We start from the raw sequence: 115,343 nt of genomic DNA, 5'->3' as shown, positions 1-115,343 counted from the left end.
GAATACCTTCCTGTGCACCGACAAAAATTACGACGATTTTATTCTGGAACTGGAAGTAAAAGTCGATACGGGCATGAATTCCGGTATTCAGTTTCGGAGTGAAAGCCGCCCCGATTTCAAAAACGGCCGTGTTCACGGCTACCAGGCCGAGATCGACCCGGCGGCCCGTGCCTGGAGTGGCGGTTTATACGACGAAGCCCGGCGCGGCTGGCTGGTCGATCTGAAAAACAACCCAACGGGACAAAAAGCCTTCAAAAAATTCGACTGGAACAAATACCGGATCGAAGCAATGGGCAAAAAGGTGAAGATCTTCCTGAACGGCGTCCAAACCACCGACTACACCGATACGCTGGCCACGAGCGGTTTTATCGCCCTGCAGGTTCACGGCACCAAAGTGCAGCGCCCCATGGAAGTCCGCTGGCGGAACATTCGCCTGCAGGAACTGGCGAAGAAATAATCGCGGCCGTATACGCAATCCTTCTTTTTTATTCCCTGCCAACCGCTGACCTTTGCGGTCATGATTGGCCGTAGTTTGCGTTTGTATCGGGATGCGTACCGGGGCTTGCCCGCGCCGGTGTGGTTGCTGGGTGGAGTCATGCTCATCAACCGCTCCGGTACGATGGTGCTGCCGTATCTGACGCTCTACCTGACGCAGCACCTGCATTACAGCGTCACGGAAGCCGGTATGGTGATGGCGGTTTACGGGGCTGGCGCGCTGGTTGGCACGTTTCTGGGCGGGCGGCTTTCCGACCAGTTCGGGTTCTACCCCATCCAGTTTTTCAGCCTGCTGATTTCCGGTTTCTTCCTGATATTCTTACAGTTCGCGCACAACTTTTACACGATGTGTGGCGTGGTGTTCGTCTACACGCTGCTGGGCGATGCCTTTCGCCCGGCGGTGTCGTCGGCCATTGCGTATTACAGCGTCCCCGAAAACCGCACCCGCGCCTACTCGCTCAACCGGCTGGCGATCAACCTCGGCTGGTCGCTCGGGGGCGGTTTGGGCGGCTACCTGGCGGGCATCGATTACCGGCTTTTGTTCTGGGTCGACGGCCTGACCTGCATCGTGGCTGCGGGCGTGTTGCGGGCGTACTTACCGGTTCCCGATCGATCCGTGGCGGCAACCAACGAAACCGAACGGCCCGCTGAAGGAAGCTCGTCGGCCTACCGCGACCGGTTATTTCTGATTTTCGTGGGGGCCACCATTCTGTTTGCCATTGGCTTCTGGCAGTTGTTCAGCATGGCTCCGCTCTATTTCAAGCAGGTTTTACACCTGAAAGAAACGGAAATTGGATTGCTGATGACGATGAACGGCCTGATGATTGTGTTCACCGAGATGGCGCTGGTGTACGCCGTCGAAAAACGGTATGCCCGGCTGAAAGGGATCATTATCGCTTTTGGCGCATTGCTGGTCGGCTTATCGTATTTGCTGTTGAATGCTGGGTTTTGGCCATTTTTAGCGGTTATTTCGGTTTTTATCAACACCTTCGGCGAAATGCTGGCGATGCCCTTCATGCAGTCGTTCACCGTGGAACGAGCTACTTCCCAAAACCGGGGGCAATATTTGGCGTTGTATTCCATGGCGTACGCCGTCGCCCAGATTACGGCCCCGGCCATTGGCTCGCAGGTGGTGGCCGGGGCTGGTTTTCCGATGCTCTGGCTCCTGGTCATGGGGCTTTGTGCGGTTTCGGCCAGCCTGTTCTGGTGGGTAGCAATGCAGGTAAAGAAAACCGGGCTTAAACGCCCGAACCCACCCCAATGGACAAGTTGACGGTTTATCTTTTTAATCAGTAAAAAATACGTTGATGATAACCCGTTGGGCACAATTCGCGTAATTCATGAAGTGATGTAGCAGCCTCCATTCCAACGAACCTCCGTTTCCATTCTAATCCTCCGCTTTCGTTTCCCGTTACGCCCAGAATTGTTACCTTTGCGGGTGTTCGCTGGCAGCAATTCAATCGATCTGAACAGAAAACTCAGCCATGACGTATCTGCAATTCTATAAAAAATTACAGACGCTCCCTGCTCCCTATCAGGCTGAGGTTGAAGATTTTATTGATTTCCTGAAAGCAAAGCAGCAGAAAGCTGACCAGCCAAAGAAACGGCCGGTTTTTGGCAGCGCGACGGGTCAATTCGAAATCTCACCGGAGTTTGACAAACCGCTGGACGACTTCGCCGATTATATGTAATGGATTTACTTCTGGATACGCACACGCTCATTTGGTTTCTCAATGGCAACAAAAAAGACTTATCTATCCCAGCCCGAACGGAAATTGAAAATAGCGAGAATAGTTCATTTGTAAGCGTCGTAAGTTTATGGGAGATGGCAATCAAAATGAAACTCGGCACACTTACTTTCAAACCGGGTTACGACAACTTGCTTACTCTGATCGACCAGAACGGTTTTGAATTATTACCGATTACTTTCCAGCGCACCCAGACACTCCTGACGTTGGAAATGCACCATCGCGATCCATTTGATCGATTATTGATTGCACAGTGCATTGTTGAAGGGATGACATTCATTTCAAAAGACAGCAATATTTCCAAATATCCCGTTCGGTGGCTTTGGTAATTTCTATTTCTTTCGTCGAATCCCCCAGCTCCATTTGATTCATTGGCTTTCGTTTCCCGTTACGCCCAGAATTGTTACCTTTGCGGCTGATTTCCTGTAACGTTTCACTTGATTGATATAAACCAATGGAGAAAATTAAAGTGGCAAATCCGGTTGTCGAACTGGATGGTGACGAAATGACCCGAATTATCTGGAAGTTTATCAAAGACAAACTCATTCTGCCGTACATCGACGTTGACATCAAATACTACGATTTGGGCGTTGAATACCGCGATGAGACTAACGACCAGGTGACGATCGATGCCGCCAATGCCATCAAAGAATACGGTGTCGGAATCAAATGCGCCACCATCACGCCGGACGAAGACCGCGTCAAAGAATTCAATCTGAAACAAATGTGGAAATCGCCAAACGGCACCATCCGGAACATTCTGGACGGTACGGTTTTCCGCGAGCCGATTGTCATCAATAATGTTCCGCGTCTGGTAACCAACTGGTCGGCCCCGATCATCGTCGGTCGGCACGCGTTCGGTGACCAATACCGCGCCACGGATTTCATCGTGCCGGGCAAAGGCAAGCTGACGATGAAGTTCGAAGGCGAAGACGGAACCGTGCAGGAATACGAAGTATATAACTTCCAGGGACCGGGCGTTGCCATGGGCATGTACAACGTCGACGAATCCATCCGTGGTTTTGCGCACGCGTGTTTCAACATGGCGTTGCAGAAAAAGTGGCCGTTGTACCTCTCGACCAAAAACACGATTCTAAAGAAATACGACGGTCGTTTCAAGGATATTTTCCAGGAAATTTACGAAGCCGAATTCAAAGAAAAAGGCGTTCACTACGAACACCGCCTGATCGATGACATGGTGGCTTCGGCCCTGAAATGGGAAGGCAACTTTGTCTGGGCGTGTAAAAACTACGACGGTGACGTTCAGTCGGATACCGTTGCCCAGGGCTTTGGTTCACTCGGTTTGATGACGTCCGTACTCGTTACGCCCGACGGCAAAACGATGGAAGCCGAAGCGGCTCACGGAACTGTTACGCGCCACTACCGTGAACACCAGAAAGGGCGTCCAACGTCGACCAACCCGATAGCGTCGATTTTCGCCTGGACGCGTGGTCTGGCGTTCCGGGGCAAACTGGACGGCAACCAGCCACTGATCGACTTCTCCAACGCGCTGGAAGCGGTTTGTATCGAAACCGTGGAAAGCGGCAAAATGACGAAGGATCTGGCCTTGTCGGCGTTCCCGGCTGGTACCAAACTGGTGGCTGGTGAGCATTACCTCAACACCGAAGATTTCCTGGAAGCACTGGATCAGAACCTGAAAGTGAAACTGGGTTAATTCTCAGCCTTGAATAAAAAAGTCCCGGATGGTTTTTAAAACCGTCCGGGACTTTTTTTGTAGGAAGATCAAACGTTAAAACTTCTTCGTTGCTTTTTTCCGGCCGTTGTAATTTCCCGTGTACTTGCCGGTATTTTCTTTCTTGGCACTTCCCAGCAGTCGTTCCAGCAAATCCGGCCGATTGAGCTTGGTCAGGCGATCGCGAATCCAGTTTTTGTATTCAGGTTTGTACCAGAAAAAATAGTTGTTCTGAGTCTTCTTTTCTTCCCGGGTTTTGGCGGTTTTGACCGGTTTCAGCGTATACGGGTGAACCCCTGAATAGTAAATCACTTCGGCCACCGTCATCGGTGTGGGTGTAAAATCCTGCACCTGCTCGAGCTGGAAGCCCAGGTCCTTCGTTTCAGCCGCCAGATTGGCCATATCCTGCTCCTCGCAACCGGGGTGCGACGAAATGAAGTACGGAATCAGCGGTTGTTTCAGGCCGTATTTCTCCTGAATCTTGTCGTACTTCTGCTTGAAGAGTTTAAAATATTTGAACGACGGTTTCCGCATCACCCGCAGCGTATCGTCCGACGTATGTTCGGGGGCCACTTTCAACCGGCCCGAGACGTGCCGGGTGACGAGTTGCTCCATGTATTCGTCGTGGTTGCCGTCCTGGTTGTTTTTGTTGAAGTCATCGACCAGCAGATCGTACCGCACGCCCGAGCCGACAAACGCCTTTTTGATGGCCGGATTGGCGTCGACCTTGCGGTATAACTCCGTCATCGGTTTGTGCGACGTATCGAGGTTCGAGCAAATCACCGGATGAATGCAACTCGGACTCTGGCAGCGGGCGCAGATCGCTTCGTCCTTGCCTTTCATCTTGTACATATTGGCCGATGGTCCGCCCAGATCCGAAATGTAGCCCTTGAACTCCGGGTGCTTCGTGATTTCCTCGACTTCTTTCAGCACCGACGTTTCGCTCCGCGACGCAATAAACTTGCCCTGATGCGCCGAAATCGTGCAAAAACTACAACCGCCGAAACAACCCCGGTGCATGTTGACCGAAAATTTGATCATGTCGTAAGCCGGAATCGGGCCGCGTTTTTTGTATTTCGGGTGCGGCATCCGCGTATACGGCAAATCGAACGACTTGTCGATTTCGGCTTCTTCCATCGTCTTGAACGGCGGATTGATCACCAGAATCTGGTTGCCCACCTGCTGCGTAATCCGGTTGGCTTGCCACTTATTCGACTCCACCTCAACAATTTTGAAGTTGGCCGCGTACTTGATTTTATCCTCCAGACAAACCTCATGGCTCGCCAGCTCGACGGTGCTCCAGTTGTTATACTCCTGCAGTTCGGTGTCGCCGTCGTGTAGAAAAGCCACCTGGTTGATATTCCGCATCGACGAGAACGGTACGCCCTGCCGCGCCAGTTTCAGGATTTCGCGCAGCGGTTGTTCGCCCATGCCGTACACCAGCATATCGGCCCCGGCATCCACCAGAATCGACGGCATCAGTTTGTCCTGCCAGTAGTCGTAGTGCGTCACCCGGCGCAGCGAAGCTTCGATGCCACCGAGCAAAACCGGCACATCGGGAAATAATTCTTTCAGGATTTTGGTATAGACAATCGTCGCGTAATCGGGACGAAAACCGGCTTCGCCACCGGGGGTGTAGGAGTCGTTGGAACGCAGGCGTTTGTTGGCGGTGTAATGATTCACCATCGAATCCATACAACCGGCCGTGACGCCGAAGAAATACTTCGGTTTGCCAAATTTCCTGAAATCCCTCAGATCATCTTTCCAGTTGGGCTGAGCAATGATGGCGACACGGAATCCCTCACTTTCCATAATCCGGCCAATCACGGCGGTTCCAAACGCCGGGTGATCGACGTACGCATCCCCTGACACCAGCACAATATCTACTTCATCCCAGCCGCGTTTCTCGACTTCTTTCATCGTCAGCGGCAACCAGTCGGTCAGGGGTCTTTCAATCATGAGTATAGCATCTGCCTGAAAAGCAGCGAATTTACGAAATTATTCAATGGGAGTAACACGATGGAAAGGAATACAACCACCAAACATTGAAACAGGAAAACAGCCATCAGCCCGAATAGGTTTCCCAAAACGCTCCGGGCGGTTTTTATAACCGCCCCCAACCTTTTCCCCTCCAAATGCGTCTTATACAAAAACCGCCATCGAAAGTTATGAAGACGCTTGTCCTGATTTTTCTTTTAGCCGCCTGCCAGCCCAATTCCTGGGACAATGAGGTGCCGGTTAGCGCCGATTGCCCGTCGTATACCGAATGGAAAAAAGCCGCCGACCTGCGCGAGGTGCCGGGAACGGTGGTCAACGAAGCCGAAACCTCACAAACCAGCACCTGGATCTACATCCAGACCAGCGACAAGGTGCGGTATTTTGCCTGTAACCTGCCCGAACAGGTCCGGAAAACCGGTACGAAAGTGGTTTTTAACGCCGAGGAGTTTGCGCCCCCGCCGAATGTCCGGCTGGCAGGCGTTCCGGTTAAACTGACGAAATTGCGCGTAGTGCCCTGAACCGGTTAGTGATTCAGTTGAGTCATGACCTGACGATCGGCCTGCCGAATCAGCTTCTTGACGCTTCGTAAACCGCGCAGAATAAGCCGGGTACGGAAATAAAGGACGATGGGTTTGGGAAAGTGTTTGCGGGCAAACAGCAGGCTGCACTGGTGGTAACTTAAATTGAAGAACTTCTCTTCAATGCCCGAATCGACCCCGCCCTGATTGCTGGCGTGGTGAATCAGCTCGGCTGCGGCCACATAGCCCATCCGGCATCCGGCCCGAAAAGCACGCAGCCCGAAATCGGCGTCTTCATGAACGGCAACCCCGGCGAACGATTCGTCGAACGTTCCGATTTTGTCGAAAACCGAACGGGAAACTGAAAAATTGGCACCCGTTACCACATTGACCGGGCCGTCGGTTGGGCAGTCGTCGCCCCCTTTGAATTTCAGGTACCACGTCAGCCACGAAGGACTCGATTGGGGCGGAACGTGACGTTCAATAATCCGGCCCTGAACCACTTCCAAACCGCGCTGGTGCGCCTGGTAATGCGCCCGCAGGAAATCCGGTTCAAACTCCGTGTCGTCGTCGATGAAAACGATTACCTCGCCCCGGGCGTGTTGAAGGCCCAGGTTTCGGGCCGCCGTCAGCGACGGTTTTTCGCTCGTAATGAGCCGGAAGCGGGTTTGATTTTCGTCCAGAAACTGCCGGGTTTCCGGTTTATGCTGGCGGGTTTGATCGACTACGATGATTTCATAATCATGGAAGTCTTGCCGAAAAGCGCATTGTAGGCACTGAACCAACAATTCTTCGCGGTTGTAGGTCGGAATTAGTAACGATATGAGCACAAATGAACGGTGAGATGGCTTTCATCATTTTTCCCGAAGGAGTTTTAAGACTTCCTCCGGTTTGGAAGGCAAGGGCGCATCGCGCTTGATGAATTTTCCGTCGCGACCCAGCAATCCGGCTGCCGGAACGGTTTCGCTCCGGAGCAACGCAATCAGGCTGTCGAACTGATCGGTTTCGACAAATACGTGTAACCCTTTGGCCTTGTTTTTAGCGACCGACTCCCGCCAGAGTTCCATTGACGCTTCGCTGGTGCCGACATAAACAAACAGGATATCACGGCTCCCCAGCCGCTCCTGCAGGGCGCGGGCGGCCTGTAACTCCTGCCGCGAAGCTTCCACATCGGGCGACCAGGCCAGTACGTACATCAGCCGTCCCTGGGCCTGGCCCTGAAATTGCTCGATCAGTTCTTTGCCGTATCGGCTGGAACGCAGGAGCGATACGCCCGACAAAACCTCCACCGGTTGATTGATCTGTTTGCTGAACTTAGCCGCAACTGCGTTGATCGTCGCGCTGTCTTTCACTTCCAGCCGGTACAATTCCTCCAGCGAAAGCCGGTAACGCGGATCGCCCACCTGCGGCATGATATGCTGATACAGCAACTCCTGGTTTTTCAGCTCGATCGTGGGCAGATTCATGGCCACAAAGTTCGCTTTCAGGTAATCCAAACCCGTACTGTCCACGACTTTTCGATAGTGCGACATCCGGGTTTCGTACACCAGCAACTTGGCGAGGGTGTCCTGATGCCGCTGTAAAATCCGCTGCAACATCGGCATATCGCGGTTGGCACCGGTTCGGCCGTTTTTGAGTTCGTCAATCCGGGCACGCTCCGTTTCGGACAAATCACGAATGTACCGGTCGATCAACATGGCAAACGTTCCCACCGGAATTCCACGGCCCTCCTGATCGGCAATTCGGGACGTTGCATACAACGAAAACCGCTCCAGCGCAGTCGCCCGCTGAACAGTCAGAAACAAGTCGTTGCCCGAACGCAAATTAGTGATCGGCACATTGGTTTCCAGCCGTGTATCCTGTTCCGCACTGGCTTTATCGTACAGAAAAGCCGCCACCTCGTATTTGACCCCGGACTTGATGTATTGATCCAGTAACGGCAAAATATCGTGCGTCTCGCGGTATTTTTCGTAAGTGGCAATAAACTCATTGGTCAGAATCTTCCGGCTATCCTCGGCCGAGCGTCCTTCAAGTTTCCGCGCCAACTGACGACCATCGATTTTGGGTTTGTTTTTAAACTCAAATGCCTTGTAACGAGTCAGTTGGTTATTGACCTGCGCATTGGTACCACTGAAGCGGAAAGGAGCTTCGGACAGAAAAAGGGAATCGGCGTCGAGCGCAATTTCGATGGTTCCGGTCGATGCCAGAAAAGCCGTCGAAATCTGGCCGAAGTTAAAATACAGCTCTTCGTACGGATAAACCAGCGGCAACGTCACTTTGAACGACCCATCGGGCTCGAGCGGAGCCGGACGCGCCAGTTCGCGGCTGGCCTGCAAAATGTTGTTGCGCGAAATGGTAACATTGGGGCTTTGGCGGTAGAGTTGAATGGTCAGATTTTTGATCCGGCCCGACACCGTCACGGAATCCGGTTTCAGCTGGCTGTAAGCCATCGGAAGTTGACCCAAAAACAGGAACAGCAGCAGGACAAAAACCGGTACTACTTTATAGCGAAGCGTTGGCATGAAGGCAATTCTCAAGTCCGTAATCCAGAAATGATACAAGTTAAACGGACAACGGCACACTACCAAATGGGATTGACGTCCTACCCTATTTCACCTTAATTCCGTGGTAGGTTTCCAGGTCCTGATAATCTTTCCGCAACGGATGGCCCTGCCAGTCGGTGGGCATCAGAATCCGGCGCAGATCGGGGTGTCCGGCAAACTGAATGCCAACGAGGTCGTAGATTTCGCGCTCGTGCCAGTCGGCGGTTCGCCAGACCGTGCTGACCGTCGGAATAACCGGCAACGGTTCGCCGTCGGCGTTGCGCGGCACCACGGTTTTGAGCATCAGATTGTGTTCGTACGGAATTGATGTGAGGTTGTAGACGACTTCCATTGTGTTGGCTTGCAGACCGTTATCGATACCGGTCATGCAAGCCAGAAAGTCGAAGTAAAGTCGGTCGTCGTCGCGCAAAAACCGGCAGATATCAGCGATTCGGGTGGATTCAACCACGAGGAAAGGTTGCGGATTGGCGGTGTTGGTTTGCCGGATAACATCCGTTCCAAATTGGGCGATCAGCAAATCGGCGATGTCAGAAAAAGTCATTCCGCAAGTTAGCGAATGGAAACGACGGTTATCTCGTCGGCTTCAAATTTTGCACCCCAACCGCACTGAACGGTTTTCTTGCGTCCCGTAAATTTATAGATGATGTTCCCCTGTTTCTGCGGTTCTTTGCCCACAAAGTTTTCGACCAGCGCAACAGATTCGGCATCGGGCGCATAGCGGACTATTTTATTGGGATCATTCCAATTGAGTGCGACATTGGGTTCGCAGCCGTCGTAGGCCAGGCCATTGGGATACAACATCGCATCGTCGCGCAGCTCGGAACCGGTTGGATCGTCGTTTTCCCGGCACATGGCCATACAAAATACCGTCAGGAGGGTGATCAGGGTGGTTTTCATAAAAATGAGATCGTTTTAATCCGTATGACCCTTTTATCCTTTGAGCGGTTGGAACGAGGCAACATCATTTTCTTCCATTGCCAGCAAGGCCGTCGGCGCGGGTTCATCGATCAGCGAACTGGCCCGGATCTTTTCCTGAAGTTTCAAAAAACCGCCAATTAACGCTTCGGGGCGCGGGGGACAGCCTGGGACGTAGACATCGACGGGAATGATCCGGTCGACGCCTTTGACAACGTGGTAACCGTGCTGCCAGTACGGTCCTCCGCAGTTCGAACACGAGCCCATCGAAATCACGTAGCGCGGTTCGGGCATCTGTTCGTACAGCCGCCGGATGCGGTCGGCCATCTTGAACGTTACCGTTCCGGAAACAATCATGACGTCGGACTGCCGGGGCGAAGGGCGCGGAAAAATTCCGAACCGCTCCAGGTCGTAACCCGACGCGAAGGTCTGCATCATTTCGATGGCGCAACACGCCAGCCCAAAGCCCATCGGCCACATCGACGACAACCGCGCCCAGTTTAGCAGGTCTTCGGCGGTGGTCAGCAACACACCGCCATCACCGGATTTAAATCGTTGATCGAGTAAGCCTTTCATTCTCTTCGGTTTACGGTTTAGGTTTTCAGTTTACGGTGGGGTTCGACTTACTTAACCATAAACTGAAAACCGTAAACCCATCACCCTTTCTTATATTTCTGATTTACTTTTTCGTACAGCGATGCCGGTACGGCGGTTTTCAGCTGCGGGACTTTCGGTTCCGGTTTTACCCAGTCCAGAAAGCCTTTGGCCCAGGCATAAGCCAGCCCTAATGCCAGCAGGGCCACAAAAACCAGCATTTCGGTCAGCGCCAGCCAGCCCCACAACCCGTTCGTTTCCTCAATCAGGGCCTTCTGGCCAAAAACCGTCGCCCACGGAAACAGAAAAACCAGCTCGACATCGAACAGGACAAAAATAATGGCGACGACGTAAAACCGCACATTGAACTGAATGTTCGCGTTGCCGACCGGTTCCTCGCCCGACTCATACGTAGTCAGCTTTTCGACATTGGGACGATTAGGCCGCAACAGCCGGGCAACAAACAAAATCAGCCCAACAAACGCCAGGCCGGTAATGATGAAGAGCAAGATGATCCCGAAGTCGGATAGCATTGACTATGATTGCAGTGATTTTAATGATTGCGGTGATTTTAATGATGAAAAATGATAAAAGGATAAGGTTGAATCATTTTTCATCATTAAAATCACCGCAATCATAGTCTTATTTCATATACGTTCCAAAAATATAATCCCAGAGCGGAGACGAAACACCGTAATTCCGTTCGTGGCTTTTGTAGTGATGAACCGCGTGGTTCACCCAGAGTTTCTTAAAGAAATTCTTCGGTGGAGCGTAAGCGTGGACGATGAAGTGGACGAACAGGTAGCCCGCATACCCCACTAAAAAGCCCGGAAAAAAGGCATAAGACGCTTCGCCCATCAACAGAAACATAATTACAAACAGGGTTCCGCCCACAAAAATAGCCGCAGCCGGGGGCATCGCCAGCCGGGTTTTATCCTTCGGATATTCGTGGTGAATCCCGTGAAACGTATACTGGATTTTGGCCTTCGTCGGCGTGTCGGTCTCCATGTGAAAAACGCCCCGGTGAACCGCATATTCCACCAGGCTAAAAACCGTCATTCCGGCAAAAAAGAGGAAAATAATCCAGGGCGTCGACATGTCTGTATACGTGAACGCATACCAGCCGAACACCGTGGAGGTGACCAGATAGAGCGTAATCGGAACCGAGATGTGGGTGCGGGACAACCGTTCCAGAATGGGATTCTCGAACAACGTTTTCGTACCGCTATTTTTGGGCTTGATTTTGGTTATTGTTTGTTCCATACTATGATTAATGAAAGACGCCGAAACGTTGGGGAACGTACAAGCGTGGGTTGTATACGTGTTATTCGCAAATGTAAACTACTTTTCAACAGATAGTCAAGTAAGTTGACCGAATCCTATTTTGTAATTAATTGGTCTTCGACTTTTTGCTTGATGGCTTCGAAATTGCCTTTCGGTAGCTTCGGTTTGATAATCAGCCGCAACGACTGGTCGTCGCTCAGGTAATTCACGGCCCAGTTGATCAGGATGAGCAGGCGGTTTTTGACACCAACAATCGCCATCAGGTGGACAAACAGCCAGACCATCCAGGCAAAAACACCCTGAAACTTCCAGAACGGCAAATCGACAACGGCTTTTCCGCGCCCGATGGTCGCCATCGTTCCCAAATCGTTATACGTAAACTCCTCCGGCGATTGGCCTTTCTGCATCCGAATCAGGTTTTTAGCCAGGTGTTTGCCCTGTTGAATTGCCGGTTGGGCAATTTGCGGGTGGCCATTTGGGTATTTTTCTTCCGTCATCAACGCAATGTCACCAATGGCAAAAATATCCGTAAAGCCCTGCACCTGACTCAACCGGTTGACCAGCAGACGCCCTCCGCGTCCGATGGTTTCGACCGGAAAACCGCTCAGCGGATTGGCTTTTACCCCAGCCGCCCAAACCAGGTTGTTCGTCCGGATGGTCGAGCCGTCGGCCATGTACACCAGCCGCCCGTCGAAATCCTGCACCCGGGTTTTCAGCCGCACAATTACGCCCAGATTCTCCAGGTACTGCTGCGATTTGACCTGTGAATTCTCCGACATCGGCCCCAGCAATTCACCGCCGGATTCGATGAGGTAAATCTTCATCATCTGGAAGTCCAGTTCGGGATAATCGCTCGGCAATACGGTTTTTCGCATTTCAGCAAAGGTTCCGCATAATTCGACACCCGTAGGCCCTCCGCCCACTACGACCACGTTCAAAAAACCTTCTTTTTCGTCCAGACTCTCGACAGACAGCGCATCTTCGAAATTTTGCAACATTCTGTTACGCAACGCAATAGCCTCCGAAACCGACTTCATCGGTAACGCACGTTCAATGATGTTCTGCATCCCGAAAAAATTGGTATCGGCCCCGGTTGAAACCACCAGATAATCGTATTCGACCGGCCCCAAGTCCGTATCGATGGATTTGATGTCGGGATGAACCGCCGTGACGGATGTCACGCGGATGTGGACGTTTTTGCAGTCCTGAAAAACCGCCCGCAGTGGGAATAGAATCGAACTGGCTTCCAACCCGGAGGTTGCCACCTGGTAATACAGCGGCTGAAACTCGTGGAAGTTATTTTTATTGATCAGGACAACCTGAAACTCTTTCCGACGCGCGAGTTTGCGCGCCAGTTTCAATCCGCCAAACCCCGCCCCTACAATCACTACGCGTTTTCGGTCGGTACGTGGAATATTTGGGTTCATGCGTTAGGAAATTAGACCTTTTGTCAGGATAACTACATTCGTTTCCGTAAGGTTTCAACGTATTTCACGAACCGTTCGTTTTTTTCTTTGAACGTCTTTATTCCTGGATAGTAGGTGGCCAAGGCGGTTTTGTCACGATTTCACCTCAACTGCTTTACTATCAGCGGCAACTTTTACTTTGCCTTGTTCAAACGTCAGATCGATGCGTCCCAGGTAAATTCCGGCAAAACCGACCTGATTGATCAAAACCGGTAGCCCGTCCTGATTCAGCACATTGACGGGAGCGTCCAAAAACGTGTGGGTGTGTCCGCCGATGATTAAATCGATGTTTCGGGTTTTGGACGCCAGCACGCGATCCGAAACGGTGCTATCGTTGTACTGATACCCCAGATGCGACAGGCAGATGACGTAATCGCATTTTTTGTCGTTCCGCAAAACCGCTGCCACTGCGTTGGCCGTTTCAAGCGGTTCGACATAGACGGTTTCTTTGAACAACTCTTTTGGAATCAGACCCTCCGGTCTGATCCCCAGGCCAAAAACGCCAATCTTCAACCCGTCTTTCTTGAAAATCCGGTACGGCTCCGTCCGCCCGTTCATGGCCGTATTTTTGAAGTCGTAATTGGCGATCAGGAACGGAAAAGCCGCTTTCCCGAACTGCAACACCATGTTGTCCATGCCACCGTCGAAATCGTGGTTGCCGATGGTACTGGCGTCGTAGCGCATCCGGTTCATGGCCTGAACTTCAGGTTCGCCTTTGTACAGATTGAAATACGGCGTTCCCTGAAACAGATCGCCCGCGTCGAACAGCAGCACGTTGGGCTGCTCGTTCCGAATCTGCTCGATCAGCGTGGCCCGACGAACAATCCCTCCGCGTCCGGCGTTACGGCTGCCGTCCATCGGAAACGGGTCCAGCCGGCTGTGCACATCGTTCGTGTGCAGAATGGTCAGCGTCGTCGATTTGGACCTGGCGAAGGCTTCCGGAGCCAGCCCGCCGATGACGGCCGCCGTCCCGAAAATTTTCAGAAACTCGCGTCTATTGGATTGTAATGCGTCCATCGGTTGTCGGATTTATGGGTTGGCCGGATTTACCAAGCTGCCGGAAATAATCGATAAAAACATCGCGGAGGTTCAGATTGAAATCTTTCCGGGCTACGGCATCTTTCAGAAAGGCCGTTCCGCCACCCCGGTTGGCAATGTAATCACTCATCAAAACCGTATAGGTCTGGCTGGGATCGAACGTTTTCCCGTTCGTAAACGCAATGGAAGTCAGGATTTTATCTTTGATCACGACCCGGACTCCGCCCACCACCAGCGATTGCTCATCGGCTTCACTCTTCACAAAAAATTCAAAGAACTGCCGGAGCATCGAGCCCTTCAACGTCAGCATAACCATCTGATTATCAAACGGCATTACTTCGTAAATGCTGCCGATCCGGATCGGGCCTTTGGGCAAACCGGTTCGGATACCGCCGTAATTCAGGTGTGAGCAATCGGCCGTAACGCCCAGTTTCTGCTGCGCATACTGCAACATGGCGTCGGTGAGCAGGTTATTGAGCGCACATTCCGGTTTGGAACGCTCCAGCGGCACCGCCGACTCCACCAGCACCTCGTTCATGGTCTGGTCGAGCCGCTGTTTGTAGGGTTGTAAAAACCGGGCCATGCCGCTATCCGCCGGAGCCGCCAGCGAGTCGACCTGAACGCGCTTGTACGACTGGTTCGTCAGGTGATAACCGGTTTGGCAGGCCGTCGTCAGCAAGGCCAGAACCGGAAGAATGAAAATCTTTTTTAGCTGCATGATGAGGCTTATTCCTGTTGTTTTTGAGCGGGTTCCTGGTAATGACGGGCACCAAAGTATTGCAATTCATACGCGAAATTCAACCACCCCTGCGACCGCCGAATGAGCGTAGTCTGCCATTCCCGCTTCGTGTATAACGTATGCCAGGGACCGTACGCAAACCGGTATTTTAGGGGCATATCAAAACCTTTCGCATCGGCAATCCAGCGATGCTGGATTTCGATGAAATCGCCTTTTTCAGTCACCCGGTATTCGATCACGGGCGGGGCGGCATAGTTCAGAAACTGATCAAAAATAGGACGCAGGTCCTTTTCGGTTTCCCGGCACAAAATATCGATGATCTGCTTGGTAGTCACAAACTTATGGTTCCGTTCCAGCGCCACTTTCCGCAGCGCCATAAACCAGATGTTGTCGTCGTCGACCACGCACCGCAGCGTGTGCAGCAACCAGGTTCCTTTGTAATAAATATCCGTATCCTTGTGTTCGTAATTGACGCCCCGGGGCCCGATTAGCGGGTATTTGTTTTTGATCAGCGGTTTTTGCGTCATCAGGTATTTCACCGCCTTGGGATAACCATCCGTATTTTCGACATAAATGGACTCCATGTAGGTGGCAAACGCTTCGTGAATCCACATTTCGGCCGGATCAATACAGCTCAGGCTATTGCCAAAATACTCGTGGGCGCTTTCGTGAATGAGGATAAAGTCGAAGCCAAACGCGTTGTTTTTGTAATTGTTACCGTAGGCAATGGCGCTCTGGTGTTCCATGCCCAGATACGGCGTTTCGACCACCGAATAACCGTCGCGCCAGAACGGAAAATGGCCGAAAAACCACTCGTATGTATCCAGCATCCCGATTACCTGCTCAAAATGCACCCGTGCTTTTTCTTCGTTGTAGCGCAGCACGTGGTAATTCAGGTCGAGGTAGCGGTAATCCCGGCTGCGGTATTCGTCCGTAATCAACACGTAATCACCCAGGTTAAAGGTCACGTTGTAGGTATTAATGGAATACGAAACCGCCCAGACAAACTCGGTTTGGTTCGTGCCCACGTCCTGCTTCTGCAACAGCCGCCCGTTCGAAACCGCTTTCAGGCCGCGCGGAACGCGGAACGTCATCCGCATCGAATCCGGCTCGTCGGACAAATGATCCTTGCAGGGCCACCACGAACTGGCGCCCAGACCCTCGCAGGAAACACCTACCCAATCGTTGCCCAAACTGTCTTTTTTCCAGGAAAAACCGCCATCCCAGGGCGGATTCACCGCTTCGCGGGGTTTACCGTGGTACGTCACCTTGATTTCTTCAACCGCATCTTTTTCCTGTGCCGCCTTCATCGTCACAAAAATCGCGTTGCCTTCCCGGACATATTTCAGCGATTCGCCCCCCTGTTTGATCGACTCAATCGTCAGATTTTCAAACAGATCGATCTGCATGCGTTTGAACGGCGACCGCACCCGGTACCGGATCGTGTTGCTCCCCGCAATGGATTTCGTCGCCGGATCAACCGATAAATTCAGGTCGTAAAAAGTCACATTATAGCACGTCCGTTCGGGGCGAAGGGAGCCGCGCAGCGAATCCTGCCGGGTAAAGCGTTCGGGTTCAGAAGGTTGCTGCGCAAAAAGGGCAATCGAATAAAAAAAGGCCACCACGGCCACAAACCATTTTCTCATGAATGCGGGTCCAAAATCCAGACAAAAATAACAAATTAAACACCGGCAACCAGCATCGTTCCGCGTGAGCGACGATGAATAGGTACGAATTTCAATCTTATATCCGGTTACTTAAAGGATACTTCGTATTCTTTTTAGGAATAAGCCCGACATTGCCGACTTGCAGAAATCCGACCGGTTTCAACGCGTCGAATCGTTCATGATCGCTGACATGAAATGGTTCGACGAGCTGAAACCGGGGCATTGATCCTCCATTTGAAAAACCGCTACCGAACGATATTTACGTATGACAATTTGACGAAACAAAAATCGTATTTTTATGAGAATATCGGCGCTTTCGACCGTATGCTAAAAGATTGACCAACTGACTGGTATTTCTGTCATATTTACGCCGATATACGCTGCTCACTGCTTATGAAATACCGTTACCTGTTCCTCGCATTTCTGAGTTATCTGACTGTGCTGAGCGGGCGTTCAGCGCGGGCGCAGGTCCCCAATTCGCTCGATTCGGTGCAGGTGTATCTGAAATCGCATACGGTTCAGGATACCAATTACGTCCGCGCCCTGAACGTGCTGGGTCGGGAGCTTCACTCCGGTGCCAACCCCGACTATGAACGCGCCGATTCGGTATTGAAGGTGTCGGAACAACTGGCCGAAAAGCTCCAGTACGGCATGGGCCTGGCCAAAGCGTATACCAACCGGGCGTCGATTTATTACCTGACCGGACGGCACCAACAGGCGCTGGACTACTTCCAGAAAGCCCTGAAAACCGCCGAAACGCACCAGCTCCCCCCCCGATTTATCTGCGGAGCCATCTCGAACGTGGCTGCGGCCCTTAGTAAACTTCAGCAATACGACAAGGCCGCGGAAATGGAACTGCGTTCCCTGAAATTGCAGGAACACTATAACGTTCAACCCCGCATTGCGGCCACGTACGGCGGCATCGGCAACGCATTCCGGAACATGCACAAACCGCAACAGGCGCTTCCGTATTACCAGCAGGCACTGCGCCTGATGCAGATCGAAAACAACGTTCGAGGCATGTCCATTATTGAGAACAACATGGGCATTTGCTACGATTACCTGAAACGGTTTGACCAGTCGCTGAAATATTACAAAATAGCGCTCAAACACGCCGAGGAAGTCGAATTCGAATTGTTACAGGCCGATATTTTGGTCAACATCGGCCTGGCGCTGAACTTATCGAAACGCTCGCTGGAAGCGATTCCGTTCGTGGAACGATCACTGGCAATCGGTCGTCGGCAGGAGAACAAGAGAAGTATGGCAACGGCCTATTTCAACCTGGGGCGGATTTACGAAGATTTGAAACAGTATAAACCGGCGGAAGAAAACCTGAAAAAAGCCCTCGCGCTGGTGAAAGAATTGGAGCAGTCGGACAAAATTACCGATTACACCCAGGCGCTGGCCGATCTGTACGGTGGCATGAAGAACTTTCAGGAAGCCTACCTTTTTCAGCTCGAGAAGAATAACCGGACGGATTCAGTCACCTCCGTTCGAACCAATGCGGAAGTGCAGCGGCTGGTGGCCGGATACGAAACCGGGAAAAAGGAAGCCCAGATTAAGATCCTTCGCCAACAAGCTCAACTCCGCAACGAAGAACTGGAACAGCAGCGGTTTCAGCGGAACGCGTTCCTGATTGGCGGAATCCTGTTGCTGTTGCTGGGTGGGACAGTCACGGCCTGGTTGCTCAACCGCGCCCGACTCCGGCGGCTGGAAGACTCGCTGAAACTTCGAAAGCAGATCGCCCACGATCTCCACGATGAAGTGGGCAGCACCCTCAGCAGTATTTCGTTGCTGAGCGGTCATACCGATGAACTGTTGAGTCAAAACCGCCCGGAAACCGCCCAGAAAATGGTGCAGAAAATCTATACCGACGCCCGCCAGATTCTGGAATCCATCGACGAAATCATCTGGACGATCAACCCCGGCAATGACTCACTCTCGCGGATTGCGCTGCGGTTGCAGGAATACGCCCAGCCGCTGATGGAATCGAAACAGATTCGTTTTTCGTTTCAGATCGACCCCGCGCTGGAAGACACCCCGGTTTCGATGGAAGTTCGCCGAAGCCTTTATATGATTGGGAAAGAAGCCATTAACAACCTGATCAAGTATTCGGAAGCGACGCAGGCCACGGTGCGTTTTGAGCGAAAAGAAAACCAGCTTCAGGTGCTGATTGAAGACAACGGGCGCGGATTCGATGCGTCACAATTCAGCCAGCGGACGGGCCAGGCCAGCATGAAACAACGGGCAGAAGCGATGGGTGGGGAATTAACCGTGCAATCGACTCCCTCCGATGGCACCCGAATCCGGCTGGTGGTCAACGGCTGAATCATATATTTATCTGATTTCATGCCACTTCCGAACGGCTTACTTTTGTCCGGCAGATAACGGCCTTCCCTATGATTCGAGTTTGTATTTTCGACGACAATACCTCCCTGCGCGAGACGCTTCAGTTGGTTTTCGATGCCACCGACGACCTGATTGTAATCGGAAATTATCCCAACGCGCTCAACGCCGTGGCCGCTGTTGAACGCGATCAGCCGGATGTGGTCCTGATGGACATCGACATGCCCGGCCGCACAGGGATCGAAGCGGTTCAGTTAATCCGTCAAAATAACTTTTTTCCTAAGATTCTGATGCTGACGGTTTTTGACGACACCGAACGCATCTTTGCCGCCATTCAGGCCGGAGCCGTAGGTTATTTGCTCAAAAAAACCCCTTCGAATAAACTCATTGAATCGATTCGCGACGTGATGGAAGGTGGAGCAGCCATGACGCCCTCGATTGCTCTGAAAGTAATGGAAGCCTTTCGGCAGCCGAAACCCAACACCTACGCGCTGACGGAGAAGGAAAAAGAAGTGCTTCAACGACTCGTTGCGGGCGATTCCTACAAACTCATCGCCGATCACTGCCACATGAGCATGGGCACCGTCCGGACCCACATTGTGAATATTTACGAAAAACTCCACGTCAATTCCAAATCCGAAGCTGTCGTCAAGGCGCTGAAAACCGGAATGTTTAAATAAGCGGTTCTCTTCTCACCCGGTTTTCTACGCATTTGGCAAATTGGCCAACTGAAACGAAATACTATCAATTCTCTGTTAGCCAACCACTTATCACCAATCCTTCTAGTTACCGTATTTTCCCTTTCATATATTTATCCGATTGCGGTGCGCTGATTCGCAGGGTAGCTTTGACCCAGTTTCCAAGGCTATTGAACGTTCCGCGGTATGCGCTTTCTTCTACTGTTTGCCACTTGCTGGAGTTGCCTGACGAGTTCGCTGCTGGCGCAAACGGATTCGCCCACGCCGACCACAAAACCGGTCAAGGTTTCGGGCGGTCTGAATGCCTACGCCGGATTTTACTCCGCGAACGGTCTGGCGGCCCGCAACCAGCCTTCACCGGTTGGGTTGAGCGGTTCCGTAACGGTTTCGCTGCCGGGTGGTATTTCACTTCCGTTCTCGGCAGTTTTAGGAAATCAGGGTAACAGCTTCCGCCAACCCTTCAACCAGTTTGGCGTTTCACCAACCTACAAATGGGCGACGGTTCACGCGGGGTATCGCAACGTCAGTTTTTCGCCGTTCACGCTGGCCGGACACACGTTTCTGGGGGGCGGTTTTGAACTGAATCCCGGCAAATTGCGGCTGGGAGCGGTTTACGGACGGTTCAACAAAGCCATCTCGACCAACCTGGCCGAACCCGACATCCTTCCGGCTTACCAGCGCACGGGGTATGCCCTCAAGCTCGGCTATGGAAAACCCACGAATTACGTCGATCTGCTCATGCTGCGGGCCAAAGACGATTCCAGTTCCATTGCCTCGGTCCCGCAATCGGCAACCCAGACGGTCACACCCGCCGAAAATCTGGTGGTCGGCGTTACCAGTCGGTTGCTGATGATCAAACACTTTGTGGTGGAGCTGGATGCCGCCGTGAGTGCCTACACCCGCGACGTTCGCAGCAGTGAAGTATCCGCGGAAGGCCGCAACGCCGTAACCCGGTTATTTGGCAGGTTATTCACCGCCCGGATTTCGACCCAACTGACGCAGGCCACACAGGCCGCCATCGGTTACCGCACGAAAAACGCGGGCATCAAGCTCCAGTACAAACGCATCGATCCGAATTTCCAGACGATGGGCGCCTACTATTTCCAGAGCGATATTGAAAGCTACGCCGTGGTGCCAAACCTGACCGTTCTGAAGGGAAAACTCCGGATTTCAGGCAGTTATGGGATTCAGTTCGATAACCTGGCGAAAAATAAAAACGCCCGCACAGGCCGCAGCATCGGTTCGCTGATCGTCAGTTACAACCCGGCTACAAAGGTTGGTATTGACCTCCAGCTTTCGAATTACGGCATTAGTCAGCAGGCGGGGATTCGCCCGGTCATCGATACGGTTCGGCTGGCGCAGAACAATTTTTCGGCAACGGTCAACACCCGCTACACGATTCAGAATGAAGAAACGGTGAATTTATTCACGCTGTCGGCCACACGCCAGCAACTCAGCGATCTCAACCAGCACACGGCGGTTTTTACTAACAACACCAATACGAACCTGAACCTCGGCTACTTCTACCAGCGGGTGAAAACCGGTCTGGGAGCGAATCTGCTGGTTTCCTACACGCAGGCCGATCTGGCGCTGGGCATGCAGACTAAATTCTACGGCCCCACGCTCGGCCTGACCAAAGCCTTTCTGACGAATAAACTCAGCACCGCCCTCAACGCCAGCTACCTGCTCAACCAGCAAACAACGCAAACGGGCGAATCGCTCAACGGGCAGATCATCAATGCATCGGCCAATGCCGGTTATCAGTTGGGCAAACGACAGAATTTCAGTCTCCAGCTACTTTACCTAAACGCTAACACCGGTTTGGCGGAACAACGGTATAACGAATTTCGAGGCACTCTTGGCTATGGCATCACGTTTTAAAAAAACCGCCCTTCGTTCCCCGCTATGGGTTCTGCTTTCCCTCATCGGTTTGGCACAAACCCTTCGCGCCCAGCCGATTCAGGTGCTGGTCAACGTAAATCCACCCTACAGCGCCTATTTGCAGGATTACGCCGGAGCGGGCCAGCAGGTGCAGATCCGATTGATTAACCCGTCGGCACGCGCCCTCGAAATCCGCCTGCAGGGCAGCGTAACCGGCGACAACGGCGTTTCCATCCGCACCCTGCCTAACTACCGGCCACCCGTTCCCTTCGTCTTACAGCCCGGAACCACGCTGCTGACCCGCAAAGACCTCGAAGGGCTTTTCGACCTGAACCAGATTCTGGTCGAAGGCATGAACAAAAACTTGCTTTATCAGGGAAAACCGCTGCCCGAAGGCAGCTATCAACTGTGCGTGCAGGTATTCGACAACCGCACCAGCCAGGCGCTTTCGGCGGGCGAACCACTGGGCTGCTCGCCCCCGTTTCCGGTGAAAGCCATCGAACCGCCCATCCTGATTGCTCCGTTCTGCGACAGCGAAGTGATGCCGACCACGCCCCAGGCAACGGTTTTTACCTGGTCACCGCCAGCGGGTGTGCTGCCGACGCAGGTCAGCTACACCCTGCGCGTGGTCGAATTGCCGCTTCAGAATGTCGATCCGAATGTGTTTATCGACGCCATTGCGTTGCCGCCGTCGGGGATTGAAATCAAAAATCTGCCGACCAGCACGTTTCTGTACGGACCGCAGTATTTGCCCCTGAAAGTTGGGAAACGCTATGCCTGGCGGGTGCAGGCGGTGGATAAATTCGGCAAGCTGAACCTGCTCAACGATGGCAAAAGTCCGGTTTGCGCCTTTCAGTACGGCCCGGCGGATACACTGAAAGCGCCGGTTTTGGCCAACGCTAAATCTCCGATAAGCCTTTCGGGCCTGACCGAGCTTATTTTCTGCGGGCAGACCATTACCGTCAAAAAAATCACGAATCCGGATCGGGATCATTTTTCGGGCTCTGGAACGCTCGTCATGAAGTCGCCGGTGAAGCTTTCGGCCGAGGTGAGTTTCAGTGATCTGAAAATCCGCCCACTGGCCTACGACCAGAGTCAGAAGCGTGGCAAGAGCGGTTTTTACGACTTCACGGTCATCACCGGCCAATTGGAAAACAGCCTGAAAGGGGCGCAGGTCGATGATAAAACCGCCAAACTAAAAACCGATCCACACACGGGCGGAACGGCGGCTATGACGTACCAGGCTATTCGGCTGGTGGCCAACCACAGCGAGTTGTTCGATGAAAAACTGAATAGTCACCGGCTGCAGAAAGGTGGCAGCGACGAAGCTTCCATCCAAACCGGATTGACCTGGTACAGCCCCATCACGATTACAACATTAACGGGTTACAAACCGGGCAAAAGCGGATCATTCTCACCGGGAACCGCCAGTTTCGACGGCAATCTGACGGTCGATGTACCCGGTAGCTGGTACCCCATTGCCTCAGTCGGCAGCGAACTTAAAAAAGCTCCGGCGCTGAAAATTCCGTTTTCCAAAGCGTATGAAGGCCCGTTGTCGGACCTGAGCGGTTTTTACCTGAACCTGCGCGCCGACTCGTATTTCGAAATTCAGAACGGCAGACTGGTCGCCCGGCTAAACGGAACGGTTACGGTACCCAGTGGCCGGAAAGAGGTGGCTCCGTTGATCGTGCCTTTTCAGGAATCCGACGGTATTACGTTTACGGCCCAGATTGACGACCAGCAGGTTCCGGTTTCGGTCGTCAACGATCAGGCGCGGCTTTTCTTACGGTTCCAGAAACTGAACGTGCAGCTCGGCGACCTGTTCGAAGCGGGCGATTTACCGTATCCGCAATGGGTCAAAGGCGTTTCGTGCCCGGAGGTTGAGTTCTGGATGCGCTCCGGGGATTATAACAACGACAAACTCGACTGGACCATCGTACCGATTAATCCGGTCGTCAACCGGGGCAAAGGCTACGAATCGACCAATGCCGACCGGAAGGGGCTCAACTGGCAAACGAAGTTTCTGGGTTTCAAGGGCAAAATAACGGACGCCATCACGGTTATTAAAAACAGCGAATTCAAGGTCGGGCACCTGGTCGGGCAGGTTTACGTACCCTTCGTCGGCAGCGTCGGCTACCTGCAAATCATGATCGAAAAATACGGTTTGGGCGAAGCGGACGTGATTTCGTTTGACAAAAGCGAACGGACGTTGCTGGACACACCGGCGGGTGATCGCATCGTTGTCAAGACCAACGGCGGTTATTTTGCGGACGGTTATTTTTACCCCGACATGGCTATTTCGGCCTACAACGCCACCAATCCGACGCGCGGACTCGACGCCCGGGACATTCGGATGGACGCCATTGACGTGGCCATTACACCCAAAGGAGAGCTGGTCAGCGATTACAAGAACAAGAAAGCCGAGGCTTATTACAGCGGCAGCAAACAGAAAACCGCTTACCTCAACGGCCTGGATTATCACCTGGCGCGGGTCGTGCTGAGCGACGAAGCGGGCGGCAAACAGTGCCGGTTGTCGTTCAATGGCAAGCTGGTGCTGGGCGAGAAAATCGTTACCGACGATCAGTATTTGTACGACCTTGTTTTCGCCAAACCGCCGGTCGATGATTTCAACTTTACGGGCTCCCTTCCGTTCAGCGATCCATTCCCGCCCACCGGAACCGAAGGCGGTGGCCCCTCGGCCGATGGCGCGGAAACCGTTTCCGAGGCTGAACGGGCCGCCGGTTACCACCTCGAACGCGCGGCCCCGGCCTCGTTCCTGAAACCCCTGAAAGCCAACACCATCCACGGTTCGTTCAGCACCGGAACGGCCTACTATCAGGGCGATTTCACACTTTATACCGACGACGCCACGTTCGGCAACGGTTTTCGGCTCGACACCAAAGCCCTCATTTTCAGCCCGGTTAATACGCAGGTAGGTGCCACTGTCATTGCCGGAAAAGCGCAGGGCGTGAAGTACTGGTTTGCCGCATTCAAATACGAAAGCAAGGATACACCCGGTATTTCGCTGTTTCTGAATCTGGAAGCCTACGGTTTTGAGGGCCGGATTTACAGCCACATGAAGCACGTCGGCGAGCCCTCGGCCATTTTCAACGATAACTACGTGCCCGACGCCGGCACAAGCTTTGGTTTGTTTGCCGCCATGCCCATCCAGTCGGTGGCCGACAAAGGCCGGTTGCTCTGGGGAAAAACCGGTGTTGAACTAACATTTCAGGGGTTTGCGCCCAAGCAAATTACCATCCGGGGCGATGTCAACCTGGAACAGTTGGGCGGCACGGGCGATGCCAGCACGTCGCGTGTTCAGGGCTACGGGGTGATTGTGATGGCTCCGAAAGAAAAAACCATTGTGGGCACCGTGAACATGACGAAAGGCGATTTCACGGCGGTGTGTATGACCGGAACGGCTTCGTTTTACATGGGTCCCAGCGGTTTTGCGGTTTCGGTTGGTTCGCCCGCACAGCCGGTGAAGGCCACGGCCCTCTGCGGCATCATGGGCGATCTAACGCCGTCTGCTACAGCTTACTGCGCGATTTACGCCACCAACGGTTCCATCGGCGGCATGGACTGGATTCCGACCAGCGGTATTGGCATTCGGGCGCATCTGGCGGCAACCCTGCTGAACATCGACACCCGCAAGTTTTTTGTGTCCAACCCCTGGGCGACGCTGACCGCCGGTGCGGATGCGGATCTGGATGTAACCATTCGACCGTCGGTGGATTTGTACGCCCGCGTTGGCACCGATATCAACCTGAACGTCGGGTATAGCAATTATTCGTACAACCTTGCCAACGTTTCGGAGAGCGTCCAGCTGACGCTGCCCGACTTCTGTCTGGCTTACAATAAACGCATCTGCTTCCCGGTTTTGGGCGGCTGTAACCTGATCGTAGGCTTACGCCCGACGCCCTATATGCGAACCAACGGCGGACCGGAGGACATGTGCCGGGATGATGGAACGGTGCAGGGCCCCTGCGAGGGTATTCTCGGCTGGCTCATGGACGGGGCGCAGGTCATTGTCAATGCCGCTGGTGAGGTACTGGATACGGCCTATAACCTGCTCAAGGATGCAACGGGTGCGGTGGTCAAGGGCGCGGAAGCCGTGGGGGGAGCGATCAAGGACGGGTATTGTTCCACCATCGGCTGGGGCTGCTAAGTTTCTAAAAATCAACGAGCGATGAAAAAGCGAGGACTCTTAACGACCGGTTTCATGCTGTTTTGCCTTGGTTGGGGATGGGCGCAGAACAAAATGCCGAAGGCCTACGCCCAGGCGGTTCCCCGGGAAAATGCCATTCAGATCAAGTGGATCGTGACAACTCCGATTCGGGTTCAATACCATATTCTGCGCCGGGTGGTGGGCGAAAAAACGTTTAAGAAAGTGTCCGAAAAACCGTTGCAGGCCATTACATCCAATGAGCTGAAAGGCCCCGGGGCGGTGGCCGAAGCGCGCCGGAACTTTCTTGACTTCACCCAAAAATGGCCCACGACAAAAGACGAGGTGCAGCTTTTCCTTCAGCTATTCGGAATGAATGCTTATACCGACAATGAGTTTGCGCGGGCTGCCGGAATGTATTACAAAGACAATACGGTGGTGGCCGGAAAGACGTATGAATACGCGGTGAGTGCGGTTTTTAACGGAAAGGAATACAGTTGGGCGATGAGTTCGCCCGTTCGGGCCGGGGATTACCAGCCGTTGGTCGCGCCAACGGGCCTGAAAATCGTGCAGCAGAAAACGCGTCAGATTGCGCTGAGTTGGGACATTCGCACGGATGTGCTGGCGTACAACGTGTACCGTCGACGCGAAAACGGTGGTGAAATCAAACTCAATAAAAAACCGGTCGTCGTGGTTGATGCGCTGAACGGCAAACGGCCTTCCACGCAGTTTACCGATTCGGACAGCACCCTGAAAGTGGGCGAAACGTATTACTACCACATTGCTGCGCTCGACCCGTTCGTCAACGCCGGGGAGCAAAGTCAGGCCGTCTGGCTGACCGTCAAGGACATGGACCTACCCGCCGGAGCGGCCGATTTGCGGGGCCGGATTGATAAACTAGGCGTTCGCTTAAGCTGGAAACCGTCTTCGTCGCGCGATTGCATTGGTTACCGCCTGTTGCGCGGAACCGCCATCAATAAACCGTTCCAGCCGGTTTTGCCGCGCCTGCTGGCTCCTTCCGACACCACGTTTCTGGACGAAACTGCCGTTGAAGGTTCGACGTATTATTATTATCTGCGAACTGAAGATCAGGCGGGTAACACCGTCAATACGTCGCCGATTCAAGTCACGCACCCCGACCTGACCCCTCCGGCTCTGCCCGCTGGTCTGACGGTGCAAACCGATACGATGGGTCATGTCGCGCTCAATTGGCGGGCCAATCAGGAAACCGATCTGAAAGGCTATTTCGTCTACCGTGCGCTGGAAGACAAACCCGACAATTACGCCCAATTGCAACTCAAACCGCTGGCGGGTACGGTTTTTCGGGACACACTTCCCCGCACCAACCGCAACGTTTTTTATTACCGAATTACAGCTGTCGATCAGAGTGATAACGAAAGCGTGCCCGCCCTGCAGACAGTGCGGTTGCCCGATCGGCTGGCTCCGCGAGCGCCGATGTTGTTACCTCCGGTTTTTGCGGCCGATTCAGTCCGGCTGGAATGGACTTCTCCCGATGCCGACGAGGTACGAATTTATCAGGTGATGCGCCGAAACGAGTCGGATCGGCAACCCACGTTCCAGGTGATCGGGCGCACGGCAAATCGTCGGTTTACGGATCAAAAAGTGTCGCGCGGTCTTTACAGTTACGCGATTTTGGCGACCGACAGCGCCGGGAACCAGTCCAAACCGTCATTGCCGAAGATCGTTGAACTGGTCGGTAAAAACCCGCTGACGGCTCCGAAAGACGTAAAAGTACGATTGGACGAACGGGAAAAGAAGCTGCTGGTGAGCTGGAGTCAGCCTCCACAACCTGCCGATTTTGCGGGCTATCGCGTGCTGGCCCGCGATCAGGGCGAAACGTTCCGGGCCGTAACACCCTTGCTGACCGAAGCCCGGGCCGAGCTGACCGATTGGGAAACCGGTGCTAACTACGAAATCGCCGTAGTCGCCATCAGCCAGACCGGCCAGCAACTGAACAGTGAAATCGTTAAAGCCACACCCCGCAAATGATCCGCATGAAGCATTTTCAACGACCGGTTTTTGGAGCGCTTTTGCTGGCACTGATCGCCAGTTGGCCCGTTTTCGGCCAGGCTCCGGGCGTTCCTACCGGCCTGGCGGCTGCTGCTCAGGGGAACGGTATCCGACTTACCTGGAACAACGGTTCGGGCCTTACGCCGACCGATTACCAGATCGAACGCGGAGAAAAACCGGGTGGCCCGTTTAATTTATTACAAACTATTGCCTACAGCCGAACGCCAACCTTTACCGATAACGGCGTTGTGGGCGGTATCCAATATTGTTATCAGGTTCGGGCGCGAACCGGATCGATCACTTCCCCGTATGCCAGTGCCGTTTGCGCCACAGCCAATCTGACTCCGACGAATGTTACCAATTTGCAGGCTCAGGCCACCGGCAGCCGCTCCATCCGCCTAAGCTGGACTCCTTTCGGCAAAGAATCGGGAATCGACATCGAACGACGGACGGGACAAACCGGCGGCTGGAGCAAAATCACGTCCACACTGGGCGATTACGGGCAATACACCGACAACGATTTAGCAACAAACACCGAATATTGTTACCGGATTATTGAAAGCGGCCACGACTATTCCAATACCGTCTGCGCCACCACCCAACAAACGGCACCCGAACCGCCGGCCCGTTTATCCGTCAATGCGGTTTCTTCGTCTCAAATTAACCTGCAATGGGCCGACGTTTCGAACAATGAAACCGGTTTTCAGATCGAGCGCGCCGATAATCCAACAGGCGGTTTTTCAAAAATTGCGGATCTGGGCGTCAATTCCACCACCTTCAGCGATCAGGGCCTGGCGGCCAGCCGTCAATATTGCTACCGCGTTCGGGCCATCAACGGAGTCGGGGCCAGTGTTTTTACGGAGCCGCAGTGTGCCACCACCCAGGCTCCGCCCGTCGGGGCTCCGCAAAACCTCACGGCGACGGCAACGTCTACCACCCAGATCAGTCTGAGTTGGGCGGGCGTTGCGGGAGCGACCCGGTATGAACTGGAACGCAGCCCGAACGGAACGGATAACTGGCAGAAAGTAGCGGAACCGGCCGGAAACGCGACGACGCACACGGACCCGAATCTGACCCCCAATACCCGGTATTATTACCGAATCCGGGCCGTAGTGAGCGGAACAACGGGACCACCTTCCAACGTCGCCAACGCCCTGACGCCGGACGTTCCGCCGGTGGCTCCTAACCTCCTCACGGTAATCGCTGTTTCTTACCAGCAGATTGACCTGAGCTGGGCCGATTTGTCGGGGAATGAAAGCAATTTTCAGGTCGATCGCAGCCCGAACGGAACCGATGGCTGGGAGAAAATTGCCGAGGTAGGCGCCAATACGACTTCGTATTCCGACCAAAGCGTCCAACCCCAAACCCGCTACTTTTACCGGATTCGGGCGACCAATGCCGCCGGGCCGTCGGTCAATTCCAATGTCCGCGATGCCACCACGCCCGTGGGACCGCCCGCAACCCCGCAGAATTTAACCGCAACGGCGGTTTCGACTACGCAGATTAACCTGAGCTGGAATACCGTTCCCACAGCCACAAGCATTGTTATTGAGCGGAGTCCGAATGGCTCCGGTGACTGGAACAAGATTGGCTCGGTTGCGGGAAATGCAACAACGTATTCCGACCAAAATCTGACCCGAAACACGCGGTATTATTACCGGATTCAGGCCAGTAATGCCAGTGGAACCGGTCCGTTTTCCAAGGTCGCGGATGCCCAGACGCCCGATGTGCCGCCAACGACTCCGAGCCAGCTCAAGGCCAATGCGGTTTCGCCAAATCACATCGATTTGAGTTGGACGGATCTGGCAACGAACGAAAGCGGTTTTGAGTTGGAACGGGCACCCAGCGCCACCGGCGACTTTAAAAAAATAGCGGATTTACCAACCAACACAACGGCTTATCAGGATAAAAATCTTGCTGATAACACCCAGTATTGTTACCGAATCCGAACCATTAACGCGGCTGGTCCGTCGGCATTTACCGATGCGGTTTGTGCTCGAACACCCCTGGCTCCGCCCCCGGCACCCACCAATCTAACCGCCCAACTGTTTGATTACGATCAGATTCGATTGAACTGGGACGCATTAGGCACTTCAGCGGTGACGGTGATCATCGAACGTTCGACCAACCCGAATTCGGATTTCAAGGAAATCAAACAGCAGCCAGCGGCCCAAATCGGCTACGTAGATGGCGGTTTGCAGGAATACACCACTTATTATTATCGAATTCAGGCCGTGAACGCGGCTGGAAAATCAACCTATTCCAATGTGGCTTCGGCACGGGTCGACGAAATCGTGATTGGCGTTGAGGATGAATTCATCACGTTTACGACTCTGGCTGTTCAGGACCGGAAACTGATCGTTCGGACAAGCTGGCAAAAACCCGCCGAAGCGTCGATTCAGTTGCTGAATCTGAACGGGCAGATCATGGCAATGGAACGGCGCCGGGTTGCTTCCGAAGACAACTGGCAGTATGACCTGACAACCCGACCAGCCGGTATCTACCTGTTCCGAATTGTAGCCGAAGGACGCGTGTTCGCTAAACGATTTTTACTTCCATGAAAAAGCGGATTGTTATTATGATGCTGGCGCTGGCCGGTTGTCAGCCAAAACCGGTTAAACCGATTACGGATCTGATTACCCGAGTTTGGAAAGCCAATACTGTCAAAGAAGCGGATATACTGGTCTATACGCTCGGTGCCACCGGTAATCTCAAACCCGGTTATACGAACTACCGGCTTGACCTGAGCCAGAGCGACAAAGCGACCTTGAAAGACATTGACGGACGATTGGTCAGCGGCACCTGGACGGTTTCCACGGACAACAAACGGCTGATTCTGGATAACCTGAACCCCAAGCCGACCAGCACCGGCGGCATCATCGAGTTCTATATTCTGGCGACTCCCGATGGGTCAACCTTCAACCTCCAGCGAACCGCCGAAAGCCGGAAAACCGGGAATACGGTCAATCAATACGCATTGATTCCGGAATAACGTACCCACGGACTTCAGTCCGTGTTTTACTCCAAAATCAGGATAAATAGCAAAAAACACGGACTAAAGTACGGGGGTACGTTAGAGTAATAATGATAAATTGAGTTCAAGTCCTGGTAAAACCGCGTCACCGGTCAACGCTTCCGCAAAGGTTTTGATTTCGGGCTCGACATCCGGCCGATAAATCGTGGTTTGCTGCTGAAAAGGATCAATCAGCCAGGCCAGCCGAACTCCGTTCTGGAGGTATTTCTCCATTTTAGCTGGCAGCCAATACCGCTCATCCCGATCTGACATGAGTTCAATTACAAAATCAGGAGAAATTCGGGCACATTTGTTTTTGTCGTCCTCAGGTACCGAATTCCAGCGTTCATTGCTGATCCAGGCCACATCCGGGGCCCGAACGGAGGTATCCGGTAACGTAAACCCTCCATTAGATTCCGTAACAACTCCAGCATTGTATTGGCGATTCCAAAGTGCAACTTCTGTAATTATCTCGACGGTTTTAATATTGTTTTTCGTTCCAACAGGTGCTCGCAAATAAATCTGGCCGTCTTCATCACGTTCAAGCCTTAATACCTGATTTTGATAACAGAATTCGAAAAACTCATCGTCTGTAAAGCGCCCCCTATAGGTAGGAAAATTGATTGGCAAACGCATAAGTCGTTTTTCAGATAGACGCTCAACCGGATTAAAAGTAACGAAAAACACAAAAAAGCGCGATCCCGTTTCCGAAACCGCGCTTGCTGAATGATGAACGATGAATTGCTTTCGCATTTTAACTCATCGTTCATCATTCATAATCCATCATTAATTTTAATACCGATACAGATCCGATTTAAACGGACCGGCGGTTGTCACGCCGATGTATTCCGCCTGCTCCTGATCCAGTTTTTCCAGTTTTGCACCGACGTGGTCGAGGTGCAAAGCCGCTACTTTTTCGTCGAGGTGTTTCGGCAGAATGTAGACTTTGTTTTCGTAGTTGTCCGAATTGGCCCACAATTCCAATTGCGCCAGCGTCTGGTTCGAGAACGAGCACGACATGACGAACGACGGGTGACCCATCGCCACGCCCAGGTTCACCAGACGACCTTCGGCCAGCACGATGATTTCCTTGCCGTCGATTTCGTACAGATCAACCTGCGGTTTAATCTGGCTTTTGCTCGAACCGTAGTTGGCGTTCAGCCACGCCATATCGATTTCGTTGTCGAAGTGACCGATGTTACAAACCACGGCTTTGTCGCGCATGGTTTTGAAGTGACGGTCTTTCACGATGTTGATGTTACCGGTGGCCGTCACGAAAATGTTCGCCCGCGTAGCTGCTTCGTCCATCGTGACGACTTCGTAGCCGTCCATGGCGGCCTGCAGCGCACAAATCGGGTCGATTTCGGTCACCAGAACCCGGCAACCTGCTCCCCGCAGCGATTCCGCCGAGCCTTTACCGACGTCACCGTAACCAGCCACAACCGCTACTTTACCGGCCAGCATCAGGTCGGTTCCCCGACGGATGGCATCGACCAGCGACTCGCGGCAGCCGTATTTGTTATCGAACTTCGATTTTGTTACCGAGTCGTTGACGTTGATGGCGGGCAGGTGCAGCGTACCATTTTTCATGCGCTCGTACAAGCGGTGAACACCCGTCGTGGTTTCTTCCGACAAGCCTTTGATGCCCGAAATCAGTTCCGGATACACGTCAAAAACCATGTTGGTCAGGTCACCGCCGTCGTCCAGAATCATGTTCAGCGGTTTTTTCTCTTCCCCGAAAAACAAGGTCTGCTCGATGCACCAGTTGAATTCTTCTTCATTCATTCCCTTCCACGCATACACCGAAATACCGGCGGCAGCGATGGCGGCAGCGGCATGGTCCTGCGTCGAGAAGATGTTACACGATGACCAGGTCACTTCGGCACCCAGTTCCACCAGTGTTTCGATCAGCACGGCGGTTTGGATCGTCATGTGCAGGCAACCCGCAATGCGCGAACCAGCCAGCGGTTTCGACGGTCCGAACTCCTTGCGCAGGGACATCAAACCCGGCATTTCGGCTTCGGCCAACTTGATTTCCTTGCGGCCCCACTCGGCCAGCGCAATATCTTTTACTTTATACGGAACGTACGTGGATGTTTCTGTAGACATAAGAAGTGTAAGTTAATGCTTGATGAATTTTAAGAGAAAAGAGGTGAGACAAGAGAATAAAGACAAAATGTCAATCAGCAGGTTTTGTCTTTTCTCTCTTGTCTTACTTCTATCATCTATTTCAACGTTGCCACCGCATCTTTAATGCGTTGAACGGCTTCGGTTAGGGCTTCGTCGGAAGCCGCCGTTGAAATCCGCAAACCGTAGGGTGCCCCAAAACCAGAACCGGCAACCGTGGCGACGTGGGCAGTATTCAGTAACCAACCAGCAAAATCGTCCGAATCATGGATGGTTGTCGTGCCGTCCGATTTCCCGTAGTAATAGCTGATGTCGGGGAACGCGTAGAAGGCGCCTTCCGGTACGTTGACCTTGAAACCGGGGATTTCCTTCAGTAATTTCACCACCAGATCCCGGCGACGTTCGTAGGCTTTCGACATCTCCTGGGTAGGTTCCATTGGACCATTCAGGGCGGCAACGGTGGCTCGCTGCGAAATGGAGCTGGTTCCGGACGTCACCTGTCCCTGCAATTTCTCAACACCATCGGCAATCCATTTGGCGGCTCCGATGTACCCGATCCGCCAGCCCGTCATCGCAAACCCTTTCGCAACCCCGTTGACCGTAATCACGCGGTCTTTGATTTCCGGAATGGAACCGATGCTGAAATGGCCTTTATTGGTAAAATTGATGTGTTCGTAAATTTCGTCGGCCAGCACAAATACGTTTTCGTGTTTGGCAACGACTTCACCAATCGCCCGCAGCTCTTCTTCGCTGTATACCGAACCGGTCGGGTTGTTGGGCGACGCGTACATGACAATTTTCGTGCGGTCGGTAATGGCTTCTTCGAGTTGCTCGGCCGTTACTTTGAAGTCGTTTTCAAACGCGCCGTTGAGAATGATGGATTTGCCTTCGGCCAATTTCACCATTTCGGAATAACTGACCCAATACGGTGCCAGAATGATCACCTCGTCGCCGGGGTTGACCAGCACCTGAATGACATTCGCCAGCGAATGTTTCGCACCGGTCGAAACCACGATGTTTTCCGGTTTCCAGTCAATATTGTTTTCCCGTTTAAACTTATCTGCAATGGCTTTCCGCAGGTCGGCATAACCGGCCACGGGCGAATAACCGTGGTAGCCTTCGTCGATGGCTTGCTTGGCGGCTTCGCAAATGTGTTTCGGCGTTTTGAAATCAGGTTCTCCAACACTGAGACTGATTACTTTGTGGCCCTGAGCGGCCAGTTCGCGGGCTTTTTTGGTCATCGCCAATGTCGACGATTCCTCCAGCGCGATGATGCGGTCGGCCAACAACGTGGCGCTTTCTACCGATACAGACATGATGTAATGGGATTGTTCAATAAAATTCCGGGCACAAAATTACTAACTATCTCCTGATAACTGCGTATTATTTAAATATTTATACAGAACGGCAGGAAATTAGAACCCATTCAATTCTTCTTTCTATCCTATAATCTGGAATTCATCCGCGTCGCGGTCGGCCGGAAACCGCTCACGGTATGCTCTCAAATCATCCAGCGACAGGGAAGTCTGGAAAACCGTTTCCGTATCCCGCTGCCGGAAAAGCACCTCCCCTTTCGGGTCAATGATGCTCGAATCCCCCGCGTACGGGTGCCCGTTGCCGTCTTCACCGACCCGGTTTACCCCCGCCACGTACGCCAGATTTTCGATGGCACGGGCCTGTAAAAGGGCATTCCAGGCCAGGCTGCGGGGCGCGGGCCAGTTGGCGACGTAGAGCAACAAATCATACGCCAAACCAGAATTCCGGCTCCAGACCGGGAAACGTAAATCGTAGCAAATCAGAGGGCAGATGTTCCAGCCGCGCCAGGATTTGATGAGCCGTTTTGAACCGGCGGTGTACGTCCGGTCTTCTTCGGCCATCCGAAACAAATGCCGTTTGTCGTACACATCGAACGAACCATCCGGTTCCATCCAGATCAGGCGGTTGTAAAACCGCCCTTTTTCCTGCACGATGTAACTGCCTGTCACCACTGCTTCGGTCTGGGCGGCCATCTGTTTGAGCCAACGGAATGTGGTCAGATTCATCGGTTCAGCCAGTGGTGCAGCATTCATCGTAAAACCGGTCGTGAACATTTCCGGCAATACAATGAGGTCGGTTTTTTCGGGCAGGGCGAAGATTTTCTCTTCCAGCATCGCACGATTGGCCGTCGGATTTTCCCAATGGAGACTGGTTTGCAGGAGGGTGAGGTGGAGCATGGAGGAAGGGAGGAAGGGAGGAAGGGAGGAGAGGATAAATCTGGTTCATTTTCCTTTTACCCTTTCCTCCCTTCCTCCTTTTCCCCTTTATTTCGGAAACTTCATTTTATAGTCCGCTTTCACGTTGCCGCGCGTAATATCGGCCAGTTTTTTCTTCATCAACTGGCGTTTCAGCGGGGGCAAATAATCGGTGAAAAGTTTGCCTTCAAGGTGGTCGTATTCGTGCTGGATGATGCGGGCGGCCATGCCGTCGTATTCTTCGATGTGCTCGTTCCAGTCGGTATCAAAATACTGAATTTTAACAATTTCGGGCCGGAAAACTTCCCCCCGGATCTGCGGAATGCTCAGGCAGCCTTCCTCAAAACCCCATTCATCGCCGTCTTCTTCCAGAATCTGCGGGTTGACAAACACTTTCTTGAAACCCAGCAGACTCGGGTCCTTGTCTTCTTCCGGTTCGTCTTCGTTGAGGGCCGTTCCATCGACCACAAACAAACGGATGCTTTTGCCAACCTGAGGAGCGGCCAGCCCGATGCCCGATGCGTTGTACATCGTCTCGAACATGTCTTCGCTGAATTTCTTGACATCGAGGCTCCCTTTCTCAATGTCTTTTGCCCGTTTCCGCAAAACGGAATCACCGTACGCTATTATTGGGTAAATCATCACCTTTTGGATTCCATAAACGATTGTAAAATAATCACTGCACTCACTTTGTCGATGTTGCCTTTCTCGCGCCGGTCTTTTTTACGGGTTCCGGCGGCAATCATGGCCTGCAACGCCATCGCCGACGTAAACCGCTCGTCGTGCCAATGCACCGGAATGTCCGGAAAAGCGGCTTTCAGCCTGCCAACAAAACCCTTTACCCGGGGCGTATTGTCGGTATCGGTTCCGTCCAGGCGTGTGGGCAACCCCACCACAAACGCTTCGACCGGTTCGCTGACGACATACCGTTTCAGGTAGTCCAGCAACTGATACGTCGGGACGGTTTCGAGCGCCGTTGCGATAATCTGCAAGGGATCCGTAACGGCCAGGCCGGTGCGTTTCGTTCCGTAATCAATGGCCAGCAATCTCGGCAAAGTAACTTTTGTTAAATGATTTGCAAATATACGGAAATACGTGCGGGGTGTTTATATTCACCGCAAATCCTTGCCCAACATCATGCCAAAGATGAATTTTTGCCCGCAATGTGCCTCGGCGCTGGTCCCTGGCATGGCCGGAGGGCGCGAACGACTCGTTTGTTCAGCCGCTTGTGGTTACATATTCTGGAATAACCCGCTGCCCGTCGTCGGTGCCATTGTCGAGTACGAAAACGAAACCGTCATCCTGATCCAAAACCGGGGCTGGCCCGCCGAGTGGTTCGGGTTGGTCACCGGTTTTCTGGAACCGGGCGAAGAACCGGATCAGGCGGTTTTGCGGGAAATCAAGGAGGAAATTGGGCTGGAAGCCGAAATTGTGGAGCGGCTGGGCGTCTACACGTTTTACCAGCGCAACGAAGTAATCATTTGCTACCACGTCCGGGCCTGGGGCGACATCCGGATCGACGAAGAAGAACTTCAGGCGTATAAACTCGTCCCCATCAAGGAGTTAAAACCGTGGCCATTCGGAACCGGACCCGCGGTGAAAGACTGGCTGAAGAACCGGGGACTATGATTACGGTGATGATTATGGTTGCGGTGATTTGAATGATCGATTTTATGAAACACTTCGAAATCTATATCATCATTTGGATCTGATTCATCACTACCATCACCGTAATCATAATCATCACCGCAATCATAGTCCATACGTTACCACATCAATCCCAATCCCGTTCGGGTCGACAATGGCGAAATGGCGGTCGCCCCAGGGTTCGTCGCGGAGCTCAATTTCGATCGGAACATTCAGTGACTGGATGTGCGCGTATTCCGCATCGACATCGTCCACTTCAATCGTCAGATAGACGCCTTCGCCAGTGAACGGTTTCTGAAAAACCGGTCGTTGCGTCGGGTGATTCGGCAACAGAAAACTCAGTTCGGCCTGCTGATTCGGAGTGTGGAGTAACAGGTAAAAATCGTTTTCAAACGTGACACCGAAGTTCAGGACGGTTTGGTAAAACGCCTTGGTTTCGGCCAGTTTGTCGGTAACAATGCCCGCATTCAGCTTCATGACGATGCGGTTTTACAGGATTTGACGATAGATCTGCGTCACGTTGTTGGCCGGATTTTCGAAATCCACGTTGACATACGCTTCGCGATTTAATGAACAGATCTGATACCCGCCCTGCACCAAAGCGCCCATAAACGGGCCGTAGGTCGCCATCAGCTTATCCCAACTCCCGTCGTGTTCCGTGTAAGCACATCTCCAGCCTTCCAGCGCTTTAAACGCCATACCGTCAGCCGGTTGACCCTGAAAAGCCTGAATCGGCAGCACAATATCCAGACCGAAAACCGTATCCGGTTTGCCGTCCACACCGTCGTATTGCCAGACAATCGGGCCGGTTATTTCCAGATCGAGTCGCACGGCTTCGCGGTATAGATCCCGGGCGACGTTTCGGACAAAAGGACCCAGTTCTTTGAGGGTGGTGCGGGTTGAAAAAGCGAGGGTCGTCAGCGGTTTGGCTTCTTTGATTTCCATATGAAATGGTGTTTGAGTAGATAATACGCCAAAATAACAACCGGTTTGTGACAACCGTATGTCAGTAGTCTTGAACCGGGATTCTGCGGATTAAAGGATTAACAGGATACAAACAGTTAATCCCAGTTAATCCTTTAATCCGCGAAATCCCGGTTCAAGACTGTTAATCCTTTCATCCGTGTAATCCCAGTTCAAGATAGTACTCCTGCAACTCCGCCACCAGTTCCCTCATCGTTTCCCGGAGCGAATCGGGCGTTTCAATCTGAACCCATTTCCCAAACATCAACAGCCACCGGCCCAGACCCGGCGCGTATTGCGTCATGAACTTCATCCGAACGTATTCCTCCTGACGTTCTTCCGAGACGTAGCCGTATTGATACTTCGACTCCTGAACGTGCCGGGCCACTTTTTTATCAAACCGCACAATCACCTCCGTCAGATTCTGCGTTTGCTGGATTTGGTCAAGGTAGGCCGGTAACGTAAGCAGGTTCTGGCTCGAATACGTGTGTCCGGTATGATCGAGCTTGCGGATGCGGTCGACGCGGAAATCGCGGTAATCCTGTCGCAACCGGCAAAACGCGATGAGGTGCCAGCCCGCGCCGTAATGGTATAAACCGACCGGTTCTACTTCCCGGCGGGTATTCTCATCGTTGTAAGCCGACCGATAATCCAGCAGAATCACTTGCCGCTGCCCAATCGCCCGCTGGATTTCACTCAGCAACATATCCGAAAACGGGGGCGTCGTGGGGCGTTTTTCCACATGAACCCGCGGTTCCAGATCTTCCAGATGCTCCTGATCCTTGCGCTTCAGCACCGATTTGATTTTATACAGGGCCGACTCAAACTCCGTCCGGATCGACGCATCCGAAAATTTCTCGATCACTTTGGCCCCAAACAGCAGCGCGCTGGCTTCCTCCCGGGTGAGCATAACGGGTGGCAGGTGGTAATCTTCCAGAAAATAACCGATTCCGGCTTCCGCTCCAATCGGCACCCCCGCTTCCTCCAGCGACCGGATATCGCGGTAAATGGTCCGCAAACTGGTCTGGAAGCGTTTGGCCAGTTCCTGCGCCTTGACGACGCGCTTGGTCTGAAGGTGAATCAAAATGGCGGTCAGTCGGTCAATGCGGTTCATGGCGGGGCGTCATCGTTTCTGCAAAGGTAACCAAGGGGCGGTTTTCGGGGCAATGCGGGTTGATTTGTTTCACGGAAAGATTTTTTTAAAAACCGCGTGGGGGTATCGCGTTGCATGGCGGTCTTAGCAGCAGATTCGGGAAAAAGTTACCCGGTTTTATCAACTCCTACAACAGTAAACACACGGCTAATTACCATGAAAAAAATAGTATTACTGACCGCTTCACTTGCCTGTTTTGCCACGCAGGTATTCGCGCAAAATTCGGATTCACTGCGCAACGAATTAAATCAAAACCGCCAGAACCGGTATCCCATCCGACCAGCGCAACTCGGTTTTGTTCCGCCCTTGAGCACCAACGGCATCGACAACGTCCTGTATAGCAACCGGTTTTCGTTGAATATTCTGGGCGGCTACGCAGCAGCGCTGGACGGCGTCGAATTCAGCGGTTTGTTCAGTCTGGAAAAAGATTACGCCAAAGGCGCGCAGTTTTCGGGTATCCTAAACGGCGTTCGGAATGAGGTCGACGGGGCGCAATTTGGTGGAGTTGCCAACATCGCCGGTGGCCCACTTTACGGGGCGCAGTTTGGCGGCACGGTCAATGTAGTCGGAAAAAGCGTGAAAGGCGCGCAGTTTGCGGGCGTCGCCAACGTGTCCGGTGGGCAACTGACCGGTGCGCAATTCGGCGGAGTCGCCAATGTCACGAAAGGGAACGTCAAAGGTGCGCAGGTGGCCGGGGTCGCCAACCTGGCCGAATCAGTGGACGGTTTGCAGATTGCGGGCGTTGTCAACGTCGCGAAACGGGTGAAAGGCACCCAGATTGGGCTGATCAACGTGGCCGACAACGTCGACGGCGCGCAGATTGGTTTTCTGAATCTTTCCAAAAATGGCTACCACCGATTTGAGGTCTGGGCGGGCGACGCGCTGCACGCCAACATCGGTTTTAAAATGGGCGGCAACCGCAAGTTTTACAACATTTTCGCCGTCGGGGCAGCTTATCCCAAAAATGACAATGTCCGCTGGAACAGCGTTCGCTGGGGCTACGGCTACGGGATCGGGACAAACCAGTTTATCGGCAAACGCAACCAGCTCAGTATCGAGGCCATGTCGTACCAGATTCAGGAAGAAGGCAACCATTGGGATGAACTCAATTTGCTGAATCAGGCCCGGGTGAGCTTTATTTTTCCGCTCCACAACCGTCTGGCCCTGACCGTCACGCCGACCTTCAACGTGCAGGTGACGCAGATGAAAACCATCGAAGGCATCGGTACGGAATGGGTAAAATGGGAGGTTTATGACAAAACGTTCGCCCGCCGGTGGTCGGATGAGCAAACCCGCGTCCGGATGTGGCCGGGCCTGAATGTCGGTATTCAGTTCTAAAAGCACTGTTGTAGCAAACCCATCAGTAGGGAACAATCAGATCGGTTGGAAGCCAGGAAGCTTTCAACCGATTTTATTAGTTCACTGTCTGATAAAACTACCTGTATACAGGTTCATTCGTAATTCTTTTCAGACGTCTACAACCTTTCCGGCATTTCGTGTATCTTAGCTACAAATCGACTTCTGGTACCTAAACCGTTCGTCTGGCTATGAAATCGCTGCTTGCCGCTGCTTTTATTCTCCTGATTTTCAGTTGCCATCCCAAAACCTCCGAACGTGTTCAGCCAGAGCCGCCTTCGCCAAGTTTCGGAACCATCGTTTCCGGTTCGGGAAACACTCCGCTTATCCTGGAAGCCAATGTCGACGGCATCGGCAAAGCCCTAATTTCCGGCCGTTCGATTATTATCAAAGTTCCCGCCGGATTTACCCGGGAAACCGTTCGGATCGACTATAAAGTGAGTGAAGGTGTCAAGGTGATGAATCCGGCCTCGGGCAGTGAGGTTGCCATCCGCGATCTTCCCGCCCGCACCATCTGCATTCAGCAGGACGAATTCGGTAACTGCACACTTTCGTACCAACTCATTATTGAAACCCCAAGCCCGCTGACAGTTTCGGTCGATCCGGCCAGTCTGCAACTGGAACTCAACCAGTTTACCCAATCGTTCGGATTCCGTTTCAGACTAGGCAATCTGCGAACCGATGGAACCGTAACCCGACGTTTCAAGATCCGGTTTGTCAACAGGAAAACCCAATATGCGTTTACCGACGAAAACTACATCGTCTACGATCTGGCCGGGCAACCGATTTTTGTCAACCAGCTTAACCAACCTCCGGCACCCAACGAAGGCGAATTACGAATGAGCGGAATGCTGCCACTGGCGATGTCGCCGGGCGAGTACACGGTAACGATTCAGGTGCCGACCTGCTATTCTCCCAAGGCCGATGGGCAGTGTTTTTCGTTTGGTTACGAATCTGTCGAATTAGCTATACCATTGGCTGTCAAGGCAGGTGCTCCGCTGGTGGGTGCGGTTAACGCGATGCCTTCGGCCAACAAAGAAGTGCTGATTACCGGTCGGAACCTCAATCCGGCCAAAACCGTCACCATTCGGATGGCGAATGATTTTACACCAACTTTGGTCGCTCAGGCCACAGTAGTAAACGACACGCTCGCCCGACTCGTTCTGCCCGCCGGGCAATCCGTGGGGCAGTATGAACTGGAAGTAAACCCGGAAGATGGCAAAACCATTCGGAATCTGTTTAGCATTCCGAACGAAAAGCCCAGTTCGACGTTTGCGTATGTTTCGATGATGGGCAGTTTTGCCGCGACCCAGAATTGGCTGCCAGCGCTACCGGTTTTCAAACGGGGCGAGTCGCTGGAGGTGCGGTACACCTTCGCAACCGGCGACCGCTCTTATTCTGCTCTCGTCAGACGTACCGTTAAACAGGTTCGGCTGGTCAGTACAACGGATGCGAAACGGACGTATGAAATGCAGGATGGCAGCGCATTTTATCCAGCTCCGCTTGCCACCGATTTTTTAATGTGGAAATGGACCATTCCGGGGTCGGTACCGGCGGGAGGCTATGCCCTGGTTTTTGAGGATTTCGACGGTTCGGTATCGCTTCCGTATTTCCAGAAGATTCGTGTTCAGTAGATTGAGCGGTTTTATTAATAGTTGATTATGAGTTGATAAGTGCCATCGGCACGACATATTTGTAGCAAAATCGTCAGTAACACCTCAGGCGTGCCTTTAGGTACGCAACGGGCATTAATTGCGTACCTAAAGGCACGCGTAGTAGATGATAAATTACCTTTCTTCTACAAACATTAAGCCGCTAAGCGGCCAAAAACTACATTGTTCGCCTTAAATCTTGTTTCCGATCTTTCAGCCGAATGACAAGTTTCAGGCCCGACCATTGGTCATCGACGGCGCAGACTTTGACATCGACCAGACCCAGCGCCAGCGCCGTATCACGGATGACATCTTCGGTTAACTCGGTGGGGAGTTTAGCACTTTTCTTATACCATGACACCCAGATTATTCCATTCGGTTTGATGGCGGTTTTCAAAATCGCCAACTGGGTTTCCAGTCTTTCGGCGGTATTAACAAACAAATGCACCAGATCCAGATGTTCAGCCACATCGACAAACAAAACTTTCTGGCTGATTTCCTGTCCCAGCAAATTGAGATAGTGTGGTGGCGGATCGATTAATAAAACGCGAAAACCGTCCTTAAAACCGAGTTTTTTGTCCAGTGGAGTGCTTGAATAGCCAGTCATAGGCTTCAAAATGAAACAATTAAAAGTAGCAAACGGCCTATCTATTAATCACTTATTCCTTTATCGTTAGAATATGTGAAGAAAGTTAATCAATTTTACAGTATCGAGAACGTGTATACACGTTCTGGTGTAGTACGGTTACATACCAACTCTGTTTAAACCGGACGCCAAGTCCGTACCTGTGATGGATCATAAGTTTGTTGAAAAGGCTTCCGGCGCCATTGCCGACAAATATCGGTTGCAAATTTTACTGGCACTTTCCGAAAAAGGCACTTTGAACAATTCGGATATCCAGGAAATGACGGGCTTGTCGCAACCCTGCGTTTCACACCACGTAAAAACCTTGGTAGACAGCGGCTTAGTAAATACGCATAAGGAAGGACGTAATCAAAACCTGAGTTTAAATAAAGAAGGATTGAAGGATTTGTCGGGCTTCCTGACGAAGCTAACTTAAAAAATTTTCACTAATACATCCAAACTTTTAAATGTATGGATGCGTTACTCAGCCGAACCAAGACTTACATCGACATGAGTACGCTACTATTTTCACCAACCCAACTCGGCACTTTAACGCTCACCAATCACATTGCGATGGCTCCCATGACGCGTAGCCGGGCTTTCAATAACATTCCCAACGACCTGATGGCTACTTATTACGGCCAACGGGCATCGGCGGGTTTAATCATTACGGAAGGCGTTGCGCCTTCGCCCAACGGGTTAGGTTACGCCCGGATTCCGGGGCTTTTCAGTGCCGAACAGGTTGAAGGCTGGAAAAAAATAACCGGGGCCGTTCACGAAAAAGGTGGTCATATTTTTGCGCAATTGATGCACACCGGACGGATTGCTCACCCCCATAATTTACCCGCCGGAGCGGAGACTGTTGCCCCGTCGGCCATCCGGGCCCAAGGCCCCATCTGGACCGATCAGGAAGGGTTGCAGGAAAATGCAGAACCGCGTGCATTGACCACGGAGGAAGTAAAACAGACGATTCAGGAGTTTGTTCAGGCGGCTAAAAATGCCGTGGAAGCCGGTTTTGACGGCGTTGAATTACACGGCGCGAACGGTTATCTGATCAAGCAATTCCTGAATCCGAACAGCAACCAGCGCACGGACGAATACGGCGGCAGCATCGAAAACCGCGCCCGGTTTGTGCTGGAAATTGCAGAACAGGCCGCTCAGGCGATTGGAAAGGAAAAGATTGGCATCCGGTTTTCGCCCTATGGTCAATACAACGACATGGGGCTTTACCCGGAAGTAGTGGAAACCTATACCTATCTCGCCGAAAAACTGAATGACATCGGCATTGCCTACCTCCATTTAGTCGATACGGCGGCTCCCGACGGTGCCGAAACAACCCGGCCGCTGATCAAAATCATCCGTGAAAAATTCAGCAATACCCTCATTCTGAACAGCAAGTACACGGCTGAACTGGCTGAGAATGATTTACAAAGCGGATTGGCCGATCTGATTGCGTTTGGTAGCCCGTTTATTGCCAATCCCGATCTGGTCGAACGCCTGAGCATCGGTGCGGAACTGGCTTCCCCCGACCCCGCAACTTTCTTCGCCGGTGGCGAAAAAGGATTCATCGATTATCCTGCACTGGTTGAAGCGGAAATTTAATAAAGAAAAGAGAGATGAGACAAGAGAAGTGAGACCATGCAATTGATACTCTCACTTCTCTTGTCTAACTTCTATCATCTCTTAAAATTCTTATCGGCAAAATCGATGAATTGCTCCCAATCGTAGCGTTTGACGTCGTGTTCGCCAGCCCGGATGTGGTAGCGCACGGTTTCGCCAACGGGTTGGTGAATCGGCGGCCAAGCGCCCGGACCAATTCCTTTTTTACCGTAGAGTTGATAAACCGGGTCGGTTTTTTGCGCACTGAGAAACTCGCCTTTGGGATCGGCCCACTGATCGCCCTGCGCACTGGCGACGTAGAGCGGGCGGGGTGCGATCAACGCCAGCAGTTCGTGCTGGTCGAACGGCAGGGCTTCGGGTTTGCCGTTGTAGGTGCGGTATTGTGGGCAAAACCAGTACGGAAACGTGGTGTTGATCCGCTCGATGGTTTCGCCGAAAACCCGTTTCGACAAGGTTGCTCCACCCTCACCCGATTCGTTGGCAATCACGGCGGCAAAGCGTGAGTCCTGCGCTCCGGCCCATAAGGCGGCTTTTCCCTGCCGGGAATGCCCAATGACAATGGCCCGTTTGGCATCCACCGAGCCATCTGTTTCCAGGTAATCCAGCATCCGGCTCATGCCCCACGCCCAGACGCCAATGGCCTGCCAGCTGTCGCTTTTCTGATTCGTGGGCGGATCGAGCACAGAACGAATACCGGTTTTCCAGCCCTCTGCATGATCCGGTTCCAGGTCGCCGTAATAGGCCGTTGCCACGCTATATCCCTTTGAAACAATGAGTTCCAGCGGCCAGCGGGATTGCTGAACACCACGAGCGGCTTCCGTTGCCCGGTTATTGACCACTTTTTTGTCTTCCCGATTGGGTAGCCAACGGGTCGAAAGCACAATACCGGGTTCGGTGCTGACGCTGTGGTTTGCCATGTAGTTCAGACCGACAAAAACCGGTGGTTTCTCGGCACCTGAGCGGTTTTTAGGCACATAAAGCAATATATCCAGCGATGGCAAATTCGGGTATTCGGTCCAGAAAACGGAAATCTGTTTGCGAATCGCGGTTCCGCCCAGCGCCATTGAATCAACTAAAATAACCTCATAGCGGGTTTTCAGCCGCCGTTCGGGCGTTTTCCCGTAAACCTGAGTCGCAAATAATTTCAATAATTCCGGGCGTCGGATTTTCTCCCACTGGCTGGTGGTCGTTACCCGTTTTCCGGCTGAAGTCACGAGCGGATCGGGCAAGGTATAGGGCGGTAGTTTGGCTTCGTCGTAATTAAAACCGGCTGGCTGGCCGTATCCGGTTACCGCATTAAAAAGAAAACCGGTCAGAATTACAAACTTCAGGAGACGTATCTGCATGGTGGTTATTTTTGAATTCATAGTATCTCAATTTAACTCCAGGTCTGGACGCCAATCTGCCCGTACGAAAGCAGGTAACAGGTAACCAGGAAATGAAGCGCCGATAAAATGGCCAGTTGCCAATAGATTGTCCGATTGATTTTTGCGTTTCGTTTGATGATGACATTGATAATTGCCCAGGTGGAAGTCAGGGCAAAACCGATGGATAGCAGCATGAGGGAAACCGACACAACGCTCACTTTGCCCATCAGTTCGAATACATCCGTACTCCCAATCATAACGACGATCTGCGCTACCAGAAAATGCAGGCTGGCGACAAAAGGCCACAGACCCAGGCTAATGCTGGTTTTGCTGAACGCTCTGCCCCGCCAATACCGGATAAACCAGATAGTGCCGAAAACGAGCGAACCCAGCAGATAAATAAGCCAGCCGATACTCAGAAAAAGCTGGCCAAACACAATTAGTGCCGAAACCGGCATCAAAACCTGGCTGCCAAGGTGCACCACCTCGCCCGCGAGCGGATCGTTGACTTGAACCAAACTAATTTTTCCGGTTTCCTTCGATACGTATTGCGTATCGTTGATAGCCATGTGGGTTTCGGGGCTGCCCCCCCAAACGCCACCGATAAAGACGAAATTGTTCGTGTTCCAGATGTGTTTTACGCTGATAATCCGTTCCGAATAGTAGCTCGACTGGATTCGCGGATTGATGAGACGGTAATAACCGGAAAGCGCCACTCCGGGAGAATGTACAGCCCGGTTCCGGCGGATGGAATCGGCTTTCAGGTGGCTGGTCTGAAAATCACGAATCAGTGTCGCGATGCGACTTAAGGCATTTCCGTCGCCCGAATTGATCATGACCGCATAGCCAAGTCGATGCGTTGGCAAATAGGCAAAGTCCGTTAAACCGCCATTGACGCCCCCGCTATGCGATCGGTAGACAAATCCTTTGTGCGGAACGGAATAATTGGCTAAACCGTATCCGTATTCCAGTCCGGCTTTGGCTCCGGTGGAGGTCGACGGGGTTTCCATGCGTTTCAGCGAGGCCTCATGGATCAGTTGCAACGCGTCCACCCGCCCCCGGTTGATGAAAAACCGCAGCATTCGGGCCATGTCTTCGGGCGACGCATTGATCGAGCCGGAAGGGCGCATGATGATGTTCCAATACGGCTGCGGTTTGTTGTCAATGTAGAGTGTGGCCCCGCGCTGCCGGTATTTTTCGGAAGCAAAATAGGTCATGTTTTCCATGCCCATCGGATTAAAAAAGTGCTCCTGAATATAATCCTCAAATTTTTGGCCGGTTATTTTTTCAATGATATAAGCGGCTACGGGCGGTCCGGCATTGCAGTAAGCCATGCGCGTGCCCGGCATCCAGCGCGAAATCCGGGAGTGTGGATGGTAATCCAGCCCCTGCTTCAAGGTCGTTTTGGGGTCGTTCAGCGCGTATTCCGTCAGGTGCAGATCGTCCCAGCCCGTCGTGTGTTCGAGCAGGTGTTCAACGAGAATCGGAGCGGTTTTTTCCCAGGGGTTGGTAAATTCAATTTCCGGCACCCGATCCCGAACCTTGTCTTTTAGATTGACGCGGCCCTCTTCCTGCAGCTTCAAAATTGCCAGCGAAACAAACATTTTGGAAACTGACCCGATCCGGAACATCGTCTTTTCGGTCGCCTTCGCATTCGTTTGCAGGTTGGTCCGGCCCAAGCCCGCGACCCACACCAGACTATCACCGTGGACTAAGGCCACTCCGACAGCCGGTGTTCCCGTTTCTTTTAGTACGGTTTCAATAGCCGTTTGCAATTCCCGGACGGTTTTCGGAGCGCCGGGCTTTTTCTGCCCAACTACTTGTGTGGGAGTGAAAATGAAGAGAAATAGACCGATCAACCATCGACTTTCAGGAGGCAGCTTCATCAGGAACAGGATTTACTTTTCAGTAAGTAAGATGCTTCCGCCGTTTACTCTCAGAATCTAAAAATTCAGTTCGAAAGCGTCTCTTAATGTTTCCCGCGAGTAAAAAAACGCTTTTTCAATGCCGTATCGCCCGTTGTCCGCTGCATCCCGTCAGATATTTACTCTACCCCTCCAGTTATCGGTTTGGGCTGGTCAGCGGTTTTCAGCGCCCCTACCTTTGGTGCACTTACTTGATAAACACAACAAAGAACCATGAACCTCACCAAATTAAGCGCCCTTGCGCTCAGTATTGCCCTGTTAAGTCTGTCATCTTGTGAAAACCACCAACTGGCCCCGTCCGCACCGCTCCCATCCAGCGAAGTCCGGGCGTCGGAAACCGCCGGTTTTTCGACGGACGACATCATTGTAACCGTCGCTAAGAAACACACGCTGGTCAAACACGGCACGGCAACACTGGCATACGATGCAGCCGGAAAACTGGTGAAAGTAACGGACGGAAACCGCACGACTACTTATACGCACAGTGCCGGAAAAATCGGCGTTCTGACACTCGTGTCGGGCGTAAAAACCGAAGAAGGTAACTATTATCTGGACGCCAACGGCCGCTGCACGCATTCGGATGTGGCCGGATTCACCGTCGAGTATGGCATCCCGGTGAAAACCCTGAACTGGTTCAAGTACGATTACGATGCCAAAGGTCGGCTGGCTAAACGGTACCACGACATTTATCCCAACATGCGGGTGGAATTTGCGTACAACGCCGACGGTGATCTGACCGAAGTAAAGGAATTTGATAATCCGAATAACGTGATCCAGAAAAACACGTACGAATACCAATACGCCGGTTCGTCTATTCTAACCGATAATAACCGTCTCAATGCCACCGAAGTTGTAAAACTGGATCCGTACCTGCGCATTTTTGGCAAAACCAGCAAACACCTGGTCCGGCGGCTGAAAATAAACCGGCCCGTTTACAATGGCATTAACAACGACTACCGGTTTGGCTACACGATGAATGCTGATGGCTACCCAACAGTTGCCCAAAAGTACAACGTGTCGAACGGAGCATTACTCCAGACTTCGATCTTTGAATACGTGGTTTCCGATCTGACGATGATGCCGTAACTTGTTTCCGTTTCCTTAAAACAAAAACCGCCCGGACCGGGCGGTTTTTTAATGTTGGATGGTATCCACTTTCATGGCGCCACCCCGCCGAAGCGAATCCGGACGCGGTTGTTTCGGATTCGGGTCCCCCGTCGGGCGACGGTCTTCAATCTGCCCCCGGCGCATCCGGTCTTCCATCTTGATTTTATTCGTTTTCTGCTTCGTCGTATCCTGCTGCATAGCGGTTTTCAACGACGATGTATAGACGTTCGGATCAGCAATTTTTCCCGCAAAACTGGAGAACGTTAATCCGATCAGGCTGGCAATCAGTAGCTTTTTCATGATTTGATGAGAAAAAAAAGCAGACATCGATTGATGACTGCTTTTCTTAGATTACCTAACTGATTCTCTATTAATTATCTTTTAGCGTATCGCGCTTCATCATCGAGTTGTTCCGGTTTCTGTTTTTCCGGTTTTTCCGATCGTTCGAGTTGTTCGTCGTTCCCCGGTTGTTCATGTCCGTATTGGTGGTCGTACCCTGACCCTGAACCGTATCGGTTTGATTCGATGTTGGATCAGTCGAACGGCGTTCACGATTCATCTGGCTGCCTTGCTGCTGCGTTTGCGGAAACGTCGTGGTGCCGGTTGTAGGGGGCTGCGTCTGCGGTATCTGATTTTGCGGATTGGCCGTCGAACCGGTCGAATTTTGCGTCCCTAGCGTCGATTGTCCCTGCGGATAACTAGTCGTTCCGGTCGATCCTGTCGTTCCGGTCGATTGGCCGTTTACGCCCTGAGTCTGTGGATTGGTCGTCTGCGTTTGCGGATCAACCGTCGTCGTTGTACCGGTCGTTGGCGTACCGGTGGTGTTTTGCGCGTTGGCGGAGAGGGCAACCGCCACTAACATAGCCCCCATCATCACTAGCTTTTTCATCGTTGAGTTTTGTTTTATGATGGTTGTTTAATTTAACCAATTATGAAACTAACTCGACGCTTCCTAAAGTTGTTCAGGAAAAAGTTGAATTTTCGAGCCAGTGGGACGAAGGTTTATTCATATTTAAAGCTGCCAACGAAGTCCGATAACCAGGCCGTAGCTGTAGGGCCGAACGCTGAAACACTTCGAATTATCGTTGATTGCGTGGAGGTTATACAAAATACCAGGCTCAACCTGCAACCGCAATTTGTTAGTCAATTGCCGCTCAATGCCGTAGGAAGCCTGCAAAAAAGGCTGCCACTGTTGGTTGGACCGACCGCCAATTAAATAGCCCACGCTACCACCCGCCGAGATGTAATGCCGCAACCCGGTCGTCTGCCCCGGATTCAACCGCAACCGGCCTTCGGCACTGAGGGCGACGTATTGCCAGGTATTTTTTACGTGATGCTCCTCCGATTTATACAGGGGCGTTAGCTTGATGGTTTGCGGATCGACCCACTCCACCCGCGATGAATCCGACCGCAACGCCCGGGCCGAATACGTCATTTCCTGTTGCAGCATCTGATAAGCCGCGCTCACCCGCAGTCCAAACACCTGACTAATGGGAAATTCAAAACCGGCCTGAATCCGGTAGCCCGTCCGTGCCGACAGCGACTTAGCCGGTCGGATTTTCTCCATCACGACGTTATCCTGTAAGGTAGGGGTTACCTGCCGGAACGTATACAATGGCGTGAAACTCGCGTAAAAAGCCGGTTTGGCGACCAGCCGAACGGGTTCGATCACCGGTGCCAGGTCGGCAACGGCAAGGTCGGCTATGGGTGCAATCACGGTTGGTAAAGTACCGACCGGAAACGAAAGCCGGACCTCTTTTCCCGCGATCAAACGCCAGTCCAGGGCCGGATTTACCAGTTCCGGGGCAATATTCACAGGGGTTGAATGGGGCACTTGGGCAAATGTAGAGTTTACTTCATCCGTCTTGTATGTTTTTACGTTTAATCGATTTCCTGTTTCAATGACTACCTGATCTTCAGCAGTCTGCCGGTTATCCATAACCAAAGCCGATTGATTCAAAACCGGTTGTGACGGTTTTTTGCCGGTAAACGCAGCGGTCCGAACCCCTCCGATTTCGACGAGCGGTTTTACCGTTTTGCTAGCCCGCGTCGAATTTCGGCGAGTGCGCGTTTCGGCCGGAATGGCTGCATTGGCAACCCGTTCGTCAACACTCGTTTTACCCGAAACCGCTGCTTCCGGAGAAACCGCTGGCTGAGCCATTTCATTTTTTGCCGCTACGGCAGTTTCTGCCGTAGTGAGTGTGTGAGCCGACAGCGTCTGGTATTGCCAGACCCCGAAAGTCAGCATACCGAGAATAGCCAGCACGCCCAGGCTCCAGGCAATCCGATCACCCAATTTACCACCCGGTTTTGCGACGGGTGTCGGGTTTGCTCCCCCTAAAATTCGTTCCAGAGCGCCTTCGTCCGGTTCCGACTCGTAGTTTTCGAGCCGTTTTCGGAAGAGACTCTCCCATTCATCTTCAGTAGTTGCCATAACTGACAATGCCCATTTTTTTCAATTTTTGTTTTAATACTTCTTTGGCCCGCGCGAGTTGCGATTTCGAGGTCCCTTCCGAAATCCCCATCATCTGGGAGATTTCCAGATGCGTATAGCCGTCAATGACATACAAGTTGAATACCATGCGGTAGCCATCGGCCAGTTCCTGAACCAGAACGAGCAACTCCTCCGTCGAGATCCGGGCCAGGATGTCGTTGTGGTCGGTGTTGCTGGTTTCCCAGGCTTCTTCGTAATCCGTCTCCGATTGTTCGTGGTGGTGCTTGTGATACCAGTTGATAGCCGTGTTGACCATCACCCGCTTCATCCAGTTCAGCAGCCGCTCGGGTTGCTCAATGGTATGTATTTGTTGAAAGATGCGAATAAACCCTTCCTGAAACATGTCCTCCGCTTCCGGGCGCGAATGGGCGTAGCGACGGCAAAGGCCCATCATCCGACTTTTGTGACGTTCGTACAAAGTCGTTTGAGCCCGCGCATCGTGGCGTTGGCATGCCCTCAACAATTCAATTTCAGACAATTGGTTTCTAAAGGATCGACGGTGTTGTTACGAATTACGGCTTTTCCACAGACCGAACCAATACGTATTTCGTAATTTATTTTATGGCTAGACTCACCGTCGCCGAAGATTTATTATTCTTCACGTCCGTTAGCTCATATTTAAATTGAAACTCTCCGGTATAATTAACAGGAGGCCGATACAGGATAACCCCATTGGGCCAAACATCCAAATCGACTCCGGATGGATTATCAATAATTGTCAGACTCTGCAAGGGCGCACAAACGGCGTCATTCCCCAGCGGATAAATAAAAATCATGCGCTTTTTAGGGTCTGGTGAAAGCGTAGCCGCCGAAACCTGCCCTTTGTCGTTGCGGGCCGTTAATGCACAGGTCGCATCCGGCGTATTGATGGAAATATGGGCGGTTGCCTCCAGGCATTCGCCGTTCTCGCAACGCTTATACGTAAACTCATCGTTACCGGTAAACCCGTTGCTCGGATAATACGTGACGATATTGTTCTTCGCCACTTTCGCAGTCCCTTTTGTGGGAGCTTTGCTGATCGTAATGGGCAGATCAGGCCGTGATTTGCAAAGCTGATCGTTACTCAGAACCGGAATTCGCAGTGAATCCGTAATGAACCACTGTTTCCAGTATACTTCCTCGTCCTTCAAAACGATTTTACAATCTTTAAACGGATCGCCTACGGCAATTTTCACGGGTGACAGAAACGTGCGGTTTTTTTGGGGAAAAACCGCCTTTACTTTATAAAAGAAGTAGTCAAAACCGTTAAAACCCGGATTTGGCGTATACAGAATCTTGCCATTTTCGACGGCCACTTTCCCGTTTTCCGGTTGCTGTTGAACTTCCAGACTACCCAAATCGACCGTTGCATCGCAAAACCGGTCGTTTTTCAGCACATCCATTGAAATGGGCTGGTTTTCCAGAATGCGGTAATAATCCGGAATGGGGCCAGCATTACACGGAGTCCGCGCGCTGTCGGGCGCCATGTTAATCCGAAACGATTTGGCTAGTTTTGTTGCATTGGCCGTACTAACGGCAAACTGATCTTCACCGACGACGAAGGTAGAATGGGGAGTATACACCAATAAACCGCTGCCATTGAATCGTGCATTTCCGAGTCGCGGAGTTTGAGTTACATAGAGCGTTGTGACCGCGCTAAGGCCGGAGATGGAGGTCAGATCAATTGCTACCTGCTGATCGGGCAGGGTGTAATATTCGATTTCTTCGGTATCTACATCGCCTTGTCCGGGTGCCATATCCTGGGCGATCCGATCGCAGGCTACGGTACCCAGAAGTAATGCTGCCACTAAGGTTCTATAAAATCCAAATTTAATCATACCATCGTCGAGACCATGCTCCGAAAGTTATGACAGGCCTGATACCGAAAGGGTTGCACAAATATAATTAAAAGTTAAGAGTTAGGAGTTAAGAATTAAGCGTTGGTTAACGCATCCCATTTTGCTTGCGTCCGCCCACTCTTAATGCTTAACTCCTAACTCTTAATTCTTAACCGCGCGGGCGGCCCCGTCCCTAAAGGTTTTGTCGCTTCAGTTCCTGCACGGCGTAGTTAGCCGCACGGGCAGTCATGGCCATGTAGGTCAGCGACGGGTTGACGCAGGACGAAGACACCATAAAACCGCCGTCGGTATTGAACACGTTCTTCACCGCGTGAACCTGATTAAACTTATTCAAAACCGACTGTTTCGGGTCGTTGCCCATCCGGATGGTACCCATTTCGTGGATACCCAGGCCCGGCCACGAACCGTTGTCGTTTTTGGTGATATTTTTCAAACCGGCCGCTTCGAGCATTTCGGCCGCATCATTGATCATGTCTTTCCGCATCCGCATTTCGTTGTCCTTGAATTCGGCATCGAAACGCAAAACCGGCAACCCATATTTATCGGTTTTCGATTTATCGATCACAACTTTGTTTTCAAAATACGGCAGACATTCGCCAAAACCGCCGAGGTTCATCGTCCACGGACCCGGTTTGGTAAGCTCGTCCTTGAACGACGCGCCGAACCCTTCGGTGGCCGTTCCCCGGCCCCAGTTCAGCCGCGATGCGCCCCCCTGATAGCCAAAACCGCGCAAATAGTCGCGTTTCTGCTGGCCGGGCAGGTTGCGGTAGCGCGGCACATAAATGCCGTTGGCCCGACGACCGTAGTAATATTTATCGCCAAATCCTTCGTAAACGCCACTGGCTCCGGCCCGGAAGTGGTGATCCAGCACGTAGTGACCCAATACGCCACTGTCGTTGCCCAACCCGTTCGGGAAGCGGCTGGAAATGGAGTTCATCAGAATGTAGGTCGACGCCATCGACGACGCGCACAGGAAGATAATTTTGGCGTTGAACGTCAGTTCTTCTTTCGTCAACTGGTCGAGCACCCGCACGCCCGTCGCTTTTTTCTTTGCGTCGTCATAAATCAGAGACGTTACGATCGAATGCGGACGGAGCGTCAGGTTCTTGGTTTTCATGGCTGCCGGTAACGTCGCCGACTGCGTGCTGAAATACGCGCCGAACGGACAGCCCCGGCTGCAGAGGTTCCGGTACTGGCACTGCGCCCGGCCAAGGGCCGTTTGCTGCGGAGTAGCTTTGGTGATGTGGGCAACGCGGCCGATCGTGATGGTCCGCTCCTTGAATTTCTTTTCAACTTCGCCCTTGACGTGTTTTTCCAGGCAGTACATGTCCATCGGCGGTTGAAACTGTCCGTCGGGCAACTGCATCAGGCCGTCGCGCGAACCGCTGACACCAATGAATTTCTCCACGTGATCGTACCAGGGCGAAATATCTTTGTAGCGAATCGGCCAGTCGGCGCCGACCCCTTCCTTGATGTTTGCTTCAAAATCCAGATCGCCCAGCCGGTAGCTCTGGCGACCCCACATCAGCGAACGTCCGCCCGTGTGGTAGCCCCGCATCCAGTCAAAACGCTTGTCTTCGAGGTACGGATTTTCTTTATCGTTCACAAACAGGTAGCTGGTAGCTTCCGAAACCGTATACCCCGTCCGGGCCTGCACCGCCTGTTCTTCCGCGATTTCGGACGTAACCCGTCCCCGGTGCGGAAAACCCCAGGGGTCGGTCATGGCGGTTTTATACCCTTCGATGTGTTTGATGTCTTCGCCCCGTTCGAGCATCAGCACTTTCAACCCCTTCTCGGTCAACTCCTTCGCGGCCCACCCTCCGCTGATCCCCGATCCAACCACAATGGCGTCGTAGGTAGTGGCTTTTATACTATCTATATTGAGATACATGATTTTTTTCAATGAAAAATGAATAATTAACAATGAACCGTTTGCCGCTTGAGCGGTTCTGAATGAATAAGGAAGAAGAAATCACCGACCAGGTGCTGATCATTATTCATTGTACATTCGGGGCCGCCCGTGCGGTTCATTATAAAATTAAGTCGCCCAGGCTTTCTGACCCGGTTTCAGATCCACACAGCCCTGGAAACGGCCCGGAACGGCGATGTACGACAACGCCTGCGTTGCGCCGATTTCCGAAGTAAAATACCCATTCAGGGTCAGTGTTTTCAAGGTATTAAAGAAGGGAGTCGTCCGTTTTTCCATCGGCATCGAAGCCATGGCCTTCCGCTGTTCGGCGGCTTCGGCCTGGAGTTTCGTCATGATGTCGTTCTTTTGAGTCGTGTCGAGCGCGACGAAATTTTTGCTGTAGGCCGCCTGACTCAGTTCGTTGGTATGCGCCAGTCCATCCAGAAACGTTTTCTGATCTTTTTGCGGATAACAGTCTTTCAGAATGATATCAATGATTTCATTGACTTTGGCGGCTTTTGCACCGGGTGTACTGGTCGTGGGGATAATGACTTCGGTCATTTCAGCGACCAGCGTATCCTGATCGGCCGTAAACAACAGAGGTTTTCCGCTAAACGCCCGCTTTGTGGCCGATGCTTCGAGCGTATCCGCGAGTGCAGGCAGCGCCAGGGTGGTCCCCATTAAAGCTGCAACCCGCATCAAGGCATCTCTTCTGTTCATAATATGTACGTAAAAGATTAGTGAGATTCAAAAAACTAACGGAATAATCCATGACAAATATACTCAAACGATCGGCTATTTGTACGGTGTATGGTAGGTTTCGCAATAAATAATGAGGTGACGATTGAGCATCGACCGTTGACCGTTGACGATGGTCAACCGTCGATGCTCAATCGTCAATCGTCAATGGTCTTCCCCCAATACTTCCTTTCACCACGATCTTTCCGCCCTTCATCCCTTTTTTTACGGTTGGGGCACCGTCCGTACAATATCCGCTGTTTTCATCCGACTTCCCAACTGTATGAGAAACGTTGCGCTATCAGCCTCCATCAATCCGGAAGGAACCGACCGTTCCGCTCCCGACGCACGGCAACCCGACGGGGCGGCCGGGATGGTTCAGCGCGAACGTCCCCGGTTGCTGGATTTTATCCGTCGACGGCTCCCGACGCGCGAGGATGCCGAAGACCTGTTGCAGGATGTGCTGATGGATTGGGCCGAAATTGACCGGCGAACGCAATTGCCCTCGCCCACGGACCCACTCACGCAACCCATTGAACACCTGGCCGGTTGGCTGTTTGCCGTCGCCCGTCGGAAAATCATCGACTGGTACCGGAAAAAACGCACGGTTTCGCTCGAGGATCAATATTCAGGCTATACCGACGACGATGGAGAACCGCTCCTGATGGCGGGTTTGCTACCCACCAGTGACGCATCTGCCGATGAGGTATTGATGCGCGAAGCAATCATGGAAGCCGTTATGGAAGCCGTTTCGGAACTGCCCGACGATCAGCGCGAGGTGTTTGTCCGGCACGAACTGGATGGACAGAGTTTCCGCGACATGGCCGACGAAACCGGGATTCCGATCAACACGCTGCTGTCGCGCAAACGTTATGCGGTTTTGTACCTCCGGGAGCGCCTGCGAAACTTATACGACGAATGGATCACTAACTAAACATCAAATGCTATGGAATTCATGTGGATTTTAAAAGGATTGGGCTTTCTGGCCCTCGGAATTGCCTTCTTTTCACTGATGACGCTGGTCGTCATGCGGCTGTGGAACTGGCTCGTACCCTCAGTTTTTAACGGCCCCAAAATACGGTTTGTACAGGCACTGGGCCTTCTGTTTCTGACCCGATTACTGGTCGGCGGTTTTGGTTTCGGTGGCGCCCACGCCGGACATTGGCGCGGCCATCATGGTTTTGACCGCCATCATGCCGCCGTTTGCCAACCGTACGACAAGTCTCCGAATGAGTCAAAAGCCGGAAAAACGGCTGAACAATAAACTAGTTGAAAACCATTTTTCAACCATCAAACCATTCATAACCATTAAATGACAATGAAACGATTTTGGATTAAACGCATATTTGGCGGTCTGTTATTCGCCGTGGTTTTTATAATGGCGGCTGGCTGGGCCGTATCAAGTCTCTGGAATTGGTTAATCCCGGTTTTGTTTGCCGGACCGATTATCACGTTTGGACAAGCACTAGGATTGTTACTCCTGGCCCGGATTCTGGTTGGTTTTCGCGGAGGCTGGGGTGGTCGCCGGTGGGGCGGTGGCTGGGGCGGCCATCCTGGTCATCCCTACTGGCGCGAGCAATTATCAAATCGCTGGCAGCATATGACGCCCGAAGAACGGAAGGAGTTCAAGCAGAAAATGAAGGAGCAATGGAAAGGCGGCTGCGGCCCGGGTAGACGTGGTTTCGGCCGTCGCTGGGAGGAAGAAACCGAGCCCGCGCAGCCGGGAAATCCCGCCGAGCCTACGGCTACGAAGATTTAATTTTTGAGTTTGCCTGATTCAAGTCGGCGGGGAAACGCCCCGTCGACTTTTTTGTGGTTTGCGCCTGATTCAGCGCAATTTTCCTCGATACCCACCCGATTCACCACCAATTGCCCAAGCAACAGAACGACCAGTAAATTCCGAACATTGAGCAGCACGATCGCCAGCGGTTTTAGATCGATCAGGGCCGGATAAAAAACCGGATAAACCAGATTAGTTAGCAGAAAAACCGCTCCGACCAACGCCAATTGTCGGAAAGGCAAAAAGAATACAAAAGGCAATAACCAGATCAGGTATTGCGGAGAAAATACTTTATTGATACTGATAAAAACCAGCATGACCGCCAAGAGACTGGCCAATAAACGCGGGCTCGGAATCGTCCCGAATTGTTTGTACTCACGCCGGAACCGCAACCCAAAAACGGCCAAAGTGCCACAAATACCCAACAGAAACAACCCGGTCAGGGCTTTTAGAATGAACTCTGCGCCCGGGGCCATAACATGAAAAGCTCCGAAGTTAAACACCACGCTGACCGACTTTAAATCCGGCAAGTGAATCAACAGCAGAAAGCCGGAAGCGGTGCTTTCAATCTGCAAACCCCGGAGTTGGTGATATGTCAGAAATGAAAATACCTGATTATCCGACAAAATTAACGCAGGAATACCGACGATCAGAAGGGCAAAACCGGTCCCTATCGTTAATAATACAGAAGCCCGAACCTGCTTTTCAGTCAGGTAATACATGGCAAAAACCGGGAACAGAATTACCGGATATAATTTAGCCATAATTGCCAGTCCCAGCCAGAAACCGGCGATCAGCGGTCGATTTCTCAAAACCGCCAAGGTGGTCAATAAGGTCAGAAAAGCCGGAAACAGGTCGTAGCGCCACAACACCAGGTCCCGGCAAAGAAAAACAAGCAACAAATAAACCAGCAGCAACTGCCAGGCAGTCAGGCGATTCGGCCAGAATGCTGACATCTTCAGCAGCACAACGGCAAATCCTCCGGCCAGAAGCAACATTTCCAGCATATACAGAAACACGTACCGCCGGAAACCCAATTCGGTTTCAAATGCGAGGATATTGGGAATCACCATCGGCAACAGGGCCAAAGGCGGATACTCGACCTTAAAATCCCGGTAAGGTATCTTACCGGCAAAAAGTTGGGACGAAACTGAATAATACAGTTGCATATCGCCCTGCCCCGTCAGCGAATTCCGTTGCCATTTCAGAAAACCGTAGGCAATTAACAGCAAGCCCAATGCGAAGACGCACCAGCTGGTAAAATCCTTCTTAATTGCCAAAGTATCGAATGATTTAAAATCAGGGGCAGTATTTACTGGCAAGCTAAAACCCGCAAACTGGAGCGGTTGACTTATGATTCAAAAAATAAGATCTTATCGCTCCATCCGGAAATCCATCTTTCTGCAAAATAAGGTATATATCCCTGAAAATCAATCAATAAACATTAACCTTTCATCTGATGGCTATTAAACCGTCCGTTAAACAAGTTACGGTTGCCGCCCTTTTCCTGCTCACCGCCTGGATTGTGTTTGATTTTACGACCGATAAACGGATAGATCATCGCCGGTTTGACGCCCGCGAAGTAGCGCGGCTGGACGCGGAAATGTGGCGTTCTTACTACGACCGGCGTCCGATAAAACTGTTCTTCCAATTGGCGGAGGTCATGCGTTCACAGTATGGCGCGCCCTTCTGGCGTTCGTTTGCCATTGCGTACCGGGCCGGAAAAGCCGCTTTTGTTTTTAAAGATGGTCGAAACCGAACGGAGTATGAACAGGCGCTCCCGGAACTGGAGCGGTATTTTACCTATTTGAATGACCTGAGTAAAACTCCGTTTGATGTGCCCAAAGTGGCCAAAATTGAATTGGAATGGTGGATTGTGCGCCGGGAGAAAAACCGCTTTACGCCCACCGATTGGGAGCGTTTACTCGCCGAAGAAGCCGCTCTGCTGTATCATTTGCCCGCCGACCGGTTTCGCAACTACGCCCGGTTTCGCACCGAAGCCATGCTTTACCGCGATGCGCGCAACGACCAGATGACTGAATCCGAATGGCTGCGTGTCCGGCAATTGCTCAATCAGTCCTGGACGGCTTTCTATCAGGCAGTTCAGTGAAACCTGTTCAAATGGTCTTTTTGGGAATCAGTTTACTAATCGCTACGTCATTAACCGAAATGATTTCTTTGGATGCCATCGCCGGTTCCAGATCAATCGCCCGGAGGCTAATGCTGATACCGCCTTTGGGTTTCACCAGCGCAACGAATCGTTTCTCATCGCCGGTTCCAACCTCCCGAAACTCCTTGATTTGCGCGTATTTGTAAGCATAGCCTTCCTCCAGATTGGCGGTTTTCTGGCCAAACTTTTCAAACGACGTATAGATGTGCTGGTAGGCCCCCGACGATAAACCGCCTTCCCCAAACCGCACTTTATCACCGGTTTTCAACACAACCCCCTTTTTGGTCGTAATCGAACCGGTTATTTTTTTCCCGTTGGCGGGTAACTGCGCAAAGCAACTTACTGAAAAACAGACAAGAGCAAAAAACAGGATCGATTTCATAACGGGGTCAGGGGTTTAGAGATTTCGGGGACGGTTAACGGTTTTCGGTTTACCGTTTTCGGTTGACTGACGCAAGCTATCACTAGAACGCGTCAGCCAACCGAAAACGGTAAACCGAAAACCGAATCTATAGCTGCGCGGCCAGAACCGCTATTCCTTCTTCAAAACTTTTCGGTTCGTAACCCAGCACGCGACGCGGTTTATCGAGCACAAAACCGGTACGCGGAGGCCGTCGGGCCGGTTGCGTAAAAGTCGACGAATCGGCCTGGGTAATGAGCGACTTATCGAGCTGGAAGAAATCGGCGGTTTTGATGGCCATTTCGTAGGGCGTCAAAAAATCTTTCCCGGAAATGTTATAAATACCTTCCGCTTTCTGATCGGCAATCAGCCAGCAGCCCAGAGCCAGATCTTCTGCCAGTGTCGGTGAGCGCCACTGATCCGTTACCACTTTGATGGTTTTTCCGTCCTCCAGCGATTTCTTCACCCACAGAATAATATTGCTCCGGCTCATGTCGTGGGCGATGCCGTAGACCAGAACCGTCCGGGCAATTGCCCATTTGATACCCGAATGAATAACGGCTTTTTCGGCGGCATATTTGCTCCATCCGTAGAAGCTGATCGGGTTGGCTTCGGCTTCTTCGCTGTATGGACCTGCGGCACCATCGAAAATAAAATCCGTCGAAACATGCAGTAAAAAGGCATTATTGATCCGGCTGGCTTCCACCAGGTATTCCACCGCCAGCACATTCTGCGCCCAACAGGCCTCTTTTTCCGACTCACACTGGTCCACATTGGTCATGGCCGCCGTGTGAATAATCACATCCGGTTTGGTTTCACCCACTACGTCAAGAACCTGCTGCCGGTTGGTAATATCCATTGACTGATAGCTGTACGCATCAGAACGGGGTAACCGATTGGCGCCACGCGCTGTGGCAATCAAGTCAACAGCAGGTTGCTGCGTTAGTAAATCAACTAATTTCTGCCCAAGCAGCCCGTTGGAACCGGTAATGAGAATTCGTTTTTTCATAAATTATGTGTGGTGACTTTCTTATTTCCGATAGGTATAGCCAAACTGTTTCGTGATTTTTTTCTTTTTCATCCACTCGCCCGAAACCGTCATGCGCAGGTCTTTGGTGGGGCGATTTAATGGATTAGCGGGTTGTTTGGCCAGGCTGTCCACCACGGGCAGACCGTCAATAACCTCGCCAAAAACCGTATAATTACCGTCTAAATGGGGCGTTCCGCCGAGTGTTTTATAGACTTGTTTCTGGGCTTCGGTTGGTTGGCGGCCTTTCAGTTGTGCAATCCGCTCGGTCTGTTTCTGGAAATCCTCATCGTTCCAGACCCGGCCCTGCACCACGTAAAACTGGCAACCGCTCGACGCTTTTTCGGGATTGTTGTTGCGGGCTGCCGCCAACGCTCCTTTTTTGTGGAATAATTCGGGGACAAACTCCGCCGGAATCGTGTAACCCACATCGCCGTTGCCCAGCATCTGTTCGGTTTTGGCCGTCCGCGACTCCGGATCACCACCCTGAATCATGAAATTCTGGATAATCCGGTGGAAAAGCAATCCGTCGTAAAATTTTTCGTTGGTCAGTTTGATAAAATTCTCCTTATGCTTCGGCGTCTGGTCATACAGAATTAACCGCATGATTCCGAAATCCGTATGGATCGTCACCAGATAGTCCTTCCGTTTGGACGGTTTTTTCGCCAGAACCGGTGCGATTACCAAAAGGCATACTAGCAAGACAAATAGCCGCATAGTCAATGGATTGGATCTCTCTTTATTCTTTTGTCCCACGTCTCTTGTCTGCTTCACAATTTCAACGCAAAATGGTGACTGACAATGTTAAACCGTTTGTTGAGGTACAAGCGGTGGGCATCGTACCGCTGCGGATTGTGGCCGGAATCGAGCGTCACCACGCTACAGCCCGCCTTTCGGGCTTCGTCGATCACAAAGTCGAGCAACTGCCCGGCATAGCCGTTTCCGCGTTGGTCGGGCAGGGTCGATAAATCGTCGATGTAGAGGGTTTTTCCGCTGAAAAGCAGGTTCATATACCGGTATCCAATGGCGGCAGGTGCCACGGTTTCGGCCGGGTTCCGGTCGGAGTTATCGACGAAAGCCACGACGTACCGGTCATTTTCCTGCATGAATACGATCTGTTCCAGTGCTTTTTCTGCGGTCAGGTGCGGACGCAGGGCCAGCATGGCGGGAATACAGCGTTGAACGTCAGCTTCCGTTTGGGCAATTTTAATCATGGTTGGCGGAGGATCTGGCCGACAAGTTACAAGTTTTGGCGAACCGCACGCAAGATTTCATCCCCACCTTTGGCTAAAATACTTTCGGCCAGGTCGTGACCAATTTGCTCGGCATCACTCGTCGGGCCGCTGAACCGGTCGCGCAGCAACTCGCTGCCGTCCAGCCGAACCACCCCACCCGTCAGCGTCAATTCGTCGTTTTCGAGGGTTGCCAAACCAAAAACCGGGATGCTGCAACCGCCTTCCAGTCGGCGCAAAAACGCCCGCTCGGCTTTCAGACAGGCTTCGGTTGGCGCATGATTGGTGAGTTGACGGACAATGTTCCGTTTATCGATCGGTAAGGTGGAGGCCGCTTCAATCGCAACACTCCCCTGCCCCACAGCGGGCGTAAAATCCTGAATGGGCAGGTATTCGGCAATCAGATCGTCGTATTCCATTCGGTGAACACCCGCGTAGGCCAACAGCAAGGCATCGCATTGGCCTTCTTCCAGTTTTCGTAAGCGGGTCTGGAGATTGCCCCGCATGTCGACCGTGGTGATGTGCGGACAAAAATGCTTCAGCATGGCCACCCGGCGTGTGGATGAAGTGCCTACCACAAACTCGCGGCCACCCGCCAGCGACAGGCTTTTATCGTGGCTCACGAGCACGTCGTTGACCCGTTCGCGTTCCGTAAAAGCAATGATAGACAAATCCTCCGGCAGTGACGATTGCAAATCCTTAGCACTGTGAACGGCAATATCGATGGTTCCGGCCCGAAGCTGGTCTTCCAGTTCCTGCGTAAAAACGCCTTTACTGCCAATTTTCGACAACGACCGATCCAGAATCTGGTCGCCTTTGGTATCGATCAAAACCAGTTCCGAATCAACATGAGCGGTTTTTAGCAAATCCTGAATGTAATACGCCTGCCAAAGCGCCAGCTTGCTGCCGCGCGTTCCAATTTTTATGTTCATGGGTTGAAATCCCCTTTAAAAAACCGTATCTGAAATAAAGGCGGCAAGTTATTCAAGAATTGCTTGCCGACCAACGAAAACGCCACGGGGGCGGTGGGCAACACGCTATTGGCAGGCCGGAGGCCCTCCCCTATAATTCTCACTCGCGACACGCGAGCGACAACGGAGCTTGTTTTTGATGATCTTATCTTGCGTAGTCATCGTAACTTGATCTGCTAAAGGGTGAAATAAATTTACACCATTTCTCAGATTAAGTCTTGACAAGTACAGTTAACGTACATTTTTTCTTATTCTACTTAATGAAGATTGAGTAACGCCTAAATACGAAGCCAAATAAGAAAGTGGAATGCGATTTATAAGTTTTGGGTATTTTTCCATAAACGCCAGATAGCGTGTAGTCGCATTTTCTGAAACTAAAGGGCTCCTTCTTTCTATTTTTTGGATTAAAGATTTTTTTACGATTTTGTTCACAATGCCTTCCCAACCCACAATTGTGTTCGCAATTTCTTCCCAACTGTGTTTGGAAAATACAATGAGCTTACAATCCTCGATAGCTTGTACATAGCCTGCTGATGGAATTTCGTTATCAAAGCTATCCAAGTCCACAACAAAATTATTTTCCTCAATAAAATAATTGGTAATCTCTTCGCCTTTATTGTTGTAATAACAAACCCGGATAATTCCATTTAAAATAAACCCAACTTGTTTTGCAATTTTGCCCGCTTCCGAAAAATAATCTTCTTTACGAAGCTCTAATTCTGTTGCTTTATTTGTAATAAATTCAATTTGCTGTTTATTCAAATTACCGAACTGCAATATATAATTGATTAATGCTTCCATACTTTTATTTCATTTGGCTCATTACCAATTTGTCAAACATTTTATCAGATAGAAGTTTTCTCAAAAATAGCATAAGTTTAGCTCCGGAAGCACCGACATATCTTGTTTTGGGGTTATTTGCCTCAATTCCTTCTTTGATGAGTTTTGCGATAACAATTGGGTCTGAAGCATTTTTTGCAGTTTCCGCATACATTTTACTTACGCCTTTCGCCAAATGGGTATAGGCAGTATTGCCCGAAACCCGGTTCAAATATTCAGTTCCAAGACCTGTCATTTCCGATTTTGTTCCGCCTGGCTCAATCACAATTACATCAATACCAAACGACTTAACTTCTTTACGAAGCGCATCGCTCAATCCTTCAATGGCGAATTTACTTGCGTGATACCATACGCCCATTGGCAATGTTACCTTACCACCTACTGATGAAATGTTTACAATTTTGCCGTAGTTGTTTTTTCTCATAATCGGCAACACTAATTGTATCAAACGAGCTACAGCGAAAACATTTACTTCCAACTGATATTTTGCGTCAGAGATAGGCATATCTTCTAAAGCTCCATAATAGCCCGAACCTGCATTGTTGATTAAAATATCAATACTTCCTGCTTCTTTTATAATTTGATTAACACAAGCAACAAGGCTTTCTTCTTTGCTAAGGTCCAAAGAAATTGGTTTTATGCCGCTTGTTTTTAAGTCTTGCATTTTCTCTATTCTACGTGCTGCACCGTAAACATTATAGCCGTTTTGAGCCAAATAAATTGCAGTTGCTTTTCCAATTCCTGCCGAAGCTCCCGTTACTAAAACTGTCTTTACCATTTTTTTATTTTTAAAATAACTTAATGGTGCAAAGCTGTCTCAATAAATGATAGAAGTATTTGTCATTTGGCAAAAAGTGAATTCTGTTGTAAATAAATAGTAATGGCTGCTTTTTAGGTGTCAGTTCCTTGCCTTGCAGCTAGCGGTTTTGGGCTTTGTGCCAAGCTGGGAATTTGGGGAACGCCAGCCTCAAATATATAACCAAAGGCAAAATAGAATTACAAATGTCCTGCCCATGACTGTCAGCCCTGCTTGCACAAAACCGCTGTTAGCGGCTGGTCTTCATCTTTAACCCGTTGTCGCTCGCGTGCCGCGAGTGAAGGCTATTCCAAGGCCCTCGAGCCCGTAAAAGTGGCCTGTGTCTAAATCCTTGGTCTATGTAGACACAGACCAAGGATTTGTAATCCATCATTCATAACTCATCATTAACTATTTACACGCCCACCGTATCGATTTCATCGGTGGGAATTTTTTCTTCAATGTATTCAACAATCTGACCGGCGATGTCGATGCCCGTCGTTTTTTCGATGCCTTCCAGCCCCGGCGATGAGTTAACTTCCAGCACCAGCGGCCCCCGCTGCGATTGCAGCATATCGACCCCGGCCACCCGCAAACCAAGCGCTTTGGCGGCATTCACCGCCGTCCATTCTTCGTCGGACGACAGTTCCACCGACTTACCGCTGCCGCCCCGGTGCAGGTTCGAGCGAAATTCGCCTTCTTTTCCCTGGCGTTTCATGGCTCCGACCACTTTGCCGCCCACGACGAACGCCCGGATATCGGCCCCTTTTGCCTCGGCAATATACTCCTGAATCAGTACATTTGCCTTCAGGCCGTAGAACGCTTCGATCGTTGACTTGGCGGTTTTGGCGGTTTCGGCCAGGACCACACCCATTCCCTGTGTGCCTTCAAGTAATTTGATGACCACCGGCGGCCCGCCCACCAGTTCAATCAGTTGGTCGACATCTTTGGGATGTTTGGCGAATACGGTTTTGGGCAGCCCCACGCCCGCTTTTGATAGTACCTGCAAACTCCGCAGTTTATTCCGCGAGCGAGTTATGGCCTGCGAACGAGCGGTCGTGAAGACTTTCATCATCTCGAATTGCCGAACCACCGCACAGCCATAATCCGTAACCGAAGCCCCGATACGCGGCACGATGGCGTCGATTTCTTCCAGTGGACGGCCTTTGTAAAGAACCTCCGGTTTACCGCCTTCGATCATCACCTGACACCGCAAATGGTCGATCACGACGGGTTCATGTCCATGTTTTTGAGTGGCTTCTACCAACCGCTGCGTCGAGTACAATTCAGGATTGGTCGACAAAATAGCAATGCGCATATCAATAAGATGGAAAGTCGTTTGGAGTAGAATCTGAGAAGAACAAACCCGAACCTTTGACCAACGTCAGGAAGGCGGATTCTGTTGTTTCATTTGGTACGAAACGTTTTGCAGTGATACGTCAACAACAAATTTGTTGCGCAATAGTTTGCGACCTAACAACACCGGGAAGCGCATCGTTCCCCGGTTTGCCAGCGAAAATTCGGCCCGAATCAGCCGACCCATGATCAGCACGCGGGTTTGGATCACAAACCGTTTTTCGGATTGACCAAATGAATTTTTGACGGTTTTGTACTGAAACAGATCGGTGACAAACTGCTTTTTTTTCTTACCCCGTGGCCCCACCAGCGTAAAATGCAAACGGGAATTATCGCCGATTGGCACCAGCTTTACGTCGGTACAGTGCAGGGCGGAGGTGTAGGCCCCGGTGTCGATTTTGGCTTCGACATCGGACCAGCCCAGATCCGGAAAATCAATGCGGTCCGAAAAACCGATGACCTCTTTCGGGCGATCGACCGAAATCTTCTTCGTCGGTGTTTTCATTTCCCGTTACGAATCAAGCTGCTGAACTGCAGCGACAAATCCATCATCACCATTTTGGCCCGTACGTTTCGTTCAATATGAAAAACCGCTTCATTCAGCTGACCGACCATGCTTTCGAGGTGTTCGGGTTCGAGTACTTTGCCAAAATTTTCCACAAACGTACGTTCTTCGTCGGGGAGTCGCAACAGTTCATTGACGCCATGTTTCCACAAAATCAGATCCCGGCAGAGGCTCAGGCTGTAGTCCAGCAACCCGCGTTGTTTTTCTTTCCCCAGCGCATCGAACTGGTCGGCCTGTTTCACCAGCGCGATCAAATCCTGCCGGTAGCAAAACCGCATCCACTCGGCAAACCACCCATGCCGGTCCGCGCCCGGTTCGCCCTCGTTTTTTTCCGGCTCCTCCTCCGACATCCGAATGGCTTCCGATAGATTGCCGTCGGCCAGATACGCCAGTTGCCGGGCGCGCTTTTCGGGCACATTCAGGTGCTGGCGCAAATGGGTGGTCACTTCTTCGTCGGTAAACGCCCGAACGGCCACGCGCTGGGTGCGCGATAAAATCGTAATCAGCAACTTATCCGCCTGATTGGTGACCACCAGAAAAAGCGTCCGGGCGGGCGGTTCTTCCAGCAGTTTCAACAGGGCGTTGGCTGTGGCCGTATGCAGGTTTTCGGCGCACCAGATCAACACAATCTTGTATTCGCCCTCGTAGGCTTTCAGCGACAGTTTGCCCACCAGTTCGCGGGCTTCCTCGACCGGAATGTTGCCCTGTTTGATGGAAATGGCCGCCAGCCACTCGTCCAGCACGCGGTAGGGATGCTGCCCCACAAACTTGCGCCAGTCGGCCATGAACGTTTCGCTGGTCACTTTGCTACCCGCTACCGGGAAAACAACCGACATATCCGGATGGACCAGGCGGTTCATTTTGGTGCAGGACGGGCACTTCCCGCAGGAATCGGCCAGTCCATCCGCCAATTCCTGGCGGTTTTCGCAGTTAATGAACGTTGCAAACGCCAGCGCCAGCGCCAGATTCGCACTACCCGGCGGACCGTCGAAAAGCTGGGCGTGGGCGAGGTGATTGGTTTGCACGGCCCGTGTCAACGCCCGCTTCGTATCGTCGTGTCCGATAATTTCGCTGAATTGCATAATCAGAGGAGGAAAGAAGGAAGGGAAGAATGGAGAGCATTCTCCACCCTTTTCTGCTTTCATCCTGTTTAAGTTGCTGTCTGCTTTTTCTTTACTCCCTTACTCCTCTCCTCCTTTACTCCGCTCGACTTCCATCCGATGCACTTCCCGCAAAATAGTTTCCTCTACTTCGTCAAACACCCGCCCCCGGCGGCCAATGGTTTCGCGGGCCACCTGCAACGCTTTTTCCAACCGGTAGTTTGTAAAACCTTCGGCACCACCGCCCCACGAAAACGATGGAATGTATTTAGGCTGAAAACCGGCTCCGAACACATTACCATTGACGCCCACCACCGTGCCGGTATTGAACATCGTGCTGATGCCGACTTTCGTGTAATCGCCCATCATCAGGCCGCAGAATAACCGCCCGGTGTTTTCAAACTGCCCGGTGGCGTAACTGTATAAACTGACGTTGGTATAATCGTTTTTCAGATTGGAGTTGTTGGTATTGGCCCCGAGGTTGCACCATTCCCCGATGACCGAATTGCCCAGAAAACCGTCGTGGCCTTTGTTGCTGTAGCCGAAAAAAACCGAATTGCTGATTTCTCCACCCACCTTGGTATACGGTCCGATCGTGGTGTTGCTCCGCATTTTTCCGCCCCAGTTCACCGTCGCGTGATCGCAGAGCGCAAACGGCCCGAGCATCACCGTACCTTCCTGAATCATCGCGTTTTTGCCAACGTAGATTGGCCCGTTTTCGGCGTTCAGGACAGCCGCCCGAATCACCGCGCCTTCCTCTACAAAAATATTTTCGGGTGCATAACACCGGGTGTGCGGATCGGTGATGGCCTGCGAGGTTCGGCCCGCCGTCAACCGTTCAAAATCGGCCCGAATCTGCTCGGCATTATTGGCAAATAGATCCGGCAGATTTCGGATGATCGTCAGCGGTTCGTCGAAGACTGCGACCGTGTCGGCGTCCGCTACGGAAGGAACTGACGAAAGCAATTTTTCGCTGCGCAAAGCGACGAGCAAACCATCCGGTGTTACCAGACCAACACCCGGTTTTAGGCCATTTAATGCATTAATAAGCGATTTGGTAGGGCAAATTGCACCGTTTACGAAAAAACCGTCTTGCGTTACCAGACGCGGATATTTTATTTGCAGGTACAACTCGGTGAGAAACGACGGTTTTGTCTGAAGTTGTTGGGCCCATTTTTCCGTAATCGTGCAGATACCGATCCGGATTTCGCTCACAGGCCGGGTAAACGTGAAAGGCAATAAAGCCGTACGGATCGTCGGATCGTCAAATAAAATCAGGTTGTACATAAATTACTCAACAGTCTGATTGCAAATATCCGAGATTAATCGGGAAAAGCGACGCCCCGGTTTTTATCGGCTACTTTAATTTTTTCATGTGTCTTTTAAACCATTTCACCGTCTAAATGGTCATTGTAGGAAAATTTGCATATTCCCGCCCATACCACAAATGAAAAATATTTTATTAGTCTCTTTAATTGGTCTTTTACTCAACTGCGACAACAAGAAAATCGGCGTTCCTCAACTGCCCGGCTGCGGAAATTTCATGGCGCTGAAGAATAAAAAAGAATGGTCGGCGGCTTCAACGGCAACGTTTTCCAACCGCGACAGCATCAATGTGATGGTAGAAGAATGCGGTACGTTTCGCACCAGTGGCGAAGTTGACTGGCTAAGTATCAACCAATTACCAGCTAAACCCGGAACTTACCCACTGCAACCCATCCATTGGGATGCCCTCAACGGAACTCCGCTGTCGGCCTGGATCTATACCCGCCTTGGCGATAATTCGACCGGCGATCGGTACAATCTGATTAGCTCAAAAACGGAAAAAAACGAAGTAACGATCGATGCTTATAACCCAAGCAGCCACGAATTGGAAGGGCACTTGAACGCGACCTTCGTTATCGATCCGGAAAGTGATTCGCCCGGCCGGTCGCGGCCCGACACCATCCGGATTCAGGATGCCATTTTTTCGGTGGTGGTCAACGGCGCAATTTAATCGGTTTTTTGGCGGCCCTATCGGTTTTGGTCGTAGCTTTGGGCAACCGATTTATTTCATTTTATGCGCCGTTACGGACTGATTGGGTATCCGCTTACTCACTCGTTTTCCCAGAAATATTTTACTGAAAAGTTCGCGAAAGAAGGCATTCCGGACAGTCGTTACGATTTGTTCGAGCTGCCCGACCCGACGGCTTTCCCGGAACTAATCGCTTCGATTCCCGATCTGGTCGGGCTGAACGTTACGATTCCGCACAAACAGGCCGTTATTCCTTTTCTGGATGAACTCGACCCGGCTTCGGCGGGTCGCATTGGTGCCGTCAACACGATCCGGATTCTCCCGAATGGTCGAAAAATCGGCTACAACACCGATTACTACGGTTTTCGTTTATCGCTGGAAGACTGGTTGAAATCGCTCGAGATTATCCCGGATATACTTCAGGCACTGGTGCTCGGCAACGGCGGAGCGGCCAAAGCCGTGACCACCGCCCTCACCGATTTGCAGATTCGCTACCGGCTGATTTCCCGTCAGCAAACCGCCGAGGCACTGGCTTACGACGCCATCAGCCCGGAAATTCTGGAAGAATACCGCTTGATTATCAACACCTCACCGGTCGGAACCTATCCGAATACCGAAGCCAGTCCGGCCATTCCGTACGGCATGCTGACGCATCGGCATTTGTTATATGATCTGGTATACAACCCGGCCGAAACCCGGTTTTTGCAGTTGGGTCGTGAACACGGTGCCACGACACACAATGGTTTGCCGATGCTGCATCTGCAAGCCGAGAAAGCCTGGGAAATCTGGAATCGGTAACAATTCAACTCAGAAATACCGCTGACAGGGTCTCCGACCGTAGCGACGGCCCGGCACTGTCAGAGCGATAAACCATGCAGGAAGTTACGCTCAAAAATGCCACGGTTTTTACCGGAAACACGATTTTATCGGGCGCATTCGTTCGGGTGTCGAACGGTTTGATTCAGGAAATCTCAACCGGCGAACTGGCGGGTTCGGAAACGATTGATTTGCAGGAAAAATGGCTGATTCCCGGTTTTGTCGATCTACAGGTGTACGGCGGTTCCGACGTTTTCCTGAATGAAGCGCCAACGACCGAAACCGTATCGCACATTTACCAGACCCACCTGAAAAACGGGACGACATCGGTTCTGCCTACGCTCTATTCAACCTCACTGGATGTTATTCTGAACGCCATTGAAGCGGTGGGCAACCTACGGCAAACGAACCCGAACGGGGTACTGGGATTGCACGTGGAAGGGCCGTATATCAACCCCGAGAAGCGGGGTGTCCACAGTCTCCAGTACGTTCGGCAACCTGGCGAAGCGGAGTTGGATATGCTTTTTGAAAAAGGGCGTGATACCATTCGGATGCTGACCATTGCACCCGAAATCTTCCATTCTCAACAACTGGTTCAACTGGTGAGTCAAGCCCAAACTACATCAATCCTGCTTTCGCTGGGCCACAGCAATGCAACGTATCGGGAAGCTATGGCAGCGTATGCTAACGGGATTACGCTGGCGACGCATTTGTATAACGCCATGCGTCCGTTCGAAAGCCGCGAACCGGGCGTGGTCGGGGCGGTTTTTGACCATCCGGCGGTGCGGGCCAGCATTGTAGCCGACGGTTTTCACTGCGACTGGGCCACGATCCGGATTGCCAAGCGCCTGCTCGGCGAGCGGTTGTTCCTGATTTCGGACGCTATTTTTGCCAATCCGCCCCAGCCGACCTACGCGTTCGATGATTTTACGCTCTACTATGAAAACGGGCGATACACGAACCACGAAGGCAAACTGGCCGGTTCGTCGATTACCCTGCTGAACGCCGTTCAGAATTGCATCCGGCACGTGGGTTTGGAAGCCGCCGAGGTTTTTCGCATGGCATCGACGATTCCGGCCGAAATTATTGGACTGGGCAATTCGCTGGGGAAAATCCAGCCCGGTTTTGCCGCAAATCTGGTGGTTTTGGATAACGACCTGGCGGTTTCTCAGGTGCTGACAAACGGGCAATTTTACCAAACGGCTTCTTCCTGAAAAATCAATTGACCAGTGTCGGCTTTTGCGTTTTTTTATTGGTAATGACCAGAATAGCCGATGCCAGTGCAATCAGCACCACGGCCAGAATCAGAAGATAGGTATAGCCTTTTGACAAGTCGGGCAGGACAACGGTTTTCTGATTGCTCAGCATTTCATAGATCGGAATGACCCCCTGAAAAACATACGCCTGCGCCAGTGTGATGAAGCAGATGACGATCAACATGATAAAACTGTGCTTGACCGTAAACCGGAATAGCTGCGATTCCTTTCCAACCAGATCACCGGCCGCAGCCGCCACCGCGATCGATTGCGGAGAAATCATTTTACCGACCACCCCACCCGACACGTTGGCCGCCACCGTGACTACCGGATCAACGCCAATCGACTGAGCTGTAGCGAACTGGAGTTTACTAAACAGGGCATTCGCCGAGGTATCGGAACCGGTGATAAAAACGCCCAGCCAACCCAGAACGGGAGCAAAAAACGGAAACAAACTGCCGGTATTCGCCAGCGCGTCGGCCAGGGTGAGCGTAATGCCCGAGTCATTCACGATGTATGCGAACCCCAGTACGGCGGCAATGGTCAACACCGGAAACCGCAACTGTTTTAAGGTGCTGAGAAATACCTTCGTAGCCTCACCATACGTCAACCCAATCAGGGGTATAACCACCAGATTGGCAACCAGAATGGCAGTTCCGGCGGCTGATAAATAGTTGAATTTAAAAACTTTAGGCAATAAAGAGCCGTCTTTGCCCTGAATGGCATTGTGCAGGCCCGGTACTTCGAACTGAATCATGCCGACGGCGTTGAGCACGTCCTTGATCGGCTGAATCCCCCAGGCAATAATCATCATTGTCAGCACCAGAAACGGCGACCACGCCCGCAGCATTTGTCCGCCCGTATAGCTGATCTCCGTATTGAAAGTTGGAGCGGGTTCGTTGACAAACCGCCAGACGGTTTTGGGTTTCCAGAACCGCAGGAACACCATCAGCGCGACAATAGAGCCCAGTCCGGCGATGACATCGGGCAGGGAAGGCCCTAAATAATTGGACGAAAACCATTGCAAAAAGGCGAATGAAACGCCCGAAACCAGCACCGCAGGCATGATTTCCCGTGCTTTTTTAAAACCGGCGATGATCGTAACCAGGTAAAACGGCAGGATGATCGACAGAATCGGGAGCGTGCGTCCCACCATCTGCGAGATCGGTAATTCCGGGATACCAGACACCTGCGAAGCCACCGTGATCGGAATCCCGATGGAGCCAAACGCCACCGGAGCGGTGTTGGCAATCAGGCAGATCCCCGAGGCATACAGCGGATTGAAACCCAAACCGACCAGCATGGCGGCCGTGATCGCAACCGGCGCCCCAAAACCGGCGGTTCCTTCCAGAAAGGAGCCAAACGAGAACGCAATGAGGAGTGCCTGCAACCGCCGGTCGGAGGTAATGGACGCCATGAAGTGCTTGATAATCTCAAACTGGCCGCTTTTAACGGTTAAGTTGAAGAGAAAAACCGCCATGATGACCAGCCAGCAGATTGGAAATAAGCCGTATAACGCACCGTGGCTGAACGACAAAACCGCCAGTTTCACCGGCATTCCGTAAATGAAAATGGCAATCAGGGCCGCAATAACCGTCGCGATCAAACTGGCCTGATAGCCCTTCATTTTTCGGATAATCAACGCCCAGAAAATGAAAAGGATGGGCATTGCCGCGACCAGCACGGACAAAACAATGTTATTAAACGGATCAATAACCTGCGTCCATTTCATAGATACGAAAGCGTTAATGGGTTCAGTGTAAAAACAGGATTACTCGTTACCGATTATACGAATCCGTTGCCGTTCAATCCATACGTTCTTAAAGATAAATCGGTCAAACACTTACTTATAGCCCGGCTTTTTGAATCGGCCTGCGAGCGGGTTCAGACCGGTTTGTAGGTCATCAGCCAGTCGTCGCCCACGCGGTCGGTATCGACCAGCCGCCCGCGAATCCGCGGAGCCGTCAGCCCATCGCCCAGCACTTTAGGGCTTTTAAAAATCCGGGCTTCATCCCAAAGTCCCTGACTCAGAAAACTTTCGAGCAAAACCGCCCCACCTTCGACAATCACTGATTGAATCTTTTTCTGGTACAAATCGGCAATAAGTTGGGGCAAGAAATCCGTTGCAGGATCTAACGGAATGTATTTTGTCTGGCCGACGGTTTCGGCCTCTGACGGCACAATCGAATAAACAAGTGTCGGCTGTGAATTGTCGAAAAGATGCAGTGAAGTCGGTAACGAAAGCTGTTTATCGATTACGATTCGCACCGGATTTCGTCCGCTCCAGAGCCGGACGTTCAAGTGCGGATTGTCGTGCCGGGCGGTATTGGTTCCTACCAGAATGGCGTCTTCTTCGGTTCGCCATTTGTGGACGAGTTGCCGCGACAAGGCTCCGCTGATCGGAATGGGCCGGAAATCGGGCGGGGCTAAAAAACCGTCGGCGGTTTCGGCCCATTTCAGCATCACATAGGGGCGTTGCTGTTCGATAAAGGTAAAAAACCGCCGGTTCAACTCCCGGCCCTGTTCCGCCAAAAGACCGGTTTCTACCGCAATTCCGGCGGCCCGCAGTTTCGCCAGTCCTTTTCCCGCTACCAATGGATTCGGGTCGTCATTGCAGACAACTACTTTTTTAACCTTTTTGGCAATCAGCAGATCGGCGCAGGGTGGGGTTTTTCCGTAATGCGAACACGGTTCCAGCGTCACATAAACCGTCGATTCGGGCAACAGCGACTCATCGGTCACCGACCGAACGGCGTTAACTTCGGCGTGTGGCCCACCGTATTGCCGGTGCCAGCCCTCGCCAATGATGCGCTGGTTATGCACGATTACGCAGCCCACCATTGGATTCGGGCTGACGTGCCCCCGGCCCCGTTCGGCCAGTTCCAGGGCGCGCGACAGGAACAATAAATCGTTGATCAACGGTTTTTAGTAACAGTTTATATACTACAACGTAAAGAAATCGGTAAAAACCGTAAAATCTGTTTAATGAAGGCTTAGATTTACACAAATTTTACGTCCGCATGCTTACAGCCAAGTCATTATTTGATTCGCTGGTGGGGCAATTGAAGGGCTATCGCCCGGAAGAAGCCCGCGCTATCGTGTTTTTATTGCTGGAACATTACCTCTTGCTCCGCCGAACTGACGTGGTGGCCGGAAAACCGGTACCAACCAATCCTCCACAACCGGACTGGGACGAACTCATTCAGCGGCTCAACAACCACGAACCCGTTCAACACCTCATTGGCACAACGGAGTTTTGTGGTCTGGAGTTTCAGGTGTCCCCGGCGGTTCTGATTCCGCGCCCCGAAACGGAAGAACTAATCCGGCTCATCGTCCGGGATTATGCCGAAACAACCGGGCAATTGAACATGATCGACATTGGAACCGGTAGCGGCTGCATCGCCGTCACCCTGGCCCGGTTTCTGCCGCAGGCTTCCGTAGTGGCCTGGGATTTGTCGCCGGAAGCGCTGGAAGTTGCGCAGTTAAACGCCCAAACGTTGCTGGCCGACGTGGAGTTTGAGCAACGCGACATTCTGAATGTCGGCGAAGAAAACCGCCTTTTCGAGTGCGTCGTCAGCAATCCGCCGTACGTTACGCTCTCGGAAGCGGAACATATGGAAACGAACGTATTGCGGTATGAACCCCATCTGGCGTTATTTGTAGAGGATCAGGACCCGCTGCTATTTTATAAAGCCGTTGCCGATTTCGGTCAGCAGCATCTAAGCATCGGTGGAGCCTGTTTCGTGGAAATCAACGAGCGGTTTGGCCCGCAGACCCAACAGGTTTTTGAGGAACGAAATTACCATAACGTTCAGATTTTCAAGGATATTCACGGGAAAGAGCGATTTGTAAAAGCGGTTAAATAATAAATGAATAATGAAGAGCTGGATGCAGCGTTCTTGTTCATTATTCCTTGTTCATTCATTCCATGACTTCAGCGGACATTACCTATCATACCAAAATTCGTCAGGTATTCGACGAGATGAGCAAGGTTGTTGTGGGGCAACAGGCGTTGCTCAACCGGCTGCTGATCGGCCTGTTTACCGGCGGACATATTTTGCTGGAAGGCGTTCCCGGTTTGGCTAAAACGCTGACGATCAATACGCTGGCCAAAGCATTACAGCTTGATTTCCAGCGAATTCAGTTTACGCCCGATTTGCTTCCGGCTGATTTGATCGGAACGATGATTTTTAATCAGAAGTCGGGCGATTTTGAAGTGAAACAGGGACCGGTTTTTGCCAACCTCATTCTGGCCGATGAAGTCAACCGCTCGCCCGCCAAAGTGCAGTCGGCGCTGCTCGAAGCGATGCAGGAAAAACAGGTGACCATTGGGGAGGAAACGTTCGTGCTCGATAAACCTTTTCTGGTGCTGGCCACTCAAAATCCGGTCGAGCAGGAAGGAACCTATCCGCTGCCGGAAGCCCAGATCGACCGGTTTATGATGAAGGTGTTTGTGGGCTATCTATCGAAAGATGAAGAACTTGAGGTGATGCGCCGGATGTCGAACCTGAATTTCGATTACGAAGTGCAGCCGGTTCTGGACAAGGAAGACATTTTCGCGATCAAGAACGAAATCAATAAAATTACCATTTCGGAAACCCTCGAGAAGTACATTATCGAACTGGTTTTTGCCACCCGCCGACCGCTCGACTACAACCTCCGCGACGAAGCCCGGTATATTCAGTACGGCGTTTCGCCCCGCGCCAGCATCAACCTGAACCGGGCCGCCAAAGCCCTTGCCTACTTCGACCAGCGCGATTACGTATTGCCCGAAGACATCAAGGAAGTCGCCCCCGACGTGTTCAACCACCGGATTCTGCTAAACTACGAAGCCGAAGCCGACGGCGTCACGACCTTGCAGATCATCGATTCGATTTTGCGGAAAGTGGCAATTGGGCGGTAATAGGCACTTTCTGCTGTTATTTTTCGTAAATTGAAAACGTCAGGAAACTTAATAGGTGGTAATGAGTCGATTTAGTGCCATCGGCACGATATGTTTGTAGCTCTGATAGCCACCTGGCTTTTAGCGCGCCTTTAGGTGCGCAACCTCAACTAATTGCGTACCTAAAGGCACGCTAATACCCGAAAAAACCGACTTTTCTACAAACATTCAACCGCTAAGCGGCCAATAATCTACCAATTCTTGAATAAAAAAAGAGAGGCTATGGTTTCAATTCGCCTAAAAGAGCGTGTGCGAAACGGCGGAATTTTCGTTCCGCTTCCGTCAGTATTGGATAATCAGGAAGTCGAAATTAATGCCATCGTGCGATCGGTCATTTCTCCAGTTTCATCGATTTCTCCCCAAACTGCTCAGGCTTTCTTTGATAAAGTGATGGTTCGCTCGACGGAGCATTTCGATGAGTATGACCAGTAAACGAATTGTGCTTAACTACCTCTGCACCGCCTTCCGAATCGCTTCACCCCAGAAAACACCCAGCGTTGCTGATCCCTGTTTGTTGGGATGCAGAAAGAACGTTCCCTGCTGACCGGTTTCATGCTGGAAATCAGTCAAATAATGCGTTTTGAAATAGTTGAATCCCTGCGTATCGCCTACGTACACCTGCTCCGGATGGGTTTTGTCGTAATCCGCGACCAGTCCGTCGATTTGGGGAAAGTACGTTTGCAGCCGATCCAGTCCTTCCTGCAGGTATTTCGACCGGTTATACGTAGTTGGACTGTACCAGATCGGATGATGGAAAACCAGCTTGCAGCCCGGATTGGCTTTCAGTAAAGTGTCGGCAATGGTTTTCAGGTTGGCGCGGTACGAATCCGGCGAAACGGGCGAACCGTTGGGCCCCTGCATGGCGCTGTCGTTCGTACCGAGAATAATGGAAAAAACCAGTTGACCGGTTTCTTTCCGGAAGGTTTCCGCAGCCAGCGCCACTTTGGGAAATGATTTGTTGGTCACGGGCAGAAAATCAACGATCGTGTAACCGCCCACGCCCTGATTGGAAAAGGCGACATTCTCAATCCCAGCCTGTTGTTTCAGATACGCCGTCGCCAGAACCGGTGGCGCTTCGGTTTGCCGGTCTTTCAATCCGGCACCCGCTGTAATGCTGTTTCCGATGAAAACAATATTCAGCTTTTGTTCCGCGGCCGAAGCGGTTTCTGATGCGTTAAAAACACCCGCAGCAATCCGTTTTCGCAACAGGTCATTGAGATTCGGCTTGGTTCGAGACTGCTCCCGCTTTTCCAGTTCGGCGGTAATAACCGGTATCCAGCGTTGCTGACCCTCCCGATTTAGGTGAAGGCCGTCGGCTAAAAACAGGCTGGAGCGGTCTTTGCCATCCGTCAACGGAACGACGTCGATGTAATACAGTCCGTCGATTTTTTCGGACAGTTTTTTGATTTGCTTGTTGAATTGATCGCCCTGTTTCCTGAATTTTTCCCGGGCCGGTGAATGGCGGTTTGAAATGAAATAGACTTCGGCCAACGGATTTTCTTTCCAGAGACGTGCCAGAAACGTCTTGAAGTTTTTGACGGCGGTTTCAGGTGCATCCCCAGCAGCCAGATCATTGCCTCCGCAGGAAAAAACGATGCGGGCGGGGCGAGACGGCAGAATGATCCGATCCATGACCCGCAGCACATCCGGGATGGTAGCTCCGCCGAATCCCCGGTTTACCGGACTAAACCGACTGAAATCCCCCTCCAGCGCTGGCCCCCAGAGCCGCCAGGTCGAACTTCCGACAAAGAACGTGGAACCGGGAACGGGCGGATCATTGACCGCCCTGGCTTCGTACGCCTTGATTTCCGATTCGAAACGCGGTTCCTGCGCCAGCAATCTGGCGTTGGCCGAAACCCAAATCAGGAGTGTTAGTAAAAAGAACTGTGCGAGAAGGCTGGCGGAGCGGTTTTTCTTCATTTCCGTAATCAGTGCTTGTGGACAGGAGAGTCGTCAAAGCACTGATCCTACTCTTTATTTCGTGTAATTTGCCAATTCCAGTTCAAAACCGGGCAACACCTCTTCACCCGACAACACTTTATCAAAACCGCTGACAATCTGAATCTCCCCGTTGGCTCGAAAAATATAGGTAGTGGCTGTTTTGGGATCGATCAGCCAGGCCAATCGGCAACCGTTGGCAATCCAAACGTCCGACATCTTGCTTTTAGCTACTTTTAACGAATCAGTAGCCGATACCAATTCAATGACAAAATCAGGGCAAATGGGCGGAAATTGCTCCTGCTCGCGTTCGGTAAGTTTATTCCAACGCTCTGAATGAACCCAGGCAACGTCCGGTGAGCGCGTGCTGCCGTCGGGTAAGTAAAAAGGAGTCGACGAATCAAATACACGACCATTTTTCTTCTGACGATTCCAAATTGTTACATCAGTATTTATCTCTGAATTCAGAGAGCCTGTTTTTCCTCCGGTGTTAGGCATAACAATGATCAGACCGTCGGCATCACGCTCAAACCGGTAGTTGGCGTTATCCTGACAGAAATTATAGAACTCTTCCTGGGTGTTGATCTGCCGAAACCAGAACGAGATTCTTCCCGTTTCGTCGTCTACTGCTGCTGGTGCAGGGATTGGCAGTGTTTCCATATGATCGTTGATTTAGTCAAAAATAACGATTTAAAACTGGAAATAGATGAATTGGTTCGAGGTGAAGACGCCGAACAGGTACGAGAGGAAACAGATTAGCGGAAACAGCACGAAGAATAAACCGGTATTGCGCGTCGGAATGGTTAGGTAGAATTTCTCCTTCACGAACAAAACCGCTACCAGCAAAACACAAAACCACATTTCAACGGAATTGAAAGGCGTGCTGAGCGGGCCGTCGAAAGGCGTGAAGATGATTTTTCCAAGAATGTGAAAGGCATTTTCGACCGGGGCTTTGTGGTTCCGGAAGAACACCCACGTCAGCATGACCAGTGCAAAGGTCAACATGAGTTGCAGCAGTTGGTACAGCTTATTTTCCTCCGGCAATTTGATGCCCGCTTTCAGCAGTGCTTTATCGCGCCAGCCCGCCAGGAGTTGATAGGCGCCGTGTAAACCGCCCCAGATGATGTAGTTCCAGCTGGCACCGTGCCATAATCCACTGACTAAGAACACAATAAATACATTCAGATACCGCCGTGACGGACTAACCCGGTTGCCGCCAAGCGGAATGTAGAGGTAATCGCGAAACCAAGTGGAAAGCGAGATGTGCCAGCGTCGCCAGAATTCGGTGATGGAACGGGAAAAATAGGGCGTCTTGAAATTGTCCATCAACGTAAATCCCATCGTGCGGGCGGCTCCGATGGCAATGTCGGAATAGCCCGAGAAATCGCAGTAAATCTGGATGGTGAAAGCCAGGGTTGCCACCAGCAGCGTAAGGCCGTTCTGCTGCAGAGGATGATCGTAGGCATGACTAACAATCTCGGCCATGCGGTCGGCGATGACCACTTTCTTGAAAAAACCGAACGCCATTTGCATCAAACCGGCTTTCAGATTCTCGAAACTGAAATGAAAGTGGGTGTGAAACTGGTGTAAAACGTTCTGCGGACGTTCGATCGGCCCGGCGACCAATTGCGGGTAAAACATCACGTAGAGCGCGTAAATCCCAAAATGGTGTTCGGCTTTCTGGTTGCCGCGATAGACCTCGATCGTGTAGCTCATCGCCTGAAAGGTATGAAACGACAAACCGATCGGCAAAATCGCATCGACGATGCCAAACGAAGTGGTGTTTGGCTGACCGAACAGTGTCAGTACTTTATTGAGCAGGCCAATGGCCTTTTGGTTGACGAGTTGGGCCAGGCCATCCTGGTTGGCCTGTTCGAGCAACCAGACGAGGCTATCTGTGAAAAATCCAAAATATTTAAAGAACGCCAGAATACCGATATTGGAAATCAGACTGATTATCAGCAGCCATTTTCGCGCAGAACCGGGTTGGGTTCGCTCCAGCCAGATCCCGGCGTAGTAGTCGATAACGATGGTCAGAAACAGAATCAGGATGTAACTCGGCTTGAAGACCATGTAAAAATAACAACTGGCCAACAGCAACAATACCCATCTTCCGCGCCACGGCAGGCTGTAATACGCCAGCGTTACGACGATAAAAAACAATAAGAACTGGAGCGAATTGAATAGCATTAAGATAGTAGATTAGAGAGAATTGACCATTGACGACGGACCATTGACCATAGACAAGCGGTATTCCTGGTTTTTGTCTATGGTCAATGGTCCGTCGTCAATGGTCAATCGCACAATCATGACTGGCGTTCTTTCTTTCGTATGATTTCCCGGACGATGTACAGCGGACGGCCTTTGCTCTGGAAGAAAATCCGCAGTACGTATTCACCGATTAATCCTAAGCCGATCAACTGAATACCGCCGAAAAGAATGATGGTAAACAGCAAGGCGGTGAAACCTTCCGGTACACCGCCGAAGAAATATTTTTTGATCAGTACCTGGATAAAATACAAAAAAGCAATCCCAATGGAAATCATGCCCAGATTGGTCACAAACTTGATCGGGAATTCACTGAAGTTAAAAATGCCGTTATAGGCCAGTCGACGCAGCATTTTAAACGTGTATTTGGCGTCTCCGGCCACGCGGGCATCGCGCTCGTATTCCACGCCAATCTGTTTGAACCCAATCCAGCTGCGCATGCCGCGAATGAAGCGGCTTTCTTCGGGCATCTGATTGAGGACGTTGGCCACCCGGCGGCTGATCAGCGAAAAATCTCCGCTATCGAGCGGAATATCGACGTAGGAAATGGTTTTCATAAACCGGTAAAACAGGAAATAGGCGGTTTTCTTGAAAAAGCCCTCCTTCCGTTTTTTCCGAACGGCGTAAACCACATCGTATCCTTCCTGAAATTTGGCGTAAAATTCACCTAGCAATTCGGGGGGGTCCTGCAAGTCGCCATCGATGATAAACAGGGCTTCGGTACCTTTCGCAGCAGCCATTCCGGCCGTCAGCGCAATCTGGTGGCCGTAGTTTCGGGCCAGAAAAACGCATTGGTACCGTTCGTCCGTCAAGGCCAGTTGCTGCATCAATTGAGCGGTATTGTCGCGGCTACCATCGTCGATCAGGACGACTTCGATGGAAAGCGGAGAACTGTCCATCAGGGCATTCAGCCGCGAAACAAGGTGTGGAAACGATTCCCGTTCGTTGTAAAGTGGAGCGACAATCGAAATGAGTGGTTCAGACAAAGTGTATGGTAGTTGATTGGAGTGCACAAAATTACATTTTTGTGTTCACTTACCGAACGTTTAAAAATTGATTCGAAAACCGGATGTCAGCTTTTCCATTTGGAACGATCAGAAGTCCGAGTTGATAAGTACCCGGATACAGAAACGATTTGAGCACGCGGGCGCTGACATTCGGCATTCGGCGTTTCAGGTAATACTGAACCGGGAAAAACAGGTTTTCGGCCGGAAACAGGTAGGTATGCTGGTCTGATTTGACAATGATGCAAGCGTCGTCGATTCCGGCGGGCAAGGGCCAGTCGTTGGTGATCACCCGAAACTCGTCCGCCGATTCCTGCACCAGCAGGTGAAAAGAAGAGTCGGCGGGAGGAACCGGTTTCAGCAAGGTTTGTTCGTAGGGGGCATAAAAGGTATTTTCCGGATAGGAATAGAAGCCTTTTTGTGTCGACATGTGCATCCATTGACTAATGGCTTTTGCGTATGCAGAACCGATGATGGCTCCAAATCCAAGATCATTGTGTTTCTGATTGAAAACCGAGGTCTGCCGAATGAGCTTTTGGGCACCCAACGGTGGCAGATGATAAAAATACATAACTACCCAAACGAGCGCCCCCAAACCGATGCCCCCCATCATCCACTGCTTCCGGCGTTCCGGATTTCTGGTTTCACTCAACAGGTTCAGATACAGCAAGATAACAAACAGCGCCGGGTAGATCATGTAATTGCTGATCAGCATGACGTCGTAGCCAAACCGGGGTCTTAAAACCGCAATGACGACCGCATTGACCAGCAAAAAAACGTATGCACCTACAAAAAAGTAGCGCCGGTGATTCAGCTTCAGATCCACCGGTTTTCGGTTTCGTTGCCACAGGCTGGGTAAAAGTGTCGTTTTGAACAGCCCGAACAGGATTGCGACGAGCGTCATTCCGGCAGCGGTGGGCAAAATACTGCGGACAACGATTCCCTGGGTGGGAAAGAAATCAAACAAACCGCCCAGGAATGTAAAAAAAGCAAAAAAGACCAGATGGGGATTTTTCAGTAAAAACGACAGACTGCTTTCATTGCCCTGCAAATTGGCAAAATCGTGGAAATAAAAGAGAATGGCCAAAACGCCTAAACCGATCCAGATGACGAGTCGCCACAGGAAATTCGTTCCTTCCAGACGCCATTGCACCAACAAAACGGCGGCTCCGGCTACCCAGCCAAACAAACCGTTACTGTTTGAAAATGAAACCAGTAACTGCAATCCAATAGCGCCGAAAAACCGCACCGAAAAAACCGTCGGGCGGTTTGCGTTGGCCAATAAATAGATCGCCCAAAGGGCCAGCATGGGAACCACCTGATGTTGTAAAGCCGTAATGGCCCAGAAGCTGGTCAGCCGGTATTGTGGTTGGAACAGCACGAAGGTAACCGGCAGAAAGGCCAGTAACGGCAGGTAAAGCGTTCGGAAAATTCGGAATAAAACCAGTAACAGCGCCAGCAAACAGCCGAATCCGACCAGAATCAGCCACCGAAAATTGAGCGTTCCCGTCAGTTTGTAGAAGAACACCGTGGTCAGTTTGGCAAACACAATCCGGTGTTCGTTGTTCGGAACCAGTAGCCAGTGCAGTTTCTCCGCAAAGGAATCGGCGGCCGTATACTCAATCAAAAACTCGATAAAAGCCTGCAAATCATCCATCCAGGGAATATTATCGGCAAAGATGAGCACCAGTGCCAGAAAGCAGACCATCGGAAAAGCAACCAATACCGGAGAAATTCTCCGAAGCCACGCGGAAACCTGAATCATAGTTCGTTACAATGTGGACTGGAACTCTTCGTAGCCGACTGGCTCCTACCACCGGTTCGGGCGGTTCCCGTCCATTTCTACCCGTTCCGAATCAATACACCACCTCTACCCGTTCGATAAAATCTTTGTACTGTTTGGCCGGGATAAAATGCGATTGCGTTCGGTACGTCAATACGATAAATACCAGCAACAGGGAAATCAGGAAGGCCTGTAAAATGACGATGAACAACGAAAAAACAATATAACTGGCCCAGCCCGAAATGGTCCACTGACCCGTAAACCGCAACAAAACCACAATGGCGATCGCAGCCGAGGAGATGGACGCGGTGATGATGCAAAACAGAAAAATGCGCACGGCGGTGGCCTCCATCAACACCGCAATCGCACTCAGGCCGTGAAGAATCAACGACACAAAATTCATTTTGGACTGCCCCGCCAACCGCAGCCCGCGCTCGAGCGGAATGGATCGGTACGGAAGCCGCGAGCGAATGACCCCGCCGGGGTAGTTGTTCCAGATGTCGGAGACGTGCGCCAGTTTTCGGAGCAGCGTGGGGGGAATGGCGCTGAAATTGCCAAAGGTAATGGCCTTCCCCGTCAGCAGTTTGAATACGGTTTTATAAATCTGGTAAAAGGTTTTGAATAACCGGCTTTCCTGTCGTTTGGTACGGTGGGCGAAGATAATCTGTCCGGGCGTGTTCAGTGATGCGTCCAACAACCGGGCGATATCCTCCGGTTTATCCTCTCCGTCAGAATCCATTACGATGGTGGTGTACGCTTCCGGCTGGTCGGCCAGGTAAGATAGCCCCAGCGCGATGGCTTTCTGATGGCCCACATTCCGCCACAACCGCAGAATCGACAGGCTTTGTCCCGTATTCATCGGCAATTGCTGGTAATTCGTTACTGAACAATCGTCGACAATCAGAAAATGAAACCGCTGCCGAATGGCGGGCTCGACCGTTGCAACGATTTTGTCCAACAGCAGACTAACGGCCTCCCAATCATTAAAAAGTGGAATAATTATATTAATGCGGTCAGCAGGAGTGGATAGTTCGGTCAACGTACAGTCGATTTATAACATGAAGAACGGCGCAACAAAAATAGGACATTATCGTGGACTTGCGACTATTGGGCCACGGCACTTTATTCGTACGGTTATTCTACGGTTTCGAATTCGGCCCTTTCAAAACCGCTACCGGTTTTCACGGCTGGCGGTTTGCCGGCTAAAATCCGGAGTGACTCCCGCTCAATGCGGGGTATTCCGCAGTTCAACTTCCGAGGGTGCCGTGAGCCGAACACCTTTCTTATGGTAATAACTGGCCCAGCACCGGTTCCAGAGGCTCCCGGAGTCAACGTTGAGATCGCCCAGAACCAGCGAATAGGGATTGGCCGGTAACGGCCCCAGTTCCACAACATCGCTGGGACTGCTGGCCATTAATGCGTATCGCTTATCGACGGCATCATGGTATTCCCTGGCCTTCCCGGATCGCAAATCATTGTAGGCCAGGCGCAAATTGGGGTTGCGATACGTTACAAAAACCAGGGCTACCGCAACTGCGCCTACAACAATCCACTGGTAATGAGTCAGGAACGAAAAACCACTGCCGGTCTGCCGCACCGCCCGAACCCAAACCGTCAGATTATAAAACCAGCCTACCGTCAGGATCAGATTCACCGAATTCAGCAAACGGGGAACCGGCTGAACGCCCACTGCCCAGAAATGGAGCATAGTCAACACAAACAGTAGCCCGACATAAGGCCCCACCGCCAGTAACGGGTGGATATCGAAGTAACGGCGGCTGGGATTGTGCGGGTCGGTTAACCGGTAAGCGATCGGTAGGAAAAGGAGCGAAATGGGCACCAGCGGAGTTTGAATAAACTGCTTCGGGAAGTAAATCAAACAGTACCTGAAGGTTGCCGTTAGGGAGAACAGGATATCCTGGCTTTGTTTGTTTCCGCCCATCCGAACGGCATTTCCGGGGGCTTTAATCAGGTAAAAACAGCAAATACAGGCAATTGCGAATAGTATTAACAGGGAAACCGGAAGTTTTCGGCGATAAATCAATAACCCGAACAAAACCGTCCCCAACAAAGCCATTGCCATAATCATGCTGGTTTCGCTGGAACCGATGATGACTGCGACCAGCAGCGATTCGACCAGCAGGAAGGCTGCACTCAGGCGAAACTGAATCCGGTCATGCGCGACCAGTACGCCAACTAAAAATAAAAAACAAACGCAGGAAACCGAATAACAGGCCAAACCGGGATACCAGAAAAAGAATTCCGGGAGCGAAACAAGCTGGGAAATAAACAGAAACGTGGCCGCCGTAGCCGAAATAACCAATTCGGTTTGCGTCAGAACCAGCTGGGCCAGTTGGCGCAAAACGTAGTAAAAACCCAGCCAGAGCAACAGCAGCAGCAGAATCGGAAACACGGTGTAGGCGTTGTACCATTCCCAAACCAGTGGGCCCGTGTGCACCATCAGATTATGGAAATACCGCCCCGTCCAGCCATCGTAATAAAATTGCTGGGCCTGCCAGACACCAAATTTACGGGCTGTATCCGCAAAACAAAAGTCATCGACGAGCGACGGCTGGTTATAAAAGGACAGGGCAATGAGTGGAAAAGCGGCCAGCAGGAAAAAACCGATGATCAGTAAAAAAACGAATTTATTGGGCGTAACCAGTTGATTCATCAGTTCAAAAATTAGTTACACAGCGCGTGTGCTGAATTCTTCTTTTTAAGATTGAATGGTGTATTTTTTATCCATTTTCCGATTCAGAGCCGGATAAGCCAGCACGGCAATCAGAATAATCAATGTTCCGATGTAAAAACCGCCGGTCATCCGTTCGCGGTCGCCAAAAAACAGCCACGCCAGCATGATGCCGTAGACCGGTTCCAGATTGACGGTCAGATTGATTGCGAATGCCGAAAACTTGCGCATCAGCCACACCGAAGCCGAATAGGCATAAACCGTACAGACAAAGGCCAGAATCGAGATCCACAGCCAGTCGGCAGGCCGGGGCCATAACGCCGACGGTTTTTCCAAACCAAACGCCAAATATAACCCCAGAAACAGCAGTGAACTACCAAATGCGCCCGACATTTCGTAAAAGGTAATGGTCATGGCCGGATAGTGTCGCGTAAACCGGCTGTTGATAATCGTAAAAATAGACGCCAGCATCGCCGAGAAAACCGCCATCAACAAGCCCACTGCCCGGTCGATTTCAAAGCGAAAAATCAGATAAAGACCCGCCATCACAACAATGCCCAGCACCACTTCGACCAGGCGCAGGCGTCTCCGAAAAAAAAGCGGCTCCAGCAAACTCGTCCACAACGATCCTGTCGCCATGCCCGCCAGGCAGACCGACGCATTGGCCACCCGCGCAGCTTCGAAAAAGAGCGCCCAGTGTAAGGCAATTACCAAACCGGTGGCCAGTAATTTCAGCCGGTCGCCCGGCGAAACCGGCGCCATCTTCTTCTGCACGTACAGTAAAACGCCCAGGCCGACTGCCGCCAGCAACGTGCGATAAACAACCAATGTCAGGGCCGATACGGAAATCAACAGGCCCAGGATGGCTGTAAACCCCCAAATCAGTACCAGAAAATGCAGATGCAGGTAATCAGTAGTGGTGGGTCGGTTCATACGTACCCACGGACGGAAGTCCGTGATTTTCTTTTTAATAATCATAAATCACGGACTTCCGTCCGTGGGTACGTTAACGGGGAATCGTGTTGTATAAAAGCACGCCAATAGCCGTAAAAACGATATTTGGCAACCAGACTGCGACAATTGGATTCAGATTGCCCGACTCGGCAATGCCTTTGGCCAGCATGAAAAAAAGCAGATACACAAACGCCAGCACAAAACCCAGTGCGACCTGCCAGCCAACGCCCCGACGGCTTTTCCGGGCCGACATAATGACACCGATCGCGGTCAAAATAATAATGGCAAACGGGCGCGTCTGCCGGGAGTATTTCTCCAGCAGATACGTTTCGACCCCGTCGGCCCCCCGGCTACTGAGCAAATCGATGTAATTATCCAGTTCCGAAAACGTAAACGTTTCATACAGGCTGAAATCGCTGTCAAAATCCGAGGGATATAGATTTAATAACGTATCGACTTTGGTTCCGGGCGTGAGTGTTTCCTGTAAACCGTTGATCGTCCGAACGTTATAATCATAAACCGTCCACTTCTTTTTTTGCGGACTCCATTCAATGCGGTCGCCCGCCATTTTTTGCAGCAGCTGATTCCCTTTCACCTTTTCAAGGGTGAATTTGTAACCCGTATTACTCTGATTATTATAGCTTTCCAGGTAGGCGTACACATTGGGAGCTACCTTGATATGGATATTCCGGCCCGAATAGGTGTACGGATCCTTGGTATATTTCAGCTCGAAAGCAATCCGGGTCTGGTTGGCTCTCGGCACCACCCAGCCCACCAGAAAATAAGTTATGATACTGAGAACCAATGCACCCATACCGAACGGTACCAGCAACCGCACAAAGCTCATGCCGCTGCTCAGCATGGCGATAATCTCCGATTTGGCTGCCAGCCGGGAAGTCATGAAAACCGTAGCGATGAACACCATCAGCGGGCTGATGTAATTGGCCCAGTACGGAATGAAATTGAGGTAGTAATCAAACAGGATTTTGTCGCCGGGTGCTTTGTGTTTGTAAAAATCGTCTACTTTTTCGGTGTAATCCACCACGCAAACGATCAGAACGATGACCATTACGACAAAGAGGTACGTCAGCAAAAACCGTTTTAAAATATACCAATCGAGGAGTTTCATGCCAATTTGTTAGAGTCAGACCGGCCACCGGCTAATTGACTAATAAATTCCGGGCCACTTCATTACTAACGAACAACGTTTTTTCGTGATTAATCTGTACCGAAACGGATTTATCAAACACATTGACGTCCTGCACCAGTACCCGGCAGCCCAGGTTCAGACCGGTTTTGTCGAGATGTTGAAGAAATTCCGGCGAATGTTCCAGGACGCCCATCACCTGCACTTCTTCGCCAATCGTCACCTCCGATAATTTGGAGTATTCAACCGCTGGCATGTGTCCCGCCGGGCTCGGGATCGGGTCGCCGTGGGGGTCGAACTGGGGGTATCCCAAAAAAGCATCCAGCTTTTGAACCAGCTCCTCCGAACGGATGTGCTCCAATTCTTCGGCCATTTCGTGGACTTCATCCCAGCCAAAACCCAGTTTTTCGGACAGAAACACTTCCCAGATCCGGTGCCGCCGGATCACTTTCAACGCCAGCCGTTCGCCCTCCTCCGTAAGCCGGACACCCTGGTATTTTTTATAATGAATCAGCTGCTTCTCCGCCAGTTTCCGCAACATATCCGACACCGAAGCCGCTTTCGTAGCCGTCATTTCGGCCAGCGAATTGGTTGTTACCTCCCCTTCCTGACGGGCAGACAGGTAATAAATGGTCTTCAGATAATTTTCTTCCGTGAATGAATGCATTGGTTTCGGACGGATTTGCAACCGGTCCATTCGCTATTGACTAATTCAGGAACGATCGATGAGTCATTCATCTGATATTCCTACCCACAAATTTAGATTTTTATTGCGGTTCAAAAAATTTTTAGACAAGCCTAAATTATTATTTAGAAACATTTGATACATTTGTTTCGTTAATTAGAAGAATATTGTTGTAGCAGTCTAACGCTATGGTAACGAATGAACCGACCACAAGAATGGGACAGGGATGGAAATCCGATAATCTAACCAAATCATTACCCGAAGTTCACGCGAGTATTCCGGTTTCGGAATCCGGCTCGTTTTTTAAGCGGCTGATGGCTTTTGCCGGCCCGGGTCTAATGGTTGCCGTTGGGTATATGGACCCCGGCAACTGGGCAACCGACATCGCCGGTGGCTCACGGTTTGGTTATACTCTATTATCGGTTATCCTGATTTCCAACCTCTTTGCGATGCTGTTGCAACACCTTTCGCTTAAGCTCGGAATTGCAACAGGCCGCGATCTGGCGCAGGCTTGCCGCGATCATTACAGCCGACCGGTTTCCATTGCGCTCTGGATTTTGTGTGAAATTGCAATTGCAGCCTGCGATCTGGCAGAAGTCATCGGATCGGCCATTGCCTTGAATCTGTTGTTCGGTATTCCGCTGACGGTGGGTGTTTGTATCACCGCATTGGACGTTCTGGTATTGCTGTATCTTCAACACAAAGGTTTCCGCTGGCTTGAAAGCATCGTTGGTGCCCTGATTTTTGTCATTTTGCTTTGCTTCGCCTACGAAATTTTGCTGGCTCAGCCCGCCATTGCCGCCGTACTGAACGGTCTAATTCCGCAAAAAGAAGTCATTACCAATCCCGATATGCTGTACATCGCTATCGGTATTCTGGGCGCAACGGTCATGCCGCACAACCTATACCTGCATTCCAGCATTGTGCAAACCCGCGATTTTGCCCAAACCGAAAGCGGTCGCCGGAACGCCATCAAATTTGCGACCATCGACTCTACGCTGTCGTTGTTTCTGGCTTTTTTCATCAACGCAGCCATTCTGATTCTGTCGGCTGCGGCCTTCCACAGCTCCGGAAACCACCAGGTAGCGGATATCACCGACGCCCACCGCCTGCTCGATCCGCTGCTGGGAGCCACCCTGGCCAGTGTGGTGTTTGCGGTCGCCCTGCTGGCTTCGGGGCAAAACTCCACTTTAACCGGCACGCTGGCGGGGCAGATCGTGATGGAAGGTTTTCTGAACATCCGGCTAAAACCCTGGCTCCGTCGGCTCATCACCCGCCTGATCGCCATTGTTCCGGCCCTGGTCGTAACGGTTTTATACGGCGAACACGGCACCTCGGAGTTGCTGGTTTTCAGCCAGGTAATTCTGTCCATTCAACTGAGTTTCGCAGTCGTGCCGCTGGTTTTGTTCACCAGTGACAAATTAAAAATGGGCGTTTTTGTCAATCCCCGCTGGATGACCGTTCTGAGTTGGGCGGTGGCCGGATTGATCATTGTTTTGAACGTCGTTCTGCTGGCCGGGACCATTTAATGGAGAAAACCGGGATATAAAATAAAAAAAGTGGGAAAGGAGAAAGGTGAAAAGGGAAGAAGGAACGGTAGGCGATCCTTTTTCCTCTCGCCTTTCTCCTTTCTCCTTTTTTTAACGTTATCTTTACCCGGATTTCACCAGCCGAACCTGAATTAGCACGGCGTTTATTATTTATGGAAGATAAAAAACACCTGGATAAGGTAACGGCAGCGGGCCTGCTGGTTGCACTGGGTATTATCTACGGCGACATTGGCACCTCGCCACTTTACGTGCTTCGCGCCGTTGTAGGGACCGATCAGCCAATTCAGGAAGACATTGTCAGAGGAGCTCTATCCTGCATTTTCTGGACAATTACCTTGCAAACCACCGTTAAATACGTCGTTTTAGTACTGCGGGCCGATAATCGCGGGGAAGGTGGAACGTTCGCATTGTACGCGCTGGTTCGGCGACACGCCCGCTGGCTGACGATTCCGGCCATCATTGGCGGCAGTTCCCTTCTGGCCGACAGCATCATTACTCCTCCGATTTCCGTTTCGTCGGCCATCGAAGGGCTTCGTATTCTTTATCCCGACATTCCGACGGTTCCAATCGTACTTGGTATTCTGGCTTTTCTCTTTCTCATCCAGACGTTCGGAACCAGCGTGGTCGGTACGGCATTCGGCCCCATTATGCTTCTGTGGTTCACCATGTTAGGCACATTGGGTGTATTACAGATTGTCAGTGATTTGTCTATTCTCCAGGCTGTCAATCCTTTATACGTCTATCATTTTCTGAATGATTATCCCGGTGCTTTCTGGCTTTTGGGAGCGGTTTTTTTATCGACAACCGGTGCGGAAGCACTCTACGCAGATATGGGGCATACCGGCCGTGGAAACATTCGGATCAGCTGGATGTTCGTGAAGGCCTGTCTATTGCTCAACTATTTTGGTCAGGGCGCTTACGTGGAAAGTCTGGCGGGTCAGAACCTCGGCGAACGCAATCCGTTCTACGGTTTAATGCCCGAATGGTTTCTTTTTGCCGGTATCGTCATTGCCACGATGGCCACCGTCATTGCCAGTCAGGCCATGATTACCGGCGCGTTTACACTGATCAGTGAGGCCATTCGGCTCAATTTCTGGCCGAAAGTCCGGCTTCGGTACCCCACTAATAAGAAAGGGCAATTATACGTTCCGAGCATCAACTGGCTGTTGTTTACGGGCTGTGTAGGCGTGGTGCTTTACTTTCAGGACTCCTCCCGGATGGAAGCGGCTTACGGTCTGGCAATTACGCTGACCATGCTGATGACAACCATTCTGTTCAGCTATTACATGTATTCCCACAAATTCAATGCGTGGTTTGTCATGCTGTTCCTGGTGTTTTACCTGATCGTCGAAACCAGCTTTCTGGTAGCGAATCTGGCAAAATTCACGCACGGCGGCTGGGTTTCGGTCCTGATTGCCGGGATTATGGCGGCCATCATGATTATCTGGCTCAACGCCAATAAAATCAAGCTGCGGTTAACGGAATACGTCAAAATTGACCAGTACATCCAGCCGTTCAAAGAACTCAGCCGGGATATCAGTATTCCGAAATACGCCACCCACCTCGTTTTTATGAGCAACGCGGCCCGGGCGGCCGAAATTGAATCAAAAATCATTTATTCCATCTTCCAGAAACGACCAAAACGGGCGGATATTTACTGGTTTATCCACGTCGATACAACCGATGATCCGTATACGATGGAATACAAAGTGAACACGATTGCGACCGACGATGTCTACAAAGTTACGTTCCGGCTCGGTTTTCGGATTGAACAGCGGATCAATCTCTTTTTCCGGCGGGTTATCGAAGACATGGTGAAAAACAAGGAAGTGGATATTACCAGCCGGTACGAATCGTTGAGTCGTCAGAATGTGATCGGTGATTTCCGGTTTGTCGTACTCGAAAAATTCCTTTCCTTCGAGAACGATCTGCCCTTGCGGGAACGGGTTGTAATGGATGTTTATTTCTTTGTGAAAGGATTTACAACCCCCGAAGACCGCTGGTTTGGGCTCGACAGCAGTGCGGTCAAGATCGAAAAAGTACCGTTGGTGATCCGGCCCGTCGAAAATGTCAAATTAAAGCGAATCGATACCTAATTTTTACACGTCACCGGTTTTACAAGCGAGAGCTATTTTAGTAATCACTTGACTGTAAACCGGTTAAAATCCTGATTATGAAAATACTGATCACCGGCGGAGCTGGTTTTGTAGGCTCCTCACTGGCTTTGTCGCTCAAAACCGACTATCCTCAGTACGAAATTTTTGTTCTCGACAATCTCAAACGAAAAGGCTCCGAACTCAACGTAGCCCGCTTAACCAAAGCCGGTATTCAATTTGTTCACGGCGATATCCGGAATAAGGAAGATTTCGACCCCATTCCGCCCGTCGACACCCTGATCGAAGCGTCGGCCGAGCCGTCGGTGCTGGCCGGTCTGACGGGAACGCCGGATTATCTGATGAATACGAACCTGTTCGGAACGGTCAACTGCCTCAACTTTGCGCTGAAATCCAAAGCCAACGTCATTTTCCTCTCCACCAGCCGGGTATATCCGATCAAAACCATCGAAACGCTGAACTTCGATGAACACGAAACCCGGTTTGTTCTTTCCGACAACCAGCCGGTTCCGGGTGTTTCGTCCAAAGGAATTGCGGAGAATTTCCCACTCGATGGTGCCCGCTCCCTGTATGGAACGACCAAACTGGCGTCGGAATTGATCATTCAGGAATACAACGAGTTCTTCGGCCTGAAAACCATCATCAACCGCTGCGGGGTGATCACCGGACCCTGGCAAATGGGCAAGGTCGATCAGGGCGTCATGGTGCTCTGGATTGCCAAACATTACTTCGAACAGCAACTGGCCTACATCGGCTACGGCGGAACCGGCAAACAAACCCGTGACATGCTCCACATTGCCGACCTGTACCGGCTGATCGACTGGGAGTTACACAACATCGACAAAGTCAATGGAGAAATTCTGAATGCGGGCGGGGGCAACGAAAGCAGCGCATCCTTGCAGGAATTGACCAAAATCTGCCAGGAAATAACCGGAAAAACCATTCCGATCAGCAGTGTGGCCGAAAACCGGGCGGCTGATATCCGGCTCTATATCACCGACAACACGAAAGTTACGAAACTGACCGGCTGGAAACCGGAATTGGGCATGAAAGAAATCGTTTCCGATATTACGAAGTGGCTCGACGAAAACCGGGCGGCTCTCGAACCGATATTGAAATAAAAGCGGTTTTCAGACTTCCGCATCATGCAGAAAGCCACCTTTTGGGGTGGCTTTCTGCATGATAGAAGACTTTGAAAATCAGGGTGTTGTCACTTCAATTTCCTCCCCCTGCTTGTTATAGAACTTAAATTCGTTGATACCGAACGAACTGTCTTTGATCAACTTGACCCAGGTTTTGTGCTTCACGAACCACTGCATCTGCTTCGAATACCAGCCTGCGGTGTAGTAAGCGTAGAGGTAAGGGTGCATCATGATCTGCACGCTACGCTCGTTCTGGCGGGTCAAAATATAGTCTAAATTCTGCTCGATGGCGTCGGTAATCAGGATACTGGCCTGAATCGTGCCGGTGCCGCCACAGGTTGGGCACACTTCTTTGGTAACAATATTGATTTCCGGACGAACACGCTGGCGGGTAATCTGCATCAGGCCGAACTTCGTCAGCGGCAAAATCGTGAATTTCGAGCGGTCGGTTTTCATTTCCTCCCGCATCACGTCGAAAATCATTTTCTTGTTATCGGGTTTCTTCATGTCGATAAAATCGATCACGATGATTCCACCCATATCGCGCAACCGGAGCTGGCGGGCAATTTCTTTAGCGGCTTCCTTGTTCACACTGACCGCCGTTGCTTCCTGATCTTCTTCCGAATTGGATTTGTTACCGCTATTGACATCGATAACGTGAAGGGCTTCTGTGTGCTCAATGATTAAATAACCGCCCCCATTCAGGCTCACAGACCTGCCGAACAGCGACTTGATTTGTTTCTCAAGCCCGAACTGCTCGAAAACCTTCATCTTGTTGTTCGTGTAGAACTTGAGGATTTTCTCTTTTTCGGGGGCAATGGTGTGTATGTACGTTTTTATTTCATCGTACATCTCCCGGGAATCGACGGTGATGCTGTCGAACGACTCGTTCAGCATGTCGCGGAGGATGGACGAAGCGCGGTTCATCTCGCCAATGATCCGGTCGCGGGGTTTGGCGTCGCGCAGGAGGGCAATGCCTTTTTCCCACTTTTCGAGGGAATTGGTCAAATCGCGATCCAGTTCTTCAACGTCTTTCCCCTGGGCTACCGTCCGGACAATCACACCAAAATTTTGCGGTTTAATCGACGACATCAGGCGCATCAGGCGCGTGCGTTCGGCTTTATCCGTAATTTTTTTGGACATATTGACCGTATTGGCAAAGGGTACCAATACCAGATACCGCCCCGCGATGGAGATATCGCAGGATAGTCGCGGTCCTTTGGTCGAGATGGGTTCTTTGACAACCTGCACCAGAATGGGTGCGTTCTTACCCAATACCTTGTCGATCTTCCCGAGTTTGTCAATCTCAGGTTCCAGCTTAAAATTATTCAGCCGTCCGGTATTGGTCCGTTTCGCGATAACATCTTTCGTGAATTTGTTAAGCGAATTAATGTTGGAGCCTAAGTCCAAATAATGCAGAAATGCATCTTTTTCGTAGCCAATGTCGACAAATGCCGCATTGAGGCCCGTCACTAATTTTTTAACTGTTCCTAAGTAAATATCGCCGACGGTAAAGCTGCTGTCCGACTCTTCAACGTGATATTCCAGCAGTCTTTTGTCTTGCAAAAGTGCTATCCGATCACCTTTCTGAGTCGAACTAATGACTAATTCGTTACTCACAAGATGAATATGCGGTTAAGAGGCCTGAAAATATAGAAAAAGGCCGGGCAATCGGTTCGTTGGCATTCAGGTGAGATTCCTGCTGCACAAGCGAATAAGTCCTCCGATTGGCCGGCCCGTATGGTACTATCCACCCGTAGGCGGTCTACCTATTTTTTCTTATGGCGATTCTTTCTCAGGCGCTTCTTCCGCTTGTGGGTAGCAATCTTGTGACGTTTTCTTTTCTTTCCGCAAGGCATAATGGTAATTATTTTTTATGGTTAACAATGGTTGAATGGCTGGATGGTTAAAAAGGGTTAAGTGGTTAAGCGGTTACGAAAGGTTAAATCTCTTCAACCATTTCCCCCTTTTCAACCATTAAAACCATATAACCATCTATCCATCCAGATTACAGATTCTTTTCCAGTTCTTTCACTGCGGCCTGGATCGTTGGGTCTTTTTCCCGTTCTTTCACTTTGGCCAGCAATTTCCGGGCCTCTTCTTTCCGGCCCATTTCGCTCAGGCTGATGGCCAGATAAAACTGGGCTTTGGTATTGTCCGGATGGCTGACCAGAATGGCCTGAAACCGCTCTACTGCCCGATTATACTGACCGGAACGCATCGATAACAGCCCCATATTAAACAAACCGAGTTCGTTGGTGGGGTCTTCTTTCAGCACATCCCGCAGCAGCATAATCCCTTTCATCGGCGTGTCGGTCGTTACGTACGTCATCGCCATATTGGCTTTGGCTGCTAACAGATTGGGGTTGCTGTCGAGCGCTTTCTGATAAAATTCCCGGGTCTTTTTACCGAGGTCTGCCAGTTTCTGGTTGTCAACGGCAAAACCGTAGGCTTCATAATACAAATCCCCGGTTCTGAGCACGTTGATTTCGGTTGGAGCCAGGGTCGCCAGGTGTTCGGCAACCCGGGCCGCACTGTCGAAACGGCTCGCTTTCCGATAGGCCTGAATCAGCTCCAGACCGACAACCGGTTTTTTCTTGGCATCAGCCGATTCAAAACGACTGCTCAACTGGTTCAGTTCCTTCTGTCGTTCGGGCGAAAGGCTGGCCGTGTGCAAATCGGACCGATCGGTCCGCAAAACCGCCGAATCCCGTACGGCCTTAGCCGGATCGGTGGTCCCTTCACTGGTTAGTTTCTGGTCTTCGTTACGAACAACGACATTCGGCAAGTTATAAAGACCCACCGTCAGCAGTACGCCCACACCAATGACGAGAAATATTGATTTGTTCATGTTGACAGACACGAGAAATTAGACAAGAGAGATGAGATTTCTTTCCCTTGTCTAACCTCCCATCTCTTTGAATCTGAGTGATTAAGCCGAAACGTTTTCGTTCCGTTTAACCTGGGTTTTGACTTGCTCAACAAACACTTTAGCCGGTTTGAAACTCGGGATGAAGTGTTCGTCAATAACCATCGCCGTGTTTTTGGAGATGTTCCGGGCCACTTTACGGGCTCTCTTTTTGTTGATAAAACTACCGAACCCTCTCACGTAGATGTTCTCATTCTTTGCGAGATTATTCTTGATCACGGTAAAGAACGTCTCAATGGTGTGTTGAACATCTGCCTTGTCGATTCCTGTCTTCTCGGCAATTTCTGCGATTACGTCTGCTTTCGTCACGTTCGTACTAAACTTTAAGGTTCAATCAGTTGTTGAAAAAAAAGCCTCTTCAAATTGGGAGCACAAAGGTAGATTTTTCCTGTTAGAGATAAAACACAATTCTTTGTTTTTTCTTCTCAACTACACCAAGTTACGAATTGTTTTGGATTGGTTTTCAGACTTAGACGACTCAACAAGCGGTTTTGCGGCCACCCTCACGAGGTGGTATGAGCATCATAAACGGGATTTACCCTGGCGGCACACCCGTGACCCGTATTCTATCTGGTTATCAGAGGTTATCCTCCAGCAAACCCGCGTTGCGCAGGGTCGCCCCTATTACGAACGCTTCCTGGCGGCTTACCCCACGGTTCAGTCGATGGCCGGGGCCGATGAGCGCGATCTGCTGCGGCTCTGGCAGGGCCTCGGTTATTATTCAAGGGCCCGGAATATGCACAAAACCGCTCAGTATGTTGCCGAACAACGCGACGGGCGGTTTCCCGAAACCTACGCCGGTTTGCTGAAACTTCCCGGCATTGGCCCCTACACGGCGGCCGCCATTGCTTCCTTTGCGTTCAAGGAGAAAGTGGCCGTGGTTGACGGAAATGTGTACCGCGTTTTGGCCCGGATCTTTGGCATCGATGAAGACATCACGACCACTGGTGCCAGGAAAACCTTTTCGGAATTGGCCAACCGGCTCATTCAGGCGTCTGACAATCCGGCCACCTACAACCAGGCCATTATGGAATTTGGCGCGATTCAATGCACCCCGGTTTCGCCCGACTGCCTGATCTGCCCGTTTCAGCAACGCTGCCGGGCCTTTCTGACCGGACGCCAGCGGATGTTACCGGTTAAAAGCAAGAAAACCGCCGTCCGCGAACGATTTTTTAATTACATTGTGATCCGTCAGGGCGACCGCATCGCCTTGAAAGAGCGAACCGGAAAAGACATCTGGCAGCATCTGTATGATTTCTGCCTGATTGAAACCGAAGAACCAATGGAAGCATTCCGCGAACTACCCGAAGGAAAGGTGCTGAATTGGGTGTTGCAGGAAGGAATTTTGAGGGGTTTATCCGACGAACGAACGCACATTTTATCCCATCAAAAAATCCGGGCGCGGTTCTGGTTGGTCGAGGTTCCGGAGGACCGAAAAGTAGAACTGCCGGATGGCTTAACTTTTTGTAAACCGTCTGATACAGAACGGTTACCAAAGCCAATTTTAATTGCGGACTATTTGAAAAGTCTTCCATTTTGACTACTTTTACTTATAGTAATTCAGTCTCCATTCATCATTTTATTTACGGTTTTATGGCAAGTATGAACAAAGTGATTCTGATTGGCAATGTGGGTAATGATCCTGAAGTACGCTACCTTGATGGCGGTTCGGTTGTTGCCAAATTTAGCGTTGCCACCAACGAACGCTACACCACCCGCACCGGAGAGCAAGTTGACCAAACCGAATGGTTTCGCGTCGAAGTTTGGAATGACCAGGCAAAAACCATTGAAAAATACGTCAAAAAAGGAAATCAGATTTATGTCGAAGGCCGTCTGAAAACCGAAACGTATACCGACCGCGAAGGCAAGGAACGTTTCTCGCTGACGGTTCGGGCCACTACCTTCCAATTCCTCGGTGGCCGTCAGGATGGTGGCAGCGACGGTGGAGAATCCTACGCCGAATCAGCTCCGCGGTCCGACGTATCGGCCCCCCGGCAGCAGGCGGCACCAGCCGCTCCCGCCCGTCAGGCCGCTCCTCAACCGGCCCCGGCCCGACAAGCGGCTCCCGCAGCCCGGAAACCGGAACCGGTACCCGACGATCTGAATAACGCAGGGGACGACGATCTACCGTTCTAAGCCTGTGTTTTTGTTCACCTATCAGCAATTACATGGATAGCGATCCGCCGGTGCTCCAGGTCGATACCTGGAGCACTTACCTTAGTTTTTATGGCCCTTATGCCGGTATTCTGCTGGTGTTACTGGCACTTGCCGCTGTCGTTTCCGCTTCGGAAGCCGCTTTTTTCTCCCTTTCCTCCGACGATCGCGCGTTTTGTCGCAACAGCGACGACTCAGCTGAACGACGGATCATGAATCTGCTCGACCGGCCCAAGCGGTTATTAGCGTCCCTCCTCATTTTCAACAATTTATTAAATCTCGCGATTGTTGTCATCGTTACGTACCTGGTCTGGAAGCTGACCCAGTTCGACCCTACATCCGGCTGGGTGTTAGCGAGCCTGACGGTTGTATTAACGCTGACCATTGTGTTGTTCGGAGAGATCATTCCCAAAGTATACGCCAGCCAGAACAGCCTGTCGGTCGCCCGGCGAACCGCCCCACTCGTGGCGCTGGCCTCGATGCTGTTTCGGCCACTATCGCTTTTGCTGGTGAGCCTGACGAGCGTGATCGACCAGCGCATCCGCCGGCGGGGTTACAAGGTTTCGATGGAAGAACTTAATCAGGCCGTTGAGCTAACCAGCAGTCAATCAACCCAGGAAGAGCGCGAGCTGATCAAAGGCATTGTCAATTTCAGCAATCTGACGGCCAAACAGGCCATGCGGGCGCGGGTCGATATCACGGCTTTCAGCGAAACGCTGACATTTACGGACCTGATGGCGCAGATCAGTCAGTCCGGTTATTCGCGGGTGCCTGTCTACAAAGCCTCATTAGACGAAATTGAAGGTATTCTCTATCTCAAAGATTTATTGCCTCATCTCGACGGCGACGATTCGTTTCAGTGGCAGACGCTGATCCGACCGGTTTTTTTCATTCCGGAAACCAAAAAAATTGATGACCTCTTGCAGGATTTTCAGAAACGGCGGGTGCACATGGCCATTGTCGTGGACGAATACGGCGGCACGCGCGGGCTAATTACGCTGGAAGACATCATCGAGGAGATTTTTGGGGACATCAACGACGAATTCGACGAAGAAGAACCCATTCCGTTTCAGCGGATCGATGAGCGAACGGTACTGATCGAAGGGAAAATTCTCCTGACCGACGTTTGTCGTGTATTGAACGTCGATATTTCGTATTTTGACGAAGTCAAAGGTGAAAGCGAATCACTGGGCGGTTTATTGCTGGAATTATTCACCCGCGTTCCCCAAACCGGCGACGAGGTGAGCTACGCCGGATTTACGTTCAAAGTGCTTTCGGCCGATGATAAGCGCATTCAGCACGTCGAAATCACCCAAAAAGAGATCACTCAGTCAGCAAGCTCGTAGCTCACTCGTGCTATGCATACCCATTCTCTACCGCCCGACCTATTCATTTTTCAGTGTTATGCCGGTCCGGATGCCGGAAAAACCATTGCTTTGTCGCCCCAGTTGCGTTTACTACTGGGCAGCGGCAACCAGAGCAGCTACCGGCTCGACGATCCGTATGTAGCCGATCAGCACCTGAATCTACTTTTTGACGGAACTCAGATTCAGTTCCACACCGTTGACAATCAATACATTCGGCTCAATGGCGAGCCAGGAATGACAGGAACCGTTGCGCTAGGAGTCGATAGTTTACAGATTGGTACATCACTCTGGCGATTGGCGAAATCACAACAACCTGCTTCGCCCGAAAACCAGTTTGCCGAACCCTATCAGCGGTTTTCCAATTTTGCCGGAATCGATCAACTCGACAAGGATTTCAACCTGAAGTCCATCTTTGCCCGAATCGGTGAAAAACGAACGGACGACGACATCGAAAAGGCGTTTACCGTTGGTACCCGCGAAACAACCCCGCCCCTTTCGAGCATTGCCGCCACCTGGCCCCAGCCCTGGCTTTTTGGCCGGATGGCGACTGCATCCTTACTGATTTTCTGGGGATTATACATCGGTGCCGCCCAATTCAGTAACATCATTGTCATTCCCGGATTGTTATTCATTGGCGCCTTTGCCGTCCCGTTTGCCTGTCTGATTTTTTTCTGGGAAATGAACGCACCCCAGAACGTCTCGTTGTACCAAACCGTCAAATTGCTCTTTACCGGCGGTATTCTGTCTATCCTGATTTCCCTCCTCTTTTTCAGCAACGTCGGCTTTCTATCCAGCTGGCTGGGAGCTTCAAGCGCCGGTATTGTGGAAGAATCCGGGAAGTTGCTGACGGTTTTGGCGTTGATGCGGAACAAGCAGAAATTCCCCTGGATATTGAATGGTTTGCTGTTTGGTGCCGCCGTCGGAACCGGCTTCGCGGCCTTTGAATCAGCGGGTTATGCCTTCGTGGCTTTGCTGGAATACGGTTCGGTGGATGTGGCGCTCGGCAACATCGTCGTGCGGGGTATTATGGCTCCGTTCGGGCACATTATCTGGACAGCCATTACGGCAGCTGCGATCTGGCGATTGAAAGGGTTTGGCAAATTTCGGTGGGAGTTGTTGCAGGAAAAATCGTTTATCCGGTTATTTCTCCTCGTGGTGGTGATGCACATGCTCTGGAACGCGGGCTTCGACCTGCCGCTGCTGCCGTCCATTTTTGGTATTCAATTCAAACACATTTTGCTGGGCGTGCTGGGTTGGGTCATCGTGCTCAGCTTGATTCAGGAAGGCCTTAAACAGATTAAAAAGGCCCAGAAAGAAGGAACCGGTGGCCCGCTTAGTTATTGAAACCACTAACATCCCATCTCTATTTTACCCAAATTCCGTATCAGTCTGCGTTTCATCGTGGATTTCTTCATCTTACCCGGTCAGGCCATCTTATTCGATGAGCCTGTTCACATTCATGGATTGTTTTGTAATTAGCAAACAATCAACCAATTAAGATGAATATTCTTCTTTCAAATTAGTACTTTAGTAACCCAACCTAAACGTTTCTTTTATGAAAAGGCAACTGGTGCTTTTAAGTTTACTGACCGGTTTTTCGCTGGTGGCGTCCGGGCAAAACGACAAACCGGACTTAGCCGTGGTCAGGAAAATCCGGGAAGAGGGCCTGACGCGCTCCAAAGTGATGGAAACCGCCTTTTACCTGACGGATGTCAACGGCCCGCGCCTGCAGGGACCCGGTTTTATGAAAGCCGCCAACTGGTCGAAAAACAAACTGGCAGAATGGGGTTTGCAAAACGCGAAGCTCGAACCCTGGGGCGAATGGGGCAAGGGCTGGGCTCTCGAACGCAGCTACCTGGCCATGACAGCCCCGTATTACAAAACCATTATCGCCGTGCCGCGCGCCTGGAGTGGTGGCACGAATAGCCTGCAACAGGCTGATATTCTGTATATTGACGAGTCCGATACGACGGCGCTGGAATCGTACCGCGACCAACTCAGGAACAAAGTCATTCTGCTTCATCAACCGTTTGCCATTAGCCCCTCTTTCAACGCCGACGCAAAGCGGTTTACCGAGGACGATTTAGTAAAAATGTCGAAAGATGAATCCGCTGCCCGGGGCGATTCGTCGTACCGCAGCCTGATTGCGGCCATGCGGACCCGGAATGCGTTCAACCAGAAAATGCGTAAAATGGCCAAACAGGGCGGTGCACTGGCGATTCTGAACACCTCGCAGCTGAGCAAAGACGGTACGTTGTTCGTCAGCGGTGATTTCGCTAATGCCGCCAGCGGGGTTGCGCACGACGAACTGGCCGATCTGACCATTTCGGTGGAAGATTATCTGACGCTGAGCCGGATGGCCAAAGCCGGAATTCCGGTAAAGCTGGAACTGGATGTGAAAACCAAATTCTTCACCAGCGACACAAAAGGCTACAATGTCATCGCTGAAATACCGGGCTCGGATCCCCGGCTGAAAGACGAAGTGGTAATGCTCGGTGCCCACCTCGATTCGTGGCATTCGGCCACGGGCGCAACGGACAATGCCGCCGGTTGTTCAGTCATGATGGAAGCCGTTCGGATTATTAAGACCCTGGGATTGAAACCCCGCCGGACGATTCGGATTGCACTGTGGAGCGGAGAAGAACAGGGTTTACACGGTTCCAAAAATTACGTTGCGAAGCATTTCGTTGATCCGGCGGCTCCCAATAAACTCACGAAAGAAGGAGAACAACTGGCGGCTTATTTCAACGTCGATAACGGAACCGGTAAAATTCGGGGTATTTACCTGCAAAACAATACGGCCGCCGGACCGATTTTTGCGCAATGGCTGGAGCCTTTCCACGATTTAGGAGCCGCGACCGTTGCGCCCAAAAGCAGCGGGGGAACCGATCACGTGTCGTTCGATCGGGCGGGTCTGGCCGGTTTCGGTTTCATTCAGGACGGCATCGAGTACAGCACGCGCACTCACCATACGAACATGGACACCTACGATCACCTGATTGCCGACGATCTGAAACAGGCATCCACCATTGTGGCTTCGTTTGTGTACAATGCAGCGATGCGCGATCAAAAAATACCGCTAAAAAAAACACTGTAGGCGGCACGGGTCGCTGATAAATACTAATCGGGTTGTAACAATCGTTACAACCCGATTAGTATACTTTCAACGAGTAAAATCAGAAAAGCCGCGGCTGAAATAAGCAGCCCCCATTCTTTGATGCGGGTCAGCAATTGCCGGCTTTCGACCTGGCTTTGAAAGGATCCGATGATGTGCTCGGCAATGTCTGCAGTGGCAAATAAACTGGCAATTTGCAGCAAATGCCAGGCATAATCAAAACCGTCGATGGACTGTTGCCAGACGATGGGTTGAACAATGAAATAGATCAGCAAAATCCATTCTTTGATTCCAAAGCGGGTAATACGAAGCTGAATCCGGCCAGCCAGGCTCGCGAAAATTTGTTTCATTCGGTCTAAATCGTACGATGGGCAATTCAAATTTAGCAAACATCGTGCAAATTTTCCAGGCCGAATCACAAAAAAATCCTACTGGACAATCTTTTTTCTTTTGTCTCTTTTCTCACTTCTACCCTTTCATTTCTGACCCGGCTGGTGCATCATCAGGGATTCAATTTCTTCCGTAACCTGCGCAACCGGCATTTTTTCCGTCAGGTAATAGTGACTACCGTTGGGATCATCCTGCCAGGAATTGCTCCCGCCGTTGATCACAAAACGACCGCGTTTTAGCCCGTAATACGGTTCTACGCCCCGAATGGCGACCAAAACCGCCGTCTGATCCCAACTCATCCGGCCGTCGTTGTCCTGCTTTGCTTTGGGCATACAAAGGGCAAAGACATCTTTCACCGGGCTTTTCAAGTCCTGATTAGCCACCAGCCGCGGACCGGTTTTGATTTGTTTTCCGATTTCAAAACCGCTGAAAATAACCGGCGTCGGCCAGTTGGCAAACGCCTTTTCGGAAGCCACCGAATCTTTATAGACGTTGAACTCGCGTCCTTTCGGAAAGGCACCTGCCATCGACACCAGCTCTTTCACCTTCTGTTTCACCAGCGCTTTTCCGTCCAGTTTCGAATAACGATCCGGTTTGGAATCCAGCAGATTCGCTATGTTGCTGAGGAAACCCACCGTAACGATGGTAACACTGCCGTTGGGCTGTTTGGCGAGAATCTGGCGATAAACCGCTACGGCATCGGGCGCTTCGTTGCTCGACCGGATCTTGTGTGGATACGTAGCAACGAGCATTTCGGGCCACTTCTGCCAGGCCGGATCGACTACGCCCGGCCCTTTAGTGACACCGGTCGGTAGGTTCGGGCGCCCAAAATAGGTGTTCAGCACATCGATGGTCGGCACCACCAGTTCGTGTTGATTGGAAGCAATCACGGCCAGCGGTCGGGCTTCTCCCTTGTCGGCCAGCGCGTGCAAAACCGCCATGGCGCCGACGTCGTCGTAATCAGGACCGATGTCGGTATCTAAAATAATGGAAACCGGTTTTTCAGGACTTTTTTGGGCGGTAGAAACGAGGGTTGCAGCTACCAGAATCAGGGTCAGGATGGATTTCATCGAAAAAGGCTATTTGCGGACTAATTTCTGAAATTAGACCCACAACCCATCCCCTTTTACAAAATTTCTGCGCATCGCTTCTACATCGGTTTCCGACACCGTTAATACGCGCGCATTCTGCAGTTCCAGAAATCGTTTTCGCTCCAGCGACGACAGATGGCCGTCGATGAGAATACTGAAAATAAAAACCCGTTCCAATCCATGTCGAACGGCGTCCGGACAGTTGGCCAACTGTTGCAGCAAGACGGCGTTTCCGGCAGCGGAATGCTCCAACGGATCAGGGGAAAACCGGGCGGTAATGGCTTCAAGCAGTAAGAGTTGGGGATAATTATCGGGTTTCGATGAAACGGCAGCCTGCTGTAATATACCGGGAATCAATTGCCGAAAGGCTGGTTCACGCCCAAATTCCTCCGCCAGTTCATTGGTAAATTGCCGGATGGTCAGCGGAGCCATCACCCGGATCTGGGCCTGCTTCAGAATGCAGTAAGTTGCCCAGCAAATCCAGCCCGCAGCCACCAGCGTGCTGATCAGAACCGCCGTACCCGAAGAAACAGCCCCTGCCCCCCAAAACCGTATCGCCAAATGAAGAAGGCCATTATTGACCAGAATTAGCAACAAAACCGTCAGTAAAAACCCGGACAACGTCCAGGGCAGCAAAGGGCGGGGAGTAATCCGTAACCGAAAGGAACCGCGCTGGTTTGCATTTTCAGCCAGCTGGTTCATGTGCCGGGCATAGGCCGCATCGTGGAACCTTGGGAACTGACACGTCAGTTCAACCAGCCTAACCGCACCGGTGTGAAGGAGAATCAACGTGTGAAGTATCAGGTAAAAGACCAAAACCGCAAACAGGATACTAATCAGGGGCCAGTCGCCCAAGGCAGTATGCGTTTCAGTAAACCATTTTTCCCAAAACACATGCGGCAGGTAAAACGCCCAAATACCAATCATGCCCAGCGCCGAAGCCACCAGCATCGTTGCTCCTTTGATCCGGTAAATAGCCTGCCGTTCCGTTTCGTTTAGAACGAACGGTTCATCTGACGGGTGGTCGGTATGCATGGCACGGGCCAGATAGCGAAGTGTAGTCCGGCCTGTAGTGGCCTGGTCGAAATCACCAGTAGAATCGGTTGAGTCGGACATGAAAATAACAGCTTGCTCCTACTATAACTATATTTGGGGCAAGCTGTTTACGTACTAAAGGACTAAAGTCTGTGAGATCTGAATAATTATCAGATTTGAACTTATCTGCGAAACGCACGATCGAAAGGCTGCCTGTCCCGACCTGCGCGATACGTCAAACCGGGTATTTCCATTCGCCCCGGTAATCGCGGCTCAGGAGTTTATTGGCTTCGGCATCGCCTTTGATCAATTCTTTCTCGCCATCCCACTCGACGCTCCTTCCCAGTTTATACGACAGCATGCCCAGCAAAGCCATATTGGTGGAACGGTGGCCCACCTCGATGTCAGAAATGGGTAACGTTTTGGATTTGATCGCTTGAAGGAAATTATCCCAGAGCTGGGCAATGTTCTGATCGTCCGGTTTGTTCAACTGTGGATCCTGGTGAATGACCGGTTTTTTGGCATCGGCCGGGTAAAACGTCCAGCCATCGAGCCAGCCCATGTGGAATGTCCCTTCCGTGCCGTAAAAATAGGTTCCGACGGCCTGTTGCGGGTGCGTTTTTTCGGCGTTATTCCCGGCGAAGGTGCGGTGTTCCCAGACAGCCGTAAAGCCCTCAAATTCGTAACTGGTCACCTGATGGTCGGGCGCGTCGGTATTATCCTGCTTGATGGAACGGCCACCCGTGGTGAAGACTTTTTTGGGGTATTTTTCTTCCGTCCACCACAAAATCTGGTCCATCCAGTGAATTCCCCAGTCGCCCAGCGTCCCGTTGCCGTAGTCCAGAAACTGCCGGAAACCGCGCGGGTGCATCGAAGGATTATAGGCCCGCAACGGAGCCGGTCCGCACCAGAAATTCCAGTCCAGTTCTTTGGGGGCTTCCTGATCCGGTACTTTCTGACCCGGTCCACCCGCGTAATGAACGAAAGCCCGCGCCATGCCGATTTTACCGACTTTCCCCGACTTCAGAAATTCCATCCCGGAAACATTGTGCGGAGAAACCCGCCGGTGTGTTCCCACTTGGCACACTTTACCGGTTGCCCGCGCCGTCCGGACCATTGCCCGGCCTTCCTTGATCGTATGGCCGACCGGTTTTTCCACGTACACGTGCGCGCCCTGCTTCATGGCTTCAATGGCAATGAGCGGGTGCCAGTGGTCGGGAGTGGCCACAATCACGATTTCCGGTTTTTCGCGGGCGAGCATTTCACGGAAGTCCCCGTACATTTTCGGCTTGTCGCTGGTCAGTTTGCTAAATTCCGCGGTGGTTTTGGCCAGTTGCCGCTGATCCACGTCACAAAGCGCCACTAGTTTTGATTGACCGGCCTGCATGGCGCAACGCAAAATATTGTTGCCCCACCAACCGGCTCCAACCAGGGCCGTGCGATACGTTGATTGCTGCGCGAGCGTTATGAGCGGACGAGATACGACCGCAGCACCGGCCAGCGCCGATGTTTTCAAAAAATCAGAACGATTCATAACAATGAAGGGAAGAAATAGTCCGCGAAAACTACGGAATCTGGCAGGCAATCACAAACTTTCTGGCAAAGGGCCGTACCTTTGTTATCTGTAGTTCTTAAGGCTGGATGGTTCAAATGGGTTGTTATTCATTCCGTTCAACCATCAAGCCATTTTAAACCATCCAACCATCTGAAATTTTTCAGCCCAAAGGTTATGGCCGTTGTTCCTTATAAAGATAAAAATACCAGCAAGCGCGAGCAGGTCGAAGAAATGTTTGATTCGATTTCGCCGAAATACGACTTGCTGAACCACCTCCTCAGTGCCGGAATCGACATTGTCTGGCGCAAGAAAGCCATCCGGTTGCTGCAGCCGCTGGCGCCCAAACAAATCCTGGACATTGCCACCGGCACGGGCGATTTTGCCATCGAAGCACTGAAACTGAATCCCGAAAAAATAACCGGTGTCGACATTTCGGAAGGCATGCTGGCCATTGGCCGGGAGAAGATTCGAAAACTCGGCGTTGCGGACAAAGTCGAACTCCGCTCCGGCGATTCGGAAAGATTACCCTTTTCGGACAATGTTTTCGACGCCGTCATCGTTTCGTTTGGTGTACGCAATTTTGAAAATCTACTCAAAGGGCTGACCGACATGCACCGCGTTACACGCCCGGGCGGCACCTGTCTGGTTCTGGAGTTTTCGAAACCGCGCCAATTTCCATTCAAGCAATTTTTTAGTTTTTATACGAATCGTTTCCTGCCGTTGATTGGCCGGTTGGTGTCGAAAGATGCTTCGGCCTACACGTACCTGCCCGAGTCGATGCAGGCGTTTCCGGACGGGCCCGATTTCATCCGGGTTCTTGAACAGGCAGGATTTACGCAAACACGATGGATACCACTAACATTTGGCATTTGCTCTATTTACACCGGAAAAAAAGTATAGCGATTTGTTTGCTGCTGGCGTTGCTTTCTCCGGAAATCCGGGCGCAGTCGTCAATGAAATACCGCCGGATTCACCTGGAAGATTACGACGATAAAACGATTCGGTACGGTTTTTTCTTTGCGGCACCCGCCACCCGTTTCAACATCAAATACAGCGATGCGTACGTCAGTTCAGATTCGGCACACCAGCTTTATTCGCCCGGTAAAGTCGGTTTTCGGGTTGGCTTTGTGATGAGCACTATTTTAAGCGAACATTTCGATGTTCGGGTTACGCCTGCCGTGTCGCTTTACAGCCGCTCGGTGGACTACAATTACCCGGGCGGAACGAGTCGCCGGGAGGTGCGCGAATCGACCTGGCTGGAATTTCCGGTATTGCTGAAATACAAGTCCAAACGGCGGATGAACTCGCGGATGTACCTCGTCGGCGGGGGCGCATTCGGTATTGAAACCAATGTCCGCCGACGCGAAGCCGCCGGTGCAAGCCGTCTGCTGACTAAAAACCGGGATCTCACGGTGGAATACGGCATCGGTTTCGAGCAGTTTTTCGAATTTTTCAAGTTTGCCCCCGAAATCCGGTTTTCGCACGGTCTGGTTAACCTTTTTGAACCGAACCAGGGCAACTCCGCCAACATTGGCCTTCAAAAGCTTCGAACGCATACGGTTACGCTGTACTTAACCTTCGAGTAATCCGCTGGCGGAAAGCGTCCCGATGGATAAATGCTTAATTAAAAGCTCTGATGCTGAATCGATTGCAAAATAAGTTGATTTTTTTTGGCTGAAAGCTTGCAGAATGCACGTTGAAGCCGCTATATTTGCACTCCCAAACGACGACAAAAGAGTCACTGGGAAATACAAAAAGGGAGTTTAGCTCAGCTGGTTCAGAGCATCTGCCTTACAAGCAGAGGGTCGGCGGTTCGAACCCGTCAACTCCCACAAAATCACAAAAACCCCTCAGAAATCATTTCTGAGGGGTTTTGTTTTACCTGGAAATTGATTCCGGATCACCCGCCGACTGCAAACACCGGTTTTAAAAATGCTTTCACGCGTACATCACCCGCTTCCGCCTTGTCCCGACCTGGCCAGTGCCGGAAAGATCAATTTATCATATATTTAAAATTATTTGCCGGTCAATTATATAATGTGCCCAATAGATCTTTTCTTAGGGGTAGTCTTATCTTTTACCTGATTCTGTCATGCCCGGTGAGCAACGGTCTTCTGATACAACCCAAAAACTTACCCAACGACTGGATATTGACTTTGCACTCCAGGCAGCTGGGCTGGGCGTCTGGGAGCTGAACCCGGTTACCAATCAAGTTCTCTGGGACGACCGGTGCCGGGAGTTATTCGGACTGGCAAAAGATAATTACCTGTCCTACGAACAAGCCATTCAATACATTCAAGCGGACGATGTAGACCGGGTGACACAAGCGGTGCAGCGGGCGATGAACCCGGAGTCGAACGGTTTGTTTGACGAAACTTACCGCACGGTTGGCGCGGATGATGGTCAGTTGCGCTGGGTACGGTTTTATGGCCGAAGTTACTTTTCAGAAACCGGTAAAATCTACCGTTTTGCGGGTGTAGCTCAGGACGTAACCCAGCCGATCCTGGCTCAACAACGGGAAGTTAGCACCCGGCTCGATTCGCAACGCCAGCAACGGATTTACGAAGCGATTGCGGGCAGCACCCCCGATCTGATGTACGTCTTTGACCTGAACTACCGGTTTATTTACGCCAATCAGGCCCTGCTCGCAATGTGGGGCAGCAGTTGGGACGATGCGATTGGAAACAGCCTGCTGGAAAATGGCTATGAACCCTGGCACGCCCAGATGCACGAACGGGAAATCGACCAGGTGGTGGCCACCAAACAAGCCATTCGGGGCGAGGTGTCCTTCCCCCACGCCACGCTGGGCAAACGCATTTACGACTATGTATTTGCGCCGGTTCTGAATGAACGAAACGAAGTGGAAGCCGTCGCCGGTACAACCCGCGATATTACCGACATCAAACGGGCCGAAGCGGCTTTAAAGGCCAGCGAAGAGCGGTTTCGCCTGTTTGTTACTGCCAGTTCAGACGTAGTCTATACCATGAGTGCCGATTGGCGGCAAATGAATCTACTGGAAGGGAAAACGTTTTTGGCCATGACCCGGAAACCCAGTCGCAACTGGCTGCTGGAATACATTCCGGTGGAAGATCAGCGCCAGGTAGAAGCGGCTCTCGAAGAGGCCATTGCGGGTAAACGGGTATTTGAATTGGAGCACCGGATTATTCGGGCGGACGGCACCATTGGCTGGACCATTTCGCGGGCCGTTCCTATCCTGGATGAGCAGGGCCACATTCTGGAATGGTTTGGCTCGGCCAGCGACGTAACCGAACGGAAGCGAGCCGAACAAGCCCTGCGTCAGAGCGAAGAAAGGTTCCGGAATTTGACTACGGAATTGGAAGAACGGGTCAAAACCCGTACGCAGGCGTTGAGCCAGGCGAATGCCGATCTGAAACGGTCCAATGAAAACCTGCAACAGTTCGCCTATGTGGCCAGCCACGATTTGCAGGAACCGCTCCGCAAAATCCAGTCGTTCAGCACGCTCCTGACTCAGCAACTCGATGAAGAGCTGAATGCCACCGCCATAGATCACCTGCAGCGAATTACGGCGGCCGGTGCCCGGATGTCGACCCTGATCAAAGATTTGCTGACCTACTCCCGCATATCGACCCAGCAACAGACCTTTGGCCCGGTTTCGTTAGATGCCATTGTGGCCGGCGTGCTCAACACCCTTGAGTGGAACATCAGCCAGTCGGAAGCCCGGATCAGTGTTGATGCGCTTCCGATAGTCAGCGGGGACGAGTCTCAATTGGGCCAGTTGTTTCAAAATTTACTGACGAATGCCATCAAGTTTGTCGCTCCGGGACAGGCTCCTCAAATCCGTATTATGTATTTCCAGCGGTCGCTGAACGAGTTACCATCCGGAGTGACCCCCAGTGTGGAAGCGCCATTTTATCATCAGATTGAAGTCGAAGATAGCGGGATCGGTTTTGATGAAAAGTACGCAGACCGGATTTTTCAGGTATTTCAGCGGCTCCACGGCAAGAACGAATATCCCGGAACGGGGGTAGGATTAGCGATTTGTCAACGGGTTGTGGAAAACCACGGCGGAGCCATTACCGCCAGGAGCAAACCGGGACAAGGAGCAGCCTTTAGCGTGTATCTTCCGGCATAAAGACCGAATGCCGCTCATCGACGGATGTCCGTCCTGTGGAAACAAGACCCAAAGTGAACATCTTTTATCCATCTGAGCCGTGATTGAAGGGATCAAGATACGGTTTTGGCACAGGCTGTCAATAGGTCCTCCACCAGAATTCCATTGATTCGCATCCCATCCCGTACGCAATCATTTATTTCGACACGGCTCAGACTTCCATCCGAGCAATGACCTGTACCTTTTCCGTTTCGTTTGGCGAACCGCCACATTTCTGAATCAGGTACTCTTTGGTGTTTCTGTGGCCCAGTTTTCCACGCCCAGCTGTTTGGCATACTCCAGCCCCCACATCGCCATCGAATACAAAATGGGCAGCGTTGCCTGGCCCAGCGCCGTAAGGCTATATTCAACGCGGGGCGGAATCTGGGCAAAAATTTTCCGATTCAAAATCCCGTTGCGCTCCAGATCCCGCAATTCCTGGGTCAACATTTTCTTGCTCACACCCGGCATGGCACGTTGCATTTCGCCGAAGCGAATAATCCCGCGTGAGACATTGTGAATGATAACCGGTTTCCATTTTCCGCCAATGATCAGGTTCGTCAGTGTAACCGGGCACTTCGTTACCAGATAAGGTGATAAATCTTCCGAAAAATCTTTTTTAACAACTGCCTCATTATCAATAATAGTTTCCATATAGATACTAAGCAACTAAAAAGTGATTACTTGACAAAAGTAAACTATTAGACCTAGCTTTGGCAAGAAACCAGTCGAAAAAATAATTAAATCATTGCTATGTACATCATCACAGGAGCCAGCGGTCATACCGGAAAACGCATTGCTCATCAATTATTGAACGCCGGAAAACCGGTCACCGTCGTAGGCCGTTCCCTCGAAAATCTGCAGGAATTCGTTGATCAGGGCGCTCAGGCCGCCATCGGCAGTCTGGAAGATGCCGGTTTTCTGACCACGGTGTTCAACGGAGCCACGGCCGTTTACGCCATGATCCCGCCCAATTTCGTTACCAACGCGTTTACCGCCTACCAAAACCGGGTCGCTGACGCGTTGGTAGCCGCCATTCAGGCTAACGGTATTCCGTACGTCGTGTCGCTGAGCAGTTTTGGGGCGCATTTGCCCGATAATTCCGGGGTGATCAAAGGAATGAGTTACCTGGAAAGAAAACTGGATGCAATCGATGGACTGAACACCTTACACCTGCGGGCCGGTTTTTTCTTCCAGAATTTATTCAGCAGCGTCGGTCTGCTCAAAAACGCCGGTATTCTGGCCGGTTTTCCCGTCGATGGGGACAAACTCCTGCCAATGGTGCATCCAAACGACATCGCGGAGGTGGCCGCCCGCCATTTGCTGGCTCTGGATTTTACGGGCAAAAATGTCCGGTTTGTCGCGGGGCCGCGTGATGTGTCATTTGCTGAAGTCGCGAAAGTGATTGGACAGGCCGTTGGCAAACCGGATTTAACCTGGACGAATTTCCCCTATGATCAGGCGCGGGCAGGCATGATTCAGGCCGGTTTGCAACCCAGTCTGGTGGATAATTACATCGAATTTTGCCAGATTATCAACGACGACAGTTTGACGGAAGGTTTTGTACGAAACGCCGAAAATACCACCCCGACGACGCTGGAAGAGTTTGTGGAACAGGAGTTTACGCCCGCGTACCAGAACAGTTGAAAACCGGGTCCGAAAACCGATTACGGAAATAGTATCCCATTGGCAAGGTCGCTCCGGTAGCCTTGCCAATCTTTTTTAAAACCGTTTCCATCCTATTTTTACGGCATGAAACCGGTTCTCTGTCTACTTCTGCTTTTAACGGGGTTTAGTGCGACCTCGCAGGTGCTGCGAAAACGGGCCGTCAAATTGATGGGCAGCCGGTTCGACATCACGATTGTTGCCAGCGACTCCCTGTCGGCGGAACAGCACATTGACGAGGTAATTGCCGAGGTGACGCGAATCGAGAATCTGATTTCCGACTGGAAAACCGATTCCCAAGTTTCGCAGGTCAACCAAAATGCCGGTGTTGGCCCGGTTCGGGTGGCTCCCGAAGTGTTTGCGTTGACCGAGCGGGCGCTCCATTTCTCAAAAATTACGAAGGGCGCTTTTGACATTAGCTTTGCCGCGATGGACCGGATCTGGAAATTCGACGGCTCGATGACGGATATGCCGAGCCCGGAAGCGGTTAAGAAGTCCGTTGAGAAGGTCGGCTATGAACATATCGTATTGGATCGGACCCGTTCCACGATTTTTCTGAAACGGAAAGGCATGAAAATCGGGTTTGGTGCGCTGGGCGAAGGCTATGCGGCCGACCGCTGCCGCGACCTGATGCTGGCGAAAGGCATCAAAGCCGGAATTGTCAACGGATCGGGCGATATGAGTACCTGGGGCAAACAACCCGACGGCAGCGACTGGCTGGTGGGCATCACCAATCCGCTGCGCAAAGACACGGTTTTTGCAATTGTACCCCTGCGACAGAGCGCGGTGGTGACCTCCGGCAGTTACGAAAAGTTCGTGATTTTCAACGGCAAGCGGTATGCCCACATCATCAACCCCCGCACGGGTTATCCGGCCACCGGTGTCAGCAGCGTAACGGTTTTTGGTCCCAGCGCCGAAACCGCCAACGGATTCAGTACCTCGATGATGGTGTTGGGGAAAGACGCCGGTCTGAATTTGTTAAAAAAGTACCCGGACTACAGTTGCATTCTGATCACCGACGACGGCCGGATTTTTTCGTCGCCCAATCTGACGGGTAAAAAGGATAAATTCTAGAGCGAACAGCCGGGTAAAGGCCCGTTTTCAACGCAAACTTAAGGCAATAATGCCACCCAGTATCAACACACTGGCAATTAGTCGTCTTTTGCTGTCTTCTTCATTAAATACCTTTGACCCCATAAACACACCGACCAAGATGCTGGTTTCCCGGGCGGGCGCCACGACGGTTAAGGGCGCATATTTCAACGCTTCCAGTACCAGGATGTAAGCCGCCGGGCTTAAGATGGCAATGGCAACGATGATCCATTTATGCAACTTCAGTTCCCGTTTCAGTTCGTCTTTTTTGGTCAGGATGAATGGAAAAAGCAAAATAGCCCCAAACAGGCTCGTCCCGATGGTAAGTGATAAAGGGGATACGGCGTAGGATTTTACGGCAATTGTATCATTAAACGTGTATAAGGCAATGAACAAACCGGTCAGTACACCGTACGTAATACCGGTCATGACTTTCGCGTTGTCTTCTTTTTTAAAGCTTAACCCGGTGATCAGCAGCACCCCGGCAATCATGAACAGCAAGCCGATCGTTGCCGTGATGGTCACCGGTTCGTGCAAAAATAAAACGGCAGCGATCGACGAAAACAGCGGTCCTGATCCGCGGGCGAGCGGGTAGACAACGGAAAGATCAGCGCTTCGATACCCCTTTTGCAATACGATAAAATACCCCAGATGCAACACCGAACTGCTTA

At 51.5% G+C, this 115,343-nt stretch carries 106 protein-coding genes and 1 tRNA gene (2 of these 107 only partly in view); 43 read left to right on the top strand and 64 right to left on the bottom strand.

All coding sequences use genetic code 11. The features are described from left to right. From EHT25_RS15825 to EHT25_RS15805, 5 genes are all read left to right on the top strand, one after another. Positions 1–457: the 3' portion of a 3-keto-disaccharide hydrolase gene (locus tag EHT25_RS15825; RefSeq protein WP_124876031.1), read on the top strand. The gene continues 182 nt to the left of window position 1, outside the view; only the last 457 of its 639 coding nucleotides appear in the window; the start codon falls outside the window, past its left edge; it ends in the stop codon at positions 455–457. A gap of 60 nt (positions 458–517) precedes the next feature. After that, complete coding sequence (locus tag EHT25_RS15820) at positions 518–1,768, top strand: MFS transporter (RefSeq protein ID WP_124876030.1); 1,251 nt, start codon at positions 518–520, stop codon at positions 1,766–1,768. A gap of 211 nt (positions 1,769–1,979) precedes the next feature. Then, positions 1,980–2,186 (top strand): type II toxin-antitoxin system VapB family antitoxin, encoded by a 207-nt coding sequence (gene vapB / locus EHT25_RS15815; RefSeq protein ID WP_124876029.1) that lies wholly within the window; start codon positions 1,980–1,982, stop codon positions 2,184–2,186. After that, a complete protein-coding gene (locus EHT25_RS15810; RefSeq protein WP_124876028.1) occupies positions 2,186–2,572 on the top strand; it encodes a type II toxin-antitoxin system VapC family toxin in 387 nt (128 codons plus the stop codon). The genes vapB and EHT25_RS15810 overlap by 1 nt, the downstream gene beginning before the upstream one ends. 125 nt (positions 2,573–2,697) lie before the next feature. Beyond that, positions 2,698–3,918, top strand: a complete 1,221-nt coding sequence (locus EHT25_RS15805; RefSeq protein WP_124876027.1) for an NADP-dependent isocitrate dehydrogenase — start codon at positions 2,698–2,700, stop codon at positions 3,916–3,918. A gap of 75 nt (positions 3,919–3,993) precedes the next feature. Here the strand turns inward: EHT25_RS15805 and EHT25_RS15800 are convergent, their stop codons facing one another. Beyond that, a complete protein-coding gene (locus EHT25_RS15800; RefSeq protein ID WP_124876026.1) occupies positions 3,994–5,895 on the bottom strand; it encodes a YgiQ family radical SAM protein in 1,902 nt (633 codons plus the stop codon). A 209-nt stretch (positions 5,896–6,104) separates the two neighbouring features. Between EHT25_RS15800 and EHT25_RS15795 the strand changes: the two genes are divergently transcribed. Then, positions 6,105–6,452 carry a hypothetical protein gene (locus EHT25_RS15795; RefSeq protein WP_124876025.1) on the top strand — a complete coding sequence of 116 codons (348 nt, stop codon included), beginning with the start codon at positions 6,105–6,107 and terminating at the stop codon, positions 6,450–6,452. 5 nt (positions 6,453–6,457) lie between these two features. Here the strand turns inward: EHT25_RS15795 and EHT25_RS15790 are convergent, their stop codons facing one another. The 11 genes from EHT25_RS15790 to EHT25_RS15740 all read right to left on the bottom strand — a co-directional run bounded on the left by EHT25_RS15790 (position 6,458) and on the right by EHT25_RS15740 (position 16,698). Continuing rightward, positions 6,458–7,282 (bottom strand): glycosyltransferase family 2 protein, encoded by an 825-nt coding sequence (locus EHT25_RS15790; protein WP_124876024.1) that lies wholly within the window; start codon positions 7,280–7,282, stop codon positions 6,458–6,460. Positions 7,283–7,306: 24 nt separating this feature from the next. Continuing rightward, a complete protein-coding gene (locus EHT25_RS15785) occupies positions 7,307–8,974 on the bottom strand; it encodes a hypothetical protein (RefSeq protein WP_124876023.1) in 1,668 nt (555 codons plus the stop codon). Between the two features lie 85 nt (positions 8,975–9,059). Further along, positions 9,060–9,557, bottom strand: coding sequence for an NADH-quinone oxidoreductase subunit C (locus tag EHT25_RS15780; RefSeq protein ID WP_124876022.1), 498 nt, complete (start codon positions 9,555–9,557; stop codon positions 9,060–9,062). 8 nt (positions 9,558–9,565) lie between these two features. Further along, entirely contained in the window at positions 9,566–9,913 is a 348-nt protein-coding gene (locus tag EHT25_RS15775) for a hypothetical protein (protein WP_124876021.1), read from the bottom strand. Between the two features lie 33 nt (positions 9,914–9,946). Continuing rightward, positions 9,947–10,507: an NADH-quinone oxidoreductase subunit NuoB gene (nuoB, locus tag EHT25_RS15770; RefSeq protein ID WP_124876020.1), complete on the bottom strand. Its 561-nt coding sequence runs from the start codon at positions 10,505–10,507 to the stop codon at positions 9,947–9,949. Between the two features lie 80 nt (positions 10,508–10,587). After that, entirely contained in the window at positions 10,588–11,058 is a 471-nt protein-coding gene (locus EHT25_RS15765) for an NADH-quinone oxidoreductase subunit A (RefSeq protein ID WP_124876019.1), read from the bottom strand. 109 nt (positions 11,059–11,167) lie between these two features. Then, positions 11,168–11,788 (bottom strand): sterol desaturase family protein, encoded by a 621-nt coding sequence (locus EHT25_RS15760; protein ID WP_124876018.1) that lies wholly within the window; start codon positions 11,786–11,788, stop codon positions 11,168–11,170. Between the two features lie 116 nt (positions 11,789–11,904). Further along, on the bottom strand, positions 11,905–13,236 hold the full coding sequence (locus tag EHT25_RS15755; RefSeq protein ID WP_124876017.1) for an NAD(P)/FAD-dependent oxidoreductase: 1,332 nt from the start codon (positions 13,234–13,236) through the stop codon (positions 11,905–11,907). 132 nt (positions 13,237–13,368) lie between these two features. Continuing rightward, on the bottom strand, positions 13,369–14,292 hold the full coding sequence (locus tag EHT25_RS15750) for a bifunctional metallophosphatase/5'-nucleotidase (protein ID WP_124876016.1): 924 nt from the start codon (positions 14,290–14,292) through the stop codon (positions 13,369–13,371). Next, positions 14,270–15,031 carry a 5'-nucleotidase C-terminal domain-containing protein gene (locus tag EHT25_RS15745; protein WP_124876015.1) on the bottom strand — a complete coding sequence of 254 codons (762 nt, stop codon included), beginning with the start codon at positions 15,029–15,031 and terminating at the stop codon, positions 14,270–14,272. The genes EHT25_RS15750 and EHT25_RS15745 overlap by 23 nt, the downstream gene beginning before the upstream one ends. A gap of 8 nt (positions 15,032–15,039) precedes the next feature. Beyond that, entirely contained in the window at positions 15,040–16,698 is a 1,659-nt protein-coding gene (locus EHT25_RS15740; protein ID WP_124876014.1) for a M1 family metallopeptidase, read from the bottom strand. A 414-nt stretch (positions 16,699–17,112) separates the two neighbouring features. Between EHT25_RS15740 and EHT25_RS15735 the strand changes: the two genes are divergently transcribed. From EHT25_RS15735 to EHT25_RS15705, 7 genes are all read left to right on the top strand, one after another. Then, complete coding sequence (locus EHT25_RS15735) at positions 17,113–19,047, top strand: tetratricopeptide repeat-containing sensor histidine kinase (RefSeq protein ID WP_185731378.1); 1,935 nt, start codon at positions 17,113–17,115, stop codon at positions 19,045–19,047. Between the two features lie 71 nt (positions 19,048–19,118). Next, positions 19,119–19,745, top strand: coding sequence for a response regulator transcription factor (locus EHT25_RS15730; RefSeq protein ID WP_124876013.1), 627 nt, complete (start codon positions 19,119–19,121; stop codon positions 19,743–19,745). Between the two features lie 204 nt (positions 19,746–19,949). Continuing rightward, complete coding sequence (locus EHT25_RS15725; protein ID WP_124876012.1) at positions 19,950–21,644, top strand: hypothetical protein; 1,695 nt, start codon at positions 19,950–19,952, stop codon at positions 21,642–21,644. Next, entirely contained in the window at positions 21,628–25,812 is a 4,185-nt protein-coding gene (locus EHT25_RS15720) for a hypothetical protein (protein ID WP_124876011.1), read from the top strand. Before EHT25_RS15725 ends, EHT25_RS15720 begins: the two co-directional genes overlap by 17 nt. A 21-nt stretch (positions 25,813–25,833) precedes the next feature. Continuing rightward, positions 25,834–27,819, top strand: a complete 1,986-nt coding sequence (locus tag EHT25_RS15715; RefSeq protein ID WP_124876010.1) for a fibronectin type III domain-containing protein — start codon at positions 25,834–25,836, stop codon at positions 27,817–27,819. 5 nt (positions 27,820–27,824) lie between these two features. Further along, positions 27,825–30,401, top strand: coding sequence for a fibronectin type III domain-containing protein (locus tag EHT25_RS15710; RefSeq protein WP_185731377.1), 2,577 nt, complete (start codon positions 27,825–27,827; stop codon positions 30,399–30,401). After that, positions 30,398–30,832, top strand: a complete 435-nt coding sequence (locus EHT25_RS15705) for a hypothetical protein (RefSeq protein WP_124876008.1) — start codon at positions 30,398–30,400, stop codon at positions 30,830–30,832. Before EHT25_RS15710 ends, EHT25_RS15705 begins: the two co-directional genes overlap by 4 nt. A gap of 81 nt (positions 30,833–30,913) precedes the next feature. Here the strand turns inward: EHT25_RS15705 and EHT25_RS15700 are convergent, their stop codons facing one another. The 6 genes from EHT25_RS15700 to ruvX form a co-directional block, all read right to left on the bottom strand. Beyond that, positions 30,914–31,606: a Uma2 family endonuclease gene (locus EHT25_RS15700; RefSeq protein ID WP_229311554.1), complete on the bottom strand. Its 693-nt coding sequence runs from the start codon at positions 31,604–31,606 to the stop codon at positions 30,914–30,916. Positions 31,607–31,645: 39 nt separating this feature from the next. Next, positions 31,646–32,962, bottom strand: a complete 1,317-nt coding sequence (gene ahcY / locus EHT25_RS15695; protein ID WP_124876007.1) for an adenosylhomocysteinase — start codon at positions 32,960–32,962, stop codon at positions 31,646–31,648. A 116-nt stretch (positions 32,963–33,078) separates the two neighbouring features. Continuing rightward, complete coding sequence (locus EHT25_RS15690) at positions 33,079–34,296, bottom strand: pyridoxal phosphate-dependent aminotransferase (RefSeq protein WP_124876006.1); 1,218 nt, start codon at positions 34,294–34,296, stop codon at positions 33,079–33,081. A gap of 123 nt (positions 34,297–34,419) precedes the next feature. After that, the gene (locus EHT25_RS15685) at positions 34,420–35,193 is read right to left on the bottom strand and encodes an amidohydrolase (RefSeq protein WP_124876005.1); all 774 of its coding nucleotides are present in this window, start codon (positions 35,191–35,193) and stop codon (positions 34,420–34,422) included. An 87-nt stretch (positions 35,194–35,280) separates the two neighbouring features. After that, positions 35,281–35,853, bottom strand: coding sequence for a peptide deformylase (gene def / locus EHT25_RS15680; RefSeq protein WP_124876004.1), 573 nt, complete (start codon positions 35,851–35,853; stop codon positions 35,281–35,283). After that, positions 35,853–36,266: a Holliday junction resolvase RuvX gene (gene ruvX / locus EHT25_RS15675; protein ID WP_124876003.1), complete on the bottom strand. Its 414-nt coding sequence runs from the start codon at positions 36,264–36,266 to the stop codon at positions 35,853–35,855. Before ruvX ends, def begins: the two co-directional genes overlap by 1 nt. Positions 36,267–36,348: 82 nt before the next feature. On the opposite strand from ruvX, the gene EHT25_RS15670 reads away from it, so the two are divergent. Then, a complete protein-coding gene (locus EHT25_RS15670; protein WP_124876002.1) occupies positions 36,349–36,840 on the top strand; it encodes an NUDIX domain-containing protein in 492 nt (163 codons plus the stop codon). A 123-nt stretch (positions 36,841–36,963) separates the two neighbouring features. On the opposite strand, the gene EHT25_RS15665 is transcribed toward EHT25_RS15670, so the two are convergent. From EHT25_RS15665 to EHT25_RS15655, 3 genes are all read right to left on the bottom strand, one after another. After that, on the bottom strand, positions 36,964–37,335 hold the full coding sequence (locus EHT25_RS15665) for a VOC family protein (RefSeq protein ID WP_124876001.1): 372 nt from the start codon (positions 37,333–37,335) through the stop codon (positions 36,964–36,966). Between the two features lie 12 nt (positions 37,336–37,347). Next, positions 37,348–37,803 (bottom strand): GyrI-like domain-containing protein, encoded by a 456-nt coding sequence (locus EHT25_RS15660; RefSeq protein WP_124876000.1) that lies wholly within the window; start codon positions 37,801–37,803, stop codon positions 37,348–37,350. A 172-nt stretch (positions 37,804–37,975) separates the two neighbouring features. Next, entirely contained in the window at positions 37,976–38,935 is a 960-nt protein-coding gene (locus EHT25_RS15655; RefSeq protein ID WP_124875999.1) for a helix-turn-helix transcriptional regulator, read from the bottom strand. A gap of 195 nt (positions 38,936–39,130) precedes the next feature. On the opposite strand from EHT25_RS15655, the gene EHT25_RS15650 reads away from it, so the two are divergent. Both EHT25_RS15650 and EHT25_RS15645 read left to right on the top strand, forming a co-directional pair. Beyond that, positions 39,131–40,312 carry a hypothetical protein gene (locus EHT25_RS15650; RefSeq protein ID WP_124875998.1) on the top strand — a complete coding sequence of 394 codons (1,182 nt, stop codon included), beginning with the start codon at positions 39,131–39,133 and terminating at the stop codon, positions 40,310–40,312. A 209-nt stretch (positions 40,313–40,521) separates the two neighbouring features. Then, a complete protein-coding gene (locus EHT25_RS15645; protein ID WP_124875997.1) occupies positions 40,522–41,964 on the top strand; it encodes a hypothetical protein in 1,443 nt (480 codons plus the stop codon). Between the two features lie 196 nt (positions 41,965–42,160). Here the strand turns inward: EHT25_RS15645 and EHT25_RS15640 are convergent, their stop codons facing one another. After that, on the bottom strand, positions 42,161–42,589 hold the full coding sequence (locus EHT25_RS15640; protein ID WP_124875996.1) for a DUF3052 family protein: 429 nt from the start codon (positions 42,587–42,589) through the stop codon (positions 42,161–42,163). A 184-nt stretch (positions 42,590–42,773) separates the two neighbouring features. Here EHT25_RS15640 and EHT25_RS15635 point away from each other — a divergent pair, with 184 nt between their 5' ends. Together EHT25_RS15635 and EHT25_RS15630 are read left to right on the top strand one after the other, a co-directional pair. Beyond that, entirely contained in the window at positions 42,774–43,043 is a 270-nt protein-coding gene (locus EHT25_RS15635) for an ArsR/SmtB family transcription factor (RefSeq protein WP_124875995.1), read from the top strand. A gap of 74 nt (positions 43,044–43,117) precedes the next feature. Then, on the top strand, positions 43,118–44,209 hold the full coding sequence (locus EHT25_RS15630; protein WP_124876151.1) for an alkene reductase: 1,092 nt from the start codon (positions 43,118–43,120) through the stop codon (positions 44,207–44,209). Between the two features lie 74 nt (positions 44,210–44,283). Here EHT25_RS15630 and EHT25_RS15625 read toward each other — a convergent pair whose 3' ends face one another. Continuing rightward, positions 44,284–45,573 carry an alpha/beta hydrolase family protein gene (locus tag EHT25_RS15625; protein WP_124875994.1) on the bottom strand — a complete coding sequence of 430 codons (1,290 nt, stop codon included), beginning with the start codon at positions 45,571–45,573 and terminating at the stop codon, positions 44,284–44,286. Between the two features lie 32 nt (positions 45,574–45,605). Then, on the bottom strand, positions 45,606–47,480 hold the full coding sequence (locus tag EHT25_RS15620) for a serine hydrolase domain-containing protein (protein WP_124875993.1): 1,875 nt from the start codon (positions 47,478–47,480) through the stop codon (positions 45,606–45,608). A gap of 252 nt (positions 47,481–47,732) precedes the next feature. On the opposite strand from EHT25_RS15620, the gene EHT25_RS15615 reads away from it, so the two are divergent. Next, entirely contained in the window at positions 47,733–48,605 is an 873-nt protein-coding gene (locus EHT25_RS15615; RefSeq protein ID WP_124875992.1) for a DUF4595 domain-containing protein, read from the top strand. A 48-nt stretch (positions 48,606–48,653) separates the two neighbouring features. Here the strand turns inward: EHT25_RS15615 and EHT25_RS15610 are convergent, their stop codons facing one another. The 7 genes from EHT25_RS15610 to EHT25_RS15580 all read right to left on the bottom strand — a co-directional run bounded on the left by EHT25_RS15610 (position 48,654) and on the right by EHT25_RS15580 (position 55,587). Then, positions 48,654–48,926, bottom strand: coding sequence for a hypothetical protein (locus EHT25_RS15610; protein ID WP_124875991.1), 273 nt, complete (start codon positions 48,924–48,926; stop codon positions 48,654–48,656). Positions 48,927–48,996: 70 nt separating this feature from the next. Next, positions 48,997–49,515 (bottom strand): hypothetical protein, encoded by a 519-nt coding sequence (locus EHT25_RS15605; protein ID WP_124875990.1) that lies wholly within the window; start codon positions 49,513–49,515, stop codon positions 48,997–48,999. 123 nt (positions 49,516–49,638) lie between these two features. Next, a complete protein-coding gene (locus tag EHT25_RS15600; protein ID WP_124875989.1) occupies positions 49,639–51,060 on the bottom strand; it encodes a hypothetical protein in 1,422 nt (473 codons plus the stop codon). Then, complete coding sequence (locus EHT25_RS15595) at positions 51,047–51,538, bottom strand: RNA polymerase sigma factor (protein WP_229311553.1); 492 nt, start codon at positions 51,536–51,538, stop codon at positions 51,047–51,049. The genes EHT25_RS15600 and EHT25_RS15595 overlap by 14 nt, the downstream gene beginning before the upstream one ends. A gap of 136 nt (positions 51,539–51,674) precedes the next feature. Further along, positions 51,675–52,907: an Ig-like domain-containing protein gene (locus tag EHT25_RS15590; protein WP_124875987.1), complete on the bottom strand. Its 1,233-nt coding sequence runs from the start codon at positions 52,905–52,907 to the stop codon at positions 51,675–51,677. A 223-nt stretch (positions 52,908–53,130) separates the two neighbouring features. Then, a complete protein-coding gene (locus tag EHT25_RS15585) occupies positions 53,131–54,849 on the bottom strand; it encodes a GMC oxidoreductase (protein ID WP_124875986.1) in 1,719 nt (572 codons plus the stop codon). A gap of 147 nt (positions 54,850–54,996) precedes the next feature. Then, the gene (locus EHT25_RS15580) at positions 54,997–55,587 is read right to left on the bottom strand and encodes a gluconate 2-dehydrogenase subunit 3 family protein (protein WP_185731376.1); all 591 of its coding nucleotides are present in this window, start codon (positions 55,585–55,587) and stop codon (positions 54,997–54,999) included. 301 nt (positions 55,588–55,888) lie between these two features. Here EHT25_RS15580 and EHT25_RS15575 point away from each other — a divergent pair, with 301 nt between their 5' ends. Genes EHT25_RS15575 through EHT25_RS15565 form a run of 3 tightly spaced genes read left to right on the top strand, consistent with a single transcriptional unit; the run spans position 55,889 to position 57,364 of the window. Continuing rightward, positions 55,889–56,539 carry an RNA polymerase sigma factor gene (locus EHT25_RS15575; RefSeq protein WP_124875985.1) on the top strand — a complete coding sequence of 217 codons (651 nt, stop codon included), beginning with the start codon at positions 55,889–55,891 and terminating at the stop codon, positions 56,537–56,539. A gap of 12 nt (positions 56,540–56,551) precedes the next feature. Beyond that, positions 56,552–56,869, top strand: coding sequence for a hypothetical protein (locus EHT25_RS15570; protein ID WP_124875984.1), 318 nt, complete (start codon positions 56,552–56,554; stop codon positions 56,867–56,869). A gap of 54 nt (positions 56,870–56,923) precedes the next feature. Continuing rightward, positions 56,924–57,364 carry an HMG-box domain-containing protein gene (locus tag EHT25_RS15565; protein WP_185731375.1) on the top strand — a complete coding sequence of 147 codons (441 nt, stop codon included), beginning with the start codon at positions 56,924–56,926 and terminating at the stop codon, positions 57,362–57,364. Here the strand turns inward: EHT25_RS15565 and EHT25_RS15560 are convergent. Then, the gene (locus EHT25_RS15560; RefSeq protein WP_124875983.1) at positions 57,361–58,665 is read right to left on the bottom strand and encodes a glycosyltransferase 87 family protein; all 1,305 of its coding nucleotides are present in this window, start codon (positions 58,663–58,665) and stop codon (positions 57,361–57,363) included. The two genes, EHT25_RS15565 and EHT25_RS15560, sit on opposite strands and share 4 nt — an antisense overlap. Positions 58,666–58,844: 179 nt before the next feature. Between EHT25_RS15560 and EHT25_RS15555 the strand changes: the two genes are divergently transcribed. After that, the gene (locus tag EHT25_RS15555; protein ID WP_124875982.1) at positions 58,845–59,495 is read left to right on the top strand and encodes a hypothetical protein; all 651 of its coding nucleotides are present in this window, start codon (positions 58,845–58,847) and stop codon (positions 59,493–59,495) included. Between the two features lie 7 nt (positions 59,496–59,502). Here EHT25_RS15555 and EHT25_RS15550 read toward each other — a convergent pair whose 3' ends face one another. From EHT25_RS15550 to EHT25_RS15500, 11 genes are all read right to left on the bottom strand, one after another. Next, a complete protein-coding gene (locus EHT25_RS15550) occupies positions 59,503–59,937 on the bottom strand; it encodes a hypothetical protein (RefSeq protein ID WP_124875981.1) in 435 nt (144 codons plus the stop codon). A 127-nt stretch (positions 59,938–60,064) separates the two neighbouring features. Then, positions 60,065–60,964: an SDR family oxidoreductase gene (locus tag EHT25_RS15545; protein WP_124875980.1), complete on the bottom strand. Its 900-nt coding sequence runs from the start codon at positions 60,962–60,964 to the stop codon at positions 60,065–60,067. 21 nt (positions 60,965–60,985) lie between these two features. Next, entirely contained in the window at positions 60,986–61,699 is a 714-nt protein-coding gene (locus tag EHT25_RS15540; RefSeq protein WP_124875979.1) for a peptidylprolyl isomerase, read from the bottom strand. Positions 61,700–61,752: 53 nt separating this feature from the next. Continuing rightward, positions 61,753–62,196 carry a GNAT family N-acetyltransferase gene (locus EHT25_RS15535; protein ID WP_124875978.1) on the bottom strand — a complete coding sequence of 148 codons (444 nt, stop codon included), beginning with the start codon at positions 62,194–62,196 and terminating at the stop codon, positions 61,753–61,755. A gap of 26 nt (positions 62,197–62,222) precedes the next feature. Further along, on the bottom strand, positions 62,223–63,146 hold the full coding sequence (gene hemC / locus EHT25_RS15530; protein WP_124875977.1) for a hydroxymethylbilane synthase: 924 nt from the start codon (positions 63,144–63,146) through the stop codon (positions 62,223–62,225). A gap of 270 nt (positions 63,147–63,416) precedes the next feature. Next, positions 63,417–63,986, bottom strand: a complete 570-nt coding sequence (locus tag EHT25_RS15525; protein ID WP_124875976.1) for a Crp/Fnr family transcriptional regulator — start codon at positions 63,984–63,986, stop codon at positions 63,417–63,419. 4 nt (positions 63,987–63,990) lie between these two features. Continuing rightward, positions 63,991–64,803, bottom strand: coding sequence for an oxidoreductase (locus tag EHT25_RS15520; RefSeq protein WP_124875975.1), 813 nt, complete (start codon positions 64,801–64,803; stop codon positions 63,991–63,993). 433 nt (positions 64,804–65,236) lie between these two features. Continuing rightward, positions 65,237–66,139 (bottom strand): 30S ribosomal protein S6--L-glutamate ligase, encoded by a 903-nt coding sequence (gene rimK / locus EHT25_RS15515; RefSeq protein WP_124875974.1) that lies wholly within the window; start codon positions 66,137–66,139, stop codon positions 65,237–65,239. 66 nt (positions 66,140–66,205) lie between these two features. Beyond that, on the bottom strand, positions 66,206–66,682 hold the full coding sequence (locus EHT25_RS15510; protein ID WP_124875973.1) for an ATP-dependent zinc protease family protein: 477 nt from the start codon (positions 66,680–66,682) through the stop codon (positions 66,206–66,208). After that, positions 66,679–67,824, bottom strand: coding sequence for a DNA polymerase III subunit (locus tag EHT25_RS15505; RefSeq protein ID WP_124875972.1), 1,146 nt, complete (start codon positions 67,822–67,824; stop codon positions 66,679–66,681). The genes EHT25_RS15510 and EHT25_RS15505 overlap by 4 nt, the downstream gene beginning before the upstream one ends. Positions 67,825–67,923: 99 nt before the next feature. Further along, positions 67,924–69,129 (bottom strand): GlmU family protein, encoded by a 1,206-nt coding sequence (locus EHT25_RS15500; protein WP_124875971.1) that lies wholly within the window; start codon positions 69,127–69,129, stop codon positions 67,924–67,926. Positions 69,130–69,289: 160 nt separating this feature from the next. Between EHT25_RS15500 and EHT25_RS15495 the strand changes: the two genes are divergently transcribed. The 3 genes from EHT25_RS15495 (at position 69,290) to nagA (ending at position 71,886) form a co-directional block, all read left to right on the top strand. Beyond that, positions 69,290–69,838 (top strand): hypothetical protein, encoded by a 549-nt coding sequence (locus tag EHT25_RS15495; RefSeq protein WP_124875970.1) that lies wholly within the window; start codon positions 69,290–69,292, stop codon positions 69,836–69,838. 63 nt (positions 69,839–69,901) lie between these two features. Continuing rightward, positions 69,902–70,654 (top strand): shikimate dehydrogenase family protein, encoded by a 753-nt coding sequence (locus EHT25_RS15490; protein WP_124875969.1) that lies wholly within the window; start codon positions 69,902–69,904, stop codon positions 70,652–70,654. Between the two features lie 74 nt (positions 70,655–70,728). Then, on the top strand, positions 70,729–71,886 hold the full coding sequence (gene nagA / locus EHT25_RS15485) for an N-acetylglucosamine-6-phosphate deacetylase (RefSeq protein ID WP_124875968.1): 1,158 nt from the start codon (positions 70,729–70,731) through the stop codon (positions 71,884–71,886). Between the two features lie 4 nt (positions 71,887–71,890). On the opposite strand, the gene EHT25_RS15480 is transcribed toward nagA, so the two are convergent. Beyond that, entirely contained in the window at positions 71,891–73,660 is a 1,770-nt protein-coding gene (locus tag EHT25_RS15480; RefSeq protein WP_124875967.1) for an L-lactate permease, read from the bottom strand. Positions 73,661–73,812: 152 nt separating this feature from the next. Next, the gene (gene ribD, locus EHT25_RS15475; RefSeq protein ID WP_124876149.1) at positions 73,813–74,844 is read right to left on the bottom strand and encodes a bifunctional diaminohydroxyphosphoribosylaminopyrimidine deaminase/5-amino-6-(5-phosphoribosylamino)uracil reductase RibD; all 1,032 of its coding nucleotides are present in this window, start codon (positions 74,842–74,844) and stop codon (positions 73,813–73,815) included. A 104-nt stretch (positions 74,845–74,948) separates the two neighbouring features. Between ribD and prmC the strand changes: the two genes are divergently transcribed. From prmC to EHT25_RS15460, 3 genes are all read left to right on the top strand, one after another. Next, complete coding sequence (gene prmC / locus EHT25_RS15470; protein ID WP_124875966.1) at positions 74,949–75,794, top strand: peptide chain release factor N(5)-glutamine methyltransferase; 846 nt, start codon at positions 74,949–74,951, stop codon at positions 75,792–75,794. Positions 75,795–75,856: 62 nt separating this feature from the next. Beyond that, on the top strand, positions 75,857–76,831 hold the full coding sequence (locus EHT25_RS15465) for an AAA family ATPase (RefSeq protein ID WP_124875965.1): 975 nt from the start codon (positions 75,857–75,859) through the stop codon (positions 76,829–76,831). A 261-nt stretch (positions 76,832–77,092) separates the two neighbouring features. Continuing rightward, positions 77,093–77,302: a hypothetical protein gene (locus tag EHT25_RS15460; protein WP_124875964.1), complete on the top strand. Its 210-nt coding sequence runs from the start codon at positions 77,093–77,095 to the stop codon at positions 77,300–77,302. 15 nt (positions 77,303–77,317) lie between these two features. Here EHT25_RS15460 and EHT25_RS15455 read toward each other — a convergent pair whose 3' ends face one another. The 10 genes from EHT25_RS15455 to EHT25_RS15410 all read right to left on the bottom strand — a co-directional run bounded on the left by EHT25_RS15455 (position 77,318) and on the right by EHT25_RS15410 (position 89,323). Continuing rightward, on the bottom strand, positions 77,318–78,790 hold the full coding sequence (locus EHT25_RS15455) for a GDSL-type esterase/lipase family protein (protein ID WP_124875963.1): 1,473 nt from the start codon (positions 78,788–78,790) through the stop codon (positions 77,318–77,320). A gap of 54 nt (positions 78,791–78,844) precedes the next feature. After that, the gene (locus tag EHT25_RS15450; protein WP_124875962.1) at positions 78,845–79,468 is read right to left on the bottom strand and encodes a Uma2 family endonuclease; all 624 of its coding nucleotides are present in this window, start codon (positions 79,466–79,468) and stop codon (positions 78,845–78,847) included. Positions 79,469–79,498: 30 nt separating this feature from the next. Then, positions 79,499–80,998, bottom strand: a complete 1,500-nt coding sequence (locus EHT25_RS15445) for an MBOAT family O-acyltransferase (RefSeq protein WP_124875961.1) — start codon at positions 80,996–80,998, stop codon at positions 79,499–79,501. Positions 80,999–81,114: 116 nt separating this feature from the next. After that, positions 81,115–82,062 (bottom strand): glycosyltransferase family 2 protein, encoded by a 948-nt coding sequence (locus tag EHT25_RS15440; RefSeq protein WP_124875960.1) that lies wholly within the window; start codon positions 82,060–82,062, stop codon positions 81,115–81,117. Between the two features lie 49 nt (positions 82,063–82,111). Then, a complete protein-coding gene (locus EHT25_RS15435; RefSeq protein ID WP_124875959.1) occupies positions 82,112–83,845 on the bottom strand; it encodes a hypothetical protein in 1,734 nt (577 codons plus the stop codon). Between the two features lie 91 nt (positions 83,846–83,936). Then, positions 83,937–84,821 carry a glycosyltransferase gene (locus EHT25_RS15430; protein WP_374756162.1) on the bottom strand — a complete coding sequence of 295 codons (885 nt, stop codon included), beginning with the start codon at positions 84,819–84,821 and terminating at the stop codon, positions 83,937–83,939. A 267-nt stretch (positions 84,822–85,088) separates the two neighbouring features. Then, positions 85,089–86,537 (bottom strand): DUF6056 family protein, encoded by a 1,449-nt coding sequence (locus tag EHT25_RS15425; RefSeq protein WP_124875957.1) that lies wholly within the window; start codon positions 86,535–86,537, stop codon positions 85,089–85,091. A gap of 45 nt (positions 86,538–86,582) precedes the next feature. Then, positions 86,583–87,488 carry a DMT family transporter gene (locus tag EHT25_RS15420; RefSeq protein ID WP_124875956.1) on the bottom strand — a complete coding sequence of 302 codons (906 nt, stop codon included), beginning with the start codon at positions 87,486–87,488 and terminating at the stop codon, positions 86,583–86,585. A gap of 73 nt (positions 87,489–87,561) precedes the next feature. Then, positions 87,562–88,638 carry an LptF/LptG family permease gene (locus tag EHT25_RS15415; RefSeq protein ID WP_124875955.1) on the bottom strand — a complete coding sequence of 359 codons (1,077 nt, stop codon included), beginning with the start codon at positions 88,636–88,638 and terminating at the stop codon, positions 87,562–87,564. Positions 88,639–88,669: 31 nt separating this feature from the next. After that, positions 88,670–89,323 (bottom strand): metal-dependent transcriptional regulator, encoded by a 654-nt coding sequence (locus EHT25_RS15410; RefSeq protein ID WP_124875954.1) that lies wholly within the window; start codon positions 89,321–89,323, stop codon positions 88,670–88,672. Between the two features lie 206 nt (positions 89,324–89,529). Here EHT25_RS15410 and EHT25_RS15405 point away from each other — a divergent pair, with 206 nt between their 5' ends. The 3 genes from EHT25_RS15405 (at position 89,530) to EHT25_RS15395 (ending at position 94,126) form a co-directional block, all read left to right on the top strand. Then, a complete protein-coding gene (locus tag EHT25_RS15405) occupies positions 89,530–90,870 on the top strand; it encodes an Nramp family divalent metal transporter (RefSeq protein ID WP_229311552.1) in 1,341 nt (446 codons plus the stop codon). Between the two features lie 173 nt (positions 90,871–91,043). Next, the gene (locus EHT25_RS15400; RefSeq protein ID WP_124875953.1) at positions 91,044–92,987 is read left to right on the top strand and encodes a KUP/HAK/KT family potassium transporter; all 1,944 of its coding nucleotides are present in this window, start codon (positions 91,044–91,046) and stop codon (positions 92,985–92,987) included. Between the two features lie 77 nt (positions 92,988–93,064). Continuing rightward, a complete protein-coding gene (locus EHT25_RS15395) occupies positions 93,065–94,126 on the top strand; it encodes an NAD-dependent epimerase/dehydratase family protein (RefSeq protein ID WP_124875952.1) in 1,062 nt (353 codons plus the stop codon). Between the two features lie 78 nt (positions 94,127–94,204). Here the strand turns inward: EHT25_RS15395 and EHT25_RS15390 are convergent, their stop codons facing one another. The 3 genes from EHT25_RS15390 to EHT25_RS15380 all read right to left on the bottom strand — a co-directional run bounded on the left by EHT25_RS15390 (position 94,205) and on the right by EHT25_RS15380 (position 97,385). After that, positions 94,205–95,767, bottom strand: a complete 1,563-nt coding sequence (locus EHT25_RS15390; RefSeq protein WP_124875951.1) for an Rne/Rng family ribonuclease — start codon at positions 95,765–95,767, stop codon at positions 94,205–94,207. Positions 95,768–96,155: 388 nt separating this feature from the next. Then, the gene (locus tag EHT25_RS15385; protein ID WP_124875950.1) at positions 96,156–96,998 is read right to left on the bottom strand and encodes a tetratricopeptide repeat protein; all 843 of its coding nucleotides are present in this window, start codon (positions 96,996–96,998) and stop codon (positions 96,156–96,158) included. 81 nt (positions 96,999–97,079) lie between these two features. Then, positions 97,080–97,385, bottom strand: a complete 306-nt coding sequence (locus tag EHT25_RS15380) for an HU family DNA-binding protein (RefSeq protein WP_124875949.1) — start codon at positions 97,383–97,385, stop codon at positions 97,080–97,082. Positions 97,386–97,527: 142 nt separating this feature from the next. Here EHT25_RS15380 and mutY point away from each other — a divergent pair, with 142 nt between their 5' ends. From mutY to EHT25_RS15355, 5 genes are all read left to right on the top strand, one after another. Next, positions 97,528–98,616: an A/G-specific adenine glycosylase gene (gene mutY, locus EHT25_RS15375; RefSeq protein ID WP_124875948.1), complete on the top strand. Its 1,089-nt coding sequence runs from the start codon at positions 97,528–97,530 to the stop codon at positions 98,614–98,616. A 53-nt stretch (positions 98,617–98,669) separates the two neighbouring features. Next, positions 98,670–99,212 carry a single-stranded DNA-binding protein gene (locus tag EHT25_RS15370; RefSeq protein ID WP_124875947.1) on the top strand — a complete coding sequence of 181 codons (543 nt, stop codon included), beginning with the start codon at positions 98,670–98,672 and terminating at the stop codon, positions 99,210–99,212. Positions 99,213–99,244: 32 nt separating this feature from the next. Further along, on the top strand, positions 99,245–100,576 hold the full coding sequence (gene gldE / locus EHT25_RS15365) for a gliding motility-associated protein GldE (protein WP_124875946.1): 1,332 nt from the start codon (positions 99,245–99,247) through the stop codon (positions 100,574–100,576). Between the two features lie 12 nt (positions 100,577–100,588). Further along, positions 100,589–101,941 carry a PrsW family glutamic-type intramembrane protease gene (locus tag EHT25_RS15360; RefSeq protein ID WP_124875945.1) on the top strand — a complete coding sequence of 451 codons (1,353 nt, stop codon included), beginning with the start codon at positions 100,589–100,591 and terminating at the stop codon, positions 101,939–101,941. A 211-nt stretch (positions 101,942–102,152) separates the two neighbouring features. After that, complete coding sequence (locus EHT25_RS15355; protein WP_124875944.1) at positions 102,153–103,694, top strand: M20/M25/M40 family metallo-hydrolase; 1,542 nt, start codon at positions 102,153–102,155, stop codon at positions 103,692–103,694. Between the two features lie 44 nt (positions 103,695–103,738). On the opposite strand, the gene EHT25_RS15350 is transcribed toward EHT25_RS15355, so the two are convergent. From EHT25_RS15350 to EHT25_RS15335, 4 genes are all read right to left on the bottom strand, one after another. Then, positions 103,739–104,062, bottom strand: coding sequence for a hypothetical protein (locus EHT25_RS15350; RefSeq protein ID WP_124875943.1), 324 nt, complete (start codon positions 104,060–104,062; stop codon positions 103,739–103,741). A 126-nt stretch (positions 104,063–104,188) separates the two neighbouring features. Further along, positions 104,189–105,172 (bottom strand): nucleoside hydrolase, encoded by a 984-nt coding sequence (locus EHT25_RS15345; protein WP_124875942.1) that lies wholly within the window; start codon positions 105,170–105,172, stop codon positions 104,189–104,191. 33 nt (positions 105,173–105,205) lie between these two features. After that, positions 105,206–106,309, bottom strand: coding sequence for an LBF_2804 family protein (locus tag EHT25_RS15340; RefSeq protein WP_124875941.1), 1,104 nt, complete (start codon positions 106,307–106,309; stop codon positions 105,206–105,208). Positions 106,310–106,463: 154 nt separating this feature from the next. Beyond that, positions 106,464–107,762, bottom strand: a complete 1,299-nt coding sequence (locus tag EHT25_RS15335) for a Gfo/Idh/MocA family protein (RefSeq protein WP_124875940.1) — start codon at positions 107,760–107,762, stop codon at positions 106,464–106,466. Between the two features lie 195 nt (positions 107,763–107,957). Here EHT25_RS15335 and ubiE point away from each other — a divergent pair, with 195 nt between their 5' ends. From ubiE to EHT25_RS15315, 4 genes are all read left to right on the top strand, one after another. After that, positions 107,958–108,683 (top strand): bifunctional demethylmenaquinone methyltransferase/2-methoxy-6-polyprenyl-1,4-benzoquinol methylase UbiE, encoded by a 726-nt coding sequence (gene ubiE / locus EHT25_RS15330; RefSeq protein ID WP_124875939.1) that lies wholly within the window; start codon positions 107,958–107,960, stop codon positions 108,681–108,683. After that, positions 108,629–109,369, top strand: a complete 741-nt coding sequence (porT, locus tag EHT25_RS15325) for a type IX secretion/gliding motility protein PorT/SprT (protein WP_124875938.1) — start codon at positions 108,629–108,631, stop codon at positions 109,367–109,369. Before ubiE ends, porT begins: the two co-directional genes overlap by 55 nt. A gap of 171 nt (positions 109,370–109,540) precedes the next feature. Beyond that, positions 109,541–109,615, top strand: a tRNA-Val gene (locus tag EHT25_RS15320). A 260-nt stretch (positions 109,616–109,875) separates the two neighbouring features. Further along, positions 109,876–111,897 (top strand): PAS domain-containing sensor histidine kinase, encoded by a 2,022-nt coding sequence (locus EHT25_RS15315; RefSeq protein WP_124875936.1) that lies wholly within the window; start codon positions 109,876–109,878, stop codon positions 111,895–111,897. Between the two features lie 258 nt (positions 111,898–112,155). Here the strand turns inward: EHT25_RS15315 and EHT25_RS15310 are convergent, their stop codons facing one another. Further along, positions 112,156–112,569 (bottom strand): winged helix-turn-helix transcriptional regulator, encoded by a 414-nt coding sequence (locus tag EHT25_RS15310; protein ID WP_124875934.1) that lies wholly within the window; start codon positions 112,567–112,569, stop codon positions 112,156–112,158. Positions 112,570–112,668: 99 nt separating this feature from the next. On the opposite strand from EHT25_RS15310, the gene EHT25_RS15305 reads away from it, so the two are divergent. Together EHT25_RS15305 and EHT25_RS15300 are read left to right on the top strand one after the other, a co-directional pair. After that, positions 112,669–113,562 (top strand): NmrA family NAD(P)-binding protein, encoded by an 894-nt coding sequence (locus EHT25_RS15305; protein ID WP_124875932.1) that lies wholly within the window; start codon positions 112,669–112,671, stop codon positions 113,560–113,562. 105 nt (positions 113,563–113,667) lie between these two features. Continuing rightward, positions 113,668–114,654 carry an FAD:protein FMN transferase gene (locus EHT25_RS15300; protein ID WP_124875930.1) on the top strand — a complete coding sequence of 329 codons (987 nt, stop codon included), beginning with the start codon at positions 113,668–113,670 and terminating at the stop codon, positions 114,652–114,654. Between the two features lie 27 nt (positions 114,655–114,681). Here EHT25_RS15300 and EHT25_RS15295 read toward each other — a convergent pair whose 3' ends face one another. After that, a protein-coding gene (locus EHT25_RS15295; protein ID WP_124875928.1) for a DMT family transporter crosses the window boundary here: on the bottom strand, positions 114,682–115,343 show its 3' portion. Its footprint extends 202 nt past the window's final position; the window shows 662 of its 864 coding nt (coding positions 203–864); its start codon lies beyond the right edge, outside the window; its stop codon occupies positions 114,682–114,684.

The sequence above is a fragment of the Larkinella rosea genome (assembly GCF_003858635.1).
Taxonomy (GTDB): domain Bacteria; phylum Bacteroidota; class Bacteroidia; order Cytophagales; family Spirosomataceae; genus Larkinella; species Larkinella rosea.
Note: the sequence above shows the minus strand (reverse complement) of the source record. Positions and strands in the feature narration are given on the sequence as shown.

What these genes read in the sequence shown, in the direction of transcription:
- EHT25_RS15710 (WP_185731377.1), top strand. Translation starts at nt 27,825, where the DNA reads ATGAAGCATTTTCAACGACCGGTTTTTGGAGCGCTTTTGCTGGCACTG.
- EHT25_RS15500 (WP_124875971.1), bottom strand. Translation starts at nt 69,129, where the DNA reads ATGTACAACCTGATTTTATTTGACGATCCGACGATCCGTACGGCTTTA.
- EHT25_RS15700 (WP_229311554.1), bottom strand. Translation starts at nt 31,606, where the DNA reads ATGCGAAAGCAATTCATCGTTCATCATTCAGCAAGCGCGGTTTCGGAA.
- EHT25_RS15720 (WP_124876011.1), top strand. Translation starts at nt 21,628, where the DNA reads ATGGCATCACGTTTTAAAAAAACCGCCCTTCGTTCCCCGCTATGGGTT.
- EHT25_RS15310 (WP_124875934.1), bottom strand. Translation starts at nt 112,569, where the DNA reads ATGGAAACTATTATTGATAATGAGGCAGTTGTTAAAAAAGATTTTTCG.
- EHT25_RS15455 (WP_124875963.1), bottom strand. Translation starts at nt 78,790, where the DNA reads ATGAAGAAAAACCGCTCCGCCAGCCTTCTCGCACAGTTCTTTTTACTA.
- EHT25_RS15400 (WP_124875953.1), top strand. Translation starts at nt 91,044, where the DNA reads ATGGAAGATAAAAAACACCTGGATAAGGTAACGGCAGCGGGCCTGCTG.
- EHT25_RS15615 (WP_124875992.1), top strand. Translation starts at nt 47,733, where the DNA reads ATGAACCTCACCAAATTAAGCGCCCTTGCGCTCAGTATTGCCCTGTTA.
- prmC (WP_124875966.1), top strand. Translation starts at nt 74,949, where the DNA reads ATGCTTACAGCCAAGTCATTATTTGATTCGCTGGTGGGGCAATTGAAG.
- rimK (WP_124875974.1), bottom strand. Translation starts at nt 66,139, where the DNA reads ATGCGCATTGCTATTTTGTCGACCAATCCTGAATTGTACTCGACGCAG.
- EHT25_RS15635 (WP_124875995.1), top strand. Translation starts at nt 42,774, where the DNA reads ATGGATCATAAGTTTGTTGAAAAGGCTTCCGGCGCCATTGCCGACAAA.
- EHT25_RS15805 (WP_124876027.1), top strand. Translation starts at nt 2,698, where the DNA reads ATGGAGAAAATTAAAGTGGCAAATCCGGTTGTCGAACTGGATGGTGAC.
- EHT25_RS15690 (WP_124876006.1), bottom strand. Translation starts at nt 34,296, where the DNA reads ATGTCTGTATCGGTAGAAAGCGCCACGTTGTTGGCCGACCGCATCATC.
- EHT25_RS15520 (WP_124875975.1), bottom strand. Translation starts at nt 64,803, where the DNA reads ATGGTAAAGACAGTTTTAGTAACGGGAGCTTCGGCAGGAATTGGAAAA.
- EHT25_RS15555 (WP_124875982.1), top strand. Translation starts at nt 58,845, where the DNA reads ATGGCTATTAAACCGTCCGTTAAACAAGTTACGGTTGCCGCCCTTTTC.
- EHT25_RS15510 (WP_124875973.1), bottom strand. Translation starts at nt 66,682, where the DNA reads ATGAAAACACCGACGAAGAAGATTTCGGTCGATCGCCCGAAAGAGGTC.
- EHT25_RS15785 (WP_124876023.1), bottom strand. Translation starts at nt 8,974, where the DNA reads ATGCCAACGCTTCGCTATAAAGTAGTACCGGTTTTTGTCCTGCTGCTG.
- EHT25_RS15415 (WP_124875955.1), bottom strand. Translation starts at nt 88,638, where the DNA reads ATGAAACTCCTCGATTGGTATATTTTAAAACGGTTTTTGCTGACGTAC.
- EHT25_RS15780 (WP_124876022.1), bottom strand. Translation starts at nt 9,557, where the DNA reads ATGACTTTTTCTGACATCGCCGATTTGCTGATCGCCCAATTTGGAACG.
- EHT25_RS15490 (WP_124875969.1), top strand. Translation starts at nt 69,902, where the DNA reads ATGCGCCGTTACGGACTGATTGGGTATCCGCTTACTCACTCGTTTTCC.
- EHT25_RS15445 (WP_124875961.1), bottom strand. Translation starts at nt 80,998, where the DNA reads ATGCTATTCAATTCGCTCCAGTTCTTATTGTTTTTTATCGTCGTAACG.
- EHT25_RS15575 (WP_124875985.1), top strand. Translation starts at nt 55,889, where the DNA reads ATGAGAAACGTTGCGCTATCAGCCTCCATCAATCCGGAAGGAACCGAC.
- EHT25_RS15405 (WP_229311552.1), top strand. Translation starts at nt 89,530, where the DNA reads ATGGTAACGAATGAACCGACCACAAGAATGGGACAGGGATGGAAATCC.
- EHT25_RS15630 (WP_124876151.1), top strand. Translation starts at nt 43,118, where the DNA reads ATGAGTACGCTACTATTTTCACCAACCCAACTCGGCACTTTAACGCTC.
- EHT25_RS15820 (WP_124876030.1), top strand. Translation starts at nt 518, where the DNA reads ATGATTGGCCGTAGTTTGCGTTTGTATCGGGATGCGTACCGGGGCTTG.
- gldE (WP_124875946.1), top strand. Translation starts at nt 99,245, where the DNA reads ATGGATAGCGATCCGCCGGTGCTCCAGGTCGATACCTGGAGCACTTAC.
- EHT25_RS15760 (WP_124876018.1), bottom strand. Translation starts at nt 11,788, where the DNA reads ATGGAACAAACAATAACCAAAATCAAGCCCAAAAATAGCGGTACGAAA.
- EHT25_RS15495 (WP_124875970.1), top strand. Translation starts at nt 69,290, where the DNA reads ATGAAAAATATTTTATTAGTCTCTTTAATTGGTCTTTTACTCAACTGC.
- EHT25_RS15540 (WP_124875979.1), bottom strand. Translation starts at nt 61,699, where the DNA reads ATGCGGCTATTTGTCTTGCTAGTATGCCTTTTGGTAATCGCACCGGTT.
- EHT25_RS15715 (WP_124876010.1), top strand. Translation starts at nt 25,834, where the DNA reads ATGAAAAAGCGAGGACTCTTAACGACCGGTTTCATGCTGTTTTGCCTT.
- EHT25_RS15745 (WP_124876015.1), bottom strand. Translation starts at nt 15,031, where the DNA reads ATGCAGCTAAAAAAGATTTTCATTCTTCCGGTTCTGGCCTTGCTGACG.
- EHT25_RS15660 (WP_124876000.1), bottom strand. Translation starts at nt 37,803, where the DNA reads ATGGAAATCAAAGAAGCCAAACCGCTGACGACCCTCGCTTTTTCAACC.
- EHT25_RS15425 (WP_124875957.1), bottom strand. Translation starts at nt 86,537, where the DNA reads ATGAATCAACTGGTTACGCCCAATAAATTCGTTTTTTTACTGATCATC.
- EHT25_RS15335 (WP_124875940.1), bottom strand. Translation starts at nt 107,762, where the DNA reads ATGAATCGTTCTGATTTTTTGAAAACATCGGCGCTGGCCGGTGCTGCG.
- EHT25_RS15775 (WP_124876021.1), bottom strand. Translation starts at nt 9,913, where the DNA reads ATGAAAACCACCCTGATCACCCTCCTGACGGTATTTTGTATGGCCATG.
- EHT25_RS15610 (WP_124875991.1), bottom strand. Translation starts at nt 48,926, where the DNA reads ATGAAAAAGCTACTGATTGCCAGCCTGATCGGATTAACGTTCTCCAGT.
- EHT25_RS15605 (WP_124875990.1), bottom strand. Translation starts at nt 49,515, where the DNA reads ATGAAAAAGCTAGTGATGATGGGGGCTATGTTAGTGGCGGTTGCCCTC.
- EHT25_RS15305 (WP_124875932.1), top strand. Translation starts at nt 112,669, where the DNA reads ATGTACATCATCACAGGAGCCAGCGGTCATACCGGAAAACGCATTGCT.
- EHT25_RS15465 (WP_124875965.1), top strand. Translation starts at nt 75,857, where the DNA reads ATGACTTCAGCGGACATTACCTATCATACCAAAATTCGTCAGGTATTC.
- EHT25_RS15420 (WP_124875956.1), bottom strand. Translation starts at nt 87,488, where the DNA reads ATGAACCGACCCACCACTACTGATTACCTGCATCTGCATTTTCTGGTA.
- EHT25_RS15795 (WP_124876025.1), top strand. Translation starts at nt 6,105, where the DNA reads ATGAAGACGCTTGTCCTGATTTTTCTTTTAGCCGCCTGCCAGCCCAAT.
- EHT25_RS15570 (WP_124875984.1), top strand. Translation starts at nt 56,552, where the DNA reads ATGGAATTCATGTGGATTTTAAAAGGATTGGGCTTTCTGGCCCTCGGA.
- EHT25_RS15600 (WP_124875989.1), bottom strand. Translation starts at nt 51,060, where the DNA reads ATGGCAACTACTGAAGATGAATGGGAGAGTCTCTTCCGAAAACGGCTC.
- EHT25_RS15665 (WP_124876001.1), bottom strand. Translation starts at nt 37,335, where the DNA reads ATGAAGCTGAATGCGGGCATTGTTACCGACAAACTGGCCGAAACCAAG.
- EHT25_RS15565 (WP_185731375.1), top strand. Translation starts at nt 56,924, where the DNA reads ATGAAACGATTTTGGATTAAACGCATATTTGGCGGTCTGTTATTCGCC.
- EHT25_RS15730 (WP_124876013.1), top strand. Translation starts at nt 19,119, where the DNA reads ATGATTCGAGTTTGTATTTTCGACGACAATACCTCCCTGCGCGAGACG.
- EHT25_RS15670 (WP_124876002.1), top strand. Translation starts at nt 36,349, where the DNA reads ATGCCAAAGATGAATTTTTGCCCGCAATGTGCCTCGGCGCTGGTCCCT.
- porT (WP_124875938.1), top strand. Translation starts at nt 108,629, where the DNA reads ATGGATACCACTAACATTTGGCATTTGCTCTATTTACACCGGAAAAAA.
- hemC (WP_124875977.1), bottom strand. Translation starts at nt 63,146, where the DNA reads ATGAACATAAAAATTGGAACGCGCGGCAGCAAGCTGGCGCTTTGGCAG.
- EHT25_RS15685 (WP_124876005.1), bottom strand. Translation starts at nt 35,193, where the DNA reads ATGCTCCACCTCACCCTCCTGCAAACCAGTCTCCATTGGGAAAATCCG.
- EHT25_RS15395 (WP_124875952.1), top strand. Translation starts at nt 93,065, where the DNA reads ATGAAAATACTGATCACCGGCGGAGCTGGTTTTGTAGGCTCCTCACTG.
- EHT25_RS15755 (WP_124876017.1), bottom strand. Translation starts at nt 13,236, where the DNA reads ATGAACCCAAATATTCCACGTACCGACCGAAAACGCGTAGTGATTGTA.
- EHT25_RS15460 (WP_124875964.1), top strand. Translation starts at nt 77,093, where the DNA reads ATGGTTTCAATTCGCCTAAAAGAGCGTGTGCGAAACGGCGGAATTTTC.
- EHT25_RS15545 (WP_124875980.1), bottom strand. Translation starts at nt 60,964, where the DNA reads ATGAAAAAACGAATTCTCATTACCGGTTCCAACGGGCTGCTTGGGCAG.
- EHT25_RS15580 (WP_185731376.1), bottom strand. Translation starts at nt 55,587, where the DNA reads ATGAACAGAAGAGATGCCTTGATGCGGGTTGCAGCTTTAATGGGGACC.
- nuoB (WP_124876020.1), bottom strand. Translation starts at nt 10,507, where the DNA reads ATGAAAGGCTTACTCGATCAACGATTTAAATCCGGTGATGGCGGTGTG.
- def (WP_124876004.1), bottom strand. Translation starts at nt 35,853, where the DNA reads ATGATTTACCCAATAATAGCGTACGGTGATTCCGTTTTGCGGAAACGG.
- EHT25_RS15370 (WP_124875947.1), top strand. Translation starts at nt 98,670, where the DNA reads ATGGCAAGTATGAACAAAGTGATTCTGATTGGCAATGTGGGTAATGAT.
- EHT25_RS15450 (WP_124875962.1), bottom strand. Translation starts at nt 79,468, where the DNA reads ATGGAAACACTGCCAATCCCTGCACCAGCAGCAGTAGACGACGAAACG.
- ubiE (WP_124875939.1), top strand. Translation starts at nt 107,958, where the DNA reads ATGGCCGTTGTTCCTTATAAAGATAAAAATACCAGCAAGCGCGAGCAG.
- EHT25_RS15525 (WP_124875976.1), bottom strand. Translation starts at nt 63,986, where the DNA reads ATGGAAGCATTAATCAATTATATATTGCAGTTCGGTAATTTGAATAAA.
- EHT25_RS15550 (WP_124875981.1), bottom strand. Translation starts at nt 59,937, where the DNA reads ATGAAATCGATCCTGTTTTTTGCTCTTGTCTGTTTTTCAGTAAGTTGC.
- nagA (WP_124875968.1), top strand. Translation starts at nt 70,729, where the DNA reads ATGCAGGAAGTTACGCTCAAAAATGCCACGGTTTTTACCGGAAACACG.
- EHT25_RS15410 (WP_124875954.1), bottom strand. Translation starts at nt 89,323, where the DNA reads ATGCATTCATTCACGGAAGAAAATTATCTGAAGACCATTTATTACCTG.
- EHT25_RS15645 (WP_124875997.1), top strand. Translation starts at nt 40,522, where the DNA reads ATGAAATCGCTGCTTGCCGCTGCTTTTATTCTCCTGATTTTCAGTTGC.
- EHT25_RS15300 (WP_124875930.1), top strand. Translation starts at nt 113,668, where the DNA reads ATGAAACCGGTTCTCTGTCTACTTCTGCTTTTAACGGGGTTTAGTGCG.
- EHT25_RS15650 (WP_124875998.1), top strand. Translation starts at nt 39,131, where the DNA reads ATGAAAAAAATAGTATTACTGACCGCTTCACTTGCCTGTTTTGCCACG.
- EHT25_RS15800 (WP_124876026.1), bottom strand. Translation starts at nt 5,895, where the DNA reads ATGATTGAAAGACCCCTGACCGACTGGTTGCCGCTGACGATGAAAGAA.
- EHT25_RS15435 (WP_124875959.1), bottom strand. Translation starts at nt 83,845, where the DNA reads ATGATTCAGGTTTCCGCGTGGCTTCGGAGAATTTCTCCGGTATTGGTT.
- EHT25_RS15655 (WP_124875999.1), bottom strand. Translation starts at nt 38,935, where the DNA reads ATGAACCGCATTGACCGACTGACCGCCATTTTGATTCACCTTCAGACC.
- EHT25_RS15765 (WP_124876019.1), bottom strand. Translation starts at nt 11,058, where the DNA reads ATGCTATCCGACTTCGGGATCATCTTGCTCTTCATCATTACCGGCCTG.
- ahcY (WP_124876007.1), bottom strand. Translation starts at nt 32,962, where the DNA reads ATGTCTACAGAAACATCCACGTACGTTCCGTATAAAGTAAAAGATATT.
- EHT25_RS15750 (WP_124876016.1), bottom strand. Translation starts at nt 14,292, where the DNA reads ATGGACGCATTACAATCCAATAGACGCGAGTTTCTGAAAATTTTCGGG.
- EHT25_RS15535 (WP_124875978.1), bottom strand. Translation starts at nt 62,196, where the DNA reads ATGATTAAAATTGCCCAAACGGAAGCTGACGTTCAACGCTGTATTCCC.
- EHT25_RS15505 (WP_124875972.1), bottom strand. Translation starts at nt 67,824, where the DNA reads ATGCAATTCAGCGAAATTATCGGACACGACGATACGAAGCGGGCGTTG.
- EHT25_RS15740 (WP_124876014.1), bottom strand. Translation starts at nt 16,698, where the DNA reads ATGAGAAAATGGTTTGTGGCCGTGGTGGCCTTTTTTTATTCGATTGCC.
- EHT25_RS15360 (WP_124875945.1), top strand. Translation starts at nt 100,589, where the DNA reads ATGCATACCCATTCTCTACCGCCCGACCTATTCATTTTTCAGTGTTAT.
- EHT25_RS15385 (WP_124875950.1), bottom strand. Translation starts at nt 96,998, where the DNA reads ATGAACAAATCAATATTTCTCGTCATTGGTGTGGGCGTACTGCTGACG.
- EHT25_RS15355 (WP_124875944.1), top strand. Translation starts at nt 102,153, where the DNA reads ATGAAAAGGCAACTGGTGCTTTTAAGTTTACTGACCGGTTTTTCGCTG.
- EHT25_RS15480 (WP_124875967.1), bottom strand. Translation starts at nt 73,660, where the DNA reads ATGAAATGGACGCAGGTTATTGATCCGTTTAATAACATTGTTTTGTCC.
- EHT25_RS15585 (WP_124875986.1), bottom strand. Translation starts at nt 54,849, where the DNA reads ATGTATCTCAATATAGATAGTATAAAAGCCACTACCTACGACGCCATT.
- EHT25_RS15345 (WP_124875942.1), bottom strand. Translation starts at nt 105,172, where the DNA reads ATGAAATCCATCCTGACCCTGATTCTGGTAGCTGCAACCCTCGTTTCT.
- EHT25_RS15350 (WP_124875943.1), bottom strand. Translation starts at nt 104,062, where the DNA reads ATGAAACAAATTTTCGCGAGCCTGGCTGGCCGGATTCAGCTTCGTATT.
- EHT25_RS15620 (WP_124875993.1), bottom strand. Translation starts at nt 47,480, where the DNA reads ATGAAGCTGCCTCCTGAAAGTCGATGGTTGATCGGTCTATTTCTCTTC.
- EHT25_RS15810 (WP_124876028.1), top strand. Translation starts at nt 2,186, where the DNA reads ATGGATTTACTTCTGGATACGCACACGCTCATTTGGTTTCTCAATGGC.
- EHT25_RS15735 (WP_185731378.1), top strand. Translation starts at nt 17,113, where the DNA reads ATGAAATACCGTTACCTGTTCCTCGCATTTCTGAGTTATCTGACTGTG.
- EHT25_RS15340 (WP_124875941.1), bottom strand. Translation starts at nt 106,309, where the DNA reads ATGTCCGACTCAACCGATTCTACTGGTGATTTCGACCAGGCCACTACA.
- EHT25_RS15725 (WP_124876012.1), top strand. Translation starts at nt 19,950, where the DNA reads ATGCGCTTTCTTCTACTGTTTGCCACTTGCTGGAGTTGCCTGACGAGT.
- EHT25_RS15705 (WP_124876008.1), top strand. Translation starts at nt 30,398, where the DNA reads ATGAAAAAGCGGATTGTTATTATGATGCTGGCGCTGGCCGGTTGTCAG.
- EHT25_RS15640 (WP_124875996.1), bottom strand. Translation starts at nt 42,589, where the DNA reads ATGACTGGCTATTCAAGCACTCCACTGGACAAAAAACTCGGTTTTAAG.
- EHT25_RS15315 (WP_124875936.1), top strand. Translation starts at nt 109,876, where the DNA reads ATGCCCGGTGAGCAACGGTCTTCTGATACAACCCAAAAACTTACCCAA.
- EHT25_RS15625 (WP_124875994.1), bottom strand. Translation starts at nt 45,573, where the DNA reads ATGCAGATACGTCTCCTGAAGTTTGTAATTCTGACCGGTTTTCTTTTT.
- vapB (WP_124876029.1), top strand. Translation starts at nt 1,980, where the DNA reads ATGACGTATCTGCAATTCTATAAAAAATTACAGACGCTCCCTGCTCCC.